The 100,039-nt window shown below is 58.6% G+C and carries 93 protein-coding genes, 5 pseudogenes and 1 other annotated feature (1 of these 99 running past the window's edge); of the genes and pseudogenes, 56 read left to right on the forward strand and 42 right to left on the reverse strand.

Annotated elements, in window-relative coordinates; genetic code table 11:
- The 3 genes and pseudogenes from J4G14_03010 to speD form a co-directional block, all read right to left on the reverse strand.
- A pseudogene (locus J4G14_03010) lies at window positions 1–704 on the reverse strand (UvrD-helicase domain-containing protein); it reaches 1,574 nt to the left of the window's first position.
- A 33-nt stretch (window positions 705–737) separates the two neighbouring features.
- Window positions 738–1,658 carry a polyamine aminopropyltransferase gene (speE, locus tag J4G14_03015; protein ID MCE2456767.1) on the reverse strand — a complete coding sequence of 307 codons (921 nt, stop codon included), beginning with the start codon at window positions 1,656–1,658 and terminating at the stop codon, window positions 738–740.
- A 14-nt stretch (window positions 1,659–1,672) separates the two neighbouring features.
- On the reverse strand, window positions 1,673–2,044 hold the full coding sequence (gene speD, locus J4G14_03020) for an adenosylmethionine decarboxylase (GenBank protein ID MCE2456768.1): 372 nt from the start codon (window positions 2,042–2,044) through the stop codon (window positions 1,673–1,675).
- A 357-nt stretch (window positions 2,045–2,401) separates the two neighbouring features.
- On the opposite strand from speD, the gene J4G14_03025 reads away from it, so the two are divergent.
- The 6 genes from J4G14_03025 to upp all read left to right on the forward strand — a co-directional run bounded on the left by J4G14_03025 (window position 2,402) and on the right by upp (window position 10,671).
- Window positions 2,402–2,917 carry a VTT domain-containing protein gene (locus tag J4G14_03025; GenBank protein MCE2456769.1) on the forward strand — a complete coding sequence of 172 codons (516 nt, stop codon included), beginning with the start codon at window positions 2,402–2,404 and terminating at the stop codon, window positions 2,915–2,917.
- A gap of 205 nt (window positions 2,918–3,122) precedes the next feature.
- On the forward strand, window positions 3,123–3,743 hold the full coding sequence (locus J4G14_03030; protein ID MCE2456770.1) for a uracil-DNA glycosylase: 621 nt from the start codon (window positions 3,123–3,125) through the stop codon (window positions 3,741–3,743).
- A 6-nt stretch (window positions 3,744–3,749) separates the two neighbouring features.
- Window positions 3,750–5,411, forward strand: a complete 1,662-nt coding sequence (locus J4G14_03035; GenBank protein MCE2456771.1) for a ribonuclease J — start codon at window positions 3,750–3,752, stop codon at window positions 5,409–5,411.
- Between the two features lie 99 nt (window positions 5,412–5,510).
- Window positions 5,511–8,135 (forward strand): DNA translocase FtsK, encoded by a 2,625-nt coding sequence (locus tag J4G14_03040; GenBank protein MCE2456772.1) that lies wholly within the window; start codon window positions 5,511–5,513, stop codon window positions 8,133–8,135.
- A gap of 32 nt (window positions 8,136–8,167) precedes the next feature.
- On the forward strand, window positions 8,168–10,030 hold the full coding sequence (locus tag J4G14_03045) for an acetyl-CoA carboxylase carboxyl transferase subunit beta (protein MCE2456773.1): 1,863 nt from the start codon (window positions 8,168–8,170) through the stop codon (window positions 10,028–10,030).
- An 8-nt stretch (window positions 10,031–10,038) separates the two neighbouring features.
- Window positions 10,039–10,671, forward strand: coding sequence for a uracil phosphoribosyltransferase (gene upp / locus J4G14_03050; GenBank protein ID MCE2456774.1), 633 nt, complete (start codon window positions 10,039–10,041; stop codon window positions 10,669–10,671).
- A 10-nt stretch (window positions 10,672–10,681) separates the two neighbouring features.
- Here the strand turns inward: upp and leuD are convergent, their stop codons facing one another.
- The 10 genes from leuD to J4G14_03100 form a co-directional block, all read right to left on the reverse strand.
- Window positions 10,682–11,296 (reverse strand): 3-isopropylmalate dehydratase small subunit, encoded by a 615-nt coding sequence (gene leuD, locus J4G14_03055; GenBank protein ID MCE2456775.1) that lies wholly within the window; start codon window positions 11,294–11,296, stop codon window positions 10,682–10,684.
- A 54-nt stretch (window positions 11,297–11,350) separates the two neighbouring features.
- Window positions 11,351–12,751, reverse strand: a complete 1,401-nt coding sequence (leuC, locus tag J4G14_03060; protein ID MCE2456776.1) for a 3-isopropylmalate dehydratase large subunit — start codon at window positions 12,749–12,751, stop codon at window positions 11,351–11,353.
- Window positions 12,752–12,909: 158 nt separating this feature from the next.
- Complete coding sequence (locus tag J4G14_03065; GenBank protein MCE2456777.1) at window positions 12,910–14,463, reverse strand: 2-isopropylmalate synthase; 1,554 nt, start codon at window positions 14,461–14,463, stop codon at window positions 12,910–12,912.
- Between the two features lie 158 nt (window positions 14,464–14,621).
- Window positions 14,622–15,620, reverse strand: coding sequence for a ketol-acid reductoisomerase (gene ilvC, locus J4G14_03070; protein MCE2456778.1), 999 nt, complete (start codon window positions 15,618–15,620; stop codon window positions 14,622–14,624).
- A 72-nt stretch (window positions 15,621–15,692) separates the two neighbouring features.
- Window positions 15,693–16,271 (reverse strand): acetolactate synthase small subunit, encoded by a 579-nt coding sequence (gene ilvN, locus J4G14_03075; protein MCE2456779.1) that lies wholly within the window; start codon window positions 16,269–16,271, stop codon window positions 15,693–15,695.
- A 1-nt stretch (window position 16,272) separates the two neighbouring features.
- Window positions 16,273–17,967: a biosynthetic-type acetolactate synthase large subunit gene (gene ilvB / locus J4G14_03080; protein ID MCE2456780.1), complete on the reverse strand. Its 1,695-nt coding sequence runs from the start codon at window positions 17,965–17,967 to the stop codon at window positions 16,273–16,275.
- An 83-nt stretch (window positions 17,968–18,050) separates the two neighbouring features.
- Window positions 18,051–18,353 (reverse strand) — a binding site (T-box leader).
- Between the two features lie 96 nt (window positions 18,354–18,449).
- Window positions 18,450–19,817 (reverse strand): amidohydrolase family protein, encoded by a 1,368-nt coding sequence (locus J4G14_03085; GenBank protein MCE2456781.1) that lies wholly within the window; start codon window positions 19,815–19,817, stop codon window positions 18,450–18,452.
- Window positions 19,818–19,822: 5 nt separating this feature from the next.
- On the reverse strand, window positions 19,823–20,572 hold the full coding sequence (locus J4G14_03090) for a peptidase E (protein ID MCE2456782.1): 750 nt from the start codon (window positions 20,570–20,572) through the stop codon (window positions 19,823–19,825).
- Between the two features lie 4 nt (window positions 20,573–20,576).
- Entirely contained in the window at window positions 20,577–21,995 is a 1,419-nt protein-coding gene (locus J4G14_03095; protein MCE2456783.1) for an amidase, read from the reverse strand.
- Entirely contained in the window at window positions 21,988–22,206 is a 219-nt protein-coding gene (locus J4G14_03100) for a hypothetical protein (GenBank protein MCE2456784.1), read from the reverse strand. The genes J4G14_03095 and J4G14_03100 overlap by 8 nt, the downstream gene beginning before the upstream one ends.
- A 103-nt stretch (window positions 22,207–22,309) precedes the next feature.
- Between J4G14_03100 and J4G14_03105 the strand changes: the two genes are divergently transcribed.
- From J4G14_03105 to J4G14_03170, 14 genes are all read left to right on the forward strand, one after another.
- Window positions 22,310–23,164, forward strand: coding sequence for a shikimate dehydrogenase (locus J4G14_03105; GenBank protein ID MCE2456785.1), 855 nt, complete (start codon window positions 22,310–22,312; stop codon window positions 23,162–23,164).
- Between the two features lie 142 nt (window positions 23,165–23,306).
- Window positions 23,307–24,107, forward strand: coding sequence for an FAD-dependent thymidylate synthase (gene thyX / locus J4G14_03110; GenBank protein ID MCE2456786.1), 801 nt, complete (start codon window positions 23,307–23,309; stop codon window positions 24,105–24,107).
- Between the two features lie 128 nt (window positions 24,108–24,235).
- Window positions 24,236–25,498 (forward strand): LLM class flavin-dependent oxidoreductase, encoded by a 1,263-nt coding sequence (locus tag J4G14_03115; protein MCE2456787.1) that lies wholly within the window; start codon window positions 24,236–24,238, stop codon window positions 25,496–25,498.
- Window positions 25,499–25,525: 27 nt separating this feature from the next.
- Complete coding sequence (locus tag J4G14_03120) at window positions 25,526–26,416, forward strand: alpha/beta hydrolase (GenBank protein ID MCE2456788.1); 891 nt, start codon at window positions 25,526–25,528, stop codon at window positions 26,414–26,416.
- Window positions 26,417–27,008: 592 nt separating this feature from the next.
- Window positions 27,009–27,791, forward strand: coding sequence for a fumarylacetoacetate hydrolase family protein (locus tag J4G14_03125; protein MCE2456789.1), 783 nt, complete (start codon window positions 27,009–27,011; stop codon window positions 27,789–27,791).
- A gap of 113 nt (window positions 27,792–27,904) precedes the next feature.
- Window positions 27,905–28,861, forward strand: a complete 957-nt coding sequence (locus tag J4G14_03130; GenBank protein MCE2456790.1) for a phosphotriesterase-related protein — start codon at window positions 27,905–27,907, stop codon at window positions 28,859–28,861.
- Between the two features lie 194 nt (window positions 28,862–29,055).
- Window positions 29,056–29,445 (forward strand): VOC family protein, encoded by a 390-nt coding sequence (locus J4G14_03135; GenBank protein ID MCE2456791.1) that lies wholly within the window; start codon window positions 29,056–29,058, stop codon window positions 29,443–29,445.
- A gap of 270 nt (window positions 29,446–29,715) precedes the next feature.
- Window positions 29,716–30,741, forward strand: a complete 1,026-nt coding sequence (locus J4G14_03140) for an LLM class flavin-dependent oxidoreductase (protein MCE2456792.1) — start codon at window positions 29,716–29,718, stop codon at window positions 30,739–30,741.
- Window positions 30,742–30,769: 28 nt separating this feature from the next.
- Window positions 30,770–31,672, forward strand: coding sequence for a hypothetical protein (locus tag J4G14_03145; protein MCE2456793.1), 903 nt, complete (start codon window positions 30,770–30,772; stop codon window positions 31,670–31,672).
- A gap of 9 nt (window positions 31,673–31,681) precedes the next feature.
- Window positions 31,682–32,623, forward strand: a complete 942-nt coding sequence (locus tag J4G14_03150) for a sugar kinase (protein MCE2456794.1) — start codon at window positions 31,682–31,684, stop codon at window positions 32,621–32,623.
- Window positions 32,613–32,810: a hypothetical protein gene (locus J4G14_03155; GenBank protein ID MCE2456795.1), complete on the forward strand. Its 198-nt coding sequence runs from the start codon at window positions 32,613–32,615 to the stop codon at window positions 32,808–32,810. The genes J4G14_03150 and J4G14_03155 overlap by 11 nt, the downstream gene beginning before the upstream one ends.
- A gap of 36 nt (window positions 32,811–32,846) precedes the next feature.
- Entirely contained in the window at window positions 32,847–33,596 is a 750-nt protein-coding gene (locus J4G14_03160) for a glucose 1-dehydrogenase (GenBank protein MCE2456796.1), read from the forward strand.
- A gap of 19 nt (window positions 33,597–33,615) precedes the next feature.
- The gene (dgoD, locus tag J4G14_03165) at window positions 33,616–34,767 is read left to right on the forward strand and encodes a galactonate dehydratase (GenBank protein ID MCE2456797.1); all 1,152 of its coding nucleotides are present in this window, start codon (window positions 33,616–33,618) and stop codon (window positions 34,765–34,767) included.
- Window positions 34,768–34,809: 42 nt separating this feature from the next.
- Window positions 34,810–34,965, forward strand: coding sequence for a hypothetical protein (locus J4G14_03170; GenBank protein MCE2456798.1), 156 nt, complete (start codon window positions 34,810–34,812; stop codon window positions 34,963–34,965).
- Window positions 34,966–34,969: 4 nt separating this feature from the next.
- Here the strand turns inward: J4G14_03170 and nhaA are convergent, their stop codons facing one another.
- Genes nhaA through J4G14_03220 form a run of 10 tightly spaced genes read right to left on the reverse strand, consistent with a single transcriptional unit; the run spans window position 34,970 to window position 42,063 of the window.
- Window positions 34,970–36,334, reverse strand: a complete 1,365-nt coding sequence (gene nhaA, locus J4G14_03175; GenBank protein ID MCE2456799.1) for a Na+/H+ antiporter NhaA — start codon at window positions 36,332–36,334, stop codon at window positions 34,970–34,972.
- A 9-nt stretch (window positions 36,335–36,343) separates the two neighbouring features.
- Window positions 36,344–37,963: a thiamine pyrophosphate-binding protein gene (locus J4G14_03180; protein MCE2456800.1), complete on the reverse strand. Its 1,620-nt coding sequence runs from the start codon at window positions 37,961–37,963 to the stop codon at window positions 36,344–36,346.
- Window positions 37,964–37,975: 12 nt separating this feature from the next.
- Window positions 37,976–38,629, reverse strand: coding sequence for a nitrile hydratase subunit alpha (gene nthA / locus J4G14_03185; GenBank protein ID MCE2456801.1), 654 nt, complete (start codon window positions 38,627–38,629; stop codon window positions 37,976–37,978).
- Window position 38,630: 1 nt separating this feature from the next.
- Entirely contained in the window at window positions 38,631–38,942 is a 312-nt protein-coding gene (locus tag J4G14_03190) for a nitrile hydratase subunit beta (GenBank protein MCE2456802.1), read from the reverse strand.
- The gene (locus J4G14_03195; GenBank protein ID MCE2456803.1) at window positions 38,933–39,235 is read right to left on the reverse strand and encodes a nitrile hydratase subunit beta; all 303 of its coding nucleotides are present in this window, start codon (window positions 39,233–39,235) and stop codon (window positions 38,933–38,935) included. Before J4G14_03195 ends, J4G14_03190 begins: the two co-directional genes overlap by 10 nt.
- 4 nt (window positions 39,236–39,239) lie before the next feature.
- A complete protein-coding gene (locus J4G14_03200) occupies window positions 39,240–39,557 on the reverse strand; it encodes a cupin domain-containing protein (GenBank protein ID MCE2456804.1) in 318 nt (105 codons plus the stop codon).
- 14 nt (window positions 39,558–39,571) lie between these two features.
- Window positions 39,572–40,555, reverse strand: coding sequence for a 2-hydroxyacid dehydrogenase (locus tag J4G14_03205; protein MCE2456805.1), 984 nt, complete (start codon window positions 40,553–40,555; stop codon window positions 39,572–39,574).
- Between the two features lie 28 nt (window positions 40,556–40,583).
- The gene (locus J4G14_03210; protein ID MCE2456806.1) at window positions 40,584–41,279 is read right to left on the reverse strand and encodes an RraA family protein; all 696 of its coding nucleotides are present in this window, start codon (window positions 41,277–41,279) and stop codon (window positions 40,584–40,586) included.
- An 18-nt stretch (window positions 41,280–41,297) separates the two neighbouring features.
- On the reverse strand, window positions 41,298–41,732 hold the full coding sequence (locus tag J4G14_03215) for an OsmC family protein (protein MCE2456807.1): 435 nt from the start codon (window positions 41,730–41,732) through the stop codon (window positions 41,298–41,300).
- 10 nt (window positions 41,733–41,742) lie between these two features.
- Window positions 41,743–42,063 carry a hypothetical protein gene (locus tag J4G14_03220; protein ID MCE2456808.1) on the reverse strand — a complete coding sequence of 107 codons (321 nt, stop codon included), beginning with the start codon at window positions 42,061–42,063 and terminating at the stop codon, window positions 41,743–41,745.
- 197 nt (window positions 42,064–42,260) lie between these two features.
- On the opposite strand from J4G14_03220, the gene garR reads away from it, so the two are divergent.
- From garR to J4G14_03260, 8 genes and pseudogenes are all read left to right on the forward strand, one after another.
- Entirely contained in the window at window positions 42,261–43,157 is an 897-nt protein-coding gene (garR, locus tag J4G14_03225) for a 2-hydroxy-3-oxopropionate reductase (GenBank protein ID MCE2456809.1), read from the forward strand.
- Between the two features lie 194 nt (window positions 43,158–43,351).
- Window positions 43,352–44,440: a deoxyguanosinetriphosphate triphosphohydrolase gene (locus J4G14_03230; GenBank protein MCE2456810.1), complete on the forward strand. Its 1,089-nt coding sequence runs from the start codon at window positions 43,352–43,354 to the stop codon at window positions 44,438–44,440.
- Between the two features lie 2 nt (window positions 44,441–44,442).
- Complete coding sequence (locus J4G14_03235) at window positions 44,443–44,697, forward strand: hypothetical protein (protein MCE2456811.1); 255 nt, start codon at window positions 44,443–44,445, stop codon at window positions 44,695–44,697.
- Between the two features lie 25 nt (window positions 44,698–44,722).
- Window positions 44,723–45,082, forward strand: a complete 360-nt coding sequence (locus J4G14_03240) for a hypothetical protein (protein ID MCE2456812.1) — start codon at window positions 44,723–44,725, stop codon at window positions 45,080–45,082.
- A gap of 9 nt (window positions 45,083–45,091) precedes the next feature.
- Window positions 45,092–46,903, forward strand: a complete 1,812-nt coding sequence (gene dnaG, locus J4G14_03245; GenBank protein ID MCE2456813.1) for a DNA primase — start codon at window positions 45,092–45,094, stop codon at window positions 46,901–46,903.
- Between the two features lie 88 nt (window positions 46,904–46,991).
- Window positions 46,992–47,339: pseudogene (locus J4G14_03250) on the forward strand (hypothetical protein).
- A gap of 474 nt (window positions 47,340–47,813) precedes the next feature.
- Window positions 47,814–48,530, forward strand: a pseudogene (gene rpoD, locus J4G14_03255) (RNA polymerase sigma factor RpoD).
- Between the two features lie 146 nt (window positions 48,531–48,676).
- Window positions 48,677–49,681 (forward strand): DUF362 domain-containing protein, encoded by a 1,005-nt coding sequence (locus J4G14_03260; GenBank protein ID MCE2456814.1) that lies wholly within the window; start codon window positions 48,677–48,679, stop codon window positions 49,679–49,681.
- Window positions 49,682–49,737: 56 nt separating this feature from the next.
- Here the strand turns inward: J4G14_03260 and J4G14_03265 are convergent, their stop codons facing one another.
- The 6 genes from J4G14_03265 to J4G14_03290 form a co-directional block, all read right to left on the reverse strand.
- The gene (locus J4G14_03265) at window positions 49,738–50,844 is read right to left on the reverse strand and encodes a trypsin-like peptidase domain-containing protein (protein ID MCE2456815.1); all 1,107 of its coding nucleotides are present in this window, start codon (window positions 50,842–50,844) and stop codon (window positions 49,738–49,740) included.
- Window positions 50,845–50,860: 16 nt separating this feature from the next.
- Window positions 50,861–51,775 (reverse strand): YihY/virulence factor BrkB family protein, encoded by a 915-nt coding sequence (locus tag J4G14_03270; GenBank protein ID MCE2456816.1) that lies wholly within the window; start codon window positions 51,773–51,775, stop codon window positions 50,861–50,863.
- Window positions 51,776–51,887: 112 nt separating this feature from the next.
- Window positions 51,888–52,757: an alpha/beta hydrolase gene (locus J4G14_03275; protein ID MCE2456817.1), complete on the reverse strand. Its 870-nt coding sequence runs from the start codon at window positions 52,755–52,757 to the stop codon at window positions 51,888–51,890.
- Window positions 52,758–52,777: 20 nt separating this feature from the next.
- Window positions 52,778–53,728, reverse strand: coding sequence for a DNA-3-methyladenine glycosylase 2 family protein (locus J4G14_03280; GenBank protein MCE2456818.1), 951 nt, complete (start codon window positions 53,726–53,728; stop codon window positions 52,778–52,780).
- 8 nt (window positions 53,729–53,736) lie between these two features.
- Window positions 53,737–54,774, reverse strand: coding sequence for a tRNA preQ1(34) S-adenosylmethionine ribosyltransferase-isomerase QueA (gene queA, locus J4G14_03285; GenBank protein MCE2456819.1), 1,038 nt, complete (start codon window positions 54,772–54,774; stop codon window positions 53,737–53,739).
- Window positions 54,775–54,820: 46 nt separating this feature from the next.
- Entirely contained in the window at window positions 54,821–56,329 is a 1,509-nt protein-coding gene (locus tag J4G14_03290; GenBank protein MCE2456820.1) for an MFS transporter, read from the reverse strand.
- Between the two features lie 278 nt (window positions 56,330–56,607).
- On the opposite strand from J4G14_03290, the gene J4G14_03295 reads away from it, so the two are divergent.
- The 7 genes from J4G14_03295 to J4G14_03325 all read left to right on the forward strand — a co-directional run bounded on the left by J4G14_03295 (window position 56,608) and on the right by J4G14_03325 (window position 66,599).
- The gene (locus J4G14_03295; protein MCE2456821.1) at window positions 56,608–57,207 is read left to right on the forward strand and encodes a sigma-70 family RNA polymerase sigma factor; all 600 of its coding nucleotides are present in this window, start codon (window positions 56,608–56,610) and stop codon (window positions 57,205–57,207) included.
- Between the two features lie 31 nt (window positions 57,208–57,238).
- Window positions 57,239–58,108, forward strand: coding sequence for a hypothetical protein (locus J4G14_03300; GenBank protein ID MCE2456822.1), 870 nt, complete (start codon window positions 57,239–57,241; stop codon window positions 58,106–58,108).
- A 45-nt stretch (window positions 58,109–58,153) separates the two neighbouring features.
- Window positions 58,154–60,625 (forward strand): HlyD family efflux transporter periplasmic adaptor subunit, encoded by a 2,472-nt coding sequence (locus tag J4G14_03305; GenBank protein ID MCE2456823.1) that lies wholly within the window; start codon window positions 58,154–58,156, stop codon window positions 60,623–60,625.
- A 43-nt stretch (window positions 60,626–60,668) separates the two neighbouring features.
- Window positions 60,669–61,433 (forward strand): ABC transporter ATP-binding protein, encoded by a 765-nt coding sequence (locus tag J4G14_03310; GenBank protein MCE2456824.1) that lies wholly within the window; start codon window positions 60,669–60,671, stop codon window positions 61,431–61,433.
- Window positions 61,430–62,686 carry an ABC transporter permease gene (locus J4G14_03315; GenBank protein ID MCE2456825.1) on the forward strand — a complete coding sequence of 419 codons (1,257 nt, stop codon included), beginning with the start codon at window positions 61,430–61,432 and terminating at the stop codon, window positions 62,684–62,686. The genes J4G14_03310 and J4G14_03315 overlap by 4 nt, the downstream gene beginning before the upstream one ends.
- A 222-nt stretch (window positions 62,687–62,908) precedes the next feature.
- Window positions 62,909–64,696: an ABC transporter ATP-binding protein gene (locus tag J4G14_03320; GenBank protein MCE2456826.1), complete on the forward strand. Its 1,788-nt coding sequence runs from the start codon at window positions 62,909–62,911 to the stop codon at window positions 64,694–64,696.
- Between the two features lie 55 nt (window positions 64,697–64,751).
- Window positions 64,752–66,599, forward strand: a complete 1,848-nt coding sequence (locus tag J4G14_03325; protein ID MCE2456827.1) for an ABC transporter ATP-binding protein — start codon at window positions 64,752–64,754, stop codon at window positions 66,597–66,599.
- A 36-nt stretch (window positions 66,600–66,635) separates the two neighbouring features.
- Here J4G14_03325 and cydC read toward each other — a convergent pair whose 3' ends face one another.
- From cydC to J4G14_03355, 6 genes are all read right to left on the reverse strand, one after another.
- Window positions 66,636–70,271, reverse strand: coding sequence for a thiol reductant ABC exporter subunit CydC (gene cydC / locus J4G14_03330; protein ID MCE2456828.1), 3,636 nt, complete (start codon window positions 70,269–70,271; stop codon window positions 66,636–66,638).
- 208 nt (window positions 70,272–70,479) lie between these two features.
- A complete protein-coding gene (locus J4G14_03335; protein ID MCE2456829.1) occupies window positions 70,480–70,938 on the reverse strand; it encodes a hypothetical protein in 459 nt (152 codons plus the stop codon).
- Window positions 70,939–71,204: 266 nt separating this feature from the next.
- Complete coding sequence (locus J4G14_03340) at window positions 71,205–71,681, reverse strand: MarR family transcriptional regulator (protein MCE2456830.1); 477 nt, start codon at window positions 71,679–71,681, stop codon at window positions 71,205–71,207.
- A gap of 248 nt (window positions 71,682–71,929) precedes the next feature.
- Window positions 71,930–73,894, reverse strand: a complete 1,965-nt coding sequence (fabG, locus tag J4G14_03345; GenBank protein ID MCE2456831.1) for a 3-oxoacyl-ACP reductase FabG — start codon at window positions 73,892–73,894, stop codon at window positions 71,930–71,932.
- Between the two features lie 78 nt (window positions 73,895–73,972).
- Complete coding sequence (locus tag J4G14_03350; protein ID MCE2456832.1) at window positions 73,973–75,106, reverse strand: Gfo/Idh/MocA family oxidoreductase; 1,134 nt, start codon at window positions 75,104–75,106, stop codon at window positions 73,973–73,975.
- A complete protein-coding gene (locus tag J4G14_03355) occupies window positions 75,107–75,496 on the reverse strand; it encodes a hypothetical protein (protein MCE2456833.1) in 390 nt (129 codons plus the stop codon).
- Window positions 75,497–75,673: 177 nt separating this feature from the next.
- Between J4G14_03355 and J4G14_03360 the strand changes: the two genes are divergently transcribed.
- Window positions 75,674–76,201, forward strand: coding sequence for a YIP1 family protein (locus tag J4G14_03360; GenBank protein ID MCE2456834.1), 528 nt, complete (start codon window positions 75,674–75,676; stop codon window positions 76,199–76,201).
- A 15-nt stretch (window positions 76,202–76,216) separates the two neighbouring features.
- Here J4G14_03360 and J4G14_03365 read toward each other — a convergent pair whose 3' ends face one another.
- Window positions 76,217–76,582, reverse strand: coding sequence for a cupin domain-containing protein (locus J4G14_03365; GenBank protein MCE2456835.1), 366 nt, complete (start codon window positions 76,580–76,582; stop codon window positions 76,217–76,219).
- A gap of 360 nt (window positions 76,583–76,942) precedes the next feature.
- On the opposite strand from J4G14_03365, the gene J4G14_03370 reads away from it, so the two are divergent.
- Window positions 76,943–77,410, forward strand: coding sequence for a hypothetical protein (locus J4G14_03370; protein ID MCE2456836.1), 468 nt, complete (start codon window positions 76,943–76,945; stop codon window positions 77,408–77,410).
- Between the two features lie 38 nt (window positions 77,411–77,448).
- On the opposite strand, the gene ppcA is transcribed toward J4G14_03370, so the two are convergent.
- Window positions 77,449–78,924 carry a phosphoenolpyruvate carboxylase gene (gene ppcA / locus J4G14_03375; GenBank protein ID MCE2456837.1) on the reverse strand — a complete coding sequence of 492 codons (1,476 nt, stop codon included), beginning with the start codon at window positions 78,922–78,924 and terminating at the stop codon, window positions 77,449–77,451.
- Window positions 78,925–79,138: 214 nt separating this feature from the next.
- Here ppcA and J4G14_03380 point away from each other — a divergent pair, with 214 nt between their 5' ends.
- Entirely contained in the window at window positions 79,139–80,152 is a 1,014-nt protein-coding gene (locus J4G14_03380; protein ID MCE2456838.1) for a PQQ-binding-like beta-propeller repeat protein, read from the forward strand.
- A gap of 56 nt (window positions 80,153–80,208) precedes the next feature.
- On the forward strand, window positions 80,209–80,412 hold the full coding sequence (locus J4G14_03385) for a PQQ-like beta-propeller repeat protein (protein MCE2456839.1): 204 nt from the start codon (window positions 80,209–80,211) through the stop codon (window positions 80,410–80,412).
- A 67-nt stretch (window positions 80,413–80,479) separates the two neighbouring features.
- Here J4G14_03385 and J4G14_03390 read toward each other — a convergent pair whose 3' ends face one another.
- Together J4G14_03390 and J4G14_03395 are read right to left on the reverse strand one after the other, a co-directional pair.
- On the reverse strand, window positions 80,480–82,960 hold the full coding sequence (locus J4G14_03390; GenBank protein MCE2456840.1) for a CehA/McbA family metallohydrolase: 2,481 nt from the start codon (window positions 82,958–82,960) through the stop codon (window positions 80,480–80,482).
- Between the two features lie 52 nt (window positions 82,961–83,012).
- Entirely contained in the window at window positions 83,013–83,300 is a 288-nt protein-coding gene (locus J4G14_03395; GenBank protein MCE2456841.1) for a DUF1330 domain-containing protein, read from the reverse strand.
- 75 nt (window positions 83,301–83,375) lie between these two features.
- On the opposite strand from J4G14_03395, the gene J4G14_03400 reads away from it, so the two are divergent.
- From J4G14_03400 to J4G14_03410, 3 genes are all read left to right on the forward strand, one after another.
- Complete coding sequence (locus J4G14_03400; GenBank protein ID MCE2456842.1) at window positions 83,376–83,645, forward strand: type II toxin-antitoxin system PrlF family antitoxin; 270 nt, start codon at window positions 83,376–83,378, stop codon at window positions 83,643–83,645.
- Entirely contained in the window at window positions 83,642–84,073 is a 432-nt protein-coding gene (locus tag J4G14_03405; protein MCE2456843.1) for a type II toxin-antitoxin system VapC family toxin, read from the forward strand. Before J4G14_03400 ends, J4G14_03405 begins: the two co-directional genes overlap by 4 nt.
- A gap of 98 nt (window positions 84,074–84,171) precedes the next feature.
- Entirely contained in the window at window positions 84,172–84,651 is a 480-nt protein-coding gene (locus J4G14_03410) for a DUF488 domain-containing protein (protein ID MCE2456844.1), read from the forward strand.
- 47 nt (window positions 84,652–84,698) lie between these two features.
- On the opposite strand, the pseudogene ruvB reads toward J4G14_03410, so the two are convergent.
- Window positions 84,699–85,714 (reverse strand): annotated as a pseudogene (ruvB, locus tag J4G14_03415) (Holliday junction branch migration DNA helicase RuvB).
- A gap of 110 nt (window positions 85,715–85,824) precedes the next feature.
- On the opposite strand from ruvB, the gene J4G14_03420 reads away from it, so the two are divergent.
- The 7 genes from J4G14_03420 (at window position 85,825) to J4G14_03450 (ending at window position 91,600) form a co-directional block, all read left to right on the forward strand.
- Window positions 85,825–87,480, forward strand: a complete 1,656-nt coding sequence (locus J4G14_03420) for a methylmalonyl-CoA mutase family protein (GenBank protein MCE2456845.1) — start codon at window positions 85,825–85,827, stop codon at window positions 87,478–87,480.
- A 184-nt stretch (window positions 87,481–87,664) separates the two neighbouring features.
- Entirely contained in the window at window positions 87,665–87,931 is a 267-nt protein-coding gene (locus tag J4G14_03425; GenBank protein ID MCE2456846.1) for a DUF4282 domain-containing protein, read from the forward strand.
- Between the two features lie 343 nt (window positions 87,932–88,274).
- Entirely contained in the window at window positions 88,275–88,766 is a 492-nt protein-coding gene (locus J4G14_03430) for a hypothetical protein (protein ID MCE2456847.1), read from the forward strand.
- A gap of 196 nt (window positions 88,767–88,962) precedes the next feature.
- Complete coding sequence (locus tag J4G14_03435; protein MCE2456848.1) at window positions 88,963–89,589, forward strand: histidine phosphatase family protein; 627 nt, start codon at window positions 88,963–88,965, stop codon at window positions 89,587–89,589.
- A 3-nt stretch (window positions 89,590–89,592) separates the two neighbouring features.
- Complete coding sequence (locus J4G14_03440; protein MCE2456849.1) at window positions 89,593–90,738, forward strand: acyl-CoA dehydrogenase family protein; 1,146 nt, start codon at window positions 89,593–89,595, stop codon at window positions 90,736–90,738.
- 11 nt (window positions 90,739–90,749) lie between these two features.
- On the forward strand, window positions 90,750–91,178 hold the full coding sequence (gene mce, locus J4G14_03445) for a methylmalonyl-CoA epimerase (GenBank protein ID MCE2456850.1): 429 nt from the start codon (window positions 90,750–90,752) through the stop codon (window positions 91,176–91,178).
- Between the two features lie 5 nt (window positions 91,179–91,183).
- The gene (locus tag J4G14_03450) at window positions 91,184–91,600 is read left to right on the forward strand and encodes a cobalamin B12-binding domain-containing protein (GenBank protein MCE2456851.1); all 417 of its coding nucleotides are present in this window, start codon (window positions 91,184–91,186) and stop codon (window positions 91,598–91,600) included.
- On the opposite strand, the gene J4G14_03455 is transcribed toward J4G14_03450, so the two are convergent.
- The gene (locus tag J4G14_03455; protein ID MCE2456852.1) at window positions 91,601–92,518 is read right to left on the reverse strand and encodes an LppX_LprAFG lipoprotein; all 918 of its coding nucleotides are present in this window, start codon (window positions 92,516–92,518) and stop codon (window positions 91,601–91,603) included.
- 39 nt (window positions 92,519–92,557) lie between these two features.
- Between J4G14_03455 and J4G14_03460 the strand changes: the two genes are divergently transcribed.
- The 6 genes and pseudogenes from J4G14_03460 (at window position 92,558) to J4G14_03485 (ending at window position 97,186) form a co-directional block, all read left to right on the forward strand.
- On the forward strand, window positions 92,558–93,235 hold the full coding sequence (locus J4G14_03460) for an HAD-IA family hydrolase (protein MCE2456853.1): 678 nt from the start codon (window positions 92,558–92,560) through the stop codon (window positions 93,233–93,235).
- A gap of 86 nt (window positions 93,236–93,321) precedes the next feature.
- Window positions 93,322–93,798 (forward strand): VOC family protein, encoded by a 477-nt coding sequence (locus J4G14_03465; protein MCE2456854.1) that lies wholly within the window; start codon window positions 93,322–93,324, stop codon window positions 93,796–93,798.
- A 67-nt stretch (window positions 93,799–93,865) separates the two neighbouring features.
- Entirely contained in the window at window positions 93,866–95,098 is a 1,233-nt protein-coding gene (locus tag J4G14_03470) for an amidohydrolase family protein (protein ID MCE2456855.1), read from the forward strand.
- A gap of 465 nt (window positions 95,099–95,563) precedes the next feature.
- On the forward strand, window positions 95,564–96,532 hold the full coding sequence (locus tag J4G14_03475) for a redoxin domain-containing protein (GenBank protein MCE2456856.1): 969 nt from the start codon (window positions 95,564–95,566) through the stop codon (window positions 96,530–96,532).
- Window positions 96,533–96,627: 95 nt separating this feature from the next.
- Entirely contained in the window at window positions 96,628–96,909 is a 282-nt protein-coding gene (locus tag J4G14_03480; protein ID MCE2456857.1) for a type II toxin-antitoxin system RelE/ParE family toxin, read from the forward strand.
- Window positions 96,910–96,930: 21 nt separating this feature from the next.
- Window positions 96,931–97,186 (forward strand): annotated as a pseudogene (locus J4G14_03485) (HigA family addiction module antidote protein).
- Window positions 97,187–97,192: 6 nt separating this feature from the next.
- Here J4G14_03485 and J4G14_03490 read toward each other — a convergent pair.
- A complete protein-coding gene (locus J4G14_03490; GenBank protein MCE2456858.1) occupies window positions 97,193–98,476 on the reverse strand; it encodes an MFS transporter in 1,284 nt (427 codons plus the stop codon).
- Window positions 98,477–98,582: 106 nt separating this feature from the next.
- On the opposite strand from J4G14_03490, the gene J4G14_03495 reads away from it, so the two are divergent.
- Window positions 98,583–100,039: VCBS repeat-containing protein (locus J4G14_03495; GenBank protein MCE2456859.1), on the forward strand; the 1,457-nt coding region annotated here is incomplete at its 3' end.

The raw sequence follows: 100,039 nt of genomic DNA on the forward strand, positions 1-100,039 counted from the left end.
AGTCGCGCAATCGCGTACTGCACAACGTTAGTGTCCTGGAACTCGTCGATCATGAACTGGGAGTAGCGACCCTTGTACTTTTCGGCCACAGACTCATTGTCCCTGAGGAGCAGGAATACCTTGAGAAGCAGGTCATCGAAGTCCACGGCATTTGACTGTCCCAGCAACGACTCGTAGCGTTGGTAGACTCGTCCAACTACTTCATCGAAGTAGCTGGCGGTGCGCATTGTGAATCCTTCGGCTGTAAGGATCTGGCTCTTAGCCCCTGAGATCGCCGAGAGAACCACTCTCGGAGAGAACTGCTTAGGGTCGACATCGGTCTCCCGCATCCCACGCTTGACCATTTCGAGTTGGTCAGAGTCATCGTAAATTGCGAAATTACGGTCAAGTCCAATTTCCTCGCCGTCGCGGCGGAGTATCTGGGCGCAGAAGGCGTGGAATGTGCCAACTGTGAGCCTGTCAGAGCCGTACGGTGAGACGGTCTGGATCCGCTCCTTCATCTCACGAGCGGCCTTGTTTGTGAACGTTACCGCAGCGATTCGGCTGGGAGGGAGTCCAACTACCCGCAACAGGTACGCAATTCTGTACGTGATGAGTCGAGTCTTGCCGCTTCCGGGCCCAGCGACGATCAACAGCGGCCCGTCGATGGCCTCAACCGCCTCACGCTGTCGTTCGTTAAGGCCTGAAAGAAACTCGGTCGTCATGTAATTGAACCTTATAGGCGATCTTCTCGTCTCTTAGACGACAAATAGTGGCGCGTCCCGCGTAATTACACGCTGCTCGTTGGAGAAGGATTCTCGCAGGTATTTCGGGACTGAAACCATCCCACGGAGCGTCGTCCCATCGAAGTAGCGAAGCTGCCCGCTTACGTGGTCGGCAATCCTGGCATCCACATCCTCAGGAGACATTTTAGCCGGGTCATATTGCAGGGACCCGATCACGAATCCCCACGTCGACCCAAAGCTGGGCACAAAGGTCTCTGAAAGCGTTACCACAGGGAACACGCTGGCGACTGTATTAGCAACGACGGAGAAACACTGTTCGTAAAACGACGGGCCCGTTGGGCCGGACTGAGAGACCATGACTCCGCCTTCGGTCAGTCGGTCACGGATGAGGCTGTAAAACTCCCGGGTAAAGAGAAGGTATGCAGGCCCTGCCTCCAGTGGGTCGGGGACGTCGATGATAATAACGTCGAATCGTTCGGACGTGGACTCCAGGTAAGCCAGGGCATCATCGTGGACCAGTTTGACCCTCGGATCACTGAAAGACCCCTGATGATGGTTAGGCAAGTAGTCGCGGCAGAGCTCCACGACTTTGCTGTCGATGTCCACCATCACAACGCTTTCGATGGTGTTGTGCCTGAGCACTTCTCGGACAGTCGCACCTTCTCCCCCTCCAGCCACGAACACTGAACTGGGGGCGCGATGGGAAATCATCGCCGGATGAACCAGTCCCTCGTGATAGACGAACTCGTCTACCTCAGTTGACTGGGTCTTCCCGTCCAGCACGAGGCTACGGCCGAATGCCGCGCCATCCTGCACCAAGACCTCCTGGTAAGGAGTGCGGCCGGAGAAATGGACTCTCTCGATACGTTCAGCCTGGTAGAGGTCTGGCGTAATCAGTTCATAGTGCCAGTTGCCGTCTGGCGGGCCTTCCATCGTGACCTGTACGCTCAGATGGCCGCGGAGGCTGATGCGAATACGGCGCCTCGCTTCACATCCGAAATCGACACGTCTTCACACTCGAGCATCTTAACTATCAGGTCCGCGGCGCGAAGGGGCGTAAGGCTCGTCCCGCACGTAAATATATCGGCGGCGGCGTAAGAGTGTTCTGGCCACGTGTGTATCGAGATGTGCGACTCGGCGATTGCCACGATTCCCGTAACTCCAATGGGCCGAAATTTGTGAAATGTCTCCCCCACTACAGTTGCCCCGGCTTCCTGTGCAGCGGTCAGAACTACCTTGCGAATAAAGTCGACATCGTCGAGGAGTTCTGCATTGCACTCTTTCAGATCAAGAAGCAGGTGCGTGCCTAGTGAATCCAATCACCAATCTCCGGAGCAGTATGAGGAAATCGCCAAGCCTGGCAGGTTCGCATTATACACGAATGCATATGCCCCTCGTCGAATCCCAGAACAACCTCTCTCAGTCGTGTCCGTCCGAATCATCCTCAGAAATCTGCTAACTATCGGACAAAACAAGACCAAAACTGTTGACGCGCCTTTGTATGGCAGGAGTTTACTCTTTGTTACATCAGGGCAGCTAGATAAAACTTGGTGGAAACCGATATGAACCTCTCTCTTGAACAGGCTCGGTTTCGTGGCTTAGTCCAGAGGCTGCCCGGAACCCCTACACTACCGATCCGTCTGCCGGTCGCCGTACCTCGCTCGGCGGTATTGCACTTGCTGGCGCTTATGCTGGCATCAATCTCGCTGGCGGTCGTGCTCTTCCGGTTCAGCTCGTACCTCGAGACCCTGGGTAACTGGAGATACCTCGGAGTTGCGGCGGCCGAATTCGCCAACAGCGCGATGATGATCTTCCCGACCCCTGCCTCCGCATACACGTTTGCCATGGGCGCGGCTCTGAACCCTTTCCTGGTCGGCTTAATTGGCGGAGCTGCGGCTACGGTAGGCGAACTGATCGGCTACAACATCGGCTTACGAGGGAACTCAGTAGTTGCCGACCGACCAGGTATCCAGCGGTTCAGTAACTGGACGGAACGATGGGGCACAACTGCGCTCCTGGTCTGTGCCTCCCTGCCCGTACCATTTGACATAGCAGGTGTCTGGGCTGGCGCGACACGGTATCCGCTCGCCAAGTTCATCCCAATCGTTTGCATAGGCAAAACCATTCGGGCGACAGGGATTGCGCTGGCAGGGTACTTTGGCCTCGAGGCCGCCTCCCAGTTCATTGGTTAGGCGGCACGGTCAGCTAAGTACAGACATATACCTATTCTAGGTCGCATTTTTGGACAAGTGAGTTGCTGTTCAACCGCAGCGCAGCCTCCTTTACTTTGCTGGAATGGCTCATATAGCATCTAGTTGCAGAAGGTTCGACAGGCCAGACAGCAGGCTTGTCCAAAGGACCCAAGGGTCAGAACACCTCTGCACTAATAGGCTATCCATGACCGACTACCCTGATCTCGTTCAACAGATCTCCACCTGTGAGAAGTGCGGCCTTTCCGAGGGGCGAAACAAAAGCGTGCCTGGCGACGGGGCTCTTGACGCAGACATAATGTTCATCGGCGAGGGACCCGGATACCACGAAGACCGGCAGGGACTGCCTTTCGTTGGACAGGCCGGCAACCTGCTGAACGAAATGCTTGCCTCAATAGGGCTTTCCCGGCATGACGTGTACATCACGAATATGGTCAAGTGTCGCCCACCTAACAACCGCGATCCCTTCCCGGCAGAGCTACGCTCATGCGCGCCTTACCTGGACGCGCAGATAGAGCTGATTCAGCCGAAGGTGATTGTCGCGCTTGGGAGATTCTCGTTCGCCAAGTTCTTTCCCAATGAGTCCATAAGCCGGGCCAGGGGCAGACCTCGCAATTGGCGGGACCTCGTGATCTATCCTATGTACCACCCCGCGGCTGCGCTGCACAATCCGGGCCTTCGTCCGGCAATTCAGCGCGACTTTTCAGCTCTTCCCGAGCTGATCCGCGAGGTAGCCGAGCGGCAGGCCACTGGCGACACGCAGGAGCGGGAGTCGGAGTCGGCACAGCAGCTCAGCATGTTCGAATAGAGGCCCATGCCAGACCAAACACTTCGAGTAATCCCGCTCGGTGGACTGGGCGAGATTGGCCGAAACATGATGGTGTTGGAGTACGACAACGACATCATCGTTATCGACGCAGGTGTACTGTTTCCCGAAGATGACATGCCCGGGATCGACTTTGTCATCCCGGACTTCACCTACCTGAGGGAGAACCAGGACCGCGTACGCGCCATTCTCATCACCCACGGCCACGAAGACCACATCGGTGCACTTCCCCATCTCTTAAGACAGATCAACGCTCCTGTCTATGCCTCAAGGCTCACTAACGGGTTGATTTCGGTGAAACTGCGCGAGCACGGCCTGCTCAGAAGTGCGCAGCTCAACGTGGTAGAGCCTGGAATACCCTTCTCAATCTGCGATTCTTTCGATGCGGAGTTCTTCCGCGTCTGTCACTCGATTCCCGACGCCATGGGGATAGCCGTGACAACGCCGCTGGGAGTAGTGATACACACGGGCGATTTCAAGATAGACCACACTCCAGCCGATGGTATTTCCACTGACTTCACGAGGCTCAGCCAGATTGTCGATGAGGGTGCGCTCCTACTGTTTTCGGACTCAACCTACGCCGAAGTAGACGGTTACACCGAGTCGGAGCAGCTAGTGGGTGAGGCGCTCGAGCGCGTGATTGGCGAGGCGCCCGGCCGGGTGATGATAGCCACCTTCGCCTCGCTGATCTCCCGTATTCAGCAGATCATAGACGCGGCAGTCAAATACGACAGGAAAGTGACGGTAGTTGGTCGCAGCATGGTGAACAACGTCAAGATGGCCCTGGACATGGGCTATCTCGACGCGCCGGACGATGTCGTTATACCCATGTCCCAGGCGAGACAGCTTCCACTGGAAGAAGTCGTAATCGTCGCCACAGGCAGCCAGGGGGAACCCACTTCGGCACTGGTCCGAATCGCCAACGGAATGCACAACGACATCGAAATTGCACCGGGCGACACCGTCGTCCTGTCAGCGTCACCAATTCCCGGCAACGAGACCGTCGTCGCACGCACTATTGACAACCTGATCAGGCAGGGCGCGACCGTCCTGTACAGTCGCATCTCGATGGTGCACGTGCATGGTCACGCGTCAAAAGAAGAGCTCAAGATGATGTTGAGTATCGTGAGACCTAGGTACTTCGTTCCGGTGCACGGAGAGTACAGGCACCTGACTCAACACGCGGCCATTGCGGCCGACATGGGGATTCCGTCCTCGCGGATTTTCGTCCTCGAGGATGGGGACGTGCTGGAGATGGACAGCGAAAGCGCACTCGTACTTGACACTGTCCCGGCAGGCCACGTGTACATTGCTGGAAGGCAACTGTGGAACGCGGACAGCTCGATCTTCACTGAACGGAGAAAACTCGGAAGAGATGGCGTCGTCACAGTGACTGTTACGCTGAGTTCCAGGACCGGATTACTCCTGACAGACCCGGCCATCGGGTCTTTTGGCTTTGCGGATAACAGTGAGTCTGACACTGTTTTTGAAAATACTTCAAAACTGGTTTCGTCGTTCCTTGAAGACCCAGACAACGACGGTCTAGATTTGGAACGTGTGAAGTCTCAGTTGACACGGTCAGTTGCGGACTTCCTGTACGGCGAGACACGTAGGAGACCGACAGTACTGACTGTGATCGAGCAGGTCTAGGCAGAACCGTCAAGGCTCGTACACCTGGCAGGGATATTGCACTGTTGGAGTAGTCTGGCCGTCTAGTGTCCAGTCTAGTCGCCAGTGAGGTCTTGCCATATGCCAGGGTCCAAGTCCGGGAATACGCCAGCAGCAAGCGGACACTCCGGCCTAACCCTTTTGACACTCTTTGCTCTCGTCACAATTGGCGGAGCAGCAGTTGCCGGATTCCTGTTCCGTCAGACGATCTTTGACGCCGTGAACGGAACTCGCGATCAGGTGTTAACGACAGTAGGGCTGGGATTCATCCCTATTTCACTGTGGCTGGGCGCGTTCGTGTTTGCGCTGGTCTTCCGAAGAAGCGCTCTTGGCTCAATAAACCTGTGGCTCGCATCTGTGGCAGCCGTGCTGGCGATAGTCGGCACTCTCTCATTCTTCAGACCGTTCGATGGCGCACTTGGCTGGTTCACGGGCTATGGATATTCAACGCTGGGCGGTAGCCTCGGCGATGCAGTGATCGGCAGCCCCAACTGGCTTGGAGTGCTTCGAGTATCCGCGCTTGCCATCCTCGCATCTGCAATCGCCCTGCCCTTCCTCGCCTTCATTGTGGGTGGAGCCATTGCCCAGGGACTGGGTCTGGCATATCTAACGGCACTAATGGGGATACGCTCACTCTTTTCCAGGAGGCAACGGGCTGAGGAGCCGGCCGATCTGCCCCCCCTTGCAGAGGCTCCAGTTCGACCAAGTTTCCTCATGGATGGCTATGGCTCTGAAGACAGTTCTCGGCCGGCCTGGGACGACAGAGACGACGTCCAGAAATCCTACGAGGACTCTGCTCCCGTAACCTCGTTCGGTGGATTTAGCGAAGAGCCTGAGGAGGGCCTTTCTTCCTCCCGCACGACCTTCACCGTACCTGACGATTGGAGCTACTCAGGGGCAAACGGTGATGAATCAGCAGGGCGAACGTTACAGGATGACTTCGAAGACGAGCCAGAGCCTGTTCCCACGCCTGCATTTGCTTCAGCAAGCCTCGAAGAGGACTTTGGAAGATCCTTCGAACCGGATCCTCCTATCGTCCAGGAACCGGCATTCGGTCGGTCTGCTGACAATATGGGTCTGACGGACTTTACAGAGCCCAGTGTCCATGTACCGTCAGAAGCAACGCCCGCAGTGGGCGTTCAGAATGCCCCTGTCGCGCCCTCGCCGGCCCGAAAGCTCCTGTCCAAGATCACGGGGGGAGGATTGATGTGGCAGCGGCCAGCGATTGGCATGCTGAAGCAAGCGCCCGAGATGTCGATCTCATCCCAGGAACTCAAAGACACTGCAGAGACTATTACCCAGACCCTGGGCGAGTACGGTGTGGAAGTCGAAGTTGGCCACGTAAGGCCTGGGCCGACTGTGACGATGTACGGACTCGTCCCTGGCTGGATTCGCAAGTCCCGAGTCGTTAAGCAACTAGACAAGGAGGGGACCCCTCTTCGGGACGAATCAGGCCGACAGATCACAAAGCGGGAAGAGAATAAGACCCGCGTAAAGGTCGACAGCATCCTGGCACGGGAGAAGGACCTGGCACTTGCCCTTCGGACCCCTTCGATTCGCATCGAGACGCCGGCGATGGGCAAGTCACTGGTCGGCATCGAGGTCCCGAACCCAAATCCCAGCCTGGTTACCCTTCGAAACGTCATGGAGAGCCGAGAGTTCCAGAAACTCAGAAAGGATGCCCACCTGCCGGTTGCCCTGGGACGCGGCAGCGGGGGCGAGGCGGTCTCCTTCGACCTGGCAAAGATGCCTCACCTGCTTGTCGCGGGCGCGACAGGCAGCGGCAAGAGCGTCTGTCTCAACGCGATCGTATCCTGCCTTATCACTGAAAAGACTCCTGTCGAGGCCCGTCTGTTGCTGGTGGATCCCAAGAGGGTGGAACTCACGCCCTACAACGGGATTCCGCACCTGATGGCACCTGTCGTCGTGGAGACCGACACTGTCGTGGGTTATCTGAAGGGTCTGATCCGGGAGATGTTCGACCGGTACCGGCAGATGGAAGAGGTTGGTGTCCGCAACATCGAGGCATACAACAAGCGGATGCCAGATAACATGCCGTACCTGTGCGTGGTTATCGACGAGTTGGCGGACCTGATGATGACAGCTTCGTTTGACATCGAGCAGTCGTTGTGCAGGCTCGCCCAGCTCGGACGGGCCACAGGAATCCACCTCATCATCGCCACTCAACGGCCATCCGTGGACGTCCTGACAGGCCTGATCAAGGCAAACTTCCCGAGTCGTATCAGCTTCGGCGTCACCTCGCAGGTAGACTCCAGGACGATTCTCGACACCGCCGGAGCAGACAAACTGCTGGGCCGCGGCGACATGCTCTACCTCCCGCTCGACGCCTCCAAGCCAGCACGTGTACAGAGCGTGTTCATCGGTGACGACGAGATTGGCGACATCGTGGACTTCTGGAAGAAGACCCCCTGGCCTCCGCTAAGGGAGATCGACCTGCTGGGAGGCGAAGGCCTTGACGAACACGGGAATGTCCAGGAAGACGACTCGCCCGACCGCGACGACATGTTCAACAAGGCACTCGAGCTTGCCCAGTCACATCGCAAACTTTCGACCTCACTGCTCCAGAGACGACTCCGCATCGGTTATCCCCGCGCGGCTCGACTCATGGACCAGCTGGAGGAAGAAGGCATTGTGGGTCCAAGTGATGGCTCCAAGTCGAGGGATGTTATAATCAACCAGGCTTAGAAATCTGATTACACCACTTCGGACGGCATTCATTGGTCCAGAACATAGCCAACCTCGTCAACTCCGTGGCCCGGCAGGGCACCGAGGACCCCGAGATAGAAACTGCTCGGAGGGTGTGCATTGTCTGCGACCTGGACCTGGAAGACTCTGAGTTCTTCGAGATCTTCAGAGTGTGTCCGCAGTGCCACTTTCACTACAGCATGAGCGCCCGCGAGCGGATCGACTCGCTGGTGGACACAAACAGCTTTAGTGAATTCAATCGGGCAGTCGTATCACTCGATCCCCTTTCATTCGCATCGGGGCAGTCGTATAACGACAGCCTGTTCCAGGACCAGCGCCGAACCGGACTATCTGAGGCAGTAGTGACTGGCACGGCGGCAATCGCTGGTACGCCGGTCATGCTGATTGTCCTGGACTTCGGCTTCATGGGTGGCACCATGGGGTGCGCTGTTGGAGAGAAAGTTACGCTCGCACTGGAAAGGGCCGTCAAACGTCAGCTTCCCGTAGTCGCGATAGTCACAAGCGGTGGCGCTCGAATTCAGGAAGGCGTTCTCTCGCTGATGCAGATGGCAAAGACCGCTGCGGCTGCCAACCGTCTTAACGAGTCAGGTCTGCCGTTCATAGCTGTACTTGCCAACCCGGCGACTGGCCAAGCGTATGGGAGTTTCGCAAATCTTGCTGACATAATCCTCGCGGAGCCGGGATCAATCGTAGGATTCTCATCACTGAGAGTAATCAAGAGAGCAAGTGATGAACCTCTGCCGGCGGGGGCACATTCCGCAGAGTCCCATCTATCGCACGGAATGCTGGATGCGGTCGTTGAGCGAACAGAGCTCAGGACCATCATCGGCGTACTCGTTGAACTCCTTGGCACCAAGTACAGGTTTGGCGGCGACCACAACGACTCCAGGCCACAGACACACATTACAGCGACAGAAGCATGGACGTCGGTCCAGATGGTCCGCCACAGGGCGCGACCCACATCTGCCGACTATCTCTCCCGGATCTTCACCCAGTTTGTGGAGCTTCACGGAGACCGTGCCTACGGAGACGACCCGACTATCATCTCGGGTATAGGGCAGATTGCGGGGCAAACTGTCGCCATAATAGCGCAGCAACGTGACGCTCCTCCTGGCACCGATCTCGACCTACAGGGCGAGAGCCGCACGACACCGGAGGGATTCCGAAAAGCCAACAGGACAATGGACTTCGCAGCCAAGTTCTCGCTGCCCTTGATCACGTTCATCGACACTTCCGGGCCAGACCTCAGTGTGAGCGCGGAAGAGCGCGGACTGGGAAATACAATTGCTGCCGCGATGGCGAAGATGTCAGGTCTCAATGTTCCAACGATCTCAGTAGTCACAGGTCAGGCAGGCAGCGGAGGCGCGCTCGCACTAGGAATCGCGGACAGCACGCTCATGCTGGAAAACGCGATTTATACCGCTGTGTCCCCTGAGGAGGTCGCCGAAGTAATCTACCAGGATGCCTCGAGGGCTGAAGACGTTGCTCCCTCGATGCGCCTCACGGCTCACGATTGCATGCAGCTTGGAATCATCGATCAGATCGTCGCGGAACCCCCTCAGGGCGCGCATTCGGACCCGGATGAAGCGGCACGCACCCTAGGTAGAGTCATAGTCTCTGAACTCGTCAGGCTACAAGGTCGACCCTCCAAGAAGAGGGCCAACGAACGCTATGCGAAGTATCGAAGCATGGGCGTGTACAGTTCACAGATCAAGGCCACTTTCGCCAGAGAAGTGAACTCAGTGCAGAACCTCATCAAGGGCGGGTTCAACAAGATTCCTTCGTTCCGTCGCCAGCGTCGACCCACCGAGAACGATCCCGCCAGCAGTTCGCCCAGTGGCGACGACGACGTCTTTTACGGCGCGGACGGCTAATACGCCGTATGGACTCCGTTGTCCAGGTGAACGGCCTGGCAGAGGAACAGGAACTCCTGTCAGTCCTGCGAAACCGGAGCACTCCTACAGCAGAGTTTCGTGGTGCATCTGATCGGTTGGCGCGCGTACTCTCCGCCAAGTTCGTAAAGAGACTCTACGACGTCAGTTGCACTGCAGAAGACCGTGTTCACAGCACTGACCAAGGTGTGCAGGACTTCGCCGACACACTGATCGTACCCGTCATGCGTGCCGGGTTGGCTCTCGTCCCTGCGTTCACAGAATTGCTGCCAGACGCCCCTGTTGGAATCGTTGGAGTCGAGAGAAACGAAGAGACTGCGGAGCCAAGCCTGTACTACGAAAGACTGCCGGCAGCTCCTCTTGAAAGGGCTCTAATCATCGACCCTATGCTCGCAACCGGCGGTACCGCCTGCCTTATCGCGAGTCTGCTCATCGAGCTTGGGTATGAGAGTGGCAGTATCCACTTCGTGGGAGTCCTTGCCGCGCCTGTAGGGATGGACAAGTTGTCTAGAATCATCCCTCGCCCGAACGTCACTGTCGCCGCAGTCGACCAGGGACTGGATCAGCACAACTACATTGTGCCGGGTCTTGGTGACTACGGCGACAGGTACTACGGAACGTAGAGGGACCGGCTCAGAACGTCAGCACGCCGCCTCCGGAGCTCCGGCTGGACTCGAATGACGAGATCTCATCGTCATGCTCCAGGGTAAGTCCGATATCGTCAAGCCCATTTAGCAGGCAGTGGCGTCGGAACGGCTCTACGCTGAAATCGGCGACAACCTGCTCGTTGTCGTCCCACACGCGCTCTGCCTCCAGGTCGACGTGCAGCCGATATCCAGGATCCCGCTCGGCGTTCTCCATGATCTGCTGGACAGTCTCCTCAGGCAAGACAATCGGCAGCAGCCCATTCTGGAAGCAGTTGTTGTTGAAGATGTCTGCAAAGCTGGGAGCGATCACGACTTTGAAACCGTACTGCCCGAGCGCCCAGGGGGCATGCTCTCTGGACGAACCCGATCCGAAGTTTCGGCCGGCGACGATTATCTCTGCGTCCCTGTAGCCCGGCTGGTTCAGGATGAAGTCTGATTTCTCAGAGCCGTCGTCGTTGTATCTCCAGTGGTAGAAGAGGAACTCACCGAATCCAGTTCGCTCGACTCGCTTGAGGAACTGCTTTGGGATGATCTGGTCAGTATCTACGTTGACGCGGTTCATCGGCATTACTGAGCCGGCAAATGTCTTGAAGGGCTCCATTGATTGCTCCCTGTTCAGGCTGTGTCGTAGAAGTGATCGTCTAAGGGTTTTTGGCTACCACTCCCTGATGTCAACGAAGTGTCCGGCGATCGCTGAGGCGGCGGCCATTTCGGGGCTGACGAGGTGAGTGCGACCACCATTGCCCTGGCGACCCTCAAAGTTGCGGTTGGAGGTCGAAGCGCATCGTTCGCCCGGCTCCAGGATGTCGGGATTCATGCCAAGGCACATCGAGCAGCCCGCTACGCGCCAGTCGAATCCTGCCTCGGTGAAGATGCGGTCCAGTCCCTCCTCTTCGGCCTGTGCCTTGATCTGTGCGGAACCCGGTACGACCATCGCGTACACGCTGTCGGCGACCTTCTTGCCACGGGCCACGTCGGCGGCCAGGCGCAGGTCCTCGATTCGGGAGTTCGTGCACGAACCAATAAACACCCTGTCGAGACTAATGTCCTGGATTGGCGTGTCTGGCTCAAGGCCCATGTAGTCCAGCGCCCGCTCCGCTGACTCCTTCTCACCCGCATCGTCGTAGGAGCTGGGATTCGGTACGCGACCCGTGACAGGGGCTACCATTCCAGGGTTGGTTCCCCATGAGACGTACGGCTCAATGTCTGATGACTGGACCACGACGACAGTGTCGTACTCAGCACCTTCATCGGTTACGAGCTTGGCCCACTCCTCGCAGGCGCGGTCGAAGTCCGCACCCTGCGGCACCTGGGGTCTGCCCCTCATGTAGTCGAACGTGGTCTGGTCGGGAGCGACCATCCCGGCGCGTCCACCGCCTTCTATGGACATATTGCAGACCGTCATGCGGCCTTCCATGGTAAGCTGCCGGATGCCCTCGCCGGTGTACTCGATAGCGTGACCGGTGGCTCCAGCAACGCCGATCTTACCGATGATGCAGAGGATTACGTCCTTCGCGGAGACGCCCGTCGGCAGCGGACCATCCACCCGGATTTCCATCGTCTTGGGCTTGAATTGGCGCAGCGTCTGGGTCGCGAGCACATGCTCAACCTCCGACGTGCCGATTCCGATCGCGAATGCGCCGAATGCGCCGTGCGTGGAGGTGTGGCTGTCGCCGCAGACTATGACCTGCCCGGGCTGAGTGTAGCCCTGCTCAGGGCCGATGACGTGGACAATGCCCTGGTAGGGGCTGAACCGGTCATACAGGGTAACGCCGAAGTCGTTGCAGTTGCGCTCGAGATGATCGAGCTGCTGGGCCGCTATCGGGTCGGTTATGGGACGGCTCAACTCCCAGGTGGGCGTGTTGTGGTCCATCGTCGCAACCGTGAGGTCGGGCCTTCGCACCTTTCGACCCGCCATCCGCAGTCCCTCAAACGCCTGAGGTGACGTCACCTCGTGCACCAGGTGGAGATCAACGTACAGCAGGCTGGGCTGACCCTCTTCCTCTCGGACCACATGGGCATCCCAGATCTTGTCGAACATAGTCTTCGCGGTCATTGCTAATCCTCTAAGTCTGTCTCTATTTGCCTGTTCCTTGCGACTTACTTCCTACGAACGTGGCGCAAGTCGTCACGAATCGATGCTGGAGAGGTGTCGGCAAGGGCTTTTCGGGCCGTCCCAAAGACTGGAGACGGCCCGAGAATTCGTTCGACCTGTTACGGGGACGGATCGGTAACCGCAACCGTCGCATCGCTCACGCTCACCAGCCGGTTCAGCGCGTTCATGTACGCCTTTGCGCTTGCGACGATGATGTCGGTATCCGAACCGCGGCCTATGTAGACGCTGCCGTCCGCCTCGATGCGAATGGTTACATCTCCTATGGCGTCAATGCCTTCCGTGACGGCATCCACACGGAACTCAGTCAGGGTGTTGTCGACGTGGACGATCCGATTTATCGCCTTGTAGACGGCGTCCACCGGGCCTGTTCCTGTAGCCGCGTCGGTCATCATGTCGCCATCAGGACCTTCGATGCTCACAGTTGCCGTCGGAACATCGTGATTGCCGGATGTGACCTGCACATGCTCGAGCTTATAGACGGCCGGGACATCCACACGGCGGCGGCGGCTCGACATCAGAGAGACAAGATCGGCGTCGCTTACCTCGCGCTTCTTGTCCGCAAGGTCCTTGAACGCCTCGAACGCCTCGTCCAATTCGGCCTGTTCCAGGGAGTATCCGAGTTCCTCGAGGCGAGACCTCAGCCCTGCCCTGCCGCTCAGTTTACCGAGGACCAGCTCATTGCTGGGCCAGCCAACCGACTTCGGGTCCATAATCTCGAAGGTGCTCCGGTCCTTCAGGACGCCGTCCTGGTGGATTCCAGAGGCATGTCTGAAGGCGTTAGCACCTACGACGGCCTTGTTCGGCTGCACAGGGAAGCCGGTGATGTCGCTCACCAGTCTGCTGGTGCGATAGATCTGTCGGGTGTCAATGTTCGTGCCGACGTCGAACAGGTCGGGGCGAGTCTCGATCGCCATTATGATCTCTTCGAGTGCGGCGTTGCCGGCTCGCTCGCCCAGGCCGTTGATGCAGCCTTCCACCTGGCGCGCGCCTGCGAGCACTGCTGCCAGGCTGTTAGCCACGGACATGCCAAGGTCGTTGTGGCAATGCACGCTCATTACCGCCTTGTCTATGTTCGGAACGTTCTGCTTTATCAGACTGAGGCGGTTATAGAACTCTGCCGGAATCGTGTATCCGACAGTGTCGGCAATGTTAATCGTAGTGGCGCCAGCCTCGATGACGGCTTCGAGCATCGTGTACAGGTACTCGATGTCGGTGCGTGTCGAGTCCATTGGGGAGAACTCGACATCGTCGCAGTACTCCTTTGCACGCTCGACTGAGGCGACTGCCATATCGAGTACCTGCTCAGGATTGCGCCTGAGCTGATGCATGATCTGAACGTCTGAGCTCGAGATGAAGACGTGGATCCGTGGCCGCGCCGCGTCTTTGATCGCGCCCCACGCTGCGTCAACGTCAGGAATGTAGCATCGAGCCAGCGACGCGATTATTGGCTTTCGGACCTCGGCCGCGATCGCCCGCACGGCCTCGAAGTCACCCGGCGAACTCGCAGCAAACCCGGCTTCGATGATGTCCACGCCGAGCCGTTCGAGCTGCTTTGCGATCTCCATCTTCTCGGGCGTGGTCAGCCCGATGCCCGCAGACTGCTCGCCGTCTCGCAGGGTGGTGTCAAATATCATTACTTTTTCGTCTGGCATCTTCTTTTCCCCTTGGTTGTCAGGAAGTAATTCCGGAACTCTAACTGGCGATCGCTATTCCAAGGGCAACGCAGTCCGCCTGACGCGCAGCAATGCGGGCGCGTGGGCGGACTACGTGGGTTGCCTCCGAACTAGTCATTTTCGACTCTTCTCTCCTGCTAGTCTGCGTCCTGAAGGAATGACATCATTCCGCGGAGCTCTTTGCCGACCACTTCTATCGGGTGACCGGCGTTCTCCTGGCGCAAACGGTTGAAGGTCGGGCGGCCTTCGTCGTTCTCAGCGATCCATTCGCGAGCGAAGCTGCCGTCCTGGATGTCTGCGAGAATCTTCTGCATATTGTCCTTGACCCGTTCGTCGATCACGACCGGGCCGCGAGTGTAGTCGCCGTACTCTGCCGTATCGCTTACCGAGTAGCGCATGTACTCGAGACCACCCTGGTAGAACAGGTCCACGATGAGCTTCAGCTCGTGCATGCACTCGAAGTATGCCGATTCTGGCTGGTAACCGGCCTCGATGAGGGTCTCGAACGCCGTCTTAACGAGTTCGGCGACTCCGCCGCAGAGTACTGCCTGCTCACCGAACAGGTCAGTCTCTGTCTCTTCCTTGAAAGTGGTCTCAAGGACGCCTGCCCTGGTGCAGCCGACTCCCCTTGCATAGGCGAGTCCGAGATCTGACGCATTGCCGGTTACGTCCTGGTGGACCGCCAGCAGCCCCGGAACCCCTGATCCACGAGTGTATACCTCGCGCATCCTGTGACCGGGAGCCTTGGGCGCGACCATTGACACGTCGACGCTGTCGGGCGGGACTATCCATTCGTAGTGAATGTTGAAACCGTGGGCAAACATCAGCGTCTTGCCGGGCAACAGATGCGGCAGGATGGACTCCCTGTAGACCTCAGCCTGTATGTGGTCGGGAATCAGCACCATGATGACATCCGACTCGCGGGCGGTCTCCTCGACCAGACCAACCTTGAGCCCGTTAGACTCGGCAGTCTCCCAACTGCGGCTGCCCTCATAGAGCCCGACCATCACGTCGAGTCCCGAGTCATGCAGGTTGAGCGCGTGGGCGTGACCCTGGCTGCCATAGCCGATGATCCCGATTGTCTTGTCCTCGAGCAGCGACATATTCGCGTCGTTCTCGTAGTAGATGTTCGCCATATATTTTTTTCCTTCTAGGTTGTTGTTACCTGGTATTGTTCATCCTGTTGTCGGTTCGGGGTTGGTCCAGCGTTATACGCTGCCGCTTTCCCACTTCACCGCTGGTCTTTCGGCTCGGACGCGGCGTTGTGAGTCGCCTTCGTTTGAACCGCGACTCATTGCCACTACCCCGGTCCGCATGACCTCCTGGACCTGGAGGCCGAACCCCGTGAGGTTGTCGACGAGGTCGTTCACTTTGTTTGATTTGCCGGTGACCTCGATTATCAGCGATTCGGAGGTTGTATCAACGATCTTGGCCCCGAATATGTCGACTATGGCCTTTATCTCGCTGAGTGGCTGAGTGTTCCACTTGACGCGGACGAGCGCGAGTTCGCGCCAGACGCTATTGTTGTCATCTACGTCGACTACCTTTATCACGTCGATCAATTTGTTCAGGTTCTTGGACACCTGCTCGGTGGTGCGGGTGTCGCCCTCGACAACGAAGGTCATCCTGGAGAGGTCCGGAATCTCGCTTGGCCCCACAGCGAGGCTCGCGATGTTGTATCCGCGTCTGCGGAACATGCTGGTGATCCTGTTCAGGACTCCCGGCTTGTCCTCCACCAGAGCGGTTAAAGTGTGTTCCGGCTTTGTGCCGTTTTGTGAGGTGACCATTCTATGTTCGGGCCTCCTGAGGACGCGGCTCCTCTATCATCTCCCGTACAGACATTCCAGCGGGGATCATCGGGTAGACGTTCTCTTCCTGCTCGACTACGAAGTCGACTATGGCAGGGCCGTCAAAGGCCATCGCTTCCATGATCGTGGACCTGACCTGGGACTTGTCGGTAACCCGGGCTCCAAAAGCCCCGAATGCCTCAGCCAACTTGACGAAGTCGGGATTAGCGCTGTAGCCGGTTGCCACGTAGGAGCTGTTATAGAATATCTCTTGCCACTGCCTCACCATTCCCAGGAAGCCGTTATTCAGGATGGCAATCTTGACGGGGATGTGGTTCTCAACCATGGTCGCAATCTCGCACATGGTCATCTGGAATCCGCCGTCGCCTGCCACCGACCAGACCACCTTGTCGGGGCGTCCCACCTGCGCGCCCATTGCGCCAGGCACTTCGTATCCCATCGAGCCGGCTCCGCCAGAAGAGACCAGCGAGCGCGGCTCGTTGTACGAGTAGTGCTGAGCAGCCCACATCTGGTGCTGACCAACCCCCGTCACAACTATCGCTTCGCCATTTGTCGCCTCGGAAATCTCCTTGATAACGTACTGGGGGATTAGTTTGTCGGTCTCCCTTACGAGCATCGAAGGGTGATCTCGCTTCAACTCTTCGATCCTGTTGAGCCAGTCGATATGCGTCGAAGGCTGCACCCTCTTGTTGAGGTCGACCAGCACCCTCTTGACGTCGCCGACAATGGGCACGTCAACGGGGATATTCTTGCCTATCTCGCTTGGGTCCACGTCGACGTGGATCTTCTTCGAACCCGTCGCGAAAGACGAAGTGTCGCCCGTGATCCTGTCGTCGAAGCGCATGCCCAACGCGATGAGAAGATCTGCTTCCTCGATCGCCAGGCTAGCGTAAGCCATGCCGTGCATCCCAGGCATACCCACGCACAGAACATGGTCGTCAGGGAAGCCGCTTAACCCCAGCAGGGTCGGAACCACGGGAATCTGTGCCTTTTCTGCAAGTTCTCGAAGCTCATCAAAGGCCTGAGACAGGATTACACCGTGTCCAGCAAGAATTACCGGGCGCTCTGCCTCGTTGATCAGGTTTGCCGCGCGGCGGATCATACCGCTGTGGCCCTGCAGGTTCGGCTTATAGCCTGGCAGATCTATCTCGTCTGGCCACTCCACGTCTACTTCTTCCGTGAAAACATCCTTCGGAATGTCAACCAGAACGGGGCCGGGCCTGCCGGTGCTGGCTATGTGGAACGCTTCTTTTATAACTCCGGCGATCTCGGAGGCGTGCATCACCAGGTAGTTGTGCTTGGTGATCGGGAGCGTGATTCCAGTGATGTCAGTCTCCTGGAAGGCGTCAGACCCGATCGCCGCCCTTCCAACCTGTCCGGTGACTACTACCATCGGTACGGAGTCCATCTGCGCCGTCGCAATCCCTGTGACGAGATTGGTGGCGCCAGGGCCTGAGGTTGCCCACGCGACACCGGGGCGTCCGGTTACGCGCGCATACCCGTCGGCTGCGTGCGCTGCTCCCTGCTCGTGACGAACAAGGATGTGCCGGAGCTCTGGAAATTCGGGAAGGATCTGGTAAAGGGGCAGAATCGCGCCTCCCGGAAGGCCGAAAATAACATCAACGCCTTCCCTTAGAAGGGCTTCACAAACTATCTGGCCGCCATTGCGTCGCATGTCTTGAACCTCCCACGGTCTCTCGGCCTAAACGAGCCGAGCACTGTGTTTCACATGCACATATATCAAAAAATCCCGTCCACACAAGGGACGGGACCTGCTTCTTTACAAACGGATACCCCGCGGTACCACCCAAGTTGTCCGGATTGTCGCTCCGGACCACTCTTCGGCTTGGTAACGGTGCCACCCCGTCCGGCCCTACACAGGCTTCTGAGGTGCATGGACTGGCCGATCCAACTTGATGAGTTGTCGTCCACCCTCACCCCTACCTTTCGGGCAGGATGCTCCCGGGCGAGTTCCCGCGGCCATTGGCGCCGGACTTTCACCTAACTCCGGCTCTCTCGTGGCCTGCCTGCCGCGGTACTACTCCCATTCGTAGCATTTATTATCGTATTTTCAGGTACGCTGACTTCCAATAGTAGCATCTGGCCAGAAAGAGTGTCAAAAGCCAAAGCGATCCAAAACACCCTTGAATCCAGACGTTAACGAGCCCTTAATCCGACCCCGGGCAGAGCCCCTTCAACCACCTTGCCAGCCTCGACGACGGCCCTTCCTCCAACGACCACGTACTCTATCCCGGTGGGTGCCAGTGTCGGCTCTTCATAGGTGGAGTGGTCAATCACCCTGTCCGCATCGAAGACGACAACGTCAGCATCCATGCCTGGTCTGATCCTCCCCTTCGAGGCGAAGGCCGGAGCCCTGTTCTCAAGTCTCTGGGCCGGCATTAGCGAGCATTTGGCCAGCGCGTTTCTCAGCGAAAGCAGCTTCCGCTCCCGCACATAGCGACCGAGAATCAGGGAATAGGTGCCAGACGTTCTCGGATGACCCTTACCATTCCGGAGGAAGCCGTCGGTAGCAATGGCGGTGAGAGGACTCGTGACAGCGGTGTCCACTGCGTCCTGCGGAGTCGAGTGAACGATGACCATGCCGCCAGTCTCGCGATACTCAGCAAACGTAGATGCTGTGAGGCGCTCGCCGGTGTCCGCCCATTGGAGGCTGTCGTAGCTGATGCCGTACTTGTCCTGCCAGCCCTCGCTGAACAGTGCCGAGTCAATTGCGGTCATCCCGGCAGTATAGGGGTAACACTCGGTGGTAACGTCCAGGCCCTGCTCGCGAGCCCCCTGAACCATTCCCAGTGTGGCACCCGTTGCATCCAGACCTGTGCTCTGGACGTGCACGATGTGAAGCGGGGCTCCTGATATCGCGGAGGCAGCGATTACCTCGCCTGCAGCCTCGATACTACTCATCGGTTCGTGATAGCCCTTGCCCCGGATGTGGACGTGGCACGGGGCGCCATACTTGGCCGCGACCCTGAAGACCTCCAGCGCCTCCCATCTCGAGCAGCCCCGTGTGTAGTCCAGGCCGAATCCCACAGCGAGGGCTCCGCTTTCGAGACCTTTCTCTATGCCCTGCTTTATCTGACTAAGCTCGTCGGAAGTAGCCTCCCTAAACGCAGCATCAGCCACCGGCAGAAAGTCGCCAGGATCGTTCATCACGTCGATTCTGACAGGAATATGACCCACACTTGCCCCGAAGTTAACGACGGCTTGACCCTCACGCTCGGCGTACCAGGCGTCGATGTCGCCCGCACCCACCTCAAGCTCCAGTGCTGTCGTAACACCGTCACGGGCCTGGATCTCGTAGTTCTCATGGTCCTGTCCGTGGGAGTGCAGGTCGATGAAGCCAGGGGCTACGACCATGCCAGTTGCATCGATGGTCTCGTCGCCCTGTAGTTCTGCGTCGGTTATGGACTCGATGCGGCCTCCGGTCATTCCGACATTCCGAATCGCGTCCAGACCCGACTCCGGATCGATTACCCTGCCGCCCTTGATAACTAGACTGTGGGACATAGTTATTACCTTTCGTAGAGGGATTGCATTGGGTGATAGCCAGAGGTAACCGGCAGCGCGCGCTCGACGACTTCGCCTCGCTGGACATGGAGTGAGTAGGCGCCGGATTCGGGGTTCGCGGCGACTACCCTGTAGCCGTCTGACGTGAACGCGACGGCGCAATCGTTGTCGATGGCAAGCCCGTTTCCGCCCTTTCGTCTCAGCATTTCGTGGAAGTCCTGTCTTCTGGGTACCCCGGCAGTTTCGCCGTTGTAGTGAGGGCACGCCAGTCCGCTCAAGAGTCCCATGCCTGTGACGGCTATGTAGTTCCAGTCGTCAGGGCTGTAGAAGGACATCGAGTCGCTGTGCCCGCGGTCGAACCAACAGATCGCGCCAGCGCTCACGCCACAGAGGACCACCCCTTCTGAGTATGCGGAACTGAGCAGATCGTCGACTCCCAATCTGCGCCATCTGCGCATCATCTTGAGGGTGTTGCCACCTCCGACGTAGATGATGTCGGCCCAGTCGATCTTCTGGGCTACAGACTCCGACGAGGGCGCTTTACCCAGCAGGTAGAGCACGTCAGTGGCGCACCCATAGCTCTCGCGATACGCCCTGTCGAATCCTTCCCAGTTCTCAACCGAATCGCTACTTGCTGTCGGGATGAACAGGGCGTTTGGGTTCGATGAGCCTGATAGCTTGATAATCTCCACGTCAATGGGCTCGGTTACCAGTGTGCTGACGTCTCCGCCACCTATTGCAACGATGCTTCCCATCAAGTTACCCCGTAGGTAGAAGATCTGCCGGATGTCGAGTGTGCCAGTCCGTTCTCTCCTGGTATGCCCTGCCGAGTGCGATGCTGATGTTTTCGTCGTAAGCCCGCGCCATGAACTGGATACCAGTCGGCATCCCGTCAGAGTCGAACCCACTCGGGACCGACTGCGAGGGTAGTCCACATCCGTTTCCGATAGCGCCGACTATGTCTCCCGGCCCGCTGGTGTTTCGTCTGAAGTGCTCATCAACTGGAGTAGCGGTGGTGAGGGACGTGGGCGCCGCGAGTGCGTCGTATTTGGACATGACCTCGTCAACTTGCCTTGCCATCACGCCACGCAATCTGAGAGCGCGTACATAGTCCGTGGCGAGAATCGCCGTTCTCGCGTAGGGGCCGTAGTGGTCTTCGGGGGCGGTCAGCTTCTGCGGTCCGCCCTCACCGAGGAAGTCCTCGAATGCGCTGGCGGCCTCAACCATCAGTATCGTCCTGACTATCGGTACGTATGGCAGATCGGGTAGTGTCACTTCTTCGACGTCGGCAACATCGGAAATCGCTTCGAGGGCGGCCTCAAAGTTGGCCTTTACGGCGTCCTGGGCTCCCTCAGTTACGTCCTTGGGAACACCCAGCCTAAACTTTCTGCCCAATCGCGCGGAATCCAGGTTGGAGTCGTAGGTGAACTCGTACGGATAAGTCGTAGGGTCGTTCGGGTCTGGCCCGGCTATGGCGTCGAGCACTATCCCGCAGTCGTCTGCCGTCAGGCACAAAGGACCGAGCTTGTCGAGCGTCCAGCAGAGAGCCATTGCCCCCGCCCTGCTCACACGACCGTAGGTAGGACGCAGCCCCGATAGGCCACAGTTGTTTGACGGCGACAGGATCGATCCCCACGTCTCAGAGCCTATGGCAAATGGGACAAGTCCCGCGGCCACCGTGGCGCCTGATCCGCTCGAGGAGCCTCCAGTCCAGCGGTCCCTGTTCCAAGGATTGCGTGGGGGGCCTGTAAGAGAAGCCTTCGGCTGGTTGTAACCCATGCCGCCTGCCAACTCGATCATCGCGACCTTCGCCGCAAGTGGCGCACCGGCCGCCTCCAGCCTAATTACGACGGTCGCGTCGTTGTCGAATGTCTGGTCCCTGAACGGTTCGGCTCCCCATGAAGTCGGGATCCCACCCGATGTTGCGAGCAGGTCCTTGGCGCCCCATGGAATGCCTCGGAGTAGTCCACCATCGTGGCCGGCAGCAATATCGGACTCGACCTGGCGGGCGGTTTCCAGCGCCCTCTCGCCTGTGAGTGTGACTACGGAGTTGTAGCTAGGACCGAGTTCATCGAGACGCGACAGGAAGCTCTCCGTCACATCTACCGGCGAGACCTGGCCATCCTGAATCATGCCTGCCAGTTCTCTGATTGACTTGAACTGAAGCTCATCAGGCATTGTCGTCACCTCTGTACGGTCTGAACGTGGAGAACGGTTCAATGTCGTTAGTCAGGGGGATCGACCTCAAGGCCTGGGTGAATCCACTCAGGCCGAGCACCGACTGCCGGACCTCGTCCAACTGCTCATCGCTAAGCAGGCTTCCATACTTTTCTTTCACGACCGCAAAGAGCAACTCCTGCTCTAACGTTTTCTTCTCTTCAGATCCCAATGTGTCACCTCCCCGGTCGGGCCAATAGTAGCACGTTGGCAATGAGCTTTCGGCTATACTCGTTTCACCACTCGGCAACCTCACGACAGGAGCAGCGGACTTGATGCTTCGCACGGGCATTTTCGGGTACCCGATAAGCCACTCGATCTCTCCACCCATGCATCAGGCTGCGTTCGACCACCTGGGAATTGATGCCACTTACCAGGCCTGGGAGACACATCCCGACGATCTCGGTGAGGGGGTCAGGGGTCTCCGCGATGACCTGTACCTGGGCGCAAACGTCACCGTCCCGCACAAGCAGGCAGTGATGGAGTACCTCGACGATGTGGACGACCTCGCCAGACGTATCGGCGCCGTCAACACGATCATTAACCGTGATGGCAGGCTCCTTGGGACCAACACGGACGCCGAAGGGTTCATCACGTCGCTCATCAAGACTCATGGCGATATCAACCCTACAGGACTCGACGCAGTACTCGTTGGCGCAGGAGGGGCTGCGAGGGCTGCGGCTCATGCCCTGGCAGATGCCGGCATTGGGTCGCTAACAATCGCCAACCGCACTCCAGAACGGGCACTGGCGCTTGCCGAAGAGATCGCGAATCAAGGGGTTACGACGCAAGCAATCGCACTCTCGGATTCAGGGTACGCCGGTGTGTGCCGCAAAGCCGCCCTTCTGATCAACTCGACGTCTGTCGGAATGCTTCACGGGCCTGCGGAGGAAGCCTCTCCAGTACCGGACGGGGCAATCAGCGCGGGTTGCGTGGTGTATGACATGGTGTACAACCCGCCAGACACTCCCCTGCTGAAGGCTGCGGAAAGTGCCGGGGCAAGGATTGTCGGGGGACTCCCGATGTTGGTCTACCAAGGCGCGGCAGCGTGGTCTCGGTGGACTGGCGAAGATGCTCCTGCGGACGTGATGTTCAAGGCTGCGGAACAAGCTCTAAGGTTGTATTCGTAGACGATTGAAAGCGGGCCCGTCTCACGGGGTATCAAGCAAAGCACTCGAATTTGGCCTTTTCTTAGACTTGGTTTAACTTTAGTGCCTCTGAATACTTAGGCTTTAATAGGAGTTCAAACAGAACTTCGGGAGCGAGTATTCAATGAAACTCAGTTCAGGGCCTAAGGTTTACCTCGTCACCAGACCCTCCGTGGACTGGGAGCAGATAGCAGCCTTTCTGCTGGACGAAGAGCTGCCTCCTATTCCCGACAGTATCCGCGCCGGTCAATCGGAGGCGGAGGCGATAATCGAGGTGTCGGCTCGACTCTGCTACATGAGCTTTGGTCGGGGTCGCAGAGACATCGCTGACTTCATATACAACCTTCTCAACTCCAAAGATGGCTCTGTGTTCGAGCACGTCAACTATGGTTTCGTGTTCACCGGGGTCTCCCGCAGCCTCACCCATGAGCTGGTCAGGCACCGGGCGGGATTCGCCTACAGCCAGAGGTCTCAGCGGTATGTCGACGAGACCGAGGGATCGTTCGTAGTCCCTCCCGCGCTCGCAGGTGAGAACGGCGCGGGGGAAGAGGCCCGTGCCGTCCTGGAAGAGGCGCTGGAGTCGGCGTCGGACAGTTACGTCAAGCTGGTGGAAGAGCTTGAGTCCGTCCTCCCGAGAGACAGGTTTGAGTACAACACCGACCGTCGGAAGGCCATCCGACAGGCGGCACGGGCCGTGCTTCCAAACGCCACGGAAACCAAGATATTCGTCACCGGAAACGTTCGTGCCTGGAGACACTTCATCGAGATGCGGGCTGCGACTTTCGCCGACTGGGAGATTCGATCACTCGCCCTCCAGGTTCTTGAACTCCTGAAGGAGGAGTCTCCTCTGATGTTTGGGGACTTTGAGATAGAAGACCTGCCTGACGGGACTCGAATAGCCGCGCCAAAGTACTCCAAGGTGTGATCAGGCGTCGGGGGCGGTTCGTGAACCGCCCCTACGTGTAGCATCAACGTTGTCCTTCGTAACCCGTTTGCGTTGACGCCTACTTAGTCCGTTGCTACACTCGCTGCATTCTTGACCCTGGACTGACTATGAAATTCGGGATTTTCTACGAGCACCAGATCCCTCGACCATGGCACGACGGTGACGAACACCGGCTGTTCAAGGAGGCCCTCGACCAGGTCGAACTGGCCGACCGGCTGGGCATCGACTACGTTTGGGAGGTCGAGCACCACTTTCTCGAGGAGTACTCTCACTCGTCTGCGCCCGAAGTGTTCCTGGCCGCGTGCAGCCAGAGAACGACCCAGATCAGGCTTGGGCACGGCATAGTCCTAATGCCTCCGGACTTCAACCACCCGGCGCGAGTCGCAGAGCGAATCGCGACGCTCGACCTTGTGAGCGATGGCCGCGTCGACTGGGGCACCGGAGAGGCCAGTTCCCGCCAGGAGCTGGAGGGGTTCGGTATCGACCCTCAGCAGAAGCGGGACATGTGGATGGAGTCGGTCCGGGAGACCGCCAGGATGATGGCGACCGATCCCTATCCCGGCTACAAGGGCGACTACTTCTCGATGCCGCACAGGAGTGTCGTACCCAAGCCGTTACAGCGACCGCATCCTCCGATATGGGTTGCCTGCTCAAACCGCGAGACTATTAAGCTCGCAGCAGAGCTTGGGCTCGGGGCACTGACTTTCGCATTCGTCGATGCTGAAGAGGCCAAACACTGGGTGGACGAGTACTACGACACGTTCAAGTCTGCGTGCCACCCGCTTGGCTTAGATGTCAATCCGAATATCGCGATCGTTACGGGATTCATGTGTCACGAGGACAGCGATACTGCAGTAGATCGTGGACTCGAAGGGTTCCAGTTCTTCGGGTACGCCCTCAGCCACTACTACCAGACCGGGACGCACGTTCCAGGCAGGTTCGACATCTGGGAAGACTTCGTCGCCAATGGACCGAAGGAACGGGGTCCCACGGGCTGCATCGGAAACCCGGACGAGGTGCGAGACACGCTGCGCATTTACGAGGATGCCGGGGTAGACCAGGTCATATTCATCCAGCAGGGTGGACGAAACCGTCACGAGCACATCTGCGAGTCCCTTGAGCTATTCGCAAAGGAGGTCCTGCCGGACTTCAAGAGACGCGAGATGGACCGGCAGGCGGTCAAATCAAAAGAGCTCGCTCCCTACGTAAGTGCGGCGAGGAAGAGGATCGCAGAAATCGAAGAGATGAGAGATGTCCCCGCGGTCGAGTCGTACCCAGTCCTCATGGAGCGACTGGGTAAGCCGCAGAAACCTCAGAGCGAGAACGGCTCGTCCATATTCGACCGGCTTGGCGCGCAGCCGGGCGACTAAACACACCAGCATATAAAGAGGCACCAAATGTCCATTGATCAGCTTGAGTCGGTCATAGAACTCCTGACAAGTCGTGAGCGCCCTGAGAACCCCACGGTCGAGGACTCGCGGGATGGCTTTGAACGACTTGCTGCCCATGTGGGCGGAGACACCGAAGCTTCCGTTACCGAAGTCGACGCCAATGGTGTCCCAGGAGAGATGGTCAGGGCTCAGGGAGCAAATGGACAGGCTGTCACCCTGTACCTGCACGGTGGAGGGTACGTGATCGGTTCGCCAGCTACTCACCGCGAGTTCGCCAGCCGGCTCTCGAAGGAAACCGGTGGCGGCGTTCTCACAATCGACTACAGGCTTGCGCCTGAGGATCCGTTCCCGGCTCCTGTCGAGGACGCTGTCTCCGCATATTGCTGGCTGCTTGACCAGGGGCACGAACCTGGAGCGCTTTCGATTGGCGGGGACTCCGCTGGAGGCGGCCTTACTGCAGCCACACTGGTCAGCCTTCGCGATCAGGGGATACCGCTCCCCTCATGCGGTGTATGCCTCTCTCCGTGGGTTGACATGGAGGGCATCGGAGAGTCCATGACCAGCCGTGCAGGTGTCGACCCAATGGTCCAGAAAGAGGGTCTTGTGGCAATGGCCGGTGTTTACCTGGGCGGAGCAGACCCTCGTTCGCCGCTGGCCGCGCCAATGTATGCCGACCTTTCGGGGCTTCCTCCACTACTGATACAGGTCGGGACGCGGGAGACCCTGTACGATGATGCCACCAGGCTTGCTTACCTGGCGGCACAGGCTGAGGTGCAGGTCACGTTCGAGCCGTGGGCGGAGATGATCCACGTGTGGCATCTCTTCGCGCCGTTGCTCGATGAGGGCCAGCAGGCAATCGAACGAATCGGAGAATTCATCAGAGGCAGCATGCGCTGACGCTGGGGTACGAGTTGGCCCGATGTCGTCGCCAACATCCAGTAGAAGCCGAGCCCAATCGTTCTGGCTAACTTGGAGGCTGGCCATCCTTGGCACAGCGGCTGGCCTTCTTCTCCTGTAACTCCTGTATCGCGAATGGTGCGCTGTTTCCTTTCATCGTCGGCATTATTCTGGCGCAGTTGCTCCTTCCTATCGCCTAGGTTGGTCTACATTCGGTGGATTTACTGGCATAGCCGCGCTTCTGCTTCCCAAAGTTACTCCCATCTTCCATGAGCCGCATGAGTCTCTTGACACCCTTCCGAGCATCTACGAAGGAGCACCCGCAGGAATAGATGTATGGTCGATTCCCTTCAGCCTGCAGTTAGGGTCGCCCTCGTCTACATCGTCGTAAAGTTAAGCGAGATTGCAGGGTTGTGGGGTATGGTTGTAGGGGCACCACTGATCGCGGCGGTGCGTGATATGTTTCTATAGTTCCGTCGGGTGTGGAGTTCAGAACCGGCAAGACTGGCAGCCACCGGTTCGGAACTGCTTCCGAGTTCAGGTGGAGCCTCACACGGACCCGAACATGAGCGAGAGTCAGAGGAGCATGAACATGAAGTGGATTAGATACCAATACGGTGGAACAACGAGCTTTGGAATAGTCGAGAATGACAGTGTTGAAGAGGTGTCAGGAACACCATTTGGTCAACACGCCAGGACAGGACACACGTTTCCTCTTTCGGCTGTGCAGCTGCGAATCCCGTTCGTTCCCCTGACCTTTTACGCGGCTGGTGTCAACTACGAGGAGCACGTGCGTGAGGCCGCGGAATTGCTGGGTCGAGAGCCCGACCTTCCCGCGAAGGCCGATGTTGGCTACAGAGCAAACAACGCCCTGATCGCGCACGGCGAGCCAATCGTCATACCAGCCGATGCGACAGAGCAGGTGCAGTACGAGGGAGAGCTCGTGGTGGTCATTGGCAAGACGGTCAAGCACGTCTCAGAAGACGAGGCATTGGACTGCATACTCGGCTACACCATCGGGAACGATGTAAGCGAGCGAACTTGGCAGGCTGGAGATCGGACTCTGTGGCGCGCCAAGAATACGGACACGTTCAAGCCTATGGGGCCATGGATCGAGACTGATGTCGACCTCGACAGCCTCCAGACCACGGTACGCATCAACGGGGAGGTTGTGTCCCAGTTCGCCACTAACAGCATGATTTTTGGTGTAGCACACTATATTTCCGAGATGACTCGGTACCTGACCCTCTACCCGGGTGACATGGTCTGGATGGGCACGGACGGTGCTACGCAGAACATGAAGGCCGGAGACACCGTCGACGTCGAGATCGACGGTATTGGCACGCTCAGCAATCCCGTTGTCGCAGAGGAGTAGCTGGACGCCCAACTCACATTCCGTGAGTGTGGATTGTGTCTCCCGGTTCGGATAGTATTCACCACCAAGTGCGGAAAGCACTGGAGCACATTGATCACCTGGGGGAGATTACGATGGCGACCATTAACTCAGTACTGGGCCCGATGGACACTGCGGACCTTGGCTTCACGCTCTCCCACGAGCACGTGATTGTCACTTCGGCTGGCATCCAGTACGTCTATCCAGAATTTATCGACCGCGAGGGTACGATATCCCGTGGGATCGCCGACCTGAAGACCGCCTACTCCGAGGGAGTGCGCTCGATCATAGACGTTACTACGCTCGATCTCGGACGGGACATTCGCCTCATAGAACAGGTGTCACGGGAGTCGGGCGTCAACATCATCTGCGCCACAGGCACGTGGCGGGACATCCCCAGGGTGTTCTGGACGGCCAGCCCGGACGTCGTCGCGAGTCTGTATCAGCGGGAAATCGAAGAGGGCATAGAGGGAACGGGCATCAAGGCGGGAATCATCAAGGTCGCCAACGACATGGGCGGCGTTACCCCAGAAGGGGAGATCATTCTTCGCGCCGCCGCACGTGCTCAGAAAGCAACTGACGTGCCGATCTCGACCCACACATGGGCGCCGGAGCGCGTAGGTGAACAGCAGGTGCGGGTCTTCGAGGACGAGGGTGTCGACCTGAATCGCGTATACGTCGGTCACAGCAACGACACCACTGACACCGAGTATCTGATCGGCCTTTTCGAAAAGGGCGTGTGGATCGGCCTCGACAGGTATCCGGGGCGAAAAACCGAGCTGACTCCTGACTGGGAGGGCAGGACCGAGACCGCCTGGAAGCTGATTCAGGCCGGTTGGTCACGCCGGATCATGCTGGGGCACGACTGGTCTGTCACCCTGAGCATCGCGAGCCAGGAGATGCAGGAGCAGCGACGCCAGTACAATCCCGACAGCTACCTGTTCATTACGCGACGTGTCGTCCCACGGCTGAAGGAGTTGGGGGCGACGGATGAAGACATCAACAACATCTTCGTAGACAATCCCAGGCGATTCTTCGCAGGAGAGAGTTAACTGCAATGCAGCGGCCCCTTCTACTTTGGAGGTGTTCCAGGGAACACCTACCCGGAGCACCTCCTGCTACTACTATCCAATGCGCTACCTCCTTTCCAGGGACACTTCCAAAGGCTGTCAACCACCTCCACCCGGTTCCCTGACCGCCATTATAACCTCAGGAATACGGGTAGGAAAGCGGAGGCACGATACCCATGATCGGATACATGAATGGCGTCATCATCTGGACGGACAACCTGCCAAGACTGAGAGAGTTCTACTGCGACACTCTAGGCCTGCAGCCTCACTCGGACCGCGACTACTTCGTGTCATTCAAGTGGGGAGGTCTACGCTTCGCAATAGGCAGCCACGACGGCGTGCACGGTCAGGCTCGCGACTCCCTCAGGATCATGGTTAACTTCGACATCGAGCGCATTCATGACTTCCACAAGGAGATGACGGATAAGGGCGTAGAGTTCATCCGTGTCCCGGAGAAAGAGCATTGGGGCGGATGGGTGGCGTCCTTCAAGGACCCGGACGGCAATGTAATACAGGTCCTTGAACAGCCACCCGAGCGTAGAGGTCAGCAGATTCCAGGAGGCTGATTCAGCTTGCCATCTGTTACGTTGCACCCCTGCAAGGAACTGCGCTCTCAGTGCTTAGCTCAATGTTCAGTGGCCCTTCGACAGGCTAAGGTCGAACGAATGCGGGCGAGACGCCCGCGCTCCGAACCGTAGATGGGCAGCCGCACAAAGAACATCCTTCAGGTCCGCCCGTCAAGGCTCGGTTGCCGCGTGAAATCGAGCCAAATATAATGCCGCCAATCGACTCGGCCACTCGGCCGCCTTTCAATCGGAGTTGGACTCGACCCTACTTTGGGTCTCAACTGGCAACAGCAGCGGGAGGTCTCCCAAGAGGCCGCTCGACTTGGATACACGAGCATATGGACTCCGGAGGGCAATGGACAGGACTCGTTCCATCTTTGCGTGCAGCGCTGGCAGGCGACCACCGAGGTCGTCTCGGAAGGGCTCACTACGGGCATCGCCGTATCCCCGGTCATGTACCGCACTCCCCTATCGTTCGCGATGGAGGGCGGAACTGTCAGCGACATCACGGGCGGCAAGTTCATCATGGGCATCGGTTCTGGCGGCGCTTACAGACCTGCCGCACGTGCCCAGCTCGGCGTAGGAAGAATGTCCGCGCTGGCGCTTATGCGAGACTACGTTACCGTGGTACGCGCACTCGTCAATGGCGAGCGCGTCAATTACGAGGGTGAGACTACAACCCTGAAGGGTATGCGACTTGGTATGCGTCCATCGCCGGAAACTCCGGTGTACCTGGGCGCGCTCGGGCCCATGATGCTCGAGATGAGCGGAGAGCTCGCAGACGGCGCCAGCCTGAACTGGTGCACTCCTGAGCAGATAGCGTGGAGCCGGGAGCACATTGCCAAGGGCGCGAAGAAGGCCGGGCGCGACCCGTCCGAGATCAACGTCGCTGAGTACATCAGGATCTGCGTTGACGATGACGTGGACGCCGCAAGGATCGCCCTCGCCAAGGCCACTATGGGCTATGCCCTCGGAGCAACAGTTCCGACCGAACGTGAGCGCCAGCTGGGATACAGGGCGCATTTCGAACGGATGGGCTTCACTGACGAGTTGGCCGCCCTGGACGACATGCGCAGAAACGGCGCGTCGAACGACGAAGTGGCAGAGGCGTTCCCTGTCGAAATCCTGAACGCGGTTGGCTACTTCGGAAAGGCCGATGGGGCTGCAGCCGCCTTCAAGAGGCTCGCCGAAGGGCTGGACACGGCTATCGTTCGCGTAGTTGCCGCACGGCGTGGCGTGGACTCCACGCTGGCCGTCATGAACGCCTGCGCGCCGGATGCCGTGCGCGCAACCTAGTTCCCTACCCCACTGAGGAGGACCACCAATGGCAACAATTGGAAGCGGTGACCACACATTCGAGATCGTATCCGACTGGGCGAAACTGCCCGACGACTGGGACGCACCGATGGCGGCCGTCACCGTAGACTCTCAGGACAGGGTGTACGGTTTCAACCGTGGTGAAAGAGGTGTGATCGTATTCGATACTGACGGGAGCTACGTCAGTCACTGGGAAGACGCCGAGTTCGTATTCCCCCACGCAATCTATGCCGATCCGTCAGATAATATCTGGATCGTAGACCGGGACGCCGGGCAGGTGCTCAAGTACAGCACAGACGGCGAACTTCTGATGGCCATAGGTGAGAGAGGCTATCGCTCCGACACTGGTGCGGACAACTCGGTGCTCGGTTCCAATGGATGGGTAGACGTGACGCACGGCGGAGAGCCGTTCAATCTCCCTGCGGGTATCGCAGTTGCTCCAAATGGGGACATCTTCGTCGCAGACGGCTACGCCAACTGCCGCGTTCACAAGTTCACGGAATCAGGTGAGCACATCAAGAGCTGGGGCGATCCCGGAAGCGGCGCAGGACAGTTCAACCTGCCCCACGGAGTGTACGTCGATGCCAGTGGGCAGGTGCTCGTGGCCGACCGTGAGAACGACCGGGTACAGGTCTTCGACCAGGAAGGCGGATACATAAGCCAGTGGCCATCAGAGCTGATCGGTCCTGCCGTCGTCTGGATGGATTCCAGCGAGCGAGCGTACGTAGCTGAGCACAACGGGGGGTTCTTCAGCATCCTGGACAGCGCCGGAAACAGGCTGGCCCGTTGGGGCGGCCCGGAGTTCACGAGCTGTCACGGTGCTGCAGGGGACTCCGACGGGAACATCTACTTCGTGCAGCCGGAGGAAGGCAAGTCGGGCCGCCGGATAGTCAAGTACGTCCGCCAGTAAGGCCTGCAAATGCCCGACCTCATAAGTATCGGCGAGTGTATGATCGAGCTCTTCGCTGAAGAGCCGATTGAGACCGCCGACACATTCACGCGATCTCTGGCCGGTGACAGCTTCAATATCTGTGTCGCCGCCCAGCGGCTTGGTACCAGCACAGGATATGTGACGCGGCTGGGTGATGACCCGTTCGCCGACTACCTTCTTGGTACTTTCCAATCCCTTGGAATCGACACCAGCGGCGTCAAGAAAGTTGAAGGCTTCAACGCGGCGCACTTCGTCGCCCTCATGCCCGACGGGAACAGGGAGTTCGTCTACTACCGCGCAGGCAGCGCCCCCAGTACGCTTCAACCCGACGACCTCGACCCCGATTACATCGGTTCTGCCAAGGTGCTGCACTGCTCAGGAGTGGCGTTGGCGATTTCGGAATCCGCCAGAGCGACCGTCATGCGAGCGGCGCAGATCGCCAAAGAACGGGGGATCAAGGTCTCCTACGACCCCAACTACAGGCACCAGCTCTGGAGCACTGAGGACATGCGAAAAGCAGCCTCTGAGCTCCTTCCCTATGTCGACTACTTCCTGCCCAATGTGCCTGACGATTCTCAGGCTCTCATAGGTTCCGACGACCCGTACGAAGTCGTAGACCACTTCAGAGGCTTGGGAGTGCCTGTTGTCGCTGTTACACACGGTGAACATGGCGCTGTGATCGGTTGTGACGAAGGCATCTTCGACATACCCGCATATAGTCCTGACGGCCCAATCGACACTACGGGGGCAGGTGATGCCTTCAATGGTGGACTCATTCACGGCCTGCTCAACGGGCTGTCGGTTCCCGAAGCCGGCAGGCTCGGAACCTTAACCGCCGGATTGAAGCTCCGGGGCCGAGGAGCCCTGAGCGGCATGCCAACGATCGATGAAGTTGAAGCCATCATGGGAGAAAGCGCAGATGGCAACTGAAGAGCAGATCCAGTACACAATCGACAGTCTCGACCTCATCCCGCCCTGCCCTACATGCGGCATGCGCTACTGCCAGGGCGACTATGAGTGTCCACACTGTGGCGCAGACCTCGACGACAACCTCCGGCTCTGGGCTGAGACAGTGATCGACACAGTCGCCCAGCTCGGACAGAACGACACCGACTGACGACGTTTACGACACAAGCGATCAAGGGAGCTTACCGTGAGACTCGAGGGCAAAGTTGCATTCATAAGTGGCGGCGCGCGTGGTATGGGCGCGACAGAAGCCCAGATCTTCGCTCGTGAAGGGGCTAAGGTCGCCATCGGAGACGTCCTGGAAGAATGCTCCTTGGTCGCCCAGGAGATTATCGATGCGGGAGGCGACTGCTACTTCGTGCATCTCGATGTAACGAGTGAGTCGGAGTGGCAAGCCGCTATCAACAGGACAGTCGCCGAGTATGGCCGCCTCGACATCCTGGTCAACAACGCTGGAGTCAGCCAATGGGGCCTGGTACACGAGACCTCGGAAGCCGACTGGGACCACGTCATGGACATCAACGCAAAGGGCGTCTTTCTCGGTACGAAGTTTGCCATCCCGGCCATGATCGACTCCGGGGGCGGCTCCATAATCAACATATCGTCGCAGCTTGGAATCGTGGGCACAGAGATGTCGAGCGCCCAGTACCAGGCATCCAAGGGGGCAGTCAGGCTTCTTACCAAGACAACCGCAATGCAGTATGCCGAGCATGGCATTCGCTGCAATTCAGTACATCCGGGGCCGATCAACACACCAATGACCCAAGTTCGCCGAGGCGATCGTGGCAACTATGAGCAGATGATCTCACGCATTCCAATGGCTCGATATGGCGAGCCTGAGGAGATCGCCAACGGAGTCCTGTACCTCGCTTCAGATGAGTCGGGCTGGATGACCGGAAGCGAGCTCGTATTGGACGGCGGATGGACGGCGCAGTAACACCCACCAGGAGACAGTAATGCAGATCACCGACGTCAAGCACTTCCTAGCGAATCCGGGTCGCGGAAAGAATCTCTGCTTCGTGAAGGTAGAGACCGACGAGGGCATCTACGGCTGGGGGGAGGCTTACACGCAGTCTGACAGGGACGTGCAGGTAACGGCGCACATCGATCAGCTACGCAGGTATCTGATCGGGCGAGACCCGCGAAACATCAAGCACTTCCTTCAGTGGTCGTACGATGACTTCGCCGGGCGGCGCGGCGCGATGGACTTCTGGTGCGCGGTCAGTGGCATCGAGCACGCGCTATGGGACATCACCGGCAAGGCCGCGGGCATGCCTGTACACATGCTTATCGGAGGAGCCTGCAGGGACAAGATCAGGGTCTACGCCAATGGCTGGGGCGGAGGAAGCGGAGGGCCTGAGCAACTTGCGGAGCGTGCCCAGGAAGTCGTCGAAATGGGCTTCAGTGCCATGAAGTTCGACCCGATACCGGGCCCGTGGCGGACGTTCGTCAGCAAGGAGGTCGAAAATGCTGCCATCGAGAATGTGAGAGCCGTGCGCGAGGCAGTCGGCTGGGATGTGGACATTCTCATCGAGATGCACCGCAGGCTAGCCCCGATGCACGCCCGCAGGATCGGACGCGAGATCGAGCAGTACAGGCCGTTCTGGTACGAAGAACCCGTGCTGGCCGAGAACATAGACGCCCTCGCAGCCGTCAAGAGGGATGTGAACATCCCTATCGTCACGGGCGAGGAGCTATACACCAAGTTCGAGTTCCGCGAGGTCTTCGAAAAACAGGCAGCGGACATTCTCAACCCTGACGTCTGCAACGTAGGGGGAATACTGGAGCTCAAGGAGATTGCGGCGATGGCCGAGCCCTACTACGTCGTGGTCTCGCCACACAACTTCAACAGCACTACCCTCGGACTGGCAGCCACGATCCAGGTGTCCGCGGCCATCCCCAACTTCCTGATCACAGAGTACTTCGTGAACCTGGAGGACTTCGGCAGAGACATCGCGAAGCAGCCCTTCGAGGTCGAAAACGGGTACATCAGGGTACCTGACACTCCGGGAATCGGAATAGACATCGACGAGGACAGTCTCTCCAAGTACCCTTACAAGCCCTTCGACCCTCGTTCGCCGCTACAATACTACGAAGAAGGACCCTAGCCGGAAGTAAGTCATAAGGACCAGAGCCAGCGGGAGCGAGCAGTGTTCATCGGCGTAGTACTCGTAATTGTCGGAGTAGTACTGCTACTGGAGCGATTGGACATAATCGAAGGCGGTCTGGGGACCTACTGGCCGCTGCTACTTGTAGCGGTCGGAGTCGCGATGATATTCGACAGGCTGAGGGGCAGGCGCGGATAGGCGCTCAGTCGGACGAGGAGGCAGACCTGGCTGCGAGTCTGAGCACGCCGTAGCCAACCAGTCCAGCTACGAGCGACGCGGCAAGTATACCCATCTTCGCATTGTCGACGATCACATGGTCGTCAAAGGCCAGACCCGTGACGAAAATCGCCACGGTGAATCCAATCCCGCCCACCAGCGCCACACCTGTCACGTGCAGCCACGAAATACCTCTCGGTAGTTCGACGATGCCCAAACGAGAAGCCACGAACGGGAATAGAGTTATCCCAACGAGTTTCCCTAGTAAGAGCCCTGCAAATACACCAATGGTCACACTGCTTGATATAGCCTGACTGAAGCTGCCTTGGGAGAACTCGATTCCGGCGTTCGCAAGCGCAAATAAAGGTAGAATCACGTAGCTTGACCAGGGGTGGATAAGACGCTCCAGACGTTCCAGGGGCGCCTCGGTAGCCTGACTGATCTCCTCGACCTCCCCGAGAATGGCGTCTGCCCGCTCGTGGTCACCGGCGGCCATTGCGGTGCGATACTCGGCCAGTAGAGCTTCCGATTCGTTAGCAAACTCTTCCCTGCTGACCATGGACCTTGCCGGCGTGAGTCCGGCTATCAGCACCCCGGCAACGGTGGCATGGACACCTGACTTCAACACAGCAACCCAGATCAGGAACGCAAGTGCCGCAGTAACCACCGGCTGGCGCAAGCCCAGTCTATTGGCCAGGATCATGGCTGCTATCAGCCCGGCAGTCATCCCTAGCTGTCCGAAGTCGATGGTCTCCGTGTACGCTACCGCGATAACGGCGATGGCGCCCAGGTCGTCAACGACGGCGAGGCCCAGCATGAACACTCTGAGCTCCATAGGAATGCGCCGTCCGAGCAGCGCCAAAACACCAAGAGCAAAGGCGATGTCGGTTGCCATAGGGATTCCCCATCCCCGCATTCCTTCGCCTTCCAGGTTCAGAAGCAGGTAGATGGAGGCCGGCACGACCATGCCACCAATGGCGGCTATGGCAGGCAGAGCTGCAGATCTCAGCGTAGAAAGTTGCCCATACAGCACCTCGCGCTTGATCTCGAGCCCGATCACGAAGAAGAACAGCGCCATCAGACCGTCGTTGATCCACTCTTCGATGCTTAGGTCCACTGCGAAGAGTGTGACGTCGATGTGCAGGTGGATCTCGAGGATGTGATGGTATTCCTCGCGCCAGGGCGAGTTGGCCCACCCCAGGGCTACGACCGTGGCAATGAGAAGCACGATACCGCCGATTGACTCGGTGTACATGTACTTCTGAACGGGCAGAATGATCGCACGCGAAACGTACGACCGGTCGGCCTGAGCCCGCAGGGTTCCCCTGCTACGAGGAGGGACGTGCGCCATGGACGGTCGCTACTCCACGATCTGGAACGGGGGCATCATGTTCGGGATCACGACTTCAAGCAACACTGGCGCGTCAGCATTCAAGGCGACCTCAAGCATTTCGCCAAACCCCTCGGGGTCTGTGCTCATCCCGACGGCACCAAACGACTGCGCCAGTTGCACGAAGTCGGGATTGTGAAGGTCCGTGCCAATGAAGTTGCCGCCGTATCTGTGAGTCTGGTCCCACTCAGATGCGCCAAAAGCGTTGTTGTTGAACACTACGGCAACCGCGTTGATTCCATGCCTCATCGCCGAGGACAACTCCTGCGGGCTGTACATGAACCCGCCGTCACCGCAGAGCGCTATGACTTTCCTGTCAGGGCGACCCACCTGTGCGCCGAGGGCAGTCGGAAAGGCATATCCAAGCGTGCCAAAATACCCGGACGTAATGTAGGTCTGAGGCTCACGAACCTCGAAGAAGACGTTGCTCCAGTAACCAATGTTGGTCACGCCGCTGACGACTATGGCATCGTCAGGCAGCGCGGCGCGCATGTCCTCGATAATCTGCGCCTGAGGCGGAACCAGCGCCCTCATCCTGGATGCAAAGTCTGATCGGTACCCAGCGATCCTGTCGGCATCAGAAGGCCTCGGCTGGGAAGTTTCTCTGAGTTGGTCGAGCAGTTGTGCTGAGGCGGTCTTCGCGTCCGCCACGATGCCCAGCTCAGTCGGGAGATTGCGTCCGATTTCATCTGGGTCTATGTCGATGTGGATGATCCTCGGCATATCCCCGTCCGGCAACTCTCTGAAGAGCAGCCTCGTGCCGATCGCGAGGAGCACATCAGAATCGGGGAAAACAACGTCCGCAGGTCCAACACTCGCGTAGTTGGTGCCGACATAGAACGGGCTGCTTTCAGGGACGACGCCCTTGGAATCCTGTGTCCCCATCAGAGGAGCCTGGAGAAAATCAGCAATTTGCAGGGCCTCGTCACCGGCGCCAGAGATGCGGGCTCCTCCTCCAACCAATATGGCGGGGCGCTCGGCAGAGGCCAGGATGTCGGCGGCCTGTGCGATTTCATCTACCCCTGCCGCTTGAGGTGGGTACTCCTCTGCTGGAATCGTCTCTGCCTCGCCTGTTGCCGCAAGAGTGTCCGGAGGAATCTCCAACTCGACGGGTCTGGGCCTGCCAGTTCTTAGTTGCTTGAACGCCTCGTGAACGGCTCCTGGGACATCCTCGACTCGGGTCACTCGATGGACCCACTTCGTCAAGGGGCGGAACACGTCGAGCTGGTCTTCGACCTCATGAAGCTGGCCCTCGCGCCTGCCCAACGACTGGCTATCTATCTGGCCGGAGATAAGCAATACCGGCGTGGACGTTGCATACGCAGTACCGAGTCCAGAGCCAGCGTTGATCGCGCCCGGTCCTGGAACCGCCATGGCCACGCCGACCTTCCCAGTCGCCTTGGCGTAGCCGTCTGCCATGTAGGTCGTAGCCTGCTCGTGCCTGACGTGAACGAGACGAATGTCATCCTGGTACTCGTGGAAGGCGTCGAAGGCGGCCATGATCTGTACGCCGGGCAGAGCAAAGATGGTGTCGACTCCCTCGGCGATCAGCTGTCGCACAAGGGCCTGAGCGCCGGTGACTGTTGCCATTTGTGAGCCTCCCTAGTCGGCCTCTACGGGCATTGCCGCTTCCGGTCGCAGAGCTTCGGACACTCCTATCATGCTATCCCGTGTTACCAGTTCCACCAACTCATCCTCGGTCATGGCGTCGGTGCCCTCGGGACGGCGGGGAAGAACCAGGTAACGAAGGTCGGCGGTGCTGTCGACCACGCGGACCTGCACATCATCGTTCACTTCCAGCCCGAATTCGCTCATGACAGCGCGCGGTTCGACAACCACTCTCTGCCTGTATGCGAAGCTCTTGTACCAGTCCGGCGGCGGCCCAAGCAGGGAGGTCGGATAGCATGAACACAGGGTACAGACGACCAGGTGATGAACGTCTTCGGTGTTTTCCAACGCCGCGAGTTCGGCATCGTGAGTCAACGAGTAACCCATTTCGCCAACCGCCGAGCGAGCGTCGGCAAGAAGCCTGGACTTGAACTCGGGGTCGACCCAAGTTCTCGCTACTACTTTCGCGCCGTCCAGTGGCGATCTCGAACGCACGCGATTAACCTGTTCTTCAACTTCTCCGGCAGCGAGTACGCCCTTTTCTACGAGCAATTCATGGATCGCGATCGCCCGCTTTGCGCGGAAGCTTATTGACGTGTCAGGTTGTATTCCCTCGTGTTCACTTTCATCGTGATGGTCGTCGCTCATGCTATCCCCTCGGCTCCAGCCACTGCTCGTAGACATCCACAAGCAGCAGGTCTTTGCTGCCTTCATGATACCGCTCGCCCCACACCACGTCGGGGTCGAACTCGACCTGGTAGAGCAGGCGCTTAGGTACTCCATCGCCACCGTGAGCCCGCGACTCCGGGTTGAAAAAGGGGCCGCTGATTGCCCTGACGACCCCGGGCTTGCCCTTGATGAACCAAGGGGTGCGATGGTGATGGTCGACTTGGTCTGACCTGATTGTAACCAGGTCGCCCACATCGAACTGACCCGGTTCGGCTGAAAAGACTACTCCCATCGTTCGTCAACTTGTTCTACGCGAGAGTCTATTTCGCCTGTGGTCAGTATTCCCTTTTCCACTAGCAGCGTCTCCAGCGACGCCGACCAGCGCTCGTAGTATGTGGATTCCTTGTATTCGTCTGGAGCCATCGACTCGATGCCCCGTCTCAATTCATCCACATTCATCAGGTCGTGGTTACGGAGGGCGCCTATAAGAGCGTTGGTGAGGTGCTCCCAGTCTGCCCACTCGTGGGTGGACTGGTCGATGGGTTCTTCGCTGGGTCGTCCGCCCATGTCGTGAGCGCTGGTCATGTCGCTACTCATGCCCGACTGAGCTCAACGGGTTGACGGTCACGCGACTGAGCGTGACGTCCCCGGTGTTCCTGAACTGGTGCTCCCGGTCCGGTGGGACGAGCACGGCGTCTCCGGCCTTTATCGGGAATTCCTCTCCCTCGACCCACAGCACGCCTTCGCCCTCGACGATGTATGCCTGGTGCTCCCAGGGGTGAATGTGTTGGGCGCTGGTGCCTCCGGGAGGGTGCTGCACCCACAGCATTACGTAGTTGGGTACGCCGTCGTTGGGTCCGAGCACCGGGTTAGAGGCGCCATCAACGTTTTTGATTACGGGGTCCATCTGTTCTCCTGTTACTAGTCCTGAATGTCGTAGTCCTGGGCAACTGCCATGGGGGCGTCGCCGTTCCAGACTCCCAGCATGTTTTCGTATGCGAATTCTGCTCTCCTGAACCACGTGTCCCAGGTCGTGCCTGCAGAGTGAGGCGTGACGACGACGTTGTCCATGGAAAGCAGCGGATTCTCCGGATCGATTGGCTCCTTCTCAAATACGTCAAGACCCGCGGCCGCGATTCGGCCCTCCCGCAGCGCGTCGATGAGCGCAGATTCGTCCACCACAGGCCCGCGGCTGGTGTTGACGAACACCGCGGTCGGCTTCATCAGCCCGATTAGCTCCCGGCTGACGATATGCCGCGTCACCGGAGTGAGAGGCGTGTGTACCGAGATTATGTCCGAGGTCTCGAACAACTCCTCCATACCTACCCGCGTGACGCAGAGCTCGGCCTCTAGTTCAGGCACCAGTGGGAACAGGTCGTGGTACTGGACCCTCGACTCGAATCCCTGCACACGCTTCGCGACCTGTCGCCCGATGTTGCCCAGTCCAAGGACCCCAACCAGCTTGTCCGCCATCTCAAACGTGTTGAGCCCGGTGATTGGCTGACCCCAGCGACCCTCGCGGGTCGACTTCTCGGCCGCCATCAGCTGCTTGTACACCGCCAGCATGAGCAGCACCGCGTGGTCTGCCACGGCTCTCGAGTTCGCGCCACCGTTGTTGCAGCAGGGCACTTCGAGATCGCGCATAAGTCGCAGGTTCATGCTGTCGTATCCAGCAGACAAGACCTGCACAATTCGCACGCCAGTTGCCGCCCTCAGCGCATCGTCGTCAAGGCGGGCGCGATAGACCATGATGAAGTCGGCATCGGCAACGACGCGTTTCTGGTCTTCAAGCGGAGCGTCCCGATAGACGACCTCGGTGGTCCAGCCCTCGGGGTTGTACCCGAGCACCACATCCACCACTTCTTCCGGCAGTCCGGTAATAAACGCTACTTTGGGAGACGACATAGCTGGCTCCATAAACTCTGTCAGTCTTCTAGTAGCGCTGGGCCAGCATATCCTTGAGGCCCTCCACTGTGAAGTCGGCGGAGTTCGCGTAACCGATCATCTCCTGCTCGTTATCCTCCACACGCTTGACTGCGCCGGGAATCTCAGCCGCGATGTCGCGAGGAATCTTTATGACGCCGTGCTGGTCGCCCTGGATGATGTCGCCGGAATTTACTTCGAGCCCGCCGATTTTCACCGGGACGCCCACATCAGTGATGTGGACATAGGCGTGAGACACGAGCACGCAAGAGGCGAAGGCGAAGAATCCGACTTCCTGCATCTCGTCGAGATCGCGAACGCCACCGTTGGTGACTGTGCCAACGGCACCAAGCGCCCTGTGCAGATTCGCCTGCACTTCTCCCCAGAACGAACCGATGGGGTTCGGGTAATCGAGGTCTTCGAGAACCAGCACCCGTGGGCCCGGCACCTTCATGATCTCGTCAACCCACTCGGTCCTGGATACGTTCATATGACCTGACGGAGGCGCATCGGCGACGATCTTGGCCGTAACTGCGTAGCCAATCATGTGACCCATGTTAGGGAAGATACTCTTGATCTCGGGTCCCATGAAGCCCACGTTTCTAGGCTGCACGTTGAACGTCTCGATCGCGTTGGCGATCGAGCATGAAGGAATTGCTCTAAGAGTCTCCAGAAGTTCGGAATCGATTGGTGTGATATCGGACACAGATAGCTCCTTTGTAAATTAGCCTTCCACGATTTCAAAACTGCTGCTTACTCGGGTCACACCACCTATGGTGGCCCCGATTGAGCAGTACCTGTTCTCAGAAAGATCGATTGCACGCTCCACAAGGCGCGGGTTCAGGTCGGCACCTCGGATTGTGTAGTGAATGGAGACATCCTCCCATGCCCAAGGGGGATCGGGATTCTGGCGCCCGTTCACGGTTATCTCCAAGCCATTCACCTGCTGGCGCTGCCTGCTGAGGATGTTGACGACGTCAATGCCGCTGCAACCCGCAAGAGCCGTGAGAAGCATGTCCCCAGGCATGAAGCCCTCGAACGAGTCGCCCTCCGACTGGGGAGCGTCGAGAGTGACGGTGTGACCGTGGGAGTCCCTGGAGTCGAACCTGAATCCGTTGTGCCAGGACAGACTGACACTGCTGCTGGGCCTGTCGTCCAAGCTGGGCCTCCTACTCGGGCATCCCGGCGTCGATCCAGCGGGATATCTCATCGATCTCTTCCCCCTTTATGAAGGGGCCGCCCATCGGCATTCTGGGGATAGACCCAAAGCCCTTACGCAAGGAGACTATCAGAGCCGTCTCCTCAGCCGGTGTTCCCGGTTCGATGAACTTCATGCCCATCGCCTCGTCGTTGGCGAGATCGGCTGGAGTTGCCCACTCGTAATCGTGGATGCCAGGAAGGCCCTTCCGGCCCTCTTTACGCTCCCACCGGCCCATAATGTCATGCAGAAGCTGCTGAACCCGGGGCCAACTTGGAATTTCGTTGCTCATAGTCCCCGCTGACCGTGTTGATTCGGCCGTCGCTAAACCTGCGAAAGCATACGAATGGTAGCTAGAGGAGGTTAGGCAGTCAATCCCCGCAATGCGCCTATACTTGACCGGCAACATAGTACGGATTAACCTTTCACGCAGTCACAAGTGACTTATCACAATGCAACCTCAACTCGATCTGATAGAAGGAGATCAACATGCCAAGCGGCGACGTGGGATTCATCGGACTGGGCATCATGGGCAGGCCCATGGCCCGCAATCTTATGAAGGCCGGATACTCACTTACGGTCTACGACGTTGTCGGCTCGGCAATTGAGGAGATAGTCAGCGACGGCGCCAAGCCCGCATCATCATCGGCTGAAGTTGCCGCGTCTGCTCCGACCGTCATAACAATGGTCCCAGACTCGGCTGACTCCGAGGCGGCAATCCTGGGTCCCAATGGCGTTCTCGAAGGCACCTCCGAGGGTTCAGTAGTCATTGACATGAGCTCAATCGCGCCCGCGAGCTCCCAGAAGATCGCAGCCGCCTGCGAGGCGCAGGGCGTTGATTTTCTTGATGCCCCAGTATCCGGTGGTGAGCCTGGAGCGATTTCAGCTACGCTCGCGATCATGGTCGGCGGCAAGCAGGAAGTGTTCGATGCACACATGGGGCTGCTCGAAGCAGTCGGATCGAGCATCGTCCTCTGCGGAGACTACGGAGCCGGCAACACCACCAAGCTCGCAAACCAGATCATCGTTGCGGCGAACATCGAGGCCGTCGGTGAGGCGCTCACCCTGGCCAAGAAGGCGGGACTCAACCCATCGACAGTGCTAGATGCGATCAAGGGCGGCCTGGCAGGTTCCACCGTGCTCAACGCGAAGGGACCCATGATGATCGAAGGTAACTTCGAGCCCGGATTCAGGATTGTCCTTCACAACAAGGACCTGAACAATGCCATCCAGACCGGCAGGGAGCTTGGCGTAGGACTGCCGGTGACGTCACTCGTTCAGCAGATGATCGTCTCGCTAATGAATGAGGGCAAGGGCAACGCTGACCACTCGGCTATTGCCAACTTCATCGAGGACATGGCAGGGGTGAAGATCAGCGGCGACTAGGGCTAGTGGCGTGAAGCGTCCAACAGTGCAGCAGATGTGTCCCAAAACTAGCGAGTGTTCACGTAGCTTGACATTTTGCTGCCTATGCTAAAATACGGCATCTGGTCGAGTTGGCGCCCCAGCCTCTCGATCACCATGGGAGGCCCGAACTAATCTCGACGCGGACTGCAACCACATCCAGACTGCCCTCTCAAATTTCGGACGCGATAGCCTCGCGTCTGGATGATCGAGAAAGCCGCCTCTCTCCATTCGCTCAGAGGTCGGTCACCAGTCGGGGTCGCAGGACGCCAGAGATTGCTTCGGCTATGCGGTCTGAGTACCAGCGCGACCGTGACCGTATTCTGCATACGAAGGCCTTTCGCAGGCTGAAGCACAAGACGCAGGTATTCATCGCGCCCCTTGGGGACCACTACGCCACAAGGCTTACGCACACTCTTGAGGTCGCCCAGATTGCGCGGACCATCGCGAGGGCGTTGAACCTCAACGAAGACCTCACTGAGGCGATCGCCATGGGCCACGATCTTGGTCACACGCCCTTCGGCCACGTTGGCGAGGACGAGCTCGATGACCTGTACCCCGGCGGCTTCAAGCACAGCGAGCAGAGCCTGAGAATAGTCGACCGACTGGAAAAAGAGGGGCAAGGGCTGAACCTCACATGGGAAGTCCGCCAGGGCATCCTTCGCCACTCGAAGCCGAGGGGAGACTTCCTTGGCATCGAATCGGTTGAGGAACTGAGTCTCGAGGCTCAGATATGCAGGATTTCAGACGCGGTCGCATACCTCAATCATGACCTCGCAGATGCCTTTCGGGCGGGAGTGCTGACCCAGGACCGACTTCCGGATCAGGTGGCAGATGTGCTGGGCACGACCCACGCGGAGCGCATCGACACGATGGTCTCAGACATTATCGCCGCCTCTTGGATGGCGTCGGGCGAGCTTATGGCTGGTCATACAGGGGTAGAAAAAACCAGCGACGCCCCTTCAATCGAGATGGGAGACGAGGTCAAGAGCGCCTTCTACACCCTGCGGGAGTTTATGTTCGACGAGGTGTACATCCCAACCGACCGCTCCCCGGAGGGCAGAGCAGCCCGCGAAGTCATGCGGCTCCTGTATTCACACTTCGACACTAACCGTGACGAGATCCCCGCTGAGTACGACCACCGCAGCCGGTCTGAGGACGAAGCGGTCGTGGATTTCATCTCCGGCATGACGGACCATTACGCGATGAGAGTCGCCGAAAGTATCGAGCCAGGAATAACACGGCCCTTCAAGGAGCGTACGTAATCTTGGATCCGCAAGACCGCATCAGGGTACGCACCGTGGGGAACCAGGTCAGGATGATCAAGGAACACCTGGAAGCAATGCAACGTGACGCTCACGGTCTCGAGTACGCGCCCTGGAAGGCCGAGGTCGACGAATTGTGGAAGGGTATCTTCGAAAACGTGAACGAACTCGATCCCGAGTTTCAGCCCGCAACGTTGGAGTCGGTCCGCGACCTCTGGATGACTTACATCACCCACTACGCTGTCGGACTCAACTGATCCTGACGAATGGAAAGGCCAGCTATTGGACTCTGAACTGAACATCGACAAGCACCTCGAACGAGACCCAGGTCTCGATCAGGCGAGGCGTGCGTCCGTAATGGCGCACAGCGTCGTAATCAAGCTCAAGGAGATGGGCTTGCCAGACGAACTGGACGAGCAGCTATCCCAGGTGTGCACCGATCTCGGTGACCTATGGAGTGCGCAGAACTCGCTCGCAGAACAGTTTCGGGCATTCCTGAAGGCAGACAACGATTGGGGGGAGATAGGCGACACCCTCGTAGACATGAGTTCCACTATCGACCACATAGCATGGCACATGAAGGGCATTCGCGAGCCTCTGGTCGAAATTACCCAGTATGCCTATGAGCAGGCAGAGGACTAGCTTGGACTGATGAGCGTAGTCGACGACATACGGGCGAAACTCGACATAGTCGAAGTTGTCGCGCCCTACGTCACGTTCCAGCAGTCCGGCAGGACGCTGAAGGCAAACTGTCCATTCCACACGGAACGGACACCGTCTTTCGTCGTCAGTCCTGAGCGGCAGAGTTGGCGATGCTTCGGCGCGTGCGCAGTTGGCGGAGACATCTTCAGCTTCGTAATGCGCGCCGAGAACATGGAATTCCGGGACGCGTTGAAAACGCTCGCCCAAAAGGCTGGCGTCGAGCTTCAGCCCAGCCGGGTTCGAGCGGCCTCAAACGCGGCACAGAGCGCCAACAACGCGGCAGCGGAGTTCTACCAGGAGGTACTGAATTCAGACCGAGGGAAATTGGCGCGAGACTACTTGGACGACCGAGGGGTTAGCCAGGAAGCGCGTGACAAGTTCCAGTTGGGGCTCAGTCCCGACTCGTGGGACGGTCTCGTTCAGCATTTCAAAACGTTTGGGGTCACGCGGGAGGCTGCCTTGGGTGCAGGTCTGGTCAGACAGACCGACGACGGACGACCTTACGACTTCTTCAGGGGCCGCCTGATGTTCCCGATCTGCGACCGCGATGGGAACGTAATCGGATTCGGAGCTCGGGCTCTGGACGACTCGAATCCCAAGTACATCAATACGGCTGCTACAGAGGCTTTCGACAAGCGAAATACCCTATACGCGCTTCACATGGCGACAGCCAGGATTCGACAGACAGGAACCGCCGTGATCGTGGAAGGCTACATGGACGCCATAGCGGCCCATGAGCACGGCTTTTCGAACGTAGTCGCATCCATGGGGACTGCTTTAACCGAGAACCAGGTGTCGCAGCTCAGATCGCTGGCACAGAGCTACGTTCTCGCGCTCGACCCGGACGCCGCCGGACAGGAGGCCACGCTTAGAAGTCTCGAGTCGTCGTGGCGAGTCTTTAGAAGTACCGTGGCGAGGCGCAGCCCTGCAAGTCAGAGTGTGCTGAGCCAGTACAGGCCTCCGGAACTGAAGATCGCAGAGCTTCCTGAAGGCCAAGACCCGGACGCGCTTATTAGAAACGACTCCCAGAAGTGGGAAGAGACTGTAGCAGGTGCACAGCCACTATTGGATTACGTTATACCGGCCTTGATCACCCGCACGGATTTGAGCGTGCAAGACAATGTCGTCAACATTGTCTCTGAACTAGCTCGCTTGATTAATCAACTCGAAGATTCAGATCAGTACCCATACCTCGAAAAGCTCTCAAGCCAGCTCAACATCCCTATCGAGATTCTGCGAGCCTCGATAGGAGGTCGAGGTGGTAGCCAGACACGAAGGCGGAACGGCGGGGCAGAATCTCAACATGCAGTGGAGCTAGAAGTCAGCGAGTCAATGCTCCGCAGCGAGGCTGCGGACACACTTGAAGAGTATGTTCTCGCGCTTCTTGTCCAGCATTCCCAGCTGCTCGAGGACCTAGCCGAGGCCGACCCGCAGTTCTTCCGACATTCTGAAAACCGCCAGCTATTTACCATGTTGCTGACCTGTCCTACAATTGGGGAACTGAGGGAGGGTCTGGACAGCGTTCTCGCTGGACTTCTGGGTCGACTGGAGCAGCTTGAGCTGCCGCCTATGTCGTCTACAGAGCTCCAATTTGTCCGAAACGAATGCCTTTCTCGCCTAGAGGAACGACACCTTCGCGATTTTCAATTCAATCTGTTGCAGACTGATGGCCCTGAAGTTGCTCCGCAACGCGAACTGACTCCCCAGGTCCAGCAGGTCAACCGTAGACTAAGGGAGTTACATTCCACCGGTAGAAAATAAAGAACCTTTCACCTATAGACTCGAGCCCAGGGGCAGTGGTTCGAAGCGGCCGGCAGGACTTAAGTCACACCAAAGTGGGGTTGCCTATATGAACAGAAGCATCAGCACCGATAGCGGCGACGATGTATTCCGAGGGCTCGTATCAGAGGCCTCGACTACTGCCGACCTGATCAGCACTACCCGCTCAACCGAGGACGGGTTCAGGACTGGTGAGGACCTGTCGCCGGAACGCTCTGAGGGCGTCTACGACGCCATGCGCCCGACGAAGAACGGGACGCTGGCACGGCGTGCGGACGCCAACACCGCTGCCGCCCCTGCCGAATGGGAAAAGGACATGGGCAACGTCGAGATGATCGACGACCCGGTCCGTATGTACCTTCGCGAGATTGGACGGGTCAACCTTCTCAAGGCCGCCGAGGAGCGCGAGCTCGCTCGCCACTTCGAAGAAGGAAGACATATCGAAAAGGTGGAGGAGATACTGTCGGCTCCAGACGGCAGACAGCCACGAGCGTGGATGATCGTTGCTCACTTCCTCCAGTACATCGCCGACCATCATGACGTCGCCAGTGCCATCGCCAGGTATCACGCAATCCCATACTCTGGCCGTCTATCTGAGACAATTGCGCACCCCGACATTCGTGACGCGTTGGATGGAGAGCTTCCCCAGGAAGTTGTCAACTTCCTGGCTGACGCTCTGAATACCGAGCCAGATGTTGCCAAAGAGCAGCTACAGATCTTCTCGCTCAGCAGCCGACTGCTCCCAACGTCGGTACTGGAAGCGCTGAAGTCCGACTTCGACATAAGGACCATGTCCGATCGTGTCAGGACGCCCGAGTTCAATAGCGCGCTCGAATCCTACGAGATCGTCTTCTACCATCACATCGAAATGGCCAAAGACACGAGCGACCGCTCGCAGCGTCACCTTGCCGAGGCAAATCTGAGGCTGGTGGTCAGCGTCGCCAAGAAGTACATCGGGCGAGGAATGTCCCTGCTGGACCTGATACAGGAGGGCAACATCGGCCTGATTCGGGCCGTCGAAAAGTTTGACTATCGCAAGGGCTACAAGTTCTCAACTTACGCCACATGGTGGATCCGGCAGGCCATCACTCGCGCAATCGCCGATCAGGCCCGCACGATCCGTATCCCGGTCCACATGGTCGAGACGATCAACAAACTGCTCAGAGTGACCCGACGACTTGTGCAAGAGTACGGTCGTGAGCCGACAAGCGAGGAGATCGGCAAGGGGATGGAAATCCCTGCCGACAGGGTCCGGGAGATCCTCAAGATCTCTCAGGAGCCAGTGTCCCTCAATACCCCGATCGGTGAGGAAGAGGACAGCCACCTGGGCGACTTCATCGAGGACACCACGGCGCTCGCACCTGCCGAAGCGGCCTCGTACCAGCTCCTCAGGGAGCAGGTGGACGACGTGCTCTACACCCTGAGCGACAGGGAGGCGCAGGTCCTTCAGCTAAGGTTCGGATTGGAAGACGGCCGCGCCCGGACGCTCGAAGAGGTTGGGCGCGACTTTGGTGTCACGAGAGAACGCATCAGGCAGATCGAGGCCAAGGCGCTCAGGAAGCTCAGGCACCCCAACCGCTCGAAGAAACTCAAGGACTTCCTTGAATAGATAGCGAGCCCTTGACCACTCATACCCCAGCGGAGAGACCTGAACAGGCTGCGTCGTCAGCGCAGTCTTCGGCGACCCTGAACAGATCCAGGGTCGCCGTCGTCTACACGAGCCCCGAAACGGTGCTGGACGACATACAGCACGCGATGGAACTGGCCGGCGTACGGTCCGCGCTTCCTTCGGGTCTGGAGACCCTGCTCAAGATTAACATCTCCTGGCAGCACTACTACCCTGCCTGCTCTTCTTCGCCTTGGCAGTTGGACGGCGTCATCAGAGCGCTAAAGTCGGCGGGCTATGGCCGCCTTACCCCGGTCCACAACGGGACCGTGGTGGTCGACCCGAGAGAGGGCGCATTCAACAACAAGCACGAGGTCGTCACCGAGAGCCACGGACTGGATTCGGTATTCCTGGAAGACGAAGAGTGGATTGACTTCGTTCCGAAGTCCCCGATGCTGGTGCTCGACAAGGTCTACCCCAACGGATTCAAGATCCCGCGGATGCTGATGGACAAGAACATTGTGCATCTTCCGACGGTCAAGACGCATGTATTCACCACCATGACCGGCGCGATGAAGAACGCCTTCGGTGGCCTGTTGAACTACCAGCGTCACTGGACGCACTCGGTGATACATGAAACGCTGGTCGACCTCCTGCGAATACAGAAGGAGATACATCCAGGAATCTTCGCCGTTACAGATGGCACTTTCGCCGGGGACGGACCCGGACCCCGCGCCATGCGCTGGCACACCAAGAACGTGATCCTGGCATCAGCCGACCAGGTCGCGATTGATGCGGTTTCAGCGAAGCTAATGGGGTTCGATCCCATGTCGATACCCTTCATTCGAATCGCGGACGAGCATGGCCTCGGATGTGGCAGGTTCAACGAGATCGACACAGTCGGGGACGACATCGAAGAGGTGAGCTGGGGGTTCAGTTCCCTCGAGAACACCTTCGCAAGCCGCGGCCAGAAGCTAATCTACTGGGGGCCTCTCAAGTCCCTAGAGAACATCCTGCTGAGATCCTTCATCACCCCCTGGGCGTACGCTGCCTCGAACCTGTACCACAACGCCTACTGGCTCAAGGTGGTTGGCAGGAAGCGTGTGCAGGAGGCGATGAAGACGCCGTGGGGCCGGCTGTTCCAGGAGTACTGAGGAGACTCGACCTGGGTACGCCCTGGAGGGCCTATCAGATAGGCTAAAGGCGGAGTTTACGGACGCTCGATCAGTTCAACAACCGTCTCGAACTGCTTGTTGTCTCGCATGTAGTTGACCTGGAGCGAGTCTCCAACTTCGTAGCTCCACAGAAGCGTGAGAAACCCGCCCATATCTGAGGTTGGAATCCCGTCGAGGCTGAGAATCACGTCGCCGACCTGGAGACCCGCATTGAACGCGGGGCCTGCCCTGGAGACTCGGGTGATCACCACGCCTTCATCGACGCTCAGGTCGTGTCTGTTAGCTATGGCGGGCGTAACGTCCTCTCCGTGCATCCCCATCAGCGGCCTGACCACACGCCCATGTTCTATGAGGCTGTCGATGATCGGAAGCGCCGTCTCGGAGCTGATCGCGAAGCCGATTCCCTGGGCGCGCCGCTCCACCGCGGTGCTGATGCCAATGACCTCGCCATCCATATCTACCAGCGGCCCACCACTGTTGCCGTCGTTGATGGCCGCGTCGGTCTGGATCATGTCGTAGAGCGGTTCCCTTTCAGTCCGCACCGTGCGCCCTCGTGCACTCACGATTCCCAGGGTGACCGTGGGGCCTCCCTTAAGCGCGAGAGCGTTGCCTACAGCAACGACCCAGTCACCGACTCTAATGTCGTCTGAATCGCCCCAGTCAATCACGGGAAGATTGTCTTCAGTCTCTATCTTCAGTACCGCGAGATCAGTAATGACGTCCCAGCCCACGACTTCGGCGTCATAGGTCTCGCCGTCCGGCAGGTGCACCTTGATGCCAACGACGTCATGGATCACGTGGAAGTTCGTGACGACGTATCCGTCAGACCTCACGATCACTCCGGAGCCGGCCCCCTGGTCCGTGAAGTCGAAGAACAGCCCCTGATTGACCGACTCGACGAAGATGGAGACCACGGCTGGTTGAACACCCATGACGAGATCGGCGATCGAGGGCAGCTGCATTATTCCAGGTGGGCCCTGGTAGCCATTGGCACTGGGCCCCGCCTGCGACTGCGGAGGAAGGGGAGCTACTGGCGCCACAGTTGGCGGCACCTCAGTCGGCGCGGGTGTCGGAGTGGCAGCCGGCGCAGGTGAGGAGAAACCGCATGCCAATGCGAGCACGCACGTCGACGCTGCGGCCAACAGGAGCCACGCCCAGCTACGCCCGGACTTCACCGGACTCCCATTCCCTCATTCTGACTCGTGAAACTCCTGTCCACAGAAGTCTAAGCCCGCGCACTTCACCGCCCATCTGATCCACGTATTGCGCATACCTGGAAGTGGCCAGGGCACCGAACAGCAGGATGATTGCTGAGACATACACCCAGCTCAGAAGGGCCATGATCGCACCAATTGGTCCATACACAACGTTATATGTCGGGAATGTATTGACGTACCAGATGAAACCCCAAGTAGCCCCATCAATTGCCAGTGAGGCAATCAGGGCGCCCATCCAGACGTCCCTGAAGGTTACTTCGGTATTCGGCAGATGTTTGTATAGCAGCAGCAATGTCCCAAATGTGATCATCGGAGAGGCGACCACCGTAATTAGATTTCCTATTAGTTCATACGTAACATCTGGGAAAGCGGTCTTCACCAGTAGCTGAATGGTGCCGACCATTGGCGTTACGAAGAGGAGAAACACCATCAGGATGCCGGCACCAGAGGCCAGACCAAGGTCGATTAGTCTCTCGCGGATGAACGGCCTGGTCCTTGTGACGCCCCACGCCGCGTTGATGCCCTTACGAATCGCTCCGAACGCAGCCGAGGACGCCCATATCAGTCCAAATACCGCCGCGACCCCGGTTATCGTGCGCGCGGACACCACTCCTCTCATCGTCTCGCCAATGAAATCCGAGGAGACAGGGATGATCTCCGCCATCTGCTCGGCCATGGTCTCCCGTTCCACCTCGAGGGGAAAGAAGAAACCCCAGATGGAGACTATCGCCAGTACGAGGGGAAACATGGAGAACAGCGTGTAGAAAGCAATTGCGCCCGCAATATACTGGCAGTTTTTGCCGAGAAAGTCGTTCACGGCATCTGCGCACATCAGTATGAATCTAACCAGGTACACTGCGTCCTCGGTATTCTCTGGGCGCTCAACCTCTAACTCTGAGAGTACCGGAGATGGTATCCAGAAGTCCTGAAAGCGGTCAAGTTACTGATCGATAAGAGACCAGTTAGAGCTACGAGCCGTTGTCGAAGAACTCTCGGATGATCCCTACGGTAGCTTCCATGTCTTCATTGTGGAGGCCGTGACCAACTCCAGGGACTTCACCGAAGGTGCCGTTACCATTTGGGATGGTTGCCACCATCTTTCGGGCCTGCGGCTCGTCGAGCACTGCACTGACCTCGCCTCTTAACACCAGGGTCCGACAGCTAATCCTCTCGACGCAGTTCCACAGGAAGGGTCCTTCCTTGAGCGCTGTCCGTCCCAGAAGCCACCTGATTTCCGGATCGGTCTTTGGCACGAGAATCCCGTCCCAGTTAGTGCGATAGGTGTGTCTGACTGTCGCCCATACTTGGTCATCGCTGGCCTTGGGGTCGTCCTCACGATGCCAGTCGAACGCCATCTGATCACTGAAGAAACCCCTTGGACGCTCCCGGTTGCCGCTCTGCATACGCGACGCGGCGGTGTCCCTTCCGGCGGGAGAGGGATCGGGCATCGGCCCGTAGTCACCCAGTACCAGACCATCGATGAGATGACCGTAGTATGCTCCAAGTGGCATTCCCATCCTGGAGCCTTGGGAGTGCCCGTAGTAGTCAAAGGGGTACAAGCCGGTAGCCTGGGCGAATAGCCCAACGTCGGAGGCATACGACTGGGCTGAGTAACCCTCCCGGCTCCAGTCACTGTCGCCGCATCCACGGGCGTCCAGCGCGACTACATGCCACTTATCGGTCATGTGGGGAGCGAGCTCGTCGAACTGGTGTGCATGACCACCGATGCCATGCATCAGGATCAAAGGCTTCTTAGTCCTGTCGCCACCCCAGTCGAGGTAATGGAGCCACAGTCCGTTTACCGACACCCACTTGTCTTCAGGATATGCACCTGACATTGAATACTCCTCTCAGTCATCTACGGCCCGACAGCCCTACCGGGTCGACTCCCCTGAATCAGACCATTGCGGGCTGCGGCAAACATGTACGTAACCAGGTAGCTTCTGTACGGACTCCATCTGGCAGACAGATCAAGGGCCTCCTTAGGGGTCAGCCGCTCACCGCCATTGTAGAGTGCCCCGAGTGATCGCTGGACGGCGAGGTCGCCTTCAGGGAAGCCATCCGGTCGGTCGAAAGCACGAATCAGGAGCCAGTGAGCCGTCCAGGGGCCCACGCCTCGCAGCTTGACGAGCTCCTCGACAATCGATTCGTCTGACAGGTCAGCCATCGCGTCCAGGTCAAGATCGCCCGAAGCCACGCTTGCAGAGATGTCGACTATGTACTCGGCCTTCCTCGCGCTGAACTTAATACCCCTCAACACCTCAGTACCAGCTTCCGCAATCGTCAACGGAGAAGGGAATATCCGGTATTCTGAGCCTTCTGAGGAAACGGACCCTCCAAGTGTATCCACAAGGAGGTTCCTGAGCACGCGGGCGACCTCGTTGCTGATCTGCTGACCCAGAATAGACAGCACAAGCCCTTCGAAAGGCGTCGCTGCCTGCGGGATCCCCAGGCCTCGAAACTGACCTGCAAATTCGGTCATCGGGTCGTCAGCGTCAAGCGATTCATAGAAGCTGTGAAGATTGCCGTGAGCGCCGACAGACCTTATCGCGACGTCCAGGACTCTCGACTGCTCATCTGCACTCAGCTCGTCACCGGCAAGGCTGACCTCTAACTCAGGGCTCTCAGTCTCACCTACGGAACAAACACTCAGTGCTACCGACTTTCCACCTACTACCAGTCCTCTCGCGAAAACACCATCGACGAACGTGTCGGCCGCGTACCTGCTTCGGCCATATACGGCGAAGCTGGCGGAGGCATCGAAATCGTACGGCGGCTGTGGCTTGAACGTGTGAGTGGCTGTATACATTGGCCCCATCAATGTAGCAGCATCGCATCGCCGAAGCTGTAGAAGCGAAATCTTTCATCGACAGCCGTCTCGTACGCGTTCAGGATGATCTCTCTGCTGGAGAAGGCGGATACGAGCATCAGCAGAGTCGACTTGGGCAGATGGAAATTCGTTACCAGACCATCAATGACCCTGAACTCGAATCCAGGTGAGATGAACAGGTCGACCCAACCGGCACCAGGACTCACCAGCCGATCAGATGCAGGATTCACGAGGGCCGCGTTCTCCAGCAGCCTCACCGCCGTGGTCCCAACTGAGATGATCCTGCGTCCTTCTATTCGTGCCGAGTTGATCGCTTCCGCAGCCTCACTCGACAGATCCCACTGCTCGGCGTGCATCTCATGCTCCATCGGGTCTTCCGATGTGACCGGCCTGAACGAGTCCCATCCGACGTGAAGAGTGACGAATGCTCGTAGCACGCCGATTTCATCCAGACGTTCAAGAAGAGAATCGCTGAAATGAAGACCGGCGGTGGGAGCGGCCACACTTCCTTCAGCCTTGGAGTACACAGTCTGATAGCGATCACTGTCCTGCAACCGTTCATGTATGTACGGAGGCAGCGGAATGTGTCCGATTGTCAGGAGATGCGGCTCAGATTCGAACCGAACCAGTCTGGACCCGGCCGGCTCCATATGGACAACCTCACCGTTCGTTTCGCCACTTCCATTCTCTCCGGATACGACGAAGCGCGCTCCGGGCCTCATTCTACGCCCGGGCTTAACCAGCGCTCTCCATTCCCCTTCGCCAGTGCGTGATAGCAGCAGTAATTCGATGTCACGACCCGACGGTTCTGACCTCCCATAGAGCCTTGCCGGAAAGACCCTGCTGTCATTGAAAACGAGCAGGTCGCCTTCGGTTAGCAGGTCCGGCAGGTCATAGAACATCTTGTGAGATGTCTGACCCGTCTTTCGGTCAAGCAGCATGAGGCGCGAGTGGTCTCGGGGCTCTACGGGCTTCTGGGCAATCAGGTCCTGAGGCAGGACGTAGTCGAAGTCTGAGGTCTTCATCGTTAGGCCGCCGGTTTTCCGGCTGGACGAGACCGGGACTACCGGCCTAGTCACCACCTGCCGCCGATGCTGCACCCTCAACCTGCTGACGCGGAGCGGGAGGCCTTCCGAACGTCGGAGCACGGTGGAAGAATGCCAGGAGCGCGCCGAAGCACAGCACGAAGACAACCATCAGACTTGATAGCTGGAAGCCCTGTATGTAAAAGCCCCGGGCGCTGGCATCGGAAAGCAGAGCGATACCAGATGGCAGCGCGAGGGCCAGAACCGCCGCCGCGGTCGTCGCGCCGAGCGCGTGGCCCATCTCACGGGTTGTCTCCATCATCCCTGACGCCACGCCGCGATGCTGTAGCGGGAGCGAGTTCATGACCGTAGCGTTGTTTATGGGATTGAACATATTTGTCCCCACAGAGATGGGGATCATCAGCAGGGGCAGAGCCCAGAACGGAATACGCGAAGCCGCAAAGCTAAGTACCAGGAAGCCACCTGCGATCATTATCATCATGATGGGCCGCATCAGTCTCGGCTGGTATCTATCGTAAACCCAGCCGGCCACCATGGGCATGAACAACCCGAGGGCCTGGCTCGGCAGCAGCACGACGGTCACAAAAAGTGGCGCCATGCCGAACCCCTCCTCCACCAGTATCGGCACCAGCGTCATAGTCGCCAGCATGGAGAAGTGATACGTGACGTTTGTGGCCAATGACAGCGAGAATGGCCCTTCCTTGAAGTGCCGAACGTCGACAATGGGATTTGACACCCTGCGTTCGACAAGAAAGAACACTCCCAACATCAGAATGAACAGGAAGTGCATCGGCAGATGGTAAGTCAGCGCGTCCGAGGACAGGTATGACTCCTCGCCCGCATGAAGATGCGACCCTGACAGCACCAGCACCACGCCGGCTGCAACCAGTAACACTCCGCCAAACCAATCTATAGGTCCGTTGTCACGCTCAGACTTGACTGAAACCTGGCTTCGCACCATGGGAATACATGCAACGATAGAGAGAACCCCTAGCGGCACAAATGTCAGGAACACCATTTGCCAACTGACGAACTGGAGCAACACCCCAAAGAAAGCAAGACCGATAAGCGTCCCAAACCTGGCCCCGATGATCGGCACCGCGAAGGCCCGTCCTCGTTCGTTAGGTTCGAAGTTGGCAGCTAGAATCGCGTTCGCGTTGCCCATGACCATTGCTGAGCCGAGACCGGCGACCGCACGCCAGACCACGATGTGCCAAAGCTCCTGTGAAAGCGCAATCAACCCCGAGCCGACAGTCGACAAGAAAATGCCGATGAAAAACACGCGGGCGTGTCCGAACCTGTCCCCCATCCGCGCGCCGAGCATCACGAACGCGCCGAGCATCATCAGATAGATGATGACAATCCAGGCGGCATCGTCAATGCCCGTGTCGAACGCGTCGGCTATCGTCGGGAGAGCGATCGCGACCGGCAGACTCGAAAGCTGAACGAGCATGTAGGCCGCGGTCAGCGCTAGAAGCGTCTCCTTGCGGCTCTTACTTTGCACCAACGGCCCCAACGCCGAAAGTACGCTCAAGTCTTCTCCTTCAAGGCTGTCTAGCTAACCCAGATCAGCTTGTCGCAACAGTCAGGTAACTGCGCAATGCTAACACGAATTGCAGCCCCTAACACCAAAGAGGTTTCGTGAACCCGCGACATTGCCGAGGCGTCAGCCGCTCAGTTCAGCTAAAATCTCTTTAGGTATCTGGTGCATCCAAATAGCTAACCGAATGTTCGGACACCGCGTTACAACAGGTGAGCACATATCGTAGCGTGCATTCGCTCCGGCAGCTCCCACGAGAATTCAAGGCAGTAATGGAAGAGAAGCAGGCGAATCGCGAGATCGTCGATGAGATCGTCAGGCGCGCTCAGGCGGGTGACCAGTCTGCTTTTGCCGAACTTTATGAAAGGTACTACGACCAGATCTTCAGATACGTTTCATTCAAGTGCGGCAGCCGACTCGAGGCGGAGGACCTCACAGGAGAGGTGTTCCTGAGAATGCTGGAGTCGATAGATAAGTTCAGGTTCCAGGGATTTCCATTTACGTCGTGGCTGTATCGCATTGCACATAACCTCGTTGTCGACAATTTCCGTCGCAAGGGACGGAAACCCACGGTGCCCCTGGACAAGGTGCTGCACTTCTCAAGCGAGAAAGACGGCGAGATGGAGAACCAGGCCCAGATTAGCTGGAGCATGGGCGAGGTCGTCGAAGCCATGTCCAGCCTGACCGACCTCCAACGGGAGGTAATCACCCTTCGTTTCGTCGCCGGACTGTCCATAGCTGAAACCGCTGATGCGGTCGGCAGAAAGGAAAACGCAGTCAAGGCCCTCCAACATGCAGGCATTCGAAAGCTTAGAAACCTGATGACCCATCCGGGGCCATTTGCAGTTGTGACACCGGAGCCCGAACTGTGATCAGTTGCTTTTCCAATCCGAGAGATGAGAGATGAGCCAGGAGTTCAGCGAAGCACTTAACGACTGCCTCGACCGACTGGTAAGGGGTGAAGATATTCACGAGTGTCTTCGTCGCTACCCTCAGCAGGCTGGCGATCTGGAGCCATTGCTTCACGTCGCCCTTGCCACGATCAACGCGGCAGAGGAAGTCAGGCCCGACCCACAGGCCAGGGCTCGAAACTTCGCGAGATTCTCTGAAGCAGTGCAGCAGCGATCCGCTGCACCAAGACGCAGGATGGCCTGGTTCTCATTCCGATGGCTCCCGGTGGCTCGCCCGATCGCGGTTGGCCTGGCGTCCATACTAGTGTTCGTCATGGGAGCGGGCGTGGCAACTGCTGCATCGTCCGAGTCCGTCCCGGGAGAGCCTCTCTACTGGGTGAAGACCACGAAGGAGATAGTCGAAGGCAGGCTGCCTCGTTCGGACGACGGCAGAGCAAACTACGAGGCGAACCTCGCCGAGGTCCGCGGCACAGAGATCGGCAAGCTAATGGAGAGGGGTCAGTTCACAAGGGCTGACGTCACCATGCGGAGAATGAACGATCACCTGGTCCGCTGTGCGCGTTATGCAGGGGTCACTGTGGTTGCGAATCCGATCGAGATGCCTGCCAGGCCGCCTGCCATGATAGGGCAGACCAGGGCCGAGCGTCTCGTACAAGGCCTGGAGCAGGACCGCGAGGTCTTCAGATCCAAGGTCAGACACATACTTTCAAGGCTCTCTCCACAAGACCGACGCCGGGCGGAGCAGGTCTTCAGAAAGACTGAGTTGCGGTACTGGATGATAATCCATGCCATGAAAGCTGAATCGCCTGATAGTCGTCCATACCTGGTCTTTCCGGTGGTTCACCGCGGTCCGGGTCGGTAATACAAAGCCCACACCCATACTTCACCGATCTGGAGAGTACACCCAATGAATCTCTTGTCTCGACTGAGGCGCTGGCAGAAGGTCGCCTTGGTCATAGGGCTTGTTGTTATCGTGGGCATAGCATTGCTGGTCATTCGCAACGCAACAAGCTCTGACTCTACAGACCTTGAGGAAGACCAGCAGGTCGTCGCTGTACGGCGGGGCGATCTTGTAAATGAGATATCCGTCAGCGGCAGCGTCAGCTTTCCAGAACGCGAGAACTTGACCTTCGGTTCGCAGGGTGTGGTCTCAGAGGTACTCGTCAAGGAGGGTGAGCGCGTCTCGGCCGGCGACGTGGTAGCAAGGCTCGATGCCGAGACGATCGCGCGACTCGAACGGGAAGTCACTGAAGCAAACGCCGCGCTCAGGGATGCCCAGGAGGAGATGAACGATCTGATCACGCCTCCTGACCTAACCGTCGCAGAAGCAAGGCAGTCAGTTGCCCTGGCGCAGGACGCGCTCGATGATGCCAACGAGACTCTCAGCGAGATACTCGCCCCCACAGATGTGCAGATTACCGATATGGCTGGCAGCGTTGCGGTCGCCGCAAAGGCGCTTGAAGATGCAGAGGACGCCCTGGGTGATCTGGTGACTCCATCCGATCTGGACGTTGCCAGTGCCGCTCGCAGCGTTGTAGAAGCCGAGATTGCGCTCGCCGACCTCGAAGATTCTCCTACGGCACTCGAGATCGCTCACGCTACTGACAGAGTAGCCAGGGCCGAGGTTATTCTTCAGGACGCGGTAGAGGCCCTGGAACGATACGAGGCGGGTATCAACGATGAAGATGTATCGAGAGATCTTGATAATGCGCGACAGGACCTAGAAGCAGGCAGGACCAACTTCGCCAATGCCATGACGGACTATGAGGTAGCCCAGCGCGATGGCGAGGTCAATGCCGACAACGCGCAGACTGCACGGGATGAAGCCGGGCAAGCCTATGCTGACACCTTCACCAAGTGGCTAGGTATCGTCATGCTGGGGGAATCGCTTGACCCCGACTACGAAATGGCCCTAGAGGGTTTCGGTGTCGATCTTGCATCCCTGTTCGCGACTTCGAATCGCGGTACCGGACTGGCGTTCGGCGAATCGATTCCTGCAGATGATCCCGACACGATGTGGAACGAATCCCAGGTCCACATATGGCTGCACTTTTCGAGACAAGACCTGGAAACCACATGCGATCGCAACGATCTCCCTCCGCGTGGCACTATCTGCATCGAGGAGGAGTTTCGCTCAGCAGGTGATGCCTACCAAGAGGCTATCGACAGCAGAGCGAGGGCCGACGCCGATGCACTCAACGCCCTCGCTGCAGCGCAGGCAAGAATAGACTCCTCACAGTTGGCAATCGAAGCAGCAGAGGACCGCATCGAAGATCTCACCGAACCCGTTGACCCCGTCGTGTTGGCGCAATTGCAGTCGGCTGCTAAGGTCGCCGAGGAGGACCTCAATGACGCCAGGAAGAGTCTCGCGGACCTGACCGACCCATCTGACAGGCTGGAAATTACCGCCGACCTACGAGATATCGAGGTTGCCCGCGCGACTCTCGCAGACGCGCGAGATCGTTATGCAGAACTGACCGAGTCATCTGGCACCGCTGCGGCTGCGGATCTCACCGCGAAAGTAGAGGCTGCTCGCGCGAACCTGGATGACCTGAAAGACCAGCAGGCTGAACTCCTTTCGGGACAGGGTCGGGACGACTACCCCGCCGCATCCCATGCTGTCGAAGTGGCGCGGCTGACTCTCGATCAGCGACAGGAGGACCTGGACGAGCTTCTCAATGACCCGGACCCAGTCGACCTGGACCTTATGACTGCCAAGTTGGAGGCAGCGCAGACGCTGCTCGAAGAGTCCCAGGAACGACTCACGGACGCGTCAGGGCTACGAGCACCATCGGACGGCTTCATCTCCCGTGTGAACGCCGAAGAGGGAGAGGACATCGAGGCGAATGACGTGGTGGCCGTGCTGGTAGACACCGGACTCGTGGAGGTTGACGGGTCTGTAGACGAGATAGATGTCCTCCTGATCGAGCTGGGTGTAGAAGCGGAAGTGAAGATGGATGCACTGCCCGATCAGTCCCTGGTTGGCGTAGTATCGTTCGTCGGCGCGGAACCCGTGGAACAGCAGGGAGGACAGGGAGGAGTCGTAAGCTACCCTGTCCGCGTCGAAATAGAACTTCCAGCGGACATGAAGGCGCCGGAGGGGCTGAGCGCCGTTGCCTCCATAGTTCTCAGTAAGGAGACTAACGTTCTCCTGATACCCGTAAATGCCATTCGAGGCAGTTTCGACGACCCCATTGTTCATCTAATGGTCAACGAGGAGTCAGTTGAAACCCCAGTCACACTCGGAAACAGCGATGATTTCTGGACCGTCGTTACCGAAGGCCTGAACGAGGGAGACATGGTGGTCGCTGTAGCGCCAGAGGGTCAGGACGTGCAGTTCTTCTCTGAAGACAACGGAGATGATAACGGCGGCCCCTGACGGCGCAATCTATAGCAGTACCTTAGGATTCAAAAGAATGTCCCTGATCACACTGGAAGAAGTCACGAAGATATACAGGATGGGTGAGGTAGAAGTGGGCGCCCTGCAGGGAGTCTCCCTGGAGATCGAAGAAGGCGAGATGGTCGCCGTAATCGGCCCCTCTGGCTCGGGCAAGTCGACGCTCATGAACGTCGTGGGCTGCCTCGATGCTCCATCCAGCGGACGCTATGAGCTTGACGGTCAGGACATAAGCACGATGTCGGACAGCCGCCTCTCGGAGATCCGTGGCAGGCAGATTGGCTTCGTCTTCCAGACCTACAATCTGCTTCCCAGGCTAACGGCTCGAGCAAATGTCGAGCTACCGCTGATGTACAACAGCGGCCCAGACCGAAGGCGCCGCGCGCTGGACGCGCTCGAGATGGTCGGGCTTGGCGACCGGGCCAACCACAAGCCAACCGAGCTGTCAGGTGGCCAGCAGCAACGTGTGGGCATAGCCAGAGCTCTGGTCAAGGAGCCGAGTATCATGCTGGCAGATGAGCCAACCGGGAACCTGGACAGCACGTCCAGCGAGGAGATCATGACTCTGCTCAAGGACCTCAACCGCGAGCAGGGACTGACCCTGATGATCGTGACGCATGAGTTCGACATAGCCGCGGAAACCAACCGGATTATCTCGATGCTGGACGGTCGGATCGTAGGTGACAGCCACAGGGACACCTGGTCCCCTGGCGCAGAGCCTTGGCCAGGCGGCGCAAGGCCAGGTGTCGGGCAAGCCCCACTGGAGTCCGCGGAGTCTTCCACAGCGTGAACCCCCTCGACATAATGCTCACGGCGCTGTCTTCGCTGGCGTCGAACAAGCTCCGAGCTGCACTTACCCTGCTTGGCATTGTGATCGGCGTAACTGCCGTGATCGTACTCATCTCTCTCGGGCAGGGAGTGCAGAAGTCGATCACGTCGGAGTTCGAATCGCTTGGTACCAACCTGATCACCGTTACCCCAGGCTCGAGCGATGGCGACGGATTCGGTGCATTCTTCGGTTCTGGCGGAGATGAAGCCACCCTGACGCTGAACGACGCCTATGCCCTACTAGACCCTGTCAGCGCGCCGTCTGTGGTCGCCGTCGCACCGGAGATCAACACCTGGGCTCGTGTCGAATACGGGAGGAGTTCGGACGACACTACCATCCTGGGAGTAACGGCCGACTACGACGATGTGCGCCTCTACGTCGCTGAGCAGGGCGAATTCATCTCACCAGTCCATGTACGCGACTCAGCTTCCGTCGCTGTATTGGGCGCCGGAATTTCGGAGTCGCTGTTCGGACTTCGAAGTCCGGTAGGTCAGACCATCAAGCTCAATGGCAAGCCGTTCACTATCATCGGGGTGCTGGAGAGCAAGGAGGGTGGGTTCTTCGGTTTCCTGGACCGAAACATAATGATCCCCCTGACCACGGCCCACTACCGTCTCAACTTCCACCCCAACTCCAGGGGGGAGATCCAGGTCGGAAGCATCAGCGTTCAGGCGGCATCCAGCGAGGTCGCGGGGAGTGCGGAACGAGAGATCAGGGACATCCTCCGGCTGCGCCACCGCATCGTCGAAGCTGACGACTTCACCATCACAACACAGGAGCAGGCGCTGCAAGCGATCGAGAGTGCGATCGGGGCGTTCACGATCTTTCTCGGCAGCATCGCCGCCATCAGCCTCCTCGTCGGCGGTATCGGAATTATGAACATCATGTTCGTCACCGTGACCGAGCGCACGCGTGAAATCGGCATCCGCAAGGCAATGGGCGCGAAGCGTCGCGACATCATGCTGCAGTTCGTGACGGAGGCCGCCGTGCTCAGTTTCGGCGGCGGACTGGCGGGGCTCGCACTTGGTGGTCTAATCACAATGGCGATGAACGGACAGGAGTTTCTTGGCGGTCCGACGTTGGAAACCTCCCTGGACATCCAGGTCACGATACTGGCGCTGGGAGTATCTATCGGCATCGGCCTCTTCTTCGGGATATATCCCGCGATGCGGGCCGCAAGGCTCCACCCCATCGACGCCCTGCGCTACGAGTAATCGCCCCCTACTTCTGTTCTGCCCGCCACCTGGGGACGTTTCTCGTACACACATAAATAGATTACTGAAACCAATTTTTGGAATTTGACTTGGTGTTAACCTTGCATTGACCCCATACAAGGGTAGTACAATGCACCGCTAGAGGCAGGTGAAACAGTTTCGCTAGGGGACGCGTTCCTCTCCCGGAGCTTGGCGAGGAGGATCGCGCCCAGCGTAAACTCTATGATAGAAATCGCCCGCATTATCGGTATCGCGCTCCGCCACAAGTGGAGGCTCATTGGGGCCTACACAAGCATGGTAGGAGCGCTTATTTCGTTCGTGCTGATGCCCAGGTACATGGGGCAGGCTGTGGACGAAGTAAAAGAGATGTTCGAGTCCGGCACCTTTACCCAGGATGGCATCGTGACGATCGTCCTGATCATCCTGGGGCTGAGTGCCATCAGGGGAGTGCTGTCATTCTTCCAGACATACCTGGGAGAGGCTCTATCCCAGATGGTCTCCTACGACATCAGGAACTCAATGTACAACCACGTGCAGCACATGAGTTTCGGGTTTCATGACAGGTATCACACCGGCGCCCTCATGTCTCGGGCGATCACGGACGTCGAAAACATCCGCATGTTCATCAACATGGGGTTGGTGCGGACACCGTATTTCCTAGCCCTGTTCGTCGTCGTAGGCGCAATCCTGTTCATAAAGGACTGGCGGCTGGGACTGATTAGCGCCAGCTTCATGCCGGTAGTGATGATCTACTCCGCGATGATCAGGTTGAAGATGCGCAACATCTGGCTCATCGTCCAGGAAAAGATGGCCGAAATGAGCACGGTCCTCCAGGAGAACTTCACTGGAATCCGCGTCGTAAAGGCTTTCGCCGCAGAGTCACACGAAGAGTCTAAGTTCGAACGTCGCAACCAGGAAGTAGCCGAACACTACATCGAAGCAGAGAAGATGCGTGCTTCCAGCACGTCCTTCATGCTCTTCACCTTCTTGTTGGCAATGGGACTCATTCTCTTCTTTGGTGGAAGGCGCGTCATCGGCGGGGAAATGACAGTAGGCGAGCTCGCTGAGTTCATCTTCTACCTCCAGATGCTGCAGATGCCGGTCCGCATGGCCGGATGGCTCGTCAACTCCTACGCACGCGCCGCTTCTGCAGGCCAGCGACTTTTCGAGATCCTGGACGCCAAGTCACCTGTCCAGGAAGAGGAAAACGCCCGCGAGTTGCGCCGGCCTCGCGGTCGGGTCAGATTCCACAACGTTACCTTCAGCTACGATCACACCAGGCGCGTCCTGAGAGGGGTGAACCTGGATGCACAACCTGGCGAGGTCGTTGCCTTGCTGGGCCCGCCAGGAAGTGGCAAGACCAGCGTGGTCAACCTGATACCGCGATTCTATGACTCAACAGGCGGCTGGATCTCGATCGATGGCTCCGACATTCGCAACGTCACTCTCGAGTCGTTGAGACGCAACATTGGCATCGTGCAGCAGGACGTATTCCTGTTCACCACCTCGATCCGTGAAAACATCGCATACGGCAATGTTGACGCAACCCAGGAGATGATCGAACAGGCTGCCAAGATCGCGCAGATGCACGAGTTCATCGAGTCGCTGCCCGACGGATACGACACTCACGTTGGTGAGCGAGGTTCAACGCTGTCCGGCGGACAGCGTCAGCGAATGTCGATTGCCCGCGCCGTGCTGCTCGATCCGCCGGTACTCATTCTCGACGACTCGACATCCAGCGTCGACGCGCAGACGGAGTCGCAGATCAGGATGGCGATGGAATCGGTGATGGAAGGTAGAACGACCTTCGTGATCGCCCACCGACTGAGCACGGTTCACCGAGCTGACAAGATCATCGTAATGAAGGACGGCCAGATAGCTGAGCAGGGCACCCACGATGAGCTCGTAGACTACAACGGACTCTACAGGGAGATCTACGATCTGCAGCTTCGACCACAGGAAGAGGTTATGCGCGAGATCGAGTCCCCAATCCCTGCGTCAGGAAGCTGAGTAACGCCATGCCTATCTTTCGAACTCAAAAGACCCACTTAAGGACTGCATTCCCATGATGATGGGCGGCGGAATGGGATTTGGTGGCGGCAGCGCCCGTCGTGGACATCCCGATGAGGAGATGTTCGGCTCCGTTTACGACCAGCGAGTCGTCTACAGGTTGCTGCCGTACATTTTGCCTTTCAAGAAGCTCGCCATCATTTCGGCGATAGCGATGCTCATCTACACTGGCACGCAGGTCGCGATTCCATGGCTGATCGGTTATGCCATCGACGACTTCATAGAGTTCGGTGACTACACCGGCCTGACCTGGATGTTCGTCCTGTTCATCGTCATTGCAGCGGTGAACTGGGTAATGAACTTCGTGATGCAGTTCTCAATGGAGAAGGTTGGCCAGGGTATTCTCTACAACCTGCGACGTGACGTCTTCCACCATGTCCAGAAGCAGTCGGTCTCTTTCTATGACAGGACCGAAGTGGGCCGCATGATGTCCCGGGTACAGGGAGACGTCGGCCAGCTGCAGGAGTTCGCCGCTCTCGTGGTCATGACGCTGGGAGAGCTTCTCGGCCTGATTGGAATCATCGTCGCGCTGCTGATTCTCGACGTTCAGCTTGGCCTGATCACGATGGTTGTGCTGCCATTGCTCATACTAACCATGGTGATCTGGCAGCCTCTTATGCGCAGGGCGTTCGTAGAAGTCCGGCGAACCATAGCGATTGTAAACGGCGAACTCAACCAGAACATCACGGGCGTTCGCGTTGTCCAGTCCATGAACCGACAGGACATGAACCTGGGTAACTTCAATAGACTGAACGTCGACCACCGTGAGGCGAATCTGAGTGCGAGCAGGCTGTCAGCCGGTCTGCTTCCCGTCGTGGACATCCTGACTGCCGTAGCCATTGGACTTGCCATCTTCTTCGGCGCCAGGATGATTGGAGGAGGAAGCCTGCAGGTTGGTGTTTTGATCGCCTTCATCCTGTACATCCAGCGATTCTTCGATCCCATCCGCAACCTCACCATGATGTACACGCAGCTCCAGCGCTCGATGGCCTCAGGATCTCGCATCTTCGATCTGCTCGACTGGGAACCTGACCTGGTCGACACCGACGACGCCACCAGTCTTCCGGCAATCCGGGGAGAGATCGAGTTCAAGGACGTCAGCTTCAGCTACGTGGAAGGTGAGGACGTACTGAAAGACGTAAACGTCCACATCGAACCCGGCGAAGTCGTCGCAGTCGTAGGACCAACAGGGGCGGGCAAGACCACCCTGATCAGTCTGATGTCGCGTTTCTACGACGTCGACCAGGGCCGGGGCACAGTCTCAGTTGACGGCTACGACGTTCGCAAAGTTGTAAGAGGCAGCCTGGCCAACCAGATGAGCATGGTCCTCCAGGAGCCCTATCTCTTCTCTGGGACAGTCAGGGAGAACATCAAGTACAACCACATCGAAGCCACGGACGAGCAGATGATCGCGGCGGCACAGGCCGTGGGCGCCCACGACTTCATTGAGGCACTTCAAGATGGGTACGACACGTTCCTCGCGGAGCGCGGCGTCAACCTGAGCGTCGGCCAGCGACAGCTACTCAGCTTTGCGCGTGCCATCGTAGCCAACCCGAGGATCCTGATCCTCGACGAGGCCACTGCCAACATCGACAGCTACACCGAGGTCCTCATCCAACGGGCACTCGAGGAGCTGCTCAAGGACCGCACAGCCGTGGTTATCGCCCACAGGCTCTCCACGATTCGGGGGGCAGACAAGATCGTCGTCCTGAACTTCGGAGAGGTGATGGAGGTCGGCAACCACGATCAGCTTATGGAGAAGGACGGCCTCTACGCTCACCTGTACAAGATGAACTACGCCGCCATCGACGAAGCGCTGCCAGCGTCACGCAACGGTCACTAGACTTCCCGCCGCGGGCGCGAGCCCAGCGCTGCGAAGCTAGTCCTGCGCTCCGGTCCCCGTTCCCACCACCTGGGCTGACACAAGCTGTGCATACAAGCCGCCCCGCTCGATGAGTTGCGCGTGAGTCCCCTGGTCTACTACCTGCCCATCGTCGAGAACAAGGATGTTGTCGGCGTCGCGAATCGTTGACAGCCTGTGAGCAATCACTACAGTTGTGCGCCCCTCCATGAGTCTGTTCAGCGCATCCCTGACTGTTGCCTCGCTGATGGCATCCAGGTGCGAGGTCGCTTCATCCAGGACCAGCACCGGCGCGTTCTTGAGGATTGCGCGGGCAATCGCTATCCTCTGCCTCTGACCGCCCGACAGCTGCATTCCCCGCTCCCCAACCAGTGTGTCGTAACCCTCTGGGAAAGACCCAATGAACTCTGCCGCGTTCGCCTGCCCCGCGGCCTCTTCGACATCGAAGTCAGTCGCGTCAGGGCGACCGAGTCGGATGTTTTCGCGGATTGTGTTGTTGAACAGGTACGTGTCCTGTGCAACCAGGGCGATTCGGCTCCGCAGATCGTCGAGTCGGAACTGCTCGAGACCGTACTCTTCCAGCGAGACTCTACCCCGGTCCGGGTCCCAGAACCGCATCATGAGGTATGCGCTGGTGGTCTTGCCGGCACCGGACCGGCCCACGACCGCCACGGTCTGTCCCGACCCGATCTCGAATGAGACGTCGTTAAGCGCCTGCGGGTCCCCCTGGGAGTAAGCAAACTCAACGTCCTCAAAGTTGATAGAAGGAGTCTGGGAAATCTGCTCGGCGGCCTCACTAGACACTCCGGGACCGTCCTGTACCTGCACTTCTTCGTCGTGGACTGCAAGTATCCTGCGGGAGGCGGCGAGCGTCTCCATCATCTGCTTCATGGTGCGAGCCAATTCCGTGACCGGACTGAATGAAGCCAGAGCCAGCACGCTCACCAAGGGCAGGTAAGTTCGCTCGATCTGCCCGTCGAGCACCAGCCACACACCCATAGCCAGGACCGCGAGGCCTCCAAGCCCCATCATGGCCTCCATGAAGCCAATCTGGAAAGCCTGGGACTTCTGGAATCGGACCAGGTGGCCGGCGTAGTCCCAGCCCTTATGGGTCAGCTCGTCGTTTCGGTCAGGCCCGCGTCTGAATGCCGAGATCTCACGCATCCCCTGGATGCTGTCGACCATGAAGGCATGGATATCACCCATGCGCTCCCTAATCTCGTCTCCGAGTCGTTCGATGCGAGTGTTAGCGAAGTAGGGGCTGACGGCCACTGCAATGAGGAATGGGGCCAGCACGGCAGCAATTGGCCACGCTATGAATGCCAGCGCCACAAGCAATCCGCCCGGTATTAGAATTGCGACGATCATCGGCGAGATGGCGTGTGCGAAGAAGTACTCGACTGTCTCGACATCTCCTCCGACGACGCTGACGAAGTCTCCCGACCGGCGCCTCACCATGTAGGCCGGCGCAAGCGGCTCCAGCTTGTTGTAGAGGTCGATTCGCATTCTAGCCAGGAGCCGGAACGCCATGTCGTGAGCCTGCCACGATTCCAGGTAGAACAGCAGCGACGAGAGAGGAGCGAAGATGCACACGAGTACAACGAGAGTGGTCAATGGCTCGTCACGGAACACCGCCCCGACCAGAAGCGCGCTCAACGCGCCGAGCACAATGACCGACCCGTGATGAAGCATTCCCAGCACAAGCGTGATCAGGAACTGGAACTTGACAGGTCGGACCAGTCCGAACAGTCGAATCCAGACGTTGAGTGACCTAAGGTTGACCTGTTCGTCCTCCGCCGACGCTGACGGCGGCGGGTGGTGATGTCCGTGGCCGGCCGCGAATTGGGAAAGGTCCGGCTCGTGGTCGGAAGACTCATTGGGACGTGCCTGATGCCTGTCGACAGTGACAACCTCCCCGGCTCCGATCTCTGTTTGCTGTCGCATCAGGCCGGCGTATATCCCATCTGCGGCCATTAGCTCGTTGTGCGATCCTATCTCGACGGTTCGACCCTCATCCAGCACCAGGATGCGGTCTGCATTGATGACGCTGGACAGTCTGTGCGCTATGACGAGTGTCGTCCTGTTCTCCATCAGGCGGTCGAGCGCTACCTGGATGACCGTTTCGTTCTCTGCGTCAACGCTGGACAGGGCCTCGTCCAACAGCAGGATCGGTGCGTCCTTGAGAACCGCTCTCGCAATGGCAAGCCGCTGTCTCTGACCACCCGACAGCCGGACGGCCCGCTCTCCGACCACGGTGTCGTAACCGTGCGGCAGATGTGAAATGAATTCATGCGCGTTTGCTGCCCGAGCGGCCTCCTCGAGATCCTGCTGGGTCGCGCCCGGTTTTCCGAATCGCAGGTTCTCCGCAACCGTCCCGTGGAACATGTATGTGTCCTGCGTGACGACAGATATGCTGTCCCTGATAGTGTCGAGGGGCAAATCACGCAGGTCATGTCCACCCAGCTTGATCGATCCTGCCTGTGGGTCGTAGAACCTATACATCAGCCATACGAGCGTCGACTTCCCTGCCCCGCTCGCTCCCACCACTCCGAGAGTCTCTCCCTCGCGCAGACCGAACGAGACATCGTGCAGCGCCTGCCTGTGTCCGCCTTCGTAGCCGAACGTCACACTCTCGAATGAGACCTCCGGCCTGAGATCAGGAGTTGTGCCACTCAGGGCCGATTCGGACTCCACCACCGAGACCGCTTCGTCCATGATCGCGAATACGCTCTGGGACGATGAGATCACCGTCATCCCCTGGTGATACAGGTTAGTCAGCTCGCGCATCGGCCTGAAGATCTCCACGCCGAGCATAAGCACGATCAGCAGGGGGCGGAGTTCCATGTCGCCGTTGCTGACCCTGACTGCCCCCACGGCCAGTGCGACGGCTGCGCCAATCGCCATGAAGAAGATCGAGGCTCCGCTCGTCGCTCCGTTGGCGGCCACGACGCCCATAGTGCTTCTGTACAGATTCTGAGCGCGCTCGGCCAGCGCCCTGCCCCGGCTCTCACTCTGTCCGAACGACTTGAGAGTCGCAAGACCCTGCACACTGTCGAGGAAGTCGGCTCCAAGTTCGCCGTAGGACTGGCGACGCCTGAAGCTGCTGTCCCGGTTCCACGTATAGAACATGGCCGGGACGGCAAGTGTGAGGAAGGCAAACACCAGGAAGATGATGGCGATGTAGACGTCCAGCGTCACCATGTAGGCGAATATCGCTATAGGCGCAATCGCCGACACTATGATCTGTGACAGGTACTGGCCGAAGAACGTCTCCAGGCGTTCTATCCCCTCGACCAGCGTAAGTACGACATCGCCCGTCCGGTTACGGTCGAAGTATCCCGGACCCAGCCTCAGTGCGTGCTCGTACACGTCGCGACGAAGGTTGATCTTGACGACGTTGGCTGTGTGGTGGCTTACCGCGTATTGCCAGTACTGGAACAGGCCGCGAACGACTATCAGTACTGCGATAATGGAGAGCGGGAGGAAGAGTGCTGAGAAGCTGGCCTGTCCCGACAGGACCCTGTAGATCACAACCCCTGAGATCGCCAGTCTTGCGACCCCGGCGCCTACTGCAATCAGACCAAGGACCGCTGCGAACAGGATCCTGAGTCTCACGCCACGAGTTAGTCCGTATAGACGCCAGTCGAAGTACATCGCTCAACTCCCAAGGGTGCCAGCTCCCCCCAACTAAGCGGAGCGATTGTACCGCAGCCTGGATGCAACATCAAAGGCAGGCAGAATAACACGGGAGGCGGTCACTATAGCCCTTTAGTCGTACCAGATCGCACCGAACACCTGTCCATCCCCTCTCGTCAGCCAAGAACTCCCGGATTCTGGCTCCCCATTAAGGGGTTCGTTGACGTCAGTTTGAATCAGCCATCAACGTTTGAACGATCTCTTCCACTTCCTCACGAGTCAGCCCTGGTTCGGGCTTCGGAATGTCCGCTATGGCCGACTGCACGATCTCTTCCACTTCCTCACGAGTCAAACCCGGCTCGGGATCTGGGATCCTGTCAATCTCAGACTGAACGATCTCTTCTATTTCCACACGGGTGAGGCTTCGCCTGGGAACAAGCAGACCTCTCATGGCGGACTGTACGATAGCTTCTACTTCATCGCGGTCCAGGCCGGTCTCAGGTTGGGGCATACTAGCGATCTTCTCATCTACAATCTCACCCACTTCATCCCGCGATAGGCCGAAGACGTCAGGTTCCGGGAAGCTGGCAATCTCGGCGCGGGCTATCTCCTCGACAATCTCTCGGGATAGCCCCTCGTCGGCTTGGTCGCAGGCAAGCAGCAGTGCAGGGAGTGCGATGGCCAACAGCAAGAGACACAAGGTGAAGCTGGGTTTTCTGTGATTCATAAGACCTCTATACGTGTCATGGGGCTGTTACAGAAGTGCGATTCAGTCAGTTTATAAACTAATCCGGCCCCAGACACAATGAGTTTTGCAGTGCTGGGCATGGAAAACCCCGCCAAGGTGTCACGCATTAGGTAATTTACCCTGAGAGAATGACTCTTGCAGGAGTCTTTAGAGAACGTAGACCGCGTGACTAGTGGCCGACATCGGGCAATTCAGAGCATCGCTCAGTCGGTAATCTGCATGGCTGCCAGGGCCCTGAGTATCTCACCACCCGCGTTGCTGACCAGCTCCAGTCCATCTACCGCTCGCGCAAGTTCCCTGTCATCCATCAGGTCGGCAACCATCTGGAGGCGATCCCGTTCGATACGCCAGAAGCGTTCAAGTACCTGTTGCCCCGTTTTGGTCAACTCGCACATTACGAGTCTTCTGTCGTTAGTATCAGATATGCGGTCGACCAGCTCCTTTTCAACCAGCCGGTCCACGACGGTGGTCGTTGCGGAAAGGGCCCTCCCGATGTAGATGGCAATGTCCGTCATCCGCACCGGCCCCATGCGTTCCAGGAGGACGAGCGTCCTTATCTGGGGAATGGTCATTTCCAGACCTTCCCACTCGTCCATGTGCCCACTGTGAATCTGGCGGTTTAGCTGCTCCGCCACCTGGAAGAACCGAGCTTCGAGCTCCTGCCTTTTTTCGTCTACCACGTAATCCGACCTGGTGTCCCTAACTGCTTTTGGAAGGACTTCCGAAGATTCTGAGTATTTCCTTCGGAAAATCGTACTATTCTGTTAGCGGCTATAGTATTGCGTTGCAAATAGTCGCGCAACTCTTATATGCGATCATCGGATTTCGACAAGGTCAATGAGCACTACATGACTTTGAACGTTCATGGAACAGCCTGACCAGTTCGCAGGAGAGCCGTGACTGGCCATTCGACCGGTACGCAGAACCCCTAGATCATCAGGTCGCCGCCGTTGATGTCCAGCGATGCTCCGGTGATGTAGGAAGCCCTGTCGGATGCTAGGAAAGCCACCAGCTCGGCCACCTCTTCCGGCTCCCCGAGTCGCTGAATTGGAAAGCTGGCCGCGTAGGCGTCGGCGCGATCTTCGGAGATCGTATCTCGCACCATCTCGGTGTCGATCAGGCCTGGGCAGACAGAGTTGACAGTTATGCCGTAGGCGGCCTCCTCCTTGGCGAGATGCCGAGTGAAGCCCAGGATTCCGGCCTTGGCCGCGGTGTAGTGCGCCCCGCCGACGGTGCTGACGTTCTTCCCAGCGGTCGACGAGAAGTTCACGATCCGTCCCCAACCCTGGCTCCTCATAGTAGGCAGGACGGCACGGCTGCACAGGTACGTCCCTTTCAGATTGACGCCGACTACGAAGTCCCACTCGTCCTCTTCGATGTCGATTACAGGCGTCGGCCTCAGAACTCCCGCGTTGTTGATGAGGATGTGGACGGCGCCAAGAGTGTCCACGGTGCTGTCTACCATGCGACGCACGTCCGATGACTTGGTGACGTCGCCTTGCACTGCCACAGACTTTGTGCCGCTGTCTGTCAGCTCATCAGCAACCCGTTGAGCATCTTCGGAGCGCAGGTCATTGACGGCCACACTAGCACCAGCGGCCGCCAGTCTCAGAACTACTGCCCTCCCCATACCTCGGCCCGCTCCAGTTACGATGGCGACCTTGCCTTGAAAGTCCTGAGTATGAGTCATTGAATCACTCCTGTCGTGGACCCAGGGAGGGCTACGGCCTTGACCTACCTGGGCGACGAACTTCTCCGAGATATCTGAGTTGACCACAACAGTGTACTCCACGCCGGGTTCGAAGTCGGAGCCGAGTGGGACGGTCGTTTCCACTATGGGGTAGTCTGCGGTGCAGGCTACCATCGGGTCTGAGACCTCGTGGTGCGTGACCGTCACCTCGACCGTGTCGTACTCGCTCCGGCGAATTTCGTACCCGTTGAACTGCGAGCAACTGCTGCCCTTTGACAGACCGGAGACCACCAGGAGTTCGTACTCGCCGGACGCGCCGTCGCGGGGCCTGATCTCTGCATTCTCGATCGGAGACTCGGCGATGTGGGTGAACCCCAGTTCTGGATCGGGGACGGTCAGGGTTGTGAGAACCTGATCGTTGACAATAACTCGATAGGTCCGGGCAGGTTCGAGAGGCTCAACTTTGGGTTCAATCTCGTCCAACTGGACCACCTCGTCTTCACATGGTATTGCCCAAGAGGTCTGCGGAGGCTGCATCAGTGTTACGGTGGCAACGATGTCATACTCGTTAACCTGCAGGGACTTACTTCCCCGACGCGCACATCCTTCGATCGTGGACTGGTAATACTCGATTCTCAGGAACTGCTCCCTCTCATTGGGTATGAGGTTGGCACGGATCACTCGGGCAGGAACCTCCACCCAAGTGCGCCAGTCCTCGTTGTCTCCGACCGTATCAGGAGGCGGCTGGACCAGCACAAGCACCATATCCACATTGTTCGGATTGCCCCGAGTGATCACATCGTGCGCAGTGTCGTTGGTGAATGCCAGTCGACCGTCCGACTCGACGATCCTCGCGCTCACGGAGTAAAGGCTCCGTGAGTCTATGTCATCGCGCTTGTAACCGGCTTTGTACTCGATGGGCACCTGTCCCGGACCTGCTATGGTCTGGCGCGCGATCAACGGTGCCGCTGCGTCCTCGTAGGACACATCACGAATCTCGACCACGAGTTTGGCATCAGGCGAAAGAGCGATTCTCTCCCTGTACGTCACGCCGCCGCTCACCGAGGCGTTAGGCTCCTTGCCCGACGGCAATTCAAGCGTGGAGTTCGCCGGGACAAGTTGGCTTTGGCACGCAGAAACCAGCAGGAACACAAGCAGGGCAACTATGTCTGAACGTAGCACTGTCTTCGTTCTGTTGAACATCCGGGCACCTCTCTGACCGCGATTTCGCTCGTCACATCTATACAGACGCAACCTGACGAGGAAATGTTCCCGGAGTTGCTAGCGCAGGTCGACCGGCTCCCCTGCCGAGGCAGACTCGTACCCGGCCATGATGACCTCGATAACGTGCGCGGCGTCCCGGACCGTAACCTGTGGACGCTCTCCAGACTCCAGGCAGTCGACGAACGCTGCTATGTCGCGGCCCTGCACACCGACAGCCAGAGGTACCCTGCGGTCCTTGGGCATGTGCTGCATCTCGCTGGCTGTCGACGCCCACATGCTCATTGGGTCGAAGGGATGCACCAGCGGCATTTCGAACGGTGGCTGGTCGTTGCAGATCTCAATGTGCGGGTCTGACTCGCTGAACGTGAAGATGCCGTTCTCCCCTACGAGGGTGATGCGCAGCAGACCTCCACGAGGGTGGCTGGTGAAGCCAATCCTGCCGCTCGTAATACTCGCCACCTGGCCACTGTCCAGCGTAAGAGTAAGCGCCCCGTAGTCCTCAATATCAAGATCGGCGTGCTCTTTGAAGAAGTAGTTGCCGGTAATACCGTACACCGTCTTCACACGAACGCCGCTCAGCCAGTGCACCAGCGCAATCGGATATACGCCCATATCGAACAGCTCACGTTTGGCCTCTACGTGAGTGAAGCGACCGTCGCTGGGCTTCTCCTGCCTGACGATCCCATGGTCGACGCTTCCAGGCTTGCCCTTTGCCATCAGCATGTCGCAGTGAATCGCAAGGACTTCACCCGTACGCCCGGATTCGATGGCCGACTTCGCCGCCTGCGCCCAGCTGGTCGTCACCTGGGTGAACATCTGGGTCGTCACGTCGGACCTGTCGGCCGCATCCGCGATAGTGTGAGCTTCTTCAACCGAGGCGGCCAGAGGCTTGTCCATGTAGAGGTGCTTACCGGCCTCGAGAGTCTTCAGAGCGACTCTTGCCCTTCGCTCGACATCCGCGCAGTTGTCGATTATGTGCACGCCCTCTCGGGCCAGAGCCTCATCAAGAGAGAGATACGGCACACCCAGTTCGCTCGCCAGCAGCCTGTTCAGCCCCTCCCTGTACTCCGGGAGTCCGGGCTCGTCAGCAACGGCGATGAGTTCGCAGCGAGGATCAGAGGCGAACTCGCGAGCGTAACTTTCCTGGTGGGTCCTGTTGCCACCGACCGCGACTACACCGTACTTAGCCATCTACTCGCCTCCAGTACCGGCGACTCGGACGTTGTCGGAGGGGGCCGGATCGATGTCGTGATAGATAGCCCCGTTTGAGCCCAGCAGCACAAGGTTGCCTCCAGTCCGACCGGCACCCGTGCTGATCGACAGGATCGCAGACTGACCTCCTGGCCACTTGAGGGCGATTATTGACGGTCCCCCAGGGCCACCGGTGACGTATTCGGACTCGCTGGGCCCGCCGAACCAGGCGCTGGTCAGATCGCGTACGTCAGATTCGAGGCTTTGAAGATCGTCTTCACCGCCCGGACCATGAACCGTCAGGCGCAGCGATGCAGGCCTGCCAATCTGACCTTGTTCAATGGCGCCCTGCACAGTGGTCCTGAGAGAGGCAGAGTTGAAGACGGACAATATTGCGCTCCTAGTGACACCAGACTCTGATCAAGTTAAATTCTTTTCTCAAGTATATCCCCAATCACTTTCCCTGACACCACATAACCACTGCTCCATGCGCTACCATATCTGCGCGTGGGATTTCACTAACCTCGTGCGTAACGGATCCGTCATATCTGAGAGGAGGGCTAACCGATGATAGGCAGGATGTTGGGCGCAGCCCGGTTGAGTTCAGACACCTACGAAGAGGTTGAGAGAGATAGTAGCGCTACGATTCAGGCGCTGCTCGTCGTAATCATAGTTGCCATTGCCAACGCAATCGGTGGCATTCTGAATGGAGACACCACCCTGGTGGGCGGATTGCTCTTCGGCGTAATACGAGGAATCGTGTTCTGGGCTGTCTGGGCGCTCTTAGTCCTTTTGATTGGCACAACTATTCTTAAGTCGAAGAGTACTGAGGCCGATTGGGGGCAACTCGCTCGATGTACCGGATTCGCTCAGACTCCGGGTATCCTTGGAATTCTAGTATTCATCCCTGCGGTGGGTGGGCTCATAGCTCTTTTGAGTTTCATCTGGCAGATAGCAGCCATGGTGGTCGCTGTCAGGCAGAGCCTGGACTACACCTCGACATGGCGCGCATTCTTCGTCATATTGATTGCCGCTGCCATTCCACTCATCATAGTCATCTTCCTTGGCATCTTCTTCTTCTCGCTGGTCTTTTAGGTTCAGGTAACCAGCCTAATCTTTGTCCAGGGGCACGCCCCATGCGATGACCAGCTTGAGGGTCTCGTCACCTGAACAGCGAAAACCATGATCGACACCGGGAGGCGCCATCACGGCGTCTCCCGGTCCTACCGGCAGCTCCTCTTCTCCCATCCACATTACGCCCTGCCCGGAGAGGAAGTAGTAGAACTCTTCCAGGGTGTTGTCGCCGTCATGTATGTGAGAGCCCTCGCTCGCCCCCGGTGGCAGTTCCCATATTTCGATGCGCACGGGAAGTCGCGTTTCCTCGAGGAAGAACCTGCGGCGGGTGATGACTCCATCTCCATCGTGAATTCCAGCGGTGCTGATGACGTCCTCGGACTCGTTTTGCTTCCACTTCATATGAAATCCTCCCGATCTTTTTCGAATAGTACACAATACTCTATATCAGGCGTAGTAAGAGCAGTCACAGTGCAGGGCAGTTAAACCTGTGGCGGTCCCTCCTCCATAAGTAGCTTGGTTGCGACACAAAGCGACCCTCTCTCATACCTTGCCCTTCTGAACTCAAAAACAGGACAACATACATTTCAAATGCTATGTGTTGTCTTTTATTGTGCCAAAACCACAGTCAAACCCTCACTGTTGATAGATTTTCGTTGACAAATGCACTATAATGCGCTTGACACTCGCTATGTCTTGAAGATTCCACAGAATGCTAAGGCAAGTGACCCACCGGTCCAGCAGGGGAACGTGGACATGAGCATGTTCAGCGAAGATGACCGCGGATACCTCCAGATCAACCGTCAGGACTATGAAGTCGCGGGCCCCTTCATAAGGACGAACGATCAGGGACACCTCCTCACGCGATACATTCTCGTGAGACGGTTCGATGGCGGACGGCTCGAGGTCAAGTTCGCTGAGGGGGAGACCGCAGGCGTACTTCACAAGGCATGCTCCATCACAGCCCGCAATGGATGGGTCGGCGAGACCTACGACGGCTGCACCTTCTTCGCCATTCACAATCTGCTGCTCGACGAGGAGCCGCCCCGCAATCACTGGAGCCTCTGGTGGGGAACTCCGGAAGCCAAGCGGGCGAAAGTTTGGCCCGGGCACTTCACGGCTGACATGGACGCGCCGTACGAGCACATCTGTCTTCTAGTCGCGGAGCAGATCGAAGAAGGCATTGAGCGGATCGACCTCAGCCAACGCGAGCTTGCGACCCCAGCCTGACCGTCGCCGTCGAGCTTGTGCCCTAACGACGGGCCCTCCTATCCCAGGAACCGGCGCAGGTGCGCAGCCTCTTCTACGTAATGGAAGACGTTCATCGTGGTGTCTTCCTGTCCAACACTAGCCCAGATTGCGCTGGTAAGTCCCTCGTGCACTCGATCGATCTCGTCAGTGAACTGACCGGCCAGGCTCATGTACGGCTCACCAAGCAATTCCCTGACGTGCCGCTCGTTTGTAAATCGCAGGGCTGCCCGCAGGTCTCCATCCAGGTTCGGGTAGACCTCCCGGATGAAGCTCAGGTCGTCTTCTGTCAGGCAGGCCAGTCCCAACAGCTCTGGTGGCACCCCTATGGAGTAGAGTGAGGCGGCGAATCCGATGGCCCTGGGAAGCGTGACTCCTCCGACACCGCCGAGCGATCGCCCATAGCCGAACAGCCCAACGTGCATCTTGCGCTCGCGTCGCCTGGGGACGTGGGACGAGATGGCCCTGATGACATCGGTCATCTCCTGTACCCGCGCCTGGTACTCGTCCGTGGACTTGTCGATGATTTCCCTGGCGCGCGCCTGGTCGATGTACGTGGGCTCGGTGCGCTTGTGGTCCAGGATCTTCTGTATTCCTTCGCGGACGGTGTCCCTGTCGTAGTCGTACTTGAACGCCGACTGGACGGTGAACGTCTGTGCGCTGGGGTACTCCTGCAGCGAACGTTCGACGTTCACTGGCCCAAGGTGACCACGGAACGGCACGGAGCCAGCTCCGATAATCGGGTACAGCGGTATACCCAGCTTCACCTCGAGGTTGTGGAGTCGTAGCAGCCCGACCTTCAGGATCAGCTCAGCGGCCACCATTCCATAGTTGAGTGCAGGGTCGCTTCTAGCGAGGAACACCCGCTGATAGGGAAGGTCTCTATCCTGCAGGTACTCCTCGACTATGCGGTCGCAGTAAAACAGGTGCTCCATGTCCTCGATGAGTGGAATCACCCGTATGGTCTTGGGGTAGAACTCGCCTACCCAGTCTTTTACTGACTGACCGTAGAGCACGGTCCTGTCTTCCTGTCCTACGATCACACTTCGATAGTAGGCTTCAACCATCGCTATCTCTTCAGCGGATGTCGTAAGCGGGAGAATCACCTCCTGGATGGGAGCGACGTGTCCGTCACCGTAGAAGCTCTGCGCCATGTCCCAGGAAGAGGACACACTGTGGAGGGCCTCAACCATCGACTTGCGCATGTCCCGTTCCACTCTCGGGTTCGGGACCCGCAGCGTCAGGGCCACGTCGAGGCCTAGCTGGACATTCTCCTGGAAGAAGTCTGGGTAGCTGGTTAGCAGCTTCCGTACCACCTGGTTGTCCGCTTCTTTGCCCTCAGAGTCCCACATCTGCTCGTCGCAACCAAGGGCGAACACGTCCGCCGCCTCGTCAACCTCTCCATCTCCCTTCAACACACCCAGGTCGTCGGCGAATGGCGCCGGGCTGGCGTTGTCCGGATGTTGAGTACTCATCACTTTGGGAATCAAGGCCATGACACACCCCTTGCAATGATGCTGTGAGTTACACACGTTAGGTAGCAGCTTACATCGGGATTGATTGTACAGGATGGACAGTTCGGGACAACCCATCCTGTCATGGCCACAATCCAGCGACCTCAATCTCTGCGTAAGTAAGCCATATCACCCAATGACTAGACCATAAACTAGACCTAGAATTAGGCAAAAGCTCTATAAGGAGTCAATTCCAATGAGGTTCGGCCCCCCGGCATCCAGACCCTTCCGTTGGATCGCAATTCCAGGCTCGGCGATTTTGCTGCTCCTCTTTGTGTTCACGGCGGCCTGTGCAGAAGAGCAGCCACCTCCGCCTCCTCAGCAGCCAGCCTTGCCGGCGGAAGCGCCCACGGCTGTACCCATCGACACGGCTCCGCAGACCACACGAGTAGCCCCGCTGCCCGCTCCGACTGCTTCTCTTCCTCCACCGACTGTGGCGCCAACTTCAGCGCCTACCACACCTACACCGGCCCCCCGACCTACGCGCAACCCGTCTACAGCCGCTCCGACGCCGGTTCCGACCGAAACGGCGGCTCAGCCCACCGTTACACAGCCAGAAATGGACTCTGTCGCCATCGTCTGGGGAGACGTGTTCAAGCAGCTATCCACTGCTGAACAGGACTGCCTGGACGCGGAGTTGGGAAAAGACCAGCTGCAGGATATCGGTGCGAAACCCGTATCGCCTGAGCAGCCTCAATGGGCTCCCGCAGTAATTGGCTGCCTGGCCCCTGATACCGCTACGGCCTTCCCCGGGGCGATGATGTTTTCGCTGATGGTAAACGAAATGCTGCTGGGCGATGCCGGTCAGGGTGAGGTCCCACCGGAAGCCAGGGAGTGCATTCAGGAACTACTTGCCGATACGGATATTGGCGCGGTCATCGCGGCGGCGCTGCAGGATCCTGCAGCAGGCCAGGTGCCCAACCAGGCCGTAATGGACTTCGCCATGGGCATAGAGATGTGCGCTCCACCATCTACGGGAATGATGGGGCCGCCGCCCGGCGAGCATCCCGAACTTCCCATAGAGGCGACACTCTGGCAGTTCAGCGTGCCCGGATGGGCCATGAACGCGCCGACCGTATCGCACGGTATGGCGTACGTTGGAGCGGACGACGGAAACGTGTACGCACTCGACGCCGCGAACGGCGGACCAGTCTGGACCTTCGAGACAGGCGATGTCGTCAGGTCGCCGGCCGTGGTATCGGACAACTGACCGGAGACGTAGCATGGATTCTCGGCCCATCAGATAACATGCTGCAGTTCCTGTAGATCGCTGATGGCGTTCTCTACCTCGAATCGTCTGACGGATACCTGGTCGCGCTGGACGCCGTGACCGGCCATGAACTCTGGGGATTCAACAAGGGGTTCTTCTCTGGAGTCCGTACATACACGGTGTCCGACGGCGTCGTGTACTTCAGTTCACTGAATGGCGCGATCTACGCCATCGACGCGTCTGTCGCCGCGGGTCGGTGACGCTGCTGAAAGCCATCTAGCAGTTGACGCAGGGCGAACCTCGCTCCTGACGCGAGGTTCGCCCTCGTTACTTCATCCTGCTGAGGATCGCATCCCTTGCCTCCAGGAACGGTCTCTGGAGGAAGGCCAGGTGGTCCTCTTCGCCGTGTCGATGCGTGACCGACCCTACAGGCCGCACGCCGGCCGTCTGCTCGATGTAGGCCAGGTCGCCTTCAATCAGCGTCAGCATGTACTGGGCCGTCGCCGGGTCGAACATGTCCCACTCACCGCCGCAGGCCACATAGACCGGCGACGTGTGCGCGAACACTCCCCTGTTCCACACGTCGTGATGCGGGACGATGTCGAAGTAGTCATAGGCTCCCGTACGGGCGGCGATCCACGAGTGGCCGTCGACCCTGATCTTCTCGCGAAGTTCCAGCCTGCGGGCGCCTCTCCGACTATCCGTTCGTGCGACGACCCGGCCGTTCATCACGATCTCCAGCGAGAATACGGGGAGCACGCTCTCAGCCCACGCCTCGACTTCCACGGTGCCTGCGCCCGATATGGCAAGTGTGTCTCCGACCTCTTTGCCATCGACCGATAGGTGGATGATCGGGCCACCGCTCAGGAAAGTCCTGCCAGCGGCGACTGAGCGGCACCAGTTCTCGTAGGTGAACTCCTGGTCGTCCGGGAGCCGAGCATACGTGCGGTACAGCCCAACCGGAACTTCGCTGCTCATCTTGTCCGTTCCACCGACAAGCGGCAGCCGGTAGCCGCAGTTCAGGTAGCGGTAGTACTCCAAGTGGTTCGGACGTGTCTGCCGCAGCATCTCCACGCCGTCCAGACGACCGGTCGCTACCAGCGCAGCCGGTTCGCCGTTAGGGTTCGGGAAGTGCGGGTTGATCACCCATGCCCCTTGCGCGTGAGCCTCGTCCGCCCAGTGCGCCATCGTGGTCTCCAGATGACCGCCGATTTCGGCCTCTCCCGGCCCATCCGAGGCCCATGGCATGACAGGCTCCTTCAAGCCCCATAGGATCATGTGTCCCATGAAGTGCTGCCGGTTCTCCTGTGAGACGTAGACGATGTTGCTGCCGTTCTGGACGACGCTCGCTCTGCCCGTGAAGTCCTCCTTGTTGGTGAACAGGCTGCCCCACTGTGCCTGGAGCAGGTTGACCACGTTGAGGTCCTCGCCGCTCGACTCAAGGTGTGCTCCCTGCGGCGACAGGAAGTGCACATGCGAATCGCCGCTGTACCATCTACGGGCGTTCATGTCGGTCCAGCGCTTGATGCGAAGCTCCAGCCTCTGCTGTCCCGGCTCGATACGCACCTTCGTCCGAAGTGGCTCGTACTCGAAACCGCGGGCCACGTCGACGATCACATCGCCACGCGGCAGCCAGCCCTCGCACCGACCGTCGATGTACGCGTAAGTGATATGGCCCATGCGCACGTCGCCGCCGATGTCGATGTGCCAGGTCTCCAGGTTGGAGTTGACCTGGTTGTGATGGCCATGAGGCTGGTACGGGATTCCGTCCGGCGACCTGAAGTGCACGCGGCACGGTACAGGCCTGCCGGTGTCGTCGTCCACGACGGTGACCTTCACCCAGTTGCGGCCGGGATCTGCCAGCTCCACACGGACCCTGGGAGTCTCAGCCTTACACGACTTCTCAACCTCACCCCACGGCACCTGTCCCACGGTCTCGCCGTTCTGTTTGATCGACACGGTCGCCGACGGCACAGCGGAGATCTCCGCATACGACGGGCTCGCGTGCTCATTGGGCTGCTCACCAAATCCGCGGTGATACCCTGACACGAATCCATCGTCGGGATCCTTGGGGAGTGGGAAGGCGTAGGTCGTGTCTCCCCTGTCGACTTCAACGTCGACATCGAACGGCGTGGACGCCAGCACCGGATCAGTGATAGTGATCTTGGCCTCGCGGCGCCCCTGCCGGGCAAAGGGGTGCTCATCGACGTGTCCGAGCGTAACGCCCGCGACCACGAACGCTGGGCCCTTGGGCACGATCTCAATCGATTCGATGGGCACATCGGGTTCAGGATTGGCCCAGCTCCACAGGAAGTAGCTCTTCGCATTGGCCTGGAGATACTCGGTCTGTCGACGCCCGATCTCGTGCCAGGGGCCCTCAGTGCGATGGAACAACTGGTGCTTGCCGTCTGTTACCGCGAGAAATGGGAGACCGGACGGGCCACGGAACGAGTCCATGGGCACCGAGCTAATTTCGAAGCGCTCCCTGATGGGCACCACGTGGCGGTTGCCATTCTCCAGCGTGAAGACATAGTCAGCCACGTGCGTTCCGACGGGGCCGCCCTCGTCGATTTCCGTGGTGACAAGCCTGTGAGCGAAGAGGACTCTGTGGGCAGAGCGATCTACCGGGATCGTGGTCGCTTCGCTTTCGCCTTCCAACGAAATGAAGCATCTGGCTGGATCGTCGCCTATGTCGAACGGCAGACCCCTGAAGTGCCTGGGGCCAATCTCGGCCGTTGCATCCTCTCCGAGCGCGTCTATCCCACCATTAAGGTGCGAGGCGATATCGAGCGGTTCATAGTCGGCCATGTTCTCACCTCCGGCTCGGTAAACGTCACTGCGCCACGTGAGTCGTCAATACTTACGTCCCGTCGACTATTAGCACGTTGGAGTTCGCCGAATCGAGGCGCATCTTCAGCGCTGGTGCATAGTCGTCAGAGTGGTACCACTCCTTCGCACGCTCAAAGCTTTCGAACTCGATAATCACTGTCCGATGGGCAGTCCTGTCACCTTCCAGGACAACCACCTCGCCTCCACGTGCGAGATACTTGCCACCATACTGCTCGACCGTGGCAGATACCAGCTTGCCGTACTTGGCAAACAGTTCAGGGTCGGTTACATCCACGTCTGCGATTACGTACCCGGCCATTTCATTCCTCCTTACGGCATCTTACAATGATATGATGTATGTGCATTGCGTATGCATTCTAACATTGGGGGAGTCATGAGAGAAATCACTGCCACCACAACCCAGAGAAACCAGGTCACAATCCCTGTTGAGGTACGACGCCTACTTCACCTGAAACCTCGGGATAAGGTCACCTTTACCATCGACGACTCTGGGGAAGTTCACTTACAGGCAGCTTCATTCACCTTGGAGTCTGCCTTCGCGTCCGTTAGGCCCTCCCAACGTCCCGAAGACTTCAAGGCGATCTCGCGAATGGCCAAGGATGCCAAGGCAGAGAAGACCGCGAGAGAATTGGACGAAGCATGAGGTTTGTGGACACCAATGTGTTCCTCAGGTACCTGACTGGTGACGACGAAATCAAAGCCCAGGCCTGTTACGAGTTGTTTCAGCGTGTGAACCAGGGTGAAGAGGAACTGTTCACATGTGAGGCCATCGTATCCGAGGTAGTTTATGTCCTCTCTTCCACACGTGCTCCATACAGGCTAAGCCATGACGAGATCAGGGCCCGGCTAGTCCCAATTCTGACACTTCGGGGACTGAGACTGCCTCAAAAACGCGTCTACCTCGAAGCTCTAGATCTCTATGCATCGTCACCATATCTGGATTTTGAGGACGCACTGGCTGTTGCGCATATGCAACGGCAAGGAATCGCCGAGATTGTAAGTTACGACAGGGACTTTGACCGCATAGCTGGGATCCGAAGGACTGAGCCGAGCACACCCAGCAACGTTTAGTGAACTGAATAGTCTTAGGCTAAGCAGCAGTTCTTCTTGACCTAGTTCTTGAACGGTCGAACATTCTGAATGCCTCACTTTCGTCGGGGGTGTACATATTGCTGGCCCGCATCTACACAGTCGGACACAGTAATCACACTTGGGAGGCCTTTTCGCCACTGCTGTTGGACAACGCGATCGAGCTCCTGGTCGATGTCAGATCAAGACCGGTCTCACGGTTCGCTCGATTCTCCAACCGCCGCACGTTTCCAGGGCTGCTCGAGTCTATCGGCATCGATTACGAGTTCATGGGGAGACCTCTCGGCGGCAGGCCAGAAGACCCGACGATGTATGACTCCAAGGGCAAGCCCGACTACGGCAAGATGAGCACGATAGCTGAGTTTCAGATCGCCATAGACGAACTGGTCGGCGTGGCTTCTCAGAGACGTACTGTAATCCTCTGTTCTGAAGGCGATCCCAAGCTGTGCCACCGCCGCCTTCTGCTTGGTCCACCACTACAGGCTGCGGGACTCGAGCTTTTGCATATCATGCGTGACGGAGATGTCAGTGTAGAGCTAGAAATCTCGAACGACGGGTGAACCTGTATGTGGATTCAGATCCTAACGGGCGAGACGCCCGCGCTCCATTAGAAAAACCGGCCTTGAGGCGTCTCCACTGGCCCTGACTCGAACTCAAGACCAAGGTGCTCGTAGGCGTTGCGTGTGGCGACGCGGCCCCGCTGCGTGCGTTCGAGGAAGCCGAGCTGGAGCAGGTACGGCTCGTACACGTCCTCGATGGTGTCCGGGTCCTCGCTGATGGATGCGGCGAGCGTGCCCAGTCCCACGGGTCCGCCGGAAAACTTCTCGACAATGGACCCCAGCACGCGCCTGTCGATGTCGTCCAGCCCGATAGCGTCCACCTGGAGCCTGTCGAGCGCCTCACGAGCGACCTCGGCAGTGATCATGTTGTCAGCCACTACCTGGGCGTAGTCCCGCACTCGCCTAAGCAACCGGTTGGCGACCCGTGGGGTACCGCGGGAGCGACGTGCGATCTCAGAGACCCCTTCTTCTTCGGCTTCGATCTCCATGATCCTGGCGGAGCGGGAGACGATAGTGCGCATCGCAGCATCATCGTAGAAGTCGAGACGGTGGACCTGGCCGAACCTGTCTCTCAGCGGTGCGCTGACCATTCCGAACCTGGTGGTCGCTCCGACCAGCGTGAACGGCCTGATGCTCAGGTTCATTGCCCGCGCCTTCAGGCCCTTGTCGATCACCTCGCTGGGTAGAGTATCTCCTCGACGACCCGGCTCAGCCGGTGGACCTCGTCTACGAACAGGATGTCGTTCTCCTGGAGCTGCGTCAGGATGGCCACCATGTCGCCCGGGCGCTCGATGGCAGGCCCGGAGGTCGTTCTGACCCTCACGCCCATCTCGACGCCGAGTATGTTTGCGAGCGTCGTCTTGCCCAGACCAGGAGGCCCGTACAGCAGGCAGTGGTCGAGGGGCTCATTGCGCTGCAGTGCGGCCTTGATCGAGATATCGAGGTTAGACTTCAGCAGGTCCTGGCCAACGTAGTCACGCAGTCTGCGCGGACGCAGGCTGCTATCCAGGCTATGGTCGTCATCCTGGGCGCTGCCGGATATTATTCTTTCACTCTGGGTCATAGGAAACTACGAGTTCTCCGGGAAGGACGAGCCACAGGATTGAGAGTGCTAGAATGTGGCCGTCGCAACTATGTTAACAGACCCCGCGAGGGGTTGAGTGGAGGGGCAACATGCCCAGCGAAAACAAGCAGGAGTGGCAAGAGTCCACCCTAGACCCGGTACTGAAACGCTTTGGAGAGCGCCAGGACTCTTTTGAGACGGCCTCGGGCATCACAGAGGACGCCCTCTATACGCCTGAGGACCGCGATGGAGCCGACTACGCTGATCAACTTGGCTACCCGGGTGAGTATCCATACACGCGCGGCGTCCAGCCGACCATGTACCGTGGCCGGCTATGGACGATGCGGCAGTACGCTGGACTCGCCTCTCCTGAAGAGTCAAATCGCCGTTACCATTACCTGATCGAGCACGGACAGACAGGTCTCAGCGTCGCATTCGACCTGCCCACTCAGACAGGGTACGACTCGGACCATCCCATGGCGCAGGGCGAGATCGGCCGGACCGGGGTCCCGATAAGCAGCCTCGCCGACATGGAGACACTGTTCGACGGCATTCCGCTCGACCGCGTAAGCACGTCGATGACGATCAACGCTACGGCGCCGATTCTGCTCGCCCTGTACATCGCTGTCGCCAAGGCGCAAGGCATTGACCCAGCAGGTCTCAACGGCACCATCCAGAACGACATTCTCAAGGAGTACATCGCACGAGGCACATATATCTACCCACCGAAGCCTTCAATGCGCCTGGTAACGGACACGTTCGAGTACTGCTCGGAACACGTGCCGCGATGGAACACCATCAGCATAAGCGGCTACCACATGGCCGAGGCCGGAGCGACAGCCGCACAGGAGTTGGCTTTCACATTCTCCAACGCGATCGCTTACGTTCAGGCGGCGGTCGACGCCGGACTAGACGTTGACAGATTCGCGCCCCGGTTGAGCTTCTTCTTCGTCGCACAGAGTCACCTGTTCGAGGAGATCGCAAAGTTCAGGGCGGCCCGCCGGATGTGGGCCAAGATCATGCGCGAGAGATTCGGGGCGGAGAATCCCAGGTCGTGGACATGCCGTTTCCACACTCAGACTGCGGGCGTCACCCTGACAGCGCAGCAGCCTGACAACAACACGATCCGCACGACGATCCAGGCGCTCGCGGCCATTCTCGGCGGAACTCAGTCACTGCACGTCAACTCCAAGGATGAGGCGCTTGCTCTTCCCACCGAGGAGTCGGTGCAGCTCTCGCTTCGCACCCAGCAGATTCTCGCGTACGAGATGGGCGTCGCCAACACGGTCGATCCGCTGGCGGGTTCGTACTACGTGGAGAGGCTGACCGACGAGGTCGAGGAGAAGGCGTTCGAGTATATCCAGCACATAGACGACCTGGGAGGCGCCCTGTCTGCCCTCGACAACGGCTACCAGATCCAGGAGATCCATGAGAGCGCCTTCAGGCACCAGAAGATGGTCGAGGCGGAGGAGCGGGTAGTCGTTGGAGTCAACAGGTTCCAGGCCCCTACCCCGCCGATTGAGCGCCTGCAGACGATTGGCAGTCTGGAAACTCAAAACCAGTTGGACAGACTGGCACAGATCAGGAGAGACCGGGACGACTCGGTGGTCAGCGCGGCGCTGGCCCGCATCGAAGATGTGGCCCGTGGGTCCGAGAACGTCATGCCCGCGATCATCGAGGCGGTCGAGGCCTACGCTACCCTTGGCGAGATTTCGGACGTCTTCAGGACTGTCTTCGGCGAACAGCATGAGTTCGCGCCGTTCTAGTGGCAGGAAGCAAGTAGACTGGCCGTCCCGGCTTAGAGGAACCTCAGGCAAGTTGCGCCCGCTGATCCAGTGCGTAGCGTGGCGACTCGAATGGACTTGACGATCCTTTTTAGCTCAAAGATCCATGTGGTAGATTGTCCACATTGTTGGCACAGTTGGTCTTGATGATTTGGAAGGGGGAATCATGAACGACGACATCAGGGGATTTCTGACTTTCAGAAGAATGATTACACCAGTCCTCATTCAGATCGTGTATTGGGTACTTACGGTAATTGCAGTCATCGGCGGGCTGGTGTTGTTGGTCACCGGTGATGGCGACGAGAGGTGGGGCGGACTGGCTCTTCTCATACTTGGACCGATTGCCATACGGCTGTATGCAGAGATTTTCATGGTGATCTTCAGGATCAACGAGACCCTCACCGACATAAGGGACCAGAAGCGAGACGAGTAGCAGTCCTTTCCTAGACCGGGCGAGGCTGGCTCAGGTGAAGGCGGGTTGCCTGCACAACCGGTCTTGGGTTGTACTAGCGGCTTTTTCGCCTTAACCTTGGATGGTCTGGCCTGTTCGCCGCCGCATCCAGAAAGCGCAATGCGAGCAGATTCCTACTTGCGGGACTGGCCCAGGTAACCTTAGTTCACACAAGAGACCCTATGAACTCTGATAGACTTCGGTCCATTTGGGTTGACTTAAGAGTGACGAAGTTAGATATTGTCACTGATCAATCGCGAAGTTCAAGTCTCGGATTCACTGAACTTGTGCTTTACAGGGACCTAGTTCTCAGCAGGTGAATGAGATGGCATGGGTTCGAACTGGTGGATATAGCCTGCCGCCTGGCATCATCCTTGGTGACGACGAGGCGATTGTTGACGGCGTTGAACTGAAGACTTCCCTGATCTTCCCGATGAAGAATACCTTCGTGTTGACGAATCGCAGATGTGGGGGGCGCTACCAAACTGGAATGTTCAGCTCTGATGAGTTTCAGTATCCACTGAACAATATAGCTTCCGTAGGGGTCAGTACAGGAATCTCAATAGGAATGGTGTTTTTGGGGCTGCTGCTGGTAGCGGTTGGGTTGGGGACACTATCTGCGGGAGAGGTAGTTGGAGTCGTAGTCGGACTGCTCTTCGCTGCCCTGGGTGTCCTTGTCCTGATTTCGTCACGCAAGTCTACATTTAGAATTACAAACAACGCCGGTCAATCACTCGACTGTAAAGCCATAGGGTTTGAACAAGCCAAGGCTAGGGAATTCGCCGCGCACGTCAGTCGAGAAGTAGCCAACGCCTAAGTATGCCACTAGTCAGACTGACTGGTCTGATTAGTAGCTAGCCAACAGCGCAGCGTTGCAGGTTCAGCGCTGCGCTGTGCTTTGGTTGGGCTGCTGTGCCTTCCCACGCACCAGGTCAAAAGTGCCGCCTGCTTCAGTATTTCTGGACCGGCTGCCTAAGAATGAGACAATCTGAACATCACATACACATTTCTCAATGCTATTAGACCTCAAGAGTGACGTATTCTCAGGCAGAATTGTCGTCCTAGCGCGACACGCCGCTCCTGGTGTCGACACGAGCGTACCGACATCCAGATGGGGTCTCAGTCCGGAAGGCGTTGCGAGCTGCTTTGAATTTGCCGCGAGTCTCCGCCGATACCTACCCGCTGTGGTGACGTCGAGCACTGAGCCCAAGGCGGTAGAGACCGCAACAGCCATCGCGGAATATCTAAGACTGGACGTATCAACGCGCGACGGCCTACGAGAACACAGTCGTTCAGGAGAATTTCTGTCCAGTGCTCACTTCCACGACAGTATCAAGGAGTTCTTCGGAGGTCCAAACGAAGTTGTCTACGGGCAGGAGTCCTGCGAAGAGCTGGGACTTCGGATTGAGAACGAAGTTCAAGCAGCCTTGTCGAGTGACTCTGTGAGCAACGCAATACTGGTAACTCACGGCACCGCAATGACGAGCTTCATCATGCGTCACTGGCAGGTGGACCCGTTCGAGCTCTGGAAGTCGCTGGGCCTGCCCGCTTATCTGGCATTCACCGTACCCACCTTTGATATAGTTGGCACGAGTGGAATCGACACGACCCTGTTCAAGAAGACTCACTCCGGAGCCTAGACGATGACCGAACTGCTACTCAACGAAGAAGAGCTGATGCTGCGGAACCTCGTGCGCGAGTTCGCCGATGCGGAGCTCGCTCCACGTGCCGCAGGGTACGACGAGACCGCGGAGTTCCCCTGGAAGAACATGAAGGGTCTCGCTGAGCTTGGAATCCTGGGACTTGGCATCGACGAGGAGTACGGCGGCAGTGGAGGCTCCACCCGGCAGCTCACGATTGCAGTCGAAGAGATCTCGCGTGGATGCGCGGCCACCGCGACGGTGCTTGGCGCACAACTCTCGCTCTGTACACAGTACATCAACATGTTCGGCACTGAGGGTCAGAAACGCGAGTTCATTCCGCCCCTGGTGGCCGGCGAGAAGATAGGCGCTTTCGCCCTCACGGAGCCGGGAGCAGGCTCCGATGCCGCCGCGATGACCACCATGGGCACAAAGTCCAACGGTGGGTACGTCCTCAACGGTACCAAGACCTTCATCACCAACGCACCTGAGGCCAGCACGATGGTGGTTATGGCCTCCCAGGACCGCAGCCTCGGCTCCCGCGGCATCAACTCGTTCATCCTCGAGTGCGACACTCCGGGCATTACGGTAAACCCGCTACACGGCAAGATGGGTATTCGTGCATCGTCTGCCGCAGAGGTGGTCTTTGAGGACTGTCCCGTGCCGGACGAGAACCGCATGGGCAACGAGGGCGATGGCTTCCGCATGACAATGGAGGTGCTGAACGCCAGCCGGATGGCGATAGCGGCCCAGTGCGTCGGCATCGCGCAGGCTGCCTACGATGCCGCCCTCGCGTACATCAAGCAACGTGAGGCCTTTGGGCAGAAGCTCGCCGAATTCCAGGGGATGCAGTGGTACCTCGTCGACATGGCAACCAGCATCGAGGCGGCCCGACTGCTCACGCTCAAGGCTGCCACCCTGAAAGACGAAGGCCGGCCCTTCGTCACCGAGGCTTCCATGGCGAAGCTCTACTGCTCGCGGGTCGCCGTCGAGTGCGCCGATAAGGCTGTCCAGATGCACGGCGGAGTCGGTTACTTCGCGCCCACCAATGTCGAACGCTACTATCGCGATGCCAAGGTCCAGGAGATCTACGAGGGCACGTCCGAGATTCAGCGGCTCATCATCGCCCGCAACCTGCTGAGAGACTAAGGAGAACCAGATTGGCTGACTCCCCCTGCACAGCCCGACACATCAACCACGTCGCCCTCGCTGTGAGCGACATCGATGAAACGCTCGCCTTCTACCGTGACGTGTTCGGCACCGGCGAGGCCGAAGTCGAGGACATCGAAGACCAGGCAGTGAGAGCCGCACTGGTACGCATTGGCGGATCGCAGCTTGAGCTCATCCAGCCGACCGATCCGGAGGGCGGCGTTGCGAAGTTCATTGAGCGAAGAGGCGAGGGCGTACACCACATTGCCTTCGAGGTCGACGATCTCCAAGCGAGCCTGGACGCTCTGAACGAACACGGCGTCCGGACCATTGACAACGCGCCACGTGAGGGTCTGTCCGGCATGATCGGGTTCATCCACCCACGCTCGACAAGGGGCGTCCTTATCGAGCTGGTGGACCAGGATACCGCGCGGAGGTAGCTGACGTGTCTAATCAATACCCCGTTCGAGTCTTGGTCGCGAAACCCGGACTCGATGGCCACGACAGAGGGGCCAAGATCATCGCCCGCGCCCTGCGCGACGCCGGCATGGAGGTCATCTACACCGGCATCAGGCAGACGCCGCAGATGATCGTCGAGGCCGCACTTGAGGAAGATGTGGACGTCATCGGACTGAGCATCCTGTCCGGGGCGCACCTCGATCTCTTCCCGCAAATATTCGAGGGCCTGCGACTCAACGAAATGGACGACGTCTCGGTAGTGGCCGGTGGCATCATCCCCGAGTCGGACAGGATCCAGCTCGAGGCGATGGGTGTCAAGGCGGTGTATGGCCCTGGATCACCCACGTCCGAGATCGTAGACCGTGTCAGGGAACTGGCTGCGGAGCGGGCAGAGAGCCTGTAGCTAGTTCGTATCTGGCGGGTCTATCTCGACAGGGGTACCGAAGTCTGAGAGCCGAATCTCCAGCACCAGATCGGCCGTTCCTGTAATTCCAGCGCTCGCAAGAGGCAGCCCAAGCGCGTCGAGGTCAATTTCGCCGCCTGCGTCGATCCTGTACACCAGCCAGTCCTCAGCGCCTATCCAAACGTCTGCTGACTCAATCTCATCACCCAGGCCGCTAAGCGCCTCGATCTGCGGAGTGCCCGTTAGGTGAAGGGTCTCCACATCATCCAGAATTTCAGTTCCCTCTATGGCAGGATCTAACAGCGCCGGAGTGTCGCCGCCCATGAGCAGTGCGGGATTGGGCAGAGCAATAGAGCCAGGCGGAGCCTCCTCCCACACTTTGGTCTGAGGATTGGTCGTCCAGACCCTGTCACCAATGATGATGAGGTCGATCTGGAGCGAGAAGAAGAACACATTGAGGACGAGGCTGGCCTCGCTGCTGTCCGGGGCAGCAGAGAACCCGCTGTACGTGATGGGAATCTGGATTTCGCTGTCCGTAGAGTCCACCAACAGGTGTCCGGTTACCTCGAAAGCGAACGACTCGACCTGGGACATCGCCTCCGCTGAGTTTTCGAGAACATGCTCCGCCCCAGGAACGCTCTCTCCAGCTTCAGAGTCCTCCTCGACATCCCTGGAGTCCGAATCAGGAGTCTCAGTCGGGACAGGCGGCGGCGCCGTCGGCTGCGGTGTGGGAGTCGCCGTAGGAGATGGGGTCGGCGTGGCCGTAGGCATCGGAGTGGGCGTGATTGTCGGAGACGGTGTTGGGGTAGCCGTTGGTTCAGGCGTCCCTGTTGGCGTTGGCTCGGGCGCGGCCTCACCGCACGAGACAACGACCACCAGGGCGAGCGCACAGAGCATTATTTTCGCTATTCTGGACATGGCAGACCGACTGATTATAGACGACGGAAAGCGAGACCGATGCCTAACCTGGCGATAGTATTCGACTTCGACGGCGTCGTGCTGGATACCGAGACGCCCCTGTACTCCTCATGGGAGGAGATGTACTCCAGGCACGGCGTACACCTGGACCTTGAGATGTTCGCCACCTACATAGGCGGCGCTGACTACTTCGACTTTCACCTGGACCTGGAGAAGCAGACGGGCCTCTCGTTCGACAGGCAGAGCCTCATGGAAGAACGCAGAGCGATGTACCGGGAGCACGTTGCCGGCAACACGATTCTGCCCGGAGTGCAGGACTATCTGTCAGAGGCGCGAGCCAGTGGGTTCCGGATTGGGCTCGCCTCGAACTCGGACATCGGATGGGTGGCCTCCAACCTCAAGGAGCTTGGGCTGTACGAGAAATTCGACGTACTCAAGACAAGGGACGACGTGGTCAACGTCAAGCCCAACCCTGAGATGTACCTGGCTGCGCTGTACGACCTGAAGACCGAACCCGAGCACGCCATCGCGATCGAAGACTCCGCCAGCGGCGTAGCAGCCGCGACGTCAGCGGGACTCTTCACCGTCGCTGTTCCGAACCCCGTTACGAAGTACCACAACCTGAGTAAGGCCGACGTCATCCTGGACAGCCTGGCAGCAACTCCCTTCCCGGACCTGGCCGCCATGGCATCGGACCGTCGGGACTGCTCAGCTTGATAATGGGTTCAAGCTAATATAGACTCCAACGAACTGAGAATCGGCTCCTTTAGCCGCCTCAAACACGATACAAAGGAGAGTACGTCATGCCTAAAGTCAGCGGACTCGGACACGTAGGAATCTTCGTTCACGACTTGATGAAGCAGCGCGACTTCTACTCTCGCGTAATGGGACTGGAGATAGCAGACGAGGACATCGAAGGCCGAGGCATGGTCTTCCTCAGCGCCCATCCCGACGAGGAGCATCACGAGTTCGTCATCATGAAGGGCCGCACTGGCGGATCGGACGCTCAGGTCATCCAGCAGCTTTCGTTCAAGGTTGACACTCTCGCCGAACTCAAGGAGTTCCACACCGTCTTCAAGGACGAGGGTGTGGAGATTCAGCGTACCGTCAGTCACGGCAACGCCTTCGGGATGTACGCGTCCGACCCCGAGGGGAATACCATCGAGGTCTACTACAAGACCGGCTTCCCGGTGCCGCAGCCTCACGGCGACCCCGTGGACCTGGACGACTCCGAAGAGGAGCTGCTGGAGATCGCAAGGTCGGCAATTCCCGCCTCGTAAATCACAAGTAAGAGTTCGAATAAGGCCCGCGGGTAAGACCCGCGCCACAGGTGGAGGGCGAATCAAGATGAAGCTAGTGTTGAAGGCCGACCGCCTGATCGACGGCACAGGCAGCGATCCTGTTAAGGACGCGGCCGTAGTCGTCAAGGACGGACGAATCTCGGAGGTGACCACTCAGGACAAGCTCCAGATTGGCGAGCGCGAAGATGTCGACGTAATCGACGTTGCCGGCGGCACGCTGATGCCCGGCTTCATCGAGATGCACTCCCACATCCACTGTAGCGCCCAGGCTGACGCCTACACGCACATCACCACCGAGAGTAACGAGACCTTTATCATGCGCGGGACCAAGGCAGTTCGAGCTGCCCTCAGTTCCGGCGTAACAACGATGCGCGACCTGGGAAGCAGGAACCAGGTAATTCTCCCAATCAAGTCTGCCATCGAGAACAACATCATTCCCGGCCCCAGGCTGATTGCCGCCGGTACTCCCATAACGACTACAGGCGGTCACTGCAACATGTTCGGCACGGAAGCCGACACCGCCGATGAGGTTGTCACCGCGATTCGGAATCAGTTCAAGCTCGGCGCGGACTGCATTAAGGTCATGTCCACCGGCGGCGGGTTTACGCCGGGCACAAACGTCCGGGCGCCACAGTACCCGGTAGAGACCCTGAAGGCTGCGGTCACTGACGCCGAACGACTTGGTCTCCGAGTTGCCGCTCACTGCCACGCCTCAGCCGGAGTCAGGAACTGCGTGGATGCGGGAATCCACAACCTGATCCACTGCTCGTGGCTCGCCGAAAACGAAGAGGATATGTACGACTACGATACCGACTACGCCGACATGATCGCGGAGAAGGGTATCTACGTCGATCCCACCCTCGCGCTCGGACGGTTGAATGCCTTGCGTGGCCGTGTCAGGGCTGGCGGTGGACAGGGCATGGGTGACCCTGCACGGCGATTCGAGATTCTGAGAGACATGTGGGACCGTGGCGTGAAGTTCGTGACCGGAATGGACTCCGGGATGACCAACGCCAACTTCGACGACTTCGCGTACATCCCCCAGGTCATGGTCGAAGAGATGCACATCTCCCCGATGGAGGCGATCGTCTGCTCAACTCAGACCTCGGCAGAGTGCCTGGGCCTGGAAGACGAGATTGGTACGCTCGAGGCAGGCAAGTCTGCCGACGTCGTGATAGTCAACGGAGATCCATCGGAGGACATCACTGCGCTTCACAACGTCAACACGATCGTTACGCAGGGCGCAGTCGCCAAACGAGACAACGAGCTTCTCATCTAGTCCCAGTCCTGGTCGGCCCGGGACGGATGGCATGTCCTCAAAAATGAGGATAGGTTCGGCATTCGCTGCCTTAATCCTGCTCGTCTTCCTGTCGTGCGGCGGAAGCACAACGGAGCCTCCCACGCCTCAGCCTTCACCGACTGCCCAAGTGAAGGCTGCCGCTCCGGTAGCTACGGCAACCTCACTACCCGCTCCTACTGCAACACCTATCTCGCCTACTGCGGTTCCAACTCCGATACCGCCCGCCAGCACGCTAGTCCCTCCTGATCCCACGGCTACCACGATGCCGGTCCAGCAGGCGGTGCATTCGACACCAGCTCCTTCTCCCCCATTCCGACAGTCGCCCCACAGTCAGCACAGACGTCTCCAACTCCTCCCAACGTTATCGGACTCGAGCCTCCCGGTCGCATACCCGCTCCGGCACCGGTCGGTCTCGACGGTTGGGTAAATTCCGAGCCACTTACTGTGTCCGACTTCGCGGACAAGATCATCCTGTTCGACTTCTGGACGTACACCTGCGTGAACTGCGTACGCACCCTGCCCTACCTTCAGGACTGGCACGAAAAGTACGCGGACCTGGGTCTGCTGATCGTCGGGGTCCACACTCCGGAGTTCGACTTCGAGAAGCTGCCCGAAAACGTCGCCGCTGCTGTCGCCGACCTCGGCGTCGGGTACGCCGTAGCCCAGGACAACGAGCGCATGACCTGGAACGCATATCGCGTCCAGGCGTGGCCCACCAAGTACATCGTCGACGGCGATGGCTTCGTTCGCTACTACTATCGTGGCGAGGGCGCGTACGCCGACACAGAGCTTGTCATCCGATTCCTGCTGGGGGAGATGGGGCGAGACGTCTCACACATCGACCCGAACACAGAGCCAGATCCCGAGCCCATCGCAGGCACCCAGGCCACCGACTTTGAGAATTTCCTGACAAGGGAGCTCTACGCTGGGACACGTCGCAACATCGACTTCGGTGGTGCGTACATCCTCAATGAGGAATTCTACAACGCAGCCGGTGAAGTTCAGGAGTACACCGATCCCGGCGAGCACAGGAACCATTTCCTGTTCCTGCAGGGGTCGTGGCAGAGCACGGAGGAGAGCCTGGAGTACGCGGCGACCGATTCCAGCTACGAAGGCTACATCGGCTTCCGATTCTTCGCCAACGAGGTGAACGCGGTGCTCAACCACATGCCTGGAGAGTCGTACGACTTCCGCGTAGAGATCGACGGCGGCCCGGTGCCTCAGGCGTCCGCCGGGTCGGACATCCAGTACGACGACGAGGGCAACAGCTACGTCACCGTGGACTCCGCCCGTATGTATCGCCTGATCAGGCAGGCTGACGTCACCTCCCACGACTTGCTGCTCAGGCCCGCAGACGACCGCTTCTCAGTCTTCGCCTTCACCTTCGGAGCCTACGGGGAAGACGGCAACTAGACATGGTCCCACCACTAGTCCAATCCCAAATGGCCTCGATCGCTCAGAATGACGCTTGACGTCCATCGTCATCAAGATCTACACTTCGCACTGTAATGATCCTAGGCTATCGCGATAGGCGAACCGCGCGCTTTGCTGCTGGAGAATTCGTCCCTGCTTTCCAAGGATTTGAACGCCAAGCGGCGAAGAGGCTATCCATACTGAACGCAGCCCCGGCGCTGGACACGTTGAGTGCACTCCCCAGCAATCGGCTGGAGGCCCTCAGAGGATCGAGACGAGGTCAGTACTCGATTCGCATCAGCCGGCAGTGGCGCATTTGCTTCACTTGGTCGGAAGGATCGGGGCCAACTGATGTTGAGATCGTCGACTATCATTAGAAGAATGAGGTAGCAGGAGAAATGTTCAGAAGAGCAGTTCACCCCGGGGAGATTCTAGACAACCTTTGCTCGTGAGATCGATGTGCCTCCAAACCGTGTCAGCCAGATAATCTCGGGCAAGCGCTCTGTGACCAGCGACACCGCCCTCCGGTTTGGACACTGGTTCGGAGTCGACCCGCAGTTCTGGCTCAATCTGCAGACTCAGTTTGACTTGGCTGAAGCAGAGCTACGAATTGGCGCCGCAGTGCGGCAGCTGCCAACGGCGAGTACCGGATGATTGTCGTTAGCGGCGGCCTTCTGCCATCTCTGATGCATCCGGGTGGCGGCGCAGCATCCATAGTGACACGAGTCCGGCTACTGCGAGCAGTCCGTTGAACCCGAACGCCAGTCCCCAGCCTGCTGCACCCTCGACGATATCGAGTATTCCCCCGGCCAGTATTGGCGCGATTGCCCCGACTGTGAACCCGATGAAGTTCTGGACTCCCTGCGTCGACCCAATCCGGTTCGCCGGTGCGAGCTCAGTCGCAGCCGTGGAGTAGATCGCCGAGTCGGCTGCCGTGGCAAAACCGTACACGAATCCCAGCGCTATCAGCACGATCAGCGGTGCCCCCAGCAGCCATCCTACAACGAACGACACTGCCCCACTGACGGCGAATATGACCCCTGCGCCAGCTGTGCGCCCGAGCCGGTCGGAGAGCATTCCGCCGAGGAATACACCCACGCTGCCACTCATGAACATGAGGCCCGCCCAGGTCGCAGCTATGACTGCCGCCTCACCCGGCTCGCGACCACTCTCCATGAGCGCGGCCACCAGTAGCAGAGGGAGCCACAGCCTTGCGAGATATAGCTCTGCCGTGTGGAGCGCGTAGGCGAGGTTCAGCAGAAGAATCGACCCGCCCTTGAGAATTCTCAGGTCAGGCCCCCATGATCTCGGCGAGTTAGTCATGTCCTCGTCTGAGCGCCTGTCGCGCACCACCCACAGGGCTATTGCGACCCCGACCAGTCCCACCAGCGAGGTGATAAGATACGCAGTCCGCCACGAATCGGTCAGGTCTAGCAGCAGACCTGTAAAGGCGTAGGAACCCGTCGTACCCACAAAGCCGATGCTGACGAACGTACCCACCGCCGTCCCGCGCATACTGCCTGCGAATCTCAGCGAAACCAGCCTGACTCCTGGAATGTACGCGCCAACGTGTCCCGCGCCTGCCGCACATCTGAGCAGTGATGCCGTCCAGATGTCGCGGGCAAGCAACGGGAACAGCACGTTGGCGACGGCCATGACCACGATGCTGGCAAGCAGCACCTTCCTGGCCGGAACCCGGTCGGTGACTGGAAGCAGGAAGACAGCGGACAGCGCGCTGCCCACGAGGTACGCGCTGAAGACGACAGCCGCCTCCGTATTGTTCATCGACCATTCGTCCCGCACGAACGGCACAGAGACGATGTAGCTGGAGAACGGAAGAAGCGTCAGGAGCAGCGTGGAGCTGATCGCAGTCAGCCACAGAATGTCCGACCAGCTCACCAGCCCAAATCGGACCCTTGCCCCGGACTCTTTGTCAGTTGCCATAGTGAATCACCGATCTCGCCCGCCATGTTACCCTATTGCAATCACATGGCAGGTTGGGCGCTGGGCGTGCCAACCAGGCCCAACGAGTACCATGCGTCCGTCTCCCATGACGACCAGCCTGCGACCCATCGCAGCCCTCGCGGTTGTGGCATTGTTCACGCTCACCTTCGCGTGCTCTTCGGACGAAACACCGGAGGCCACAGACGACTCCTCCAGTGCCACAGTGCCTGCATTCGAGAGCGTCGCCCCCTCAGTTCTGGGCTCGCTATTCCAAGTGTCTAATTACAGGCCGGGAGTCGCGATTTTCGACTACGACCGCGACGGCGACTTCGACTTCTACCTGACGCAGCAGGCCGGTCGCCCCAACCGCCTGTTCCGCAACGACGGCGAGATGACGTTCATCGATGTCGCGGACGAGGCAGGTGTAGCTGCCAAAGATCAGGGTTCGAGCGGTGTGGTCGCCTGCGACCTCAACAACGACGGCTACCAGGACCTCTACGTTGGCGGTCGCGGCGTCGAGGGCGACGGCCTCGACTTTCGTTCGGCGGAGACTGGCGACGAGGAGCTGCGGGCGGCACACGCCGATAAGCTCCTGATGAATCTCGGAGACGGCACATTCGAGGACATCTCCGAGATTGCGTTTGGCGGATCTCCAAACATTCGCTCGGCCGCGACAGTGACGTGCGCCGACGTCGATCTCGACGGATGGCTCGACATCTTCGTTGCCAACCTCGTCGACGAGGACTTCTTCTTTCTGGGAGGACCCAACCATCCGGGCCACTTCAACGTGATGCTGCGCAACAGGGGCGACGGAACTTTCGAGGACGTTTCAGAGTCCGCTGGAGTTCGCGGAGACCAGGTCTGGATGCGCGACCAGTCTGGCGCTCCCGTGACCTTCACCGACGAGTCAGGGGTCAGCTACGAGGGGTATGACCCGTCACACGTGGACCGGGAAGGCAACCGCGTCGCCGACCCCACCGGCCCCTCGCACGGCGCCGTCTTCTTCGACTACAACGACGACCGGCTGCCGGACCTCTGGGTTGCAACAGATGGCGATCACCTGGAGCTCTACCGGAACCGGTCGACTCAGGGTTCAATCAGCTTTGAACCAGTTGCACAGCAGATGGGCTTTCCCAAGGTCGGCAACTGGATGGGGTTTGCGGTCGGCGACTACAACGCCGACGGACAGCTCGACGTGTTCGCCTCAAACGTCGGCTATCACCTTCGGCTCGGCCCGCCCCAGCCTAGTCCGGGTCCGGACTGCAAGTACAATGAGCAGTTCGCGTGGGGATCGTGCCTGAACGCCTTGTTCAGGCTGAATGAGAAAGGCGCCTTCGAGGACGTCGCTCCTGAGATCAACGTGGAACCGAGCGCTCTCATGCCTCCCAAGTCACTCGACCCCGAGAACATCGATCCGGCGTGGCCTGTCCCAACGGGGCTATCTGCGTACGACTTCGGCTACGGTGCGACGTTCTTCGACATGGACAACGACGGCTACGAAGACCTCTACTGGCTCGGCTCGGAGCTTGCAGCAGGAGGCGGCCCGGGAGGCAGCGTGTACCC

Source organism: Dehalococcoidia bacterium (genome assembly GCA_021295915.1).
Classification (GTDB): Bacteria; Chloroflexota; Dehalococcoidia; order Lucifugimonadales; family UBA1123; genus VXRN01.

What these genes read in the sequence shown, in the direction of transcription:
- J4G14_03030 (MCE2456770.1), top strand. Translation starts at nt 3,123, where the DNA reads ATGACCGACTACCCTGATCTCGTTCAACAGATCTCCACCTGTGAGAAG.
- J4G14_03145 (MCE2456793.1), top strand. Translation starts at nt 30,770, where the DNA reads ATGGCAACAATTGGAAGCGGTGACCACACATTCGAGATCGTATCCGAC.
- nhaA (MCE2456799.1), bottom strand. Translation starts at nt 36,334, where the DNA reads ATGGCGCACGTCCCTCCTCGTAGCAGGGGAACCCTGCGGGCTCAGGCC.
- ppcA (MCE2456837.1), bottom strand. Translation starts at nt 78,924, where the DNA reads ATGGCCTTGATTCCCAAAGTGATGAGTACTCAACATCCGGACAACGCC.
- J4G14_03190 (MCE2456802.1), bottom strand. Translation starts at nt 38,942, where the DNA reads ATGGGAGTAGTCTTTTCAGCCGAACCGGGTCAGTTCGATGTGGGCGAC.
- speE (MCE2456767.1), bottom strand. Translation starts at nt 1,658, where the DNA reads ATGGAAGGCCCGCCAGACGGCAACTGGCACTATGAACTGATTACGCCA.
- J4G14_03115 (MCE2456787.1), top strand. Translation starts at nt 24,236, where the DNA reads ATGAAATTCGGGATTTTCTACGAGCACCAGATCCCTCGACCATGGCAC.
- J4G14_03035 (MCE2456771.1), top strand. Translation starts at nt 3,750, where the DNA reads ATGCCAGACCAAACACTTCGAGTAATCCCGCTCGGTGGACTGGGCGAG.
- J4G14_03380 (MCE2456838.1), top strand. Translation starts at nt 79,139, where the DNA reads ATGAGGTTCGGCCCCCCGGCATCCAGACCCTTCCGTTGGATCGCAATT.
- J4G14_03155 (MCE2456795.1), top strand. Translation starts at nt 32,613, where the DNA reads ATGGCAACTGAAGAGCAGATCCAGTACACAATCGACAGTCTCGACCTC.
- J4G14_03320 (MCE2456826.1), top strand. Translation starts at nt 62,909, where the DNA reads ATGATAGAAATCGCCCGCATTATCGGTATCGCGCTCCGCCACAAGTGG.
- J4G14_03490 (MCE2456858.1), bottom strand. Translation starts at nt 98,476, where the DNA reads ATGGCAACTGACAAAGAGTCCGGGGCAAGGGTCCGATTTGGGCTGGTG.
- J4G14_03405 (MCE2456843.1), top strand. Translation starts at nt 83,642, where the DNA reads ATGAGGTTTGTGGACACCAATGTGTTCCTCAGGTACCTGACTGGTGAC.
- J4G14_03130 (MCE2456790.1), top strand. Translation starts at nt 27,905, where the DNA reads ATGGCGACCATTAACTCAGTACTGGGCCCGATGGACACTGCGGACCTT.
- leuD (MCE2456775.1), bottom strand. Translation starts at nt 11,296, where the DNA reads ATGGAGCCCTTCAAGACATTTGCCGGCTCAGTAATGCCGATGAACCGC.
- J4G14_03195 (MCE2456803.1), bottom strand. Translation starts at nt 39,235, where the DNA reads ATGACCAGCGCTCACGACATGGGCGGACGACCCAGCGAAGAACCCATC.
- dnaG (MCE2456813.1), top strand. Translation starts at nt 45,092, where the DNA reads ATGAGCGTAGTCGACGACATACGGGCGAAACTCGACATAGTCGAAGTT.
- ilvN (MCE2456779.1), bottom strand. Translation starts at nt 16,271, where the DNA reads ATGGTCACCTCACAAAACGGCACAAAGCCGGAACACACTTTAACCGCT.
- thyX (MCE2456786.1), top strand. Translation starts at nt 23,307, where the DNA reads ATGAAACTCAGTTCAGGGCCTAAGGTTTACCTCGTCACCAGACCCTCC.
- J4G14_03390 (MCE2456840.1), bottom strand. Translation starts at nt 82,960, where the DNA reads ATGGCCGACTATGAACCGCTCGATATCGCCTCGCACCTTAATGGTGGG.
- queA (MCE2456819.1), bottom strand. Translation starts at nt 54,774, where the DNA reads ATGAAGACCTCAGACTTCGACTACGTCCTGCCTCAGGACCTGATTGCC.
- J4G14_03300 (MCE2456822.1), top strand. Translation starts at nt 57,239, where the DNA reads ATGAGCCAGGAGTTCAGCGAAGCACTTAACGACTGCCTCGACCGACTG.
- upp (MCE2456774.1), top strand. Translation starts at nt 10,039, where the DNA reads ATGGACTCCGTTGTCCAGGTGAACGGCCTGGCAGAGGAACAGGAACTC.
- J4G14_03305 (MCE2456823.1), top strand. Translation starts at nt 58,154, where the DNA reads ATGAATCTCTTGTCTCGACTGAGGCGCTGGCAGAAGGTCGCCTTGGTC.
- J4G14_03200 (MCE2456804.1), bottom strand. Translation starts at nt 39,557, where the DNA reads ATGGACCCCGTAATCAAAAACGTTGATGGCGCCTCTAACCCGGTGCTC.
- J4G14_03180 (MCE2456800.1), bottom strand. Translation starts at nt 37,963, where the DNA reads ATGGCAACAGTCACCGGCGCTCAGGCCCTTGTGCGACAGCTGATCGCC.
- J4G14_03125 (MCE2456789.1), top strand. Translation starts at nt 27,009, where the DNA reads ATGAAGTGGATTAGATACCAATACGGTGGAACAACGAGCTTTGGAATA.
- J4G14_03470 (MCE2456855.1), top strand. Translation starts at nt 93,866, where the DNA reads ATGAAGCTAGTGTTGAAGGCCGACCGCCTGATCGACGGCACAGGCAGC.
- J4G14_03065 (MCE2456777.1), bottom strand. Translation starts at nt 14,463, where the DNA reads ATGCCAGACGAAAAAGTAATGATATTTGACACCACCCTGCGAGACGGC.
- J4G14_03295 (MCE2456821.1), top strand. Translation starts at nt 56,608, where the DNA reads ATGGAAGAGAAGCAGGCGAATCGCGAGATCGTCGATGAGATCGTCAGG.
- J4G14_03260 (MCE2456814.1), top strand. Translation starts at nt 48,677, where the DNA reads ATGGAACTGGCCGGCGTACGGTCCGCGCTTCCTTCGGGTCTGGAGACC.
- J4G14_03400 (MCE2456842.1), top strand. Translation starts at nt 83,376, where the DNA reads ATGAGAGAAATCACTGCCACCACAACCCAGAGAAACCAGGTCACAATC.
- J4G14_03350 (MCE2456832.1), bottom strand. Translation starts at nt 75,106, where the DNA reads ATGGCTAAGTACGGTGTAGTCGCGGTCGGTGGCAACAGGACCCACCAG.
- J4G14_03440 (MCE2456849.1), top strand. Translation starts at nt 89,593, where the DNA reads ATGACCGAACTGCTACTCAACGAAGAAGAGCTGATGCTGCGGAACCTC.
- ilvB (MCE2456780.1), bottom strand. Translation starts at nt 17,967, where the DNA reads ATGCGACGCAATGGCGGCCAGATAGTTTGTGAAGCCCTTCTAAGGGAA.
- J4G14_03280 (MCE2456818.1), bottom strand. Translation starts at nt 53,728, where the DNA reads ATGTATACAGCCACTCACACGTTCAAGCCACAGCCGCCGTACGATTTC.
- J4G14_03205 (MCE2456805.1), bottom strand. Translation starts at nt 40,555, where the DNA reads ATGTCGTCTCCCAAAGTAGCGTTTATTACCGGACTGCCGGAAGAAGTG.
- leuC (MCE2456776.1), bottom strand. Translation starts at nt 12,751, where the DNA reads ATGACCGCGAAGACTATGTTCGACAAGATCTGGGATGCCCATGTGGTC.
- J4G14_03135 (MCE2456791.1), top strand. Translation starts at nt 29,056, where the DNA reads ATGATCGGATACATGAATGGCGTCATCATCTGGACGGACAACCTGCCA.
- J4G14_03105 (MCE2456785.1), top strand. Translation starts at nt 22,310, where the DNA reads ATGCTTCGCACGGGCATTTTCGGGTACCCGATAAGCCACTCGATCTCT.
- J4G14_03465 (MCE2456854.1), top strand. Translation starts at nt 93,322, where the DNA reads ATGCCTAAAGTCAGCGGACTCGGACACGTAGGAATCTTCGTTCACGAC.
- J4G14_03360 (MCE2456834.1), top strand. Translation starts at nt 75,674, where the DNA reads ATGATAGGCAGGATGTTGGGCGCAGCCCGGTTGAGTTCAGACACCTAC.
- J4G14_03090 (MCE2456782.1), bottom strand. Translation starts at nt 20,572, where the DNA reads ATGGGAAGCATCGTTGCAATAGGTGGCGGAGACGTCAGCACACTGGTA.
- J4G14_03430 (MCE2456847.1), top strand. Translation starts at nt 88,275, where the DNA reads ATGGCATGGGTTCGAACTGGTGGATATAGCCTGCCGCCTGGCATCATC.
- ilvC (MCE2456778.1), bottom strand. Translation starts at nt 15,620, where the DNA reads ATGGCGAACATCTACTACGAGAACGACGCGAATATGTCGCTGCTCGAG.
- J4G14_03040 (MCE2456772.1), top strand. Translation starts at nt 5,511, where the DNA reads ATGCCAGGGTCCAAGTCCGGGAATACGCCAGCAGCAAGCGGACACTCC.
- J4G14_03220 (MCE2456808.1), bottom strand. Translation starts at nt 42,063, where the DNA reads ATGAGCAACGAAATTCCAAGTTGGCCCCGGGTTCAGCAGCTTCTGCAT.
- fabG (MCE2456831.1), bottom strand. Translation starts at nt 73,894, where the DNA reads ATGTTCAACAGAACGAAGACAGTGCTACGTTCAGACATAGTTGCCCTG.
- cydC (MCE2456828.1), bottom strand. Translation starts at nt 70,271, where the DNA reads ATGTACTTCGACTGGCGTCTATACGGACTAACTCGTGGCGTGAGACTC.
- J4G14_03480 (MCE2456857.1), top strand. Translation starts at nt 96,628, where the DNA reads ATGATCCTAGGCTATCGCGATAGGCGAACCGCGCGCTTTGCTGCTGGA.
- J4G14_03460 (MCE2456853.1), top strand. Translation starts at nt 92,558, where the DNA reads ATGCCTAACCTGGCGATAGTATTCGACTTCGACGGCGTCGTGCTGGAT.
- J4G14_03435 (MCE2456848.1), top strand. Translation starts at nt 88,963, where the DNA reads ATGCTATTAGACCTCAAGAGTGACGTATTCTCAGGCAGAATTGTCGTC.
- J4G14_03120 (MCE2456788.1), top strand. Translation starts at nt 25,526, where the DNA reads ATGTCCATTGATCAGCTTGAGTCGGTCATAGAACTCCTGACAAGTCGT.
- J4G14_03085 (MCE2456781.1), bottom strand. Translation starts at nt 19,817, where the DNA reads ATGTCCCACAGTCTAGTTATCAAGGGCGGCAGGGTAATCGATCCGGAG.
- J4G14_03370 (MCE2456836.1), top strand. Translation starts at nt 76,943, where the DNA reads ATGTTCAGCGAAGATGACCGCGGATACCTCCAGATCAACCGTCAGGAC.
- J4G14_03150 (MCE2456794.1), top strand. Translation starts at nt 31,682, where the DNA reads ATGCCCGACCTCATAAGTATCGGCGAGTGTATGATCGAGCTCTTCGCT.
- J4G14_03275 (MCE2456817.1), bottom strand. Translation starts at nt 52,757, where the DNA reads ATGTCAGGTGCATATCCTGAAGACAAGTGGGTGTCGGTAAACGGACTG.
- J4G14_03455 (MCE2456852.1), bottom strand. Translation starts at nt 92,518, where the DNA reads ATGTCCAGAATAGCGAAAATAATGCTCTGTGCGCTCGCCCTGGTGGTC.
- J4G14_03095 (MCE2456783.1), bottom strand. Translation starts at nt 21,995, where the DNA reads ATGCCTGATGAGCTTCAGTTCAAGTCAATCAGAGAACTGGCAGGCATG.
- J4G14_03325 (MCE2456827.1), top strand. Translation starts at nt 64,752, where the DNA reads ATGATGATGGGCGGCGGAATGGGATTTGGTGGCGGCAGCGCCCGTCGT.
- J4G14_03425 (MCE2456846.1), top strand. Translation starts at nt 87,665, where the DNA reads ATGAACGACGACATCAGGGGATTTCTGACTTTCAGAAGAATGATTACA.
- garR (MCE2456809.1), top strand. Translation starts at nt 42,261, where the DNA reads ATGCCAAGCGGCGACGTGGGATTCATCGGACTGGGCATCATGGGCAGG.
- dgoD (MCE2456797.1), top strand. Translation starts at nt 33,616, where the DNA reads ATGCAGATCACCGACGTCAAGCACTTCCTAGCGAATCCGGGTCGCGGA.
- nthA (MCE2456801.1), bottom strand. Translation starts at nt 38,629, where the DNA reads ATGAGCGACGACCATCACGATGAAAGTGAACACGAGGGAATACAACCT.
- J4G14_03365 (MCE2456835.1), bottom strand. Translation starts at nt 76,582, where the DNA reads ATGAAGTGGAAGCAAAACGAGTCCGAGGACGTCATCAGCACCGCTGGA.
- J4G14_03395 (MCE2456841.1), bottom strand. Translation starts at nt 83,300, where the DNA reads ATGGCCGGGTACGTAATCGCAGACGTGGATGTAACCGACCCTGAACTG.
- J4G14_03420 (MCE2456845.1), top strand. Translation starts at nt 85,825, where the DNA reads ATGCCCAGCGAAAACAAGCAGGAGTGGCAAGAGTCCACCCTAGACCCG.